A 113,853-nucleotide genomic window follows, 5' to 3' on the forward strand; every position below is an offset into this window, starting at 1 on the left:
CGGCGTCGAGGGCCGACTCGACCGCTTCGACCAGCGAGGTGTATTCGGCGTCCAGCACCGCCGAGCGCAGGTCGCGGTTGTCTGCCTTGGTCACCGATTCATTGAACACCCGTTCATGGTAGCTTGCAATGAACAGGTGTTCAGGAAGGCGGTAGTGACATGCTGCAGCTGATGACGGTGATCAGGAAGCGCCCGGAGATTTCCACGGAGGACTTCCGCCGTTTCATGGAACTGGAGTACGGGCCGACCTATGTGGCCCTTCCCCAGGTCAAGGAGTACGTGCAGTACTACCTGACAGACCTCGCGACGGACAGCGAGGAAGATCCGATCGACGCGATCGTGCAGATCGGCTTCGAGTCGGAGAAGGAGATGCGCGAGGCCCTCGCGACCGAGGAATACAAGGAAGCGCACGAACTGCGGACGGCGTACATGCGTGAGACGTCCGTCGGGATTCATTCGGCCGTCTTGGACCGCAGGGTGCAGTTGGTCTAGGGAGCGTGCGGCAGTGCCGGCCACAGCCACTCGTTGTTGGCCGCGACGACCACAGCGGCTTGGTGGTTCCCTTTAAGCCGGTCTTGTTGAACTTAGGTTGCCGACCGCCCTGAAGTCGACAGGGGCACGAAACCTCGATCCACCGTTCCACGGCGCCCTGTTGCGTGTACTGCGCCTCTCCGACCAACCCTGTTCCGCGACCGAACGGACACCCGGGCGTGAACCGCCATGGGCGCACACCTGGAGGGAGCGTTCGCGTCCCGGCCCCGCTCCGTGCCGCCGCGCCACCCCGGCCGCACCACCCCCGCGATCGGCGCGCGCACCCGCGAGATCCTGCACGAGATCGGGCTGGACGAAGCGTTCGTCCACTCACTCGCTTCCGGGTGACAGCGGCGGACGCCCCGCAGCCCGGACCGACAAGCCGCTACGAAGTCGGCGAGCCGTCCAGAGCCGAGGCGAGGGAGCCCAGCCCGCCGATCAACTGCTCCGCCGCGACCGGCGCCACCAGATGACGGCCGACCAGAAGCCCGGGCATGAGCGTCATCAGTACGGTCGCGATCTGCTCCGGGTCCGCCTGCGGCGGAGTGATTCCTTCGTCGTGCCAGCGACGGGCCAGTTCCGCGAGACTGCCGCGCATGGCCAGATAGAACGCCCGGGTGCGAACTTCGAGTTCGGGGCTGCGCAGTGCCTCGCCCCAAGCCTGGATGGCGATGCGGGTCAGGTCGTACGACTGCCCCTCGCCGCGATCGCGGGCCTCTGCCGTCATCGCCGTCAGCACCTCGGACGGTGAAGGGGTGGGACGGCGCTCCAGGAGCCGCTCGAACAGGTCCCGGACCAGGACGAGGGCCTCGTCCGCGGCGGCGTCGATGAGGTCGTCCTTGCTGCGGAAGTAGCGGTAGACGGCACTGGAGGACATGCCGGTCGCGGCGATGACGTCGTCCATCGACGTGGCGTGGAATCCGTTGCGGGAGAAGCAACTCCAGGCACTGATGAGGATGTGGCGGCGCCGTTCTTCCCGGCGCTCCTCGCTCAAGCGGGGCATGCCCCCACCCTAAACGCAAACGCTGGTTTCCGTTACTCGCAGACGGTGAAGGCCAGCCGGGCATCCAGCGGCGGTGCGACGCGGAGCAGTGCCAGGCGGTAGGCGTCCGCACTGCCGGGCTCGGCGGTCCCGGCGACCAGGCTCTGTCCCGGCGCGTCCCGCACTTCGAAGGTCTGACAGGTGAGGGTGATCCTGCCCTGACGCTCCCACAGCACGATGAACTCTCCGCCCTCGGCTCCGAGTTCATCGATCAATGCCGCGATCAGGGGGTCACGGCGCTCGTGACCGTAGGCGAGCCGCAACGCGTCGACGGTGTCGCGCGCCACGGTGTCCCAGTCGACGAACAGCGTGCGTGCGGCAGGGTCACGGAAGAGAAAGCGGACCATGTGGCGCGGGTCGGCCGCCGGCCGCGAGGGCGGCTTCGACTCGGGCAACGGCATCGTCGTGCGGAACAGTCAGATCAAGGTGAATCGTGTTGCGCTGCGTGCGCGGTTCGTCCATCTGCTGGAACCAGAGAGACGGACCGCCACAGGACGGGTCCACCAGGTCGGCGGGCGCGGTGACGTCGTCGTACCCGAGTACCGCCTTCCAGAACGGGCGCACTGCGGGGATGTCCATCGCGTCGATCGCGATGGCAAGCGACTGAACCGCATGATGAGCAGGGTGCGCGACCGTCCGGTAGCCGACCGCGCGAACTGCCTTCGTGATAGAGCGGGCCAGATCAACGTCCTGCGTAGTCACTCGAAATGTGCCACGTGTCTCCAGCGTGAGTTCCACTCGGTCGGCGGTCGCGCGCAGGCGCAGATGGCCGTTCGCGTGTGGGCCGGCGATGCCGACCGCAGCGCGGATGACTTCGCACGCCTCGACGAGAGAGTGGACCGTGACAGCGGTGGTGAGGCAGTCGAGGAGGTACCGCCAGCCGAGGTCTTCAACTGCCAGCGACGCTTCGCTTTCCGTCAGAATCCTGTCAGCCATATGGTCATGCTCTCCGATGTCGTCGTCAAACGTCGCCGACGCAACGGTAGCCAGGGCTCAATCGGAACTCCGACCCTACGGTTCATTTGCCCAATTGCGGGCCATCTCTGTCGCGCCGCCGTCACTCCGACTCCCCGTACGATCGCGGCCGACTGTCTCGATCGTCTCGCGCCGATGCGCAGTTCCTTTCTCAGCGTCTCGGCCGAGACGGGTCGTTGGTGCAGCTCCCGATGCCAGGCATCGACCAAGCGAGCCCGCGGCAGCAACGGATCGTCGTCCTCATACAGCCGCTTGCTCTTCGCGTGACCGGCTCCCTGTCCCGGTTGACCTGCCGTCACATCCAGTCGGCCAACCGGGTGATGCACCAGGTGTCCCACCGACAGCAGCAACGCGACGGGAGGCCATCTGGCGACAAAGACCGACTACCACTCCACAGCCGGGGCTGCCGCGACATTCGCAGCCAGGGAGACCGCGATACCCAGAAGGAACGCTGACCACACCGCGCCTCGGGCGCGGCGGGTGCGGCGGGTGCGGGCTCCGGAAGGCTTCGGCAAACCGATCGTGGCCAGGAGATATCGGCCGTCCACGGACAGAGGCCACAACGAGGCGCTGACCGTGTCCGCACCACCCTGCGACGCGAACTCCCGCTGGTGAACATATGAGGCGTAGGCGGCGACCCCGGCACCACGAGAGCACGCAGAGGTCACCGATGACGCCCAACTCCTGGGCGCGCAGGCGCTCGACGAGGTGGTTGTAGCGGGCGGTGGTTATCTCCGAGGAGCGTCCCGAGCGGGCCGCGGAGATCCACAGCAGCCGACCCCAGTCGTCGGTGAGCGCGAGGAAGAGCAGGCCGTGGGCCTTGTGTTTCCCGCTGTAGTGGCGGCGGTTGTCCTTCCCGGTGCGGCGCCGGGTGCGGATCAGGGTGCCGTTGATCAGGACGACGTGGCCACCCTTTCGGGCGACTTTCTGCAACGCGCGGTCCAGGCGCTCGGCCCGCGCGGCGAGCAGGCCGAGCGCCTCCATCACCCAACGCCGCACCGTCGTGGCGGAGAACGGCGAGGACGACCGTGGCGATCCGCCCGGCCGACAGCTTGCGCCACCTTGAGCGGATCTTCTTCAGGTGACCGCGCAGCAGGTCGCCGAGGAAGGTCAGGGTGGCCGTGGACAGGGTGAGGCTCGACTGGTGGACAACCGTCTCAGCACCCCTGGCGGAGCTGGTCTTGTTTCGCATACGACATCAACTGCCGCCGGGGGCACGGCCGTTACGGCCTCAGCCGCATGACGTTGCCGCCCCGGCGCGCTCACAGCGTGGTGGTGAACTTCCCGTCGGCCAGCTTGCGCAACCAGCCCCGTTCCGCGAGCCGGTTCAGCTTCGAACGCAGCGCCTCCGAACGGGCCGGCTCCAGAGAGACCCCCAGCTCACCGCAGACCTGCTTCACCATGACCGGCCCATCCGCCCGCCGCACCACGTCCATGATCCGCTGATAGTCCGCGGGCAGGACCGTCTCGTCCATGTCCCGCTCGCGCTGCGGCACCGCCGACACCGCACGGCCCGCGACGTGCCCGGCAGGCGATGTCACCGCCGACTCGGCTTCGGTACGCACCCGCTCGGCCAGCCGACGCGCGACCCGCTCTGCGACGGTGAGTTCCTCCAGCTCGTCGCGGACCTCCTGCAACTGCTGGCTCAACTTCTCGGCCTCAGCTCCAGTTCGGCCCGGCGGGCCATGAACAGCTCACGAAGATCCACTTCCGCATCTTGGGCCACCTTGATGCACCTCCTGCCCGGGTCGTAGGGACACCCGCCTCGCGCACGCCGGGGAAACCACAGATCCGTGATCGCAGGAACGGCAGACGATCTTGAACTACGACAAGCGCCCCCGGCCAGTACGAGTACACGAGCAACGACTCACACCAGCCTCGTGACCAGCGACTTCAAGATGGTGGATCTTCAATGGCTTGGCCCGCGCGGCTGAGGTAGGGGTTGTTGGACGGATCCGGCCGGAGTTCAACACTCACGTCTCCAATGGGCTGGAGGACCGCGCGGGCGTGGTCGCCGACGCGGGCGGCGGGCGGCGGGCGGGTCAGGGGAGCCGTGGGTGGGTGCAGAGCGGCTGGTAGGGCTCCTCGGGGAGGTAGGTCTGCCAGTCGGCCCGGGAGAGGCCGGCGTCATTGGTACGGCGGCAGACTGCTGCGACGAGTTGGCGTGGGGCGATCGAGTAGCTCTGTAGTGGCACGTGGGCGCTGGTGGCGAGCAGAGTGTCGTTGTCTGGGCTGAAGGCGATGGAGTTGATCGCCTCGCCGGGGGTCGGCAGGTCCTGGCCCACCTGCTCCAGGGCTGTGGTGTCCCACAGTTGCAGGGTGCCCGCCTGTCCGGCGGCGGCCAACAGGTGTCCGTCATGGGAGAAGGCCAGCGCCAGCACGGGCTCTGGTTCGCCGTGCTGGCTGCCGGTGAACGTGCCCGCATACGTTCCGAGCCGGTGCTGGGCCGCGCCGTTCCAGATGGTGATGCGTCCCTCCCTGTCCCCCACGGCCAGGTAGCGTCCGTCGCCGCTGAAGGCGAGCGCGGTGATGGCGCTGCCCTGGTTGAGGATCCGGGTGGTGACCGGCCCGGCGGGCACGGGGGCCAGCTGTTCGAAGGAGGTGGCGAGAAACCGTCCGTCGGGCCGGAGTGCCAACTCGATTCCGGAGATCCCGGAGAGGGTGCCGATGCGTACGCGTCGGCGGGTGTCCCACCGGTCCGTGGTCCACACCGCCGTCGGGTCACCGCCGTCGGGCATCCGACCGACGAGCAGGATGCTGCCGCCCGGGCCGAGCGCGATCCCGAGCGACGGCCGGCCGGGAAGGTCCAGTCGGGTGGCACGCCGAGCCGGCACGTCGTACACGACGTACGGCTGGGGCGCGGTGTGCAGGTCGCTGCCGATGCCGAAGGCGAAGGCGCCGCTGTCCGGGCTGAACGCCAGGTTCGGGCTGTGGTCGGATTCGTCCGCGTGACCTGATGTGGGCGGTGGCAACGGCAAGGTGGTGTCGTTGAGGACGCGTCCGTGGCGCAGGTCGGTGAGGACGAAACGGAACCCGTCGGCCTTGCGCTGGGCGGTGCCGAGCAGGGAGCCGTTCGGGCTGAGGAGGCTGGCGTCCAGGCCAGAGGTGTGCCAGTCGGCATCCACCGTCGCACCCACGTCCAGTGAGCGGACGGTCGCGCTGTCCAGGAAGCGCAGCAGGTGGGTGCTCGGATCCCACCTGAGCTGGTCGGCCATCTCGTTGGCCAGCGGGTAGCGGGCCACCGGGGCGAGCGGCTCGCTGAGCCGCCAGATCACGATCTGGTCGCCGGCCCCGGCGGCCATGAACCGTCCGTCCGGGCTGTAGGCGATCTCGTTGAGGCGGTCCTCCGACAGGGTCTGGAGCTCTGTCCGGTCGGCGATGGACCAGATCCGCACCCCGCTGCTGGAGGTGGCCGCCAGTTCGCGGCCGTCCGGGCTGAACGCGAGACTGCCGTCGGTGCAGTCGGCGTGCCCGCTGTCCCAGGGGCCGGTGAGCCGCTGCTGCCGCCTGACGTCCCACAGCTGGGGCGGCTGCCCTTCCGAGCAGACCGCCACCATGCGGTCGCCCGGGGAGGCGATGGCGACCGGGGCACCGGTTGTGGGTCGCTGGAGCAGCGTCCGCCCGCTGGCTGCGTCGCGCAGCTCGGCCGAGGAGCCCATCTGGTCCACGACGAGGGTCCGTCCGCTGGGTCCGAAGCTCTCGACCATGGCGTCCTTCCCCAGCGCGGCCCCGGTCGGCCGCCCGGTGGCCAGGTCCCACAGGCGGGTGCCCTGGTAGGTGCCGAGGGCGAGGGTCCGGGCGTCGGGGCTGAGGGTGGGAAGGGCCGTGGTGCCCGGAGAGGCACCCGGATAGCTGAACCGTGAGATTCGGTGCTGGGTGGCGACGTCCCAGCTCTGCACGGTGCCGCTGGTCACGCTGATCAGCGTGCGGCCGTCCGCACTGAGCAGTCGGCTGGTATCGGGATCGGTCCCGGGATCGGTGAAGGCTTCCTGCTCTCGTTGTGCCCAGGCGCCGAGCAGCGCGGAACGGGACTCGGCGATGTCGGCGGTCCGCCAGGCGGCGACGCCGAGCAGCATGGCCTGCTGGGGATTGGTGACGCGCTGGTTGGCCGCGGCCGAGGCAACCCGCCGGGCCAGCGTCGAAGTTCGCTCGCGCGTGGCGGTGTTGTTCTGCTGCCAGGCGACCAGGCCGGCGCCCGCTGCCAGGACCAGCAGTGCGGTGAGGGCCGCGCCGAGGATCCGCAGCCTCCTGGAGATGCGCGCCGACGTCTGTCTCTCCAGGTCGCGATGGGCCGTGCCGGCGGCCAGGAATGTGCGTTCCAGCGTGGTGAGTTCATCGCTGTGGACGTCGGCGCGGAAGATCTCCTCGGCGGTGGCCAGCCGCTCCCCCCGGTACAGGGCCCCGGGGTCCTTGCCAAGTTTCTCCCACTCCTGGGCGGCCTGGGTGAGCCGGCGGTGCCGTCGCAGGCGCTCGCGGTCCTCGTCGATCCAGGACCGCAGCCGCTGCCAGCCGTCGATCAGCGCCTCGTGGGCGAGTTCGACCGCCCCGTCGTCCAGGACGAGCAGCCGGGCCTGGGTCAGACGGTCGAGCACCAGGGCCGTGTCGGCGGCCCGGCCGGATTCCAGCTCCGCGGGCTCGATGCGGCGGCGCGTGTCCGGTGCCCCGTCGCCGGGGGCGATGAGCCGCAGCAGGATGTGGCGGGCGATCCGGGCCTGGCCGGGGGTGAACCGGGAGTAGACGTCCTCCGCGGTGGTGGCGATCGCTCCGTGCAGACCGCCGGACGCCTGGTAGGCGGCCAGGGTCAGCTTCTTGCCCTGCCGTCGGCGCCAGGTCTCCAGCATCGCCTGGGAGAGCATGGGCAGGCTGCCCGGCTGCTCGGCCACCTCGCTGACCAGCGCGGCGGTCAGCGACCGTTCCACAGTGAGCCCGGCTGCTGCCGCCGGCCCGGTGATCGCCTCCCGGACCTCCTGCGCGTTCATGGGCCCGACCAGGAGATGGGCCTCGCACAGCGCCGCGGCCAGTTGGCGGTGCTCGGCGCAGTGGCCGTAGAAGTCCGCACGGAGTGCGAGGACCACCCGCGTCCCGCTGTCCGGCTCGCGCGCGGCGAGCAGCAGCTCTATGAAGTCGGCCCGCTCGCCCCGGTCCGCGCAGAGGGTGAATGCCTCCTCGAACTGGTCGACGATCACCAGGGTGTCTGCGGCGCCGCCCGCCCGGTCCGGCTTCAGCAGACCGGCGTGGGTGCGCATGGGGTGCTCGCCGGGGGTGAGTACCCGGATCGCCGCCGGGCGGAGGCGCGGTGCCTGCGCCTCGCGCAGCGGTGGGATCAGCCCGGCGCGCAGCAGCGAGGACTTCCCGCTGCCTGAGGCGCCGAGCAGGGCGCTGAACCGCTTGCGTTCCACCAGGTCCAGCAGTTCGGCGACGAGCCGGTCCCGGCCGAAGAACCAGCCCCGGTCAGTCGTCTCGAACCGGAACAGGCCGCGGTAGGGCGGGTGGCTGCCCTCCTGGACGGCGATCTCCTCGGACGCCTGACGCCAGCGCTGCTCCCACTCGGCGGTATTCCCGCCGCACGCCTCGACGTATCCGAGGAGGGCCTGGAGGGTCGGCAGCTGGACGCCTGCGGCCGCGCGGGCGAGCGTTGCCACCGAATGGGGCACTTGGCCGGCCATCTCCCGGTAGGTAGGGCTACCGGCCTGCTTGCGCAGAGCACGCAGTTCGTGGGCAAATCGCGCGACCGGTCCGGCCTCGGGATCCACCGGATTTTCCTGGCGTCCCATCGGCCGCGCCTCTCCACGTGGTACTTCAGCGAAACTCGCTGCAGCAGGGGGACGGGAGGTGAACTACGCGTCGCAAAAGCAACACAATCACGGCCCGCAGGGGCCCTGACCACGAGAGAGGCGGTCATCGGTCGTTGCCGACCGATGACCGCCTCTCCCTGTGCATGCTGGGGGAACTGCTCCGTCAGCCCTTCCAGAACAGCAGCAGCGCGGCGATCGCGGCCACGTTCGACAGCGTCTGGATGTGCTGGTCGCCGATCCACCCGTACTCCGGAGTGGCCGAGCCGTGGGCCAGCCTGTTGCGGGTCCAGCTGGTCAGGGACGCCCAGTTCCTGACCATGTCCACGGAGTTGAGGTCGAACGTTGTGCCGGTGTTCCAGTTGGAGGCGATGCGGTTGGAGATGTAGCTGAAGCGGGCACCCTCCGAGATCGCCTCCACGAAGGAGAGCAGGGCACCGGCCCGCTCGAAGCCCCGGGAGTTCTGGGCCCTCAGGATGCCGGCGTTTCTGCTCATGTCAAAGGCCCGGAACCTGGGGGTGGTCATGGTCTGGTTGGCGTACCGCGTCATGCTCAGGTAGTCGCCGCTGAACGGCAGCTGCAGATTCGACGCGATGCTGGTCGGCAGGTAGCTCTTCGCGGTCGCGTCGCCGAAGTGGTAGTAGTAGCTGAGATCGGGGACGTAGACGCCCTGGATGTACAGGTTCTCGGCTCGCACGATGAGACGGACGGACGGGACGTTGCCGTCCAGCGACGACTCCCAGACGTTGACCGAGAAGTAGTCGTTGGCATCGCCCGTGGTCATGTCCATTTTGTCGTAGACCACCCGGCTCGCCGCCCGTGCGCGAACCTGGTTGATCATGTTGTTGTATCCGGCCGCGCCGTCGCGGATGTGCCAGTTGATGTCCCGGCCGTCGTCGATGGCGTGCGCGCTGGTGGCACCGAAGGGCTGGACCAGGCTGACCATCAGCACCAGCAACACGGTGACCGCCACGGAGAGCGTCAGCTTCTTCTGGGGGGTGTACGCGGTGCCCACTAGGGGATTCGCCATGATCGGTATCCGCCCTTCCGTCAGAAGCCGCAGTCGGCCTTGCTCGCCGGGTGGTCCAGGGCGATGGTCGTGCCGACCGGGCTGCCGTCCGGGTTGATGACGTTGGCCTTGGCGTCGTAGTAGGCCCCGTACGACTTGATGTCCTTGTACCCCCGGCCGCGCCAGGTGTTGGGGACCCACCACTTGCCGCTGTAGTCGCCGCCGATCTCCCACATGTAGTGGGTGACGTGGAAGATCGGGTTGGAGCGGACAGTACGCATCAGCGGTGCGAAGTTGAGCTGCGCCTTGGTCCGCGGCGGCACGCTCAGCGAGTCGCTCTGGGTCCAGGTGCTGGCCTTGCTCCAGGACCAGGTGTGCTCGTAGCTGGCGGTCGCCTGGACCGACAGCACGTCCTTGAGGATGTTCCACTCGACGCCGGCCGAGCCGCCGACGCTGTTGGTCGTGGTGCTGGTCTTGGTGATGCTCTTGGTGATCGACTCGGACTGGGTGACCCGGTAGCCGCAGTTCATCACCTGATTGCTGATCTGCGTCTGCGGGCCGGCCCAGGTCCAGGAGGACGACTGCGGGTAGCTGCAGTAGCCGGTGAACTGCTCCACGTACGCCGGGGTCTTCAGGCTTGCCTGGTCGGCGTCGATGTTGTTGCGGACGACTGACCCGTTGCGTGTGTCGATGAACCAGTTGTGCAGGCCGGTGTTGCCCGTGCACAGGGTCATCAGCAGCTTGTCGGTGTCCCACGACTCGGTCCCGCGGATGTTGGTCTCCGCGCTGGCGGGGGCGGCCAGTGCGACCGCCGAGGTCAGGCTGGCGGCCAGGCCGATGGCGACCATGGTTGCCTTCTTGAGTTTGCGCACGTCGGTAGTCCTTGCGTCCTGGAGGGGCGTCCCCGTACGGGTGACTGGTCCGAGCGTGGAGGCGCCGGGATTTGTCTCACAGCCCGCTCATGACGCGAAACAACCGGGGTGCCCGCCGGGCGGCTGAGGCTCCCCCGCCGGTCCCGACAGTGGCACCTGCGGTTCACCGCGGCTTTACCTGGACCTTCGGGGAGCCACCTTTGGGATTCGCCGCGATGCCAGCGACGTGCCGAAGCGGATGTCGATCAAGCCGGCAGGCCCAGTTCGGAGCGGATGGCGGCGCCGTGCTGACCGGCCGACCGTACGGTTCGGGCGCGGGCGGGGTGGCCGAGAAGCGCGGTGCCGCGGCCGGCTGTACGACGCCGTCGACCTCGATGTAGGTGTGGCGGGCCGTGAGGTGTTCGTCGCGGGCGGCCTCGGCGAGCGACCAGACCGGGGCGACACACGCGTCCGTCCCCCGGAATACGTCCCACCACTGGGCGCGGGTGCGTTCGGCGAACCGCTCGCGCAGCAGCGGCCACTGCGCCCTGTCGTGCCGGGCGGGCAGTTCCGGGTCGTCGGCGAGGTCGAGGCCTGTGAGGAGAGCCGCGTAGAACTGCTCCTCCACCCTGATGTGGCTCTTCCTCTACAGTCCGACGATCAGCCCGATCGTCGACGTGGCCGGCCGTGCGGGGGTGCATCTCTCGTTGTTCGGCGGCCTCAACACCTATCTGTCGCTGGGCAACCTGCTGACCTGGCAGGGCATCGGCTTCAACATGATCCTGATCTCCGCGTCGCTGCAGGCGCTGCCCCGCGAGCTGTACGAGGCGGCCCGGCTCGACGGGGCCCGCGAGTGGCGGATCGCCTGGTCCGTCAAAGTGCCCAACATCACCGGCATCCTGGTGCTGACCGGCATGTTCTCGCTGATCGGCCGACTGCAGTTGTTCGCCGAGCCACTGCTGCTGAGGTACGTGGCGCCCGAGTCCATCAGCACCGACTTCACGCCGATGATGGAGATCTTCGACAAGGCGTTCAAGACCGGCAACTACCAGTACGCGGCCGCCGAGTCGCTGGTCCTGGCCGTGGTCACCGGCATCCTCGCCCTCGTCTTCTACCGCGTCACGAACAGGAAGATGTCATGAGCAGCGCCACCCGGGCGGCCCGCCCGCACAGCGAGGAGTACTTGCGGCGACGCCCGCAGCCCGCGCTGACCGTGTGGACGTCCGAGGAAGCCGCGGCCTGGGAGCGCACCGCCCTGCACGTGTCGGGCTCCCGTGTGGATCACTGGGTCGGAACCGGCCACTATCTCCACGAGGAGCGGGCGGAGCGGACGATCCGGCTCCTCGGAGACTGGGCAGTTGAGCCCTTCGCGTCGGGCTGGTGAGGTGGAGCACGGACAGCGGGAGCCGTGGGCCCGTCCTTCTTGGTGGTCTTGCACAGGCCGTCGCCGGGTCCTCGGTGCCCGGCGACGGCCTGTTGAGGACAGTGGGGCGGTCAGCCGACGGTGAACTCGCTGAAGTCGGCCTCCCCCGCGACGCCGGAGGAATGGGTGGTGGTGAAGACGCCCGCGTCCTGGGTCGCGGCGGCGGAACTCACGGTGGCGGTGCCGACCTTGGTCCAGGTGGTGCCGCCGTCGGTGGAGTAGGAGCCGGTGTACGAGGTGCCGGTGCGGACGAGCTTGAGCCAGGTCGGGTAGGCCGTGGTGCCGTCCGTCTCGATGTTGCTGTCCACGCCGCCGTCGCCGTTGCTGTCCCACTGGAGGGCGACACCGTGGGCGGGGGTGACCGCGAGGATGAGATACCCGGCCGACGTGCCGGTGCCGGTGATGTCGTTGCGCACCATGATCCCGGACTTCGTCCAGCCGTTGGTGGCGTCCTGCGAGGTCACCGCGACGGTGACGGTCGAGCCGTCCGTGACCGCGCCGGGCTGGTAGATGGCGCTGTACTGGTCGGTGCTGCCCCAAATGTCCGCGCCGTCGCCGAGGATAGCGAGGTCGGTGCCCGACTGGCCGTAGAGCGCGGTGGTGGCGGTGGCCGAACTGAAGGTCCGGTAGGGGTCCTTGACCGGCTGGCCGAGGACGGTGGTCGCGCCCTGGGTGACGGTGATGTTGTCGAAGACGGTGCTGTCGAGGGCGAACGGACTGCGTGAGGTGACGGCGAGCCCGACGTAGTACGCGGCCTTGCCGAAGGAGGCGATCGTGTCCCGGCCGATGACCGACCAGGTGGTGCCGTCGGCGGAGGCCGAGGCGGTGAACTTGTTGCCGGCGCGCTCCAGCCGCAGCCAGGTGGGGGTCGCCACACTGCTGCCACTGCCGTTGGTCGTCGAGGTGCCTCCGGCCACCACCTGGCGCCGTACGAACTGCCGGACGCCGGAGTCGCCGCTGCCATTGCTGGTGAGGATGGCCCCGGCGAACTGGCCGAACGGCGACAGCGACTGGGTCATGAGCAGGCCCACCTGGTCCTGCTCGCCCGCGTTGGCGCGGCTCGCGACCCGGGCTGTGAAGGTGATGTCACCGGTGACCGGGACGTAGGCGTACTGAGCGGTCATGCCCTGGCCGTTGACGTTCAGGTCCGTCCCGGCGCCACGCACCGTGAAGCTCTTGCCCGTGGCGTCGTAACTGGTGATGCCGGGCGTGCGGACGGACACCACGCCGTAGATCCCCAACTGCCGTTCGTCCAGCACGTAGTCGCCGATGTCCTGGTACGACCAGGGCGCGGGCGGTGGTGTCCCGACAGTGAGCTCGACCGTCGCGCTGTCGGTGCCGGCCGCGTTGGTCGCCGAGATCCGGACGGTGAAGTCCCCCGTGCCCGCGGGGGTGCCGGAGATCAGGCCCGTCGTGGTGTCGACGCTCAGGCCGGCGGGCAATCCGGTGGCGGCGAAGGACGCGGGGTCGTTGGAGGCGCCGATCAGATACTCGAACGGGACACCCGTGTTGGCGTACGCGGCTGACGCGCTGTCCATTTTCGGCGGGGGCGGTGTCGGCATCGTCGCGTCGACCTCGGCCGAGAGGGGGCCCGTGCCGCCCGCATTGGTCTTGGCGATCGCGTAGTAGTAGGTCGTGCCGGGTGTCCCGGTGGGGTCGCGGTAGGCGGTGTGGACGCCGAAGCCCACCGGTCCCACGCCGGTGGCGATCGTCTGGTAGGGGCCGCCCAGTGAGGTGCCGCGCTTGACGGTGTAGCGGCCGGACAGGTCCGTGTCGCTCCAGGTCAGCTCGATCGCGCTGGAACCGGCGTTCGCTGCCAGTGTGTTGACCGTTCCCTTGGGTGCGGCGACCTGCCAGTGAGTGGAGGACTTGCGGACCACGGTGACGTTGTCGAAGGCGGCCGTCCCGGTTTCGGCGTACGACTGCGAGACGCCCAGGCACGAGCAGTTCACCAGGCCGACGTAGACCGTGGTGCCGAGGTCCAGTTCGGTGGAGCCGACCTCGGTCCAGTGCACGCCGTCCGGGGAGATCGAGCCGGTGAACTTGTCCTTGGTGCGGTCGAGGCGCACCCAGTACGGCATCCGCATCCGGTATCCGTCGCCTGCCGCCTCCACGTAGGGGGCTTGCAACGGAGTCGCCGAGTCCGGCAGGGACCCCAGATTCGAGATCGGGTACGAGGCGGCCGTCGAGATCGCCGTCTGCTGTGCGGGCGGGACCGGGGTGCTGCCCGTCGCCGAGGTCGTCGCCCCGGTGGTGGCGCGAGTGGTCCACACTCCGCTCCAGGCGGTGAGGGTGAGGCCCTGGAGCAGCATCGACGCGTGCGCCGAGCCCGCTGCCGTCGAACTGCGCATCATCACGCCGACCTTGGCGTACTGCGAGCTGAGCGGATACACCACCCGTGCGGTGATGGTGACGTTCCCGCTCAGCGACATCTGCGCGATCCGGAAGCTGTCGGCGGTGCCCGCGATGTCCGCGCCGCTCGCCTCCAGGGTGAACCGCTCGCCGTCGAAGGTCGTCAGCCCGGACGCCTGGACGCTACCCACGTTCCGCGACGACCAGTTGCTGGGCAGCCCGGCCGTCGCGCAGACCTCCAGGGAGGCGACGCTCGTGCCCACCGTGTTGGTGGCGGTGACCGTGTAGTAGTACGTCGTGCCGACGGTGACCTCGAGATCGGAGTACGTCGTGGACGTCAGCCCGGTGGCGACCGTCTTGTACGTCCCGCCGCTGGTCTTGGACCGCGCGACCGAGTACGTCGCCGCCGAGGTGGCGCTCGCCGGGTCCACCGACGTCACCCAGGCGAGGTCGACGGAGTCCGATCCGTTGCTCGCCGTCAGTCCGGCCGGAACACCCGGGGGCGCGACGGGAGTCGACGAGGCCGGTGCCTCCCGCGCGCAGGTCAGGGTGGACCAGGACGGGTGGTCCTGGTCGTAGCCCTCGATGAACCGGGCCCCGTCGGTGCCCCGGAAGACCGCCTGTTTCGTGTACGGCGCCGACAGGCCGAGGACGCTCACGTAGTGCGCGTAGGCCAGCTCGAAGATGGGGCGGGAGAGCCCGCGGACGAGCGTCGTGACCGCCGTCTTGATGTACTTGCCGGTCCGGTCGAGGTCCGCGGCGAAGGGCACGTCGTCGTTGCCGAGGTTGTACTTCGCGTCGTACTCGTACCCGGCGAGGATGCGGTTGGCGGCGAAGGCGAACAGGTCGACGCCCTGGTTCCAGGCCACTTGGGAGGCGCTGGCCAGCAGGCCGAGGGCCAGTTGTTCGTGGGTCTGGTCCCGGCCGCTCTCCTGGCCCTGTCCGGTGGCGTTGACGATCCGGTGTCTGATGCTGCCGTTCCCGGCCCCGGCGGCGGCGTAGCGCACCGCGTCCTCGAACATCACGCGGTCGTCGCAGAACACGGCGATGCCCAGCACGGTCTGGATGATCCCGGCGTCCCAGCCGCCGTTGGCGAACAGGGCGTAGCCGGACTGGGCCTTGTACCAGACGTCCTTGAGGGACTTCTCGCACCGCGCGATGTCCTCGGCCGCCCAGCCGTCGTAGCCGGTGTGGCGCAGGATCTCCGCCGCGTTGACGAACTTGAACCCCTGGAGGGACGCCCCGAGTTCGCCGTCCGCGCCGGTGATTCCCTCCAGGGTCCGCGACCAGATGTTGACGATGTCGCGAGCCTTGTCGGCGTACCGGACGTCCTGCGTGATGTACCACATCAGGGCGTTCTGGTAGGCCGCGGCGGCGTCGTTCGGCGCCTGGTCCTGGTAGTTGTAGGGGCCGCGTCCCCAGGTGGTGATCTGTCCGGTGTTCGCCGCCGTGTAGTCGTAGGAGGACCGGCCGTCCGCGGCCATGGCCTGGTACCCCGAGTAGACCGGGCCCTCCTTGGCGGCGACCGCGGTTCTCATACGGTCGAGATCCTCCTGGGTGTGCAGGATCCCCGGGTGGGCGAAGGTGAAGCCGACGGGCCCACCCCCGACGGGTACGTCGGCGTGCGCCGTGCCCGCCGCGAGGAGTGTGGTGGGAGCGGCCGCTGCGATCGCGGCGGCGGTCATGGTGCCGGTGCCGCCCAGGAACCACCGGCGGCTCATGCGTCTCGCCATGTCAGCCCACCACCAGGGTGAGGGTCTGCTTGCCGGTGCCGACGGCGTTGGTGGCGCTGAGCTCGACGGCCGAGGTACCGGTGACCGTGGGCTTGCCCGAGATGGCTCCGGTGGACTTGTTCAGGGTCAGGCCGTCCGGCAGGCCGGTGGCGGCGTAGGCGTACGGGTAGTTGGACGCCTCGATGGTGTAAGCGAAGTCGGAACCGGCGCTCCCGGTCGCGGAGTTGGCGCTGCTGATCGCGGGCAGCACGGCGGTGAGCGAGGCCCCGGAGTCGACGAACTTCAGGTTGGAGACATGCTCGTTGGTGTACATCGGGACGAAGTCCGAGGTCTTGTACCAGGAGGCGTGGCCGTCGGTGTCGGAGACGAGCGTGCCGTTGATGACGAGGTTCTCGAAGGTGATGTCCTTGATGGCGTGGTTCGCGTCGTAGCCCACCATGTGCGAGGTGGCGGCGTGGGTGCCGGTGTAGCTGAGGTTCTTGACGTAGACCATCTCGATGCCACGGCCGGCCGAGGTGTTGTACGACGTGTTGAACATGACGCGCATGTTGATGAGTTGGCCCCAGCGGAAGTCCTCCACCCGGACGTCCTCGATGCGGACGTTGCGGATCAGGTTGCTGTCCCCGGGGTTCAGGGCAATGCAGCCCTGATAGTCGAGTTGTGGTTCTCGGTGGTCGAGGATGTCGATGTTCGAGATGGTGAGGTTCTCGATCGTCTCGGGACTGTCTGTGTTGCCGTGGGTGCCGACGTTGATCGGGTGGGCCACGTCCGCCCACAGGGTGGAGTTCTTGAGGACGATGTCGGTGGAGTCCCCGACGAAGTCCCAGCGGTGGTTGTAGACGGCGATGCAGTCGTCGGAGTTGCGCATGAACACCCCGTCGATCACGACGTCCTTGCAGCAGAACAGGTCGATCCCGTCGCCCCAGGTCGTCGCGGAGATCGAGCGGAGGTTGCGGATGGTGAGGTTCTGCGTCTGTCCGGCGCTGATGGAGTGCCCCCAGGGGAGCAGCATCGTGACGCCGTCGATCTCGATGTTCTCGCAGTAATTGACGCCGCAGCCACCGCCGTTGGGCGCCTGGTAGACGATGCCCCGGCCGAGCAGCTTGGCGTTCTCGACGTGGTCGAAGACCACTCGGGACGTGAGTACCGCGCCGCCGGCCAGGTAGACCGTCTTGCCGCTGGGCACGGTGAGCAGGCCGTCGGGCGTGGAGTGCACGCCGGGGCCGAAGTAGATGACGTCCGGGTCGTCCGCGCTGGGCGGGTTGGTGTCGATCGCTCCCGCGAAGAGCTGGAGGTTGTCGAAGATGTCCTCGTTGAACTCGATGGAAAGGTTGCGCGGTTCGGTGAGGGTGAAGGTCAGGGTGGCGCTGCTCTTGTCCAGCTTGTGCGCGATGTCGTACGAAGTGGGGCGGATCCGGGCCTTCTTGACCGTGTCCGCGGTGTAGGTGACGGAGACCTGGACCTCCCCCGTGAAGTCGAAGTACGCCATGGAGGAGTTCTGGGTGGTGCCGCTGCCCGTTCTCGGATCGATGAGCATGGACTTCGCCTGGTAGATGGCGACCTTGTGCCACGAGCCTCCTGGGGTGCGTACCTTCACGGCGAAGCTGTCGTTCGTCGCTATCCCGTCGGGGATGGGGTAGGTAGCCACTTGGTTGGCCGAGGTCTCCTCCCCGGTGGCGGCTCGTGCCGGGGTCGCCAGGCTGGACAGGTATCCGGTGAGGGCGGTGGCGCCCGCGGCGTGCAGCAGGGTGCGGCGGGAGAAGCGCGATTCGGGGCGGTCCATCGGGGGTGTCCCTTCTGAGGGTGGCCGCCGCCCGCGGAGGAGCGCGGGCGGCGGCCGTTTACAGGGGTGGTCGTGTGTCGGTCAGGCCCAGGCGGTGACGGGGACGAAGGAGCTGTCGGCCGGGAAGGTCCCGGCGACGAGGTCGTACGTGTCCACCCACAGCTGGTAGTTCCGGTGCCGGACGCAGCGGCCCGGGTAGTTGTGGGACACCAGCCGCACCGACCCGCTCGTCGAGCCGGGCAGGGCGTAGAAGGTGGCGTCCGCGTTGAAGGCGTCCGTGCCGTCGCTGGTGTCCAGCTCGATCCGGAACGCGTAGTGCCGCAGGTAGCGGCCGTCGGAGGACCTGAAGGAGTAGCCCTTCGAGTCGGCGAGGCCCGCCACGATCGTGAAGCTGGCCTCCGTCTTGAGCGTGGCGGAGCTGGACGAGGTGACCTGGGTCAGCGCACCGAGGTTGTCGGAGCCGTAAGTGGCGTAGTACGTCGGGTAGTTGACCGACTGGAGGGAGCGGGTCACCCCGGTGGGCAGGGTGGTGCGGGTCTGTTCGGTGGAGGTCAGCTGGGTCAGGCCCAGGTGGTCGTAGCCGCCGCTCGTCGAGCCGTAGTCACCTCCCCCGCCCTCGGGTTCGACGATCTTGGCGAACGCGGCCGTGTTGGGCACGAACAGGCCCTTGCGCACCGCGTAGTGGTTGTGGATCTGCGCCCAGATGGGACGGAGCTGGCCCCTGCTGTCGGTGGCCGGCGCGGTGAAGGTCTGCCAGCCCTCCCAGACGCCGGGGGCGCCGTAGTGCCAGGTCCAGGAGGTGAAGGGGACGTCCTCGCCGAGGTTGTAGCGGGCTACGTACTCGCACGCCTTCAGGAAGCGGTTGTTGTCGTAGCCGTACAGGTCGTAGCCCTGGTGCCAGGCCATCTCGCAGATGGTGGCCATCAGGCCGATGCCCAGCATGGTGTGGCCCTGGTCGCGGCCGCTCTCCGCCCACTGGGCCAGGCCCTGGTCGTCGTACAGGTAGGGAATGGCGTTCTCGATGGAACCCATCCCCACACCGGTCTTGAAGTAGGTGATGGCCTGGTCGATCTTGGTCTGGTCGTCGCAGAGGATGCCGGTGGCCAGGACGCAGGCGATGTTGCACAGGTCCCAGCTCGCCCAGTAGTTGCTGTCGTAGGCGCCGTTGTGGTTGACCAGGAAGTCATTGCTGAGCGGGTAGAACACATTGCGCAGGAGGTTCTGGAACGCGGTGAGGTCGAAGCCGCTGTAGCCGCGCATGATCTCGCCCGCGTTGGCGATCTCGTAGCCGTAGATTCCCGAGGACAGGAACCGGTCGGCGGAGCCGTCGAGCAGCGTGAGCGTGGACGACCAGGCGTTGAGGATGTCGCGGGCCGCGTTGCCGTGTGCGCCGACGCCCTGGATCTTCCAGCGCAGGGCGTTCTGGTAGGCGGCGGCGATGTCGTTGTAGAGGATGCCGTAGTTCTCCGGGGTGCCGGAGCCCCGGTAGATCGTGGCCTGCGGGTTGGCCGTGTAGGTGGCCTGCGCATGGGAGTTGGCGATCAGCAGCTGCCAGTCGTCCTGCCAGGGCTGGGCGGCGGCGGCCACCTTGGCGGCCATGCGGGTGAAGTCGGCGGCGGTGTGCAGCATGCCGGGGTGGACGATCGTCGCGGCCGAGGCCGGGCTCGCACTGAGGAGCGGGCTCGCCACGGCGGCGGCGCCGACACCTGCGGCGGCTTTGAGTACGGTGCGGCGGGTGGTGCCTTTCGGTGGTGGTGCGGCTCTTTCTGTCACGTCGGGCTCCTTTGCCCTGTGAGTTGGTGCTGTGAGGGGGGTCCGTCAGGACGGCTGGTTGCCGCCCCGGAGAGCGGGCGTACGGTCCGCTCGCAGACGCAGGCCGAACGCGGCGTCGCGATCGCAGCGCAGTCGGCCTTCGTGCACCGCCAGCGGGGCGACCTGAACGCAGGAGCGCTGCCCGTCGGCGGAGTGGGTGAAGTAGAAGAGGTAGGCGTCGTCCTCGCCCTGGGAGAGCGCGAAGGCGTGGTGGCCGTCTCCGTCGTCACCGGGGCGCAGGCCCTTGCCCGCGAGGAGCGGCTCGTCCTGCCGCGTCCAGTGGGTCAGGTCGTCGGAGCGGTAGACCAGCAGGCCGGACCAGAAGTCGGTGACCATCCAGTAACTGCCCTGGTGGCGAAAGACGTTGGGGCCCTCCTGCGCCTGGTCGTCCAGTGCGCGGCCGATGGGCCGCCAGGTGAACAGGTCGGCCGAGTCCGCCGCGTGGATGCGGTTGCCGTCGGCCTCGTCCTTGTGCCACATGCGCCAACCGCCGTCGGGAAGCGGCCATACGCAGGCGTCGATGACCCGATCGCTGGACAGCTTCAGCACCGACTCGAACCGCCAGTTCACGAGGTCCCGGGAAGTGTGGTGCAGGATGCGCCGGTCGGCGTCCCAGTCGGTGGGCACTCCGGGGACGTAGGAGACGTACATGTGGTAACTGCCGTCGTGCCAGAGGATCTCCGGTGCCCAGTAGGTGTTGCGGCCCGGCTCGTGGGCGAGACCCTGGGCGATGCCGCGGTAGGTCCAGGTGCGGCCGTCGTCCGCGCTGGTGGCGATGCCGTTGTCGGTGCCGTGCACCCAGCCGACGCCCTCGGTGGCGAGGTTCGCCCGGCGAGCGGTGTAGAACATCCACCAGCCGCCGGTCTCCCGGTCGCGGATGAGTGTCGGGTCGGCGGCACCGTCATGGACCGGGTCCCGGAAGAGCGGGGCGGCGGGGGCGAGGGGCGGGGTCACTGCTGAAGGCTCCTTGTCGGTTTCTCGGTGCCGGGCGGGCGGAACGGGGGCGGCTGCGCGTGTCAGGCGTAGAAGTCGCGCTGCCAGCGGTGCTTGGCCAGGACCGCCAACTGCTCGGCGGTCAGCGGCGGTTGGTCTCCGACCGCGGCGTTCCGCTCGACGTTCCTGATGTCGCGCATGCCGACGATGACGCTGGAGACGGCCGTGCCGGCGAGGGCGAAGCGCAGCGCGGTTTCCGCGATCTCGTCCGGTGCGATGCCCAAGTCGTCGACGATCGCGCCGACATGGCGGGCGACCCGGGCGGGCCTGTCGTCGCGGAAGTACCAGTTGCGCCAGTCGTCCTCGGGGAAGGTGACGCCGGGCCTGATCCGTCCGGTCAGGCCGCCCTCGTCCAGGGCGACCCGGGCGATCACGCCGACGCCGTACTCCTGGCAGGCCGGCAACAGGGCGTCCGACGGGGCCTGTTCGAAGATGTTGTAGATGACCTGGACGGTGTCCAGGACTCCGGTGCGGACCAGGGCGAGCGCGTTGTCCGGCTGATGGTCGTTGACCGAGATGCCGAACAGGCCGATCTTTCCCTCGCGTTTGAGATCCTCGACGGTCTCCAGCCAGTCGCCGCGGCCGGTCCATTCGTCGTGCCAGACGTGGAGTTGGAGGAGGTCGACGCGCTCCAGGCCCAGCGCGGCGAGACTGGTCTCCACGCTCTCGCGCAGGTGCGAACCGGGGTAGGCGTCCGTAGGGTCGATGCCGCGCGAGTCGGGGCCCGCCGGGATCTTCGGTCCCGCCTTGGTCGCCACGAACACCCCGTCGCCGCCCGCCCGTTCGCGCAGGGCACGGCCGATGACGTGCTCGCTCCGCCCGTAGCCGCGTGCGGTGTCGATGAGGTTCACGCCGAGGTCGATCGCCCGGTGCAGGGCACGCACGGACTCGGCCTCCGTCGCGCCCTTCCAGGCGTTCTGCCCGATGCCCCAGGCGCCGTAGCCGATCTCCGAGACGGAGCTCCCGCTGCGGCCCAGCTGTCTGTAGCGCATCTCAGGCTCCCGTCACTTGGGTGGTGCCCTCCACACGGAGGACCGTGAAGGAGCGGGGTGGCACGGCGCAGTCGAAGGCGACCCCGGCCGCGATGTACGAGGTGTGAGGGGTGGTACGGCGGTCCGTGAACTCGCCGGTCAGGACGGTCCTCGTGGCGTGGGAGGGGGCGCGGTCCGTCCCGTCGAGGCGGATGTCGGCCGTGACTTCGTACGGGGTCAGGTTGGCGATCTTCACGAGCAGATCGCCGGAGGTCGTGTCCCGCACCGTGGAGACGGAGAAGGTCTCAGGATCGGTCCTGTCGTCCTCGGTCTCGTGGATCAGGACGCCGTCGAGGAGGCAGCGGAGGAGCGGTCCGGCGACCTCGATCCGGATGTCGTACCAGCGGCCCGTCTCGATCGGCCCCGGCACCCGGTCGACGTCTTCGGCGATGCCGTCGCACACGCGCTGGAGGGTCAGGCTCTGGTTGTGCCAGCCGCCCAGGCTCCAGATGTAGTGGTCGGGCGTGTCCACCGCGCCGAAGCCGACGACGAAGCCCTCCTCTCCCCCGGTCTTGCGCGCCTGGACCTCAAGGACGTAGTCCGATCCACCGCTGGTCACCTGAAGTCCCCGGTACTCGGCCCGGGTGTCGACGGTGCTGAGGCGCACGCCACCGCCGCGCAGCGGGTCCGGCGGGGGTGTGGTGGCCGGAGCGCCGGTCAAGGTGTGCGGCAGGTACTCGTCCCCGTGGTGGGTGGAGTGCATGCGCTGTACGTGGTAACTCGGGGTCAGCCGCACGTCGTTGTTGTCGAAGTGGACGAGGTCCACGGTCCACTGTGTGTGGCCCGACCTGGCGAGCAGGGGGGCGTACGAGGCCAGGGCCACGATGTCACCGTTGCGCTCCAGGGCGTTCATGTACGTCGCCTCGGCGAGCGCGTTGAGCAGGGTGTCCCCCTTGGACGCCCACTCGCCGAGGTACACCCTCGGTTCGCCCCGGTCGTAGGTGTCGTACCGGGTGGTGTTCTGGAGGAACCAGCGCGGGCTGAGGTAGGCGTGCTCGTCGACCACCGCGAGGTCGAGCTTGCGGGCGAACTCCCAGCCCTCCCGGAAGTCGGCACCGGCCGGGTCCGGCCCTGCCGTACCGATGATCGAGATGTCCGGATGCCGGTCCGCGAGTGCCGTGCGGATCATCTCGAACCGTTCCCGGAAGGCCGGGGTGATCTCGTCCTCGTTCCCCACGCCGAGGTACTCCAGGCCGAACGGCTCGGGGTGGCCGGCGGCGGATCGCTGGGCACCCCACGGGGAGTCGGCTGGCCCGTTGGCGTATTCGACGAGATCGAGGACGTCCTGGACGTACGCGGGCATCTCGTCCATCGGGACGCCCTGTTGGCCGCGCGGGGTGTTCTGGCAGCAGACGCCCGCGGCCACCACCGGCAGCGGCTTCGCGCCGATGTCCTCGCAGAACTGGAAGTACTCGAAGTAGCCGAGCCCCGCAGACTGGTGATAGCCCCACAGATTCGGCTGCTGGCGTCGCGATTCGAGCGGTCCGATGGTGTCCTTCCATCGGTACACGTTCCCGAGCCCGAGGCCGTGGGCGACACAACCACCGGGAAAGCGGAGGAACTTGGGCTCAAGGTCGGCGATCGTCTGTGCCAGGTCGGCGCGCAGACCGTTGCGTCTGCCTCGGAAGGTGTGCTGCGGAAAGAGGGAGATCAGGTCGAGATGAACGGTGCCGGGGGCGGTGGCGAGCACGAGCAGCCGGGCCTCGGGGTCGGTCGCGGTGGCGGTGGCGGTGAGTACCGCCTCGTGATGTGTCCAGGTGTCCTTCAGTCCGTCGAGCCGCACTTCGGCGTACGTGCCGCCGAAGCCGGCCAACCGGACGACCAGCGAGGTCGGTTCGCCCTCCGGCCGACGAGCGAAAAGACTCAGGTCGTACGACGCGCCCGCCTCGACCGGGACGCCGTCGAAGCCGCGGTTGAGCAGACCCACGCCCTCGCCCGGGTTGGTCACCTCCACCACCGCGTAGTGAGGGTTGGCCGGATGGAGCGGATCGGCCCTCTCCGTGCGCAACTCGCCGCGTCCGCCACCGAGTTCGACCGCGTCCCAGGCGGTCAGGGAGTGCCATCCGGGCGCGTCCTCGGCGGTGTACTCGAAGGAGCGGTTCTGGACGAGTTCGGCGTACAGCCCGCCGTCCGCCGCGTAGTTGATGTCCTCGAAGAAGGCGCCGAACAGATCCCGGCTGATGGGCCGTCCGGCGCCGGGGCGCGCGTCGACACGGATCCTCGTACGGGCAGGTGTACGGGCCGTCGTCCGCGTCGTCATCCGGCGCTCCCCGTGAACGCGGTCGCCACGGCGGCGCCTTCGCGGACGAAGACCGGGATGCGCTCCAGCGGCGCGGGCACCTCCAACGTCGTGCCGCCCTCGTGGAGTTCACCGTTGACCGTGTCGGTCCAGCGGGCGCCGGCCGGAAGGTAGACCGCGCGGACCCGGGCGCCCGCCTCGGTGACCGGGGCGACGAGGACGTCGGGGCCGAGCAGGAACTGGTCGTCGACACTCCAGGCGTGTTCGTCGTCCGGGAAGTCGAAGAACAGCGGGCGCATGACGGGGGCGCCGGTGCGGTGCGTGGCCTCGGAGAGTTCCAGCAGGTACGGGCGAAGGCGCTCACGGAGGTGCAGATGCGCGGACAGGATCGGATACGCCTCCCGTCCGTAGGACCAGACTTCGTTCGGCCCACCGGTCATGTCTGCTGAGAAAGTGGGCCAGTTGGGCTGTCGGTCGCCGTGCAGCCGCATGACCGGGCTGAAGGCGCCGTACTGGAACCAGCGGACCATGACCTCCTGGTACGCCGGGTCGGTGGGGTCGCCGCCGCCGAAGCCGCCGATGTCCGTGTTCCACCAGGGGATGCCGCTCATCGCGACGTTCAGCCCGGCCCGCACCTGCTGGGCGAGGGACTCGAAGGTGGGGCGGATGTCGCCGGACCACAAGGCGGCGCCGTAGCGCTGGCTGCCGGCCCAGGCGGAGCGGATCAGGCTGAACGGGCGGTCGTCGCCGTCCTGTTGAAGCCCTTCGGCCACGGCGCGTGCCTGCGCCAGCCCGTACAGGTTGCCGACCTGGATGCCGGGGCCCACCGCGTAGACCGCGCGGGCGGCCAGTTCCGGGGTCAGGTCGGGCTCGCATGCGTCCAGCCAGAACGCGGCGACGCCCAACTCGCGGTAGTGCTCGCGCAGTTGCTGCCAGAGGTAGCGGCGGGCACCGGGTTCCGTGGAGTCGAGATACGCCATCGGCTGGTGGTCCGCACCGTGGCCGCGGGACGGCCAGGGGAAGGTCAACAGGCCGCCGTGGCGGTCACCGACGAGAAGTCCCGCGTCGCGCAGAGCGGTGTAGTTGACGCTGCCGGGCTCCACCGTGGGCCAGACGGACACGGCGAGCTTGACGCCGAGTGTCTCCAACTCCTTGACCATGCCCTCGGGGTCGGGCCAGTCGGTCCGGTCGAAGTCCCAGTCGCCCATGTGGGTCCAGTGGAAGAAGTCGCAGATGATCGTGGCCAGCGGCAGTCCACGCTGCTTGTACTCCCGTGCCACGGCGAGGAGTTCGTCCTGGGTGCGGTAGCGCAGCTTCGACTGCCAGAAGCCCGTGGCCCATTCGGGCACCAGGGGTGGGTGGCCGGTGACGTCCGCGTAGGCCCGCATGATCTCGGCGGGGGTGTCGCCCGCGGTGATCCAGTAGTCGAGTTGGCGTGCTTCGTCCGCGACCCAGCGGGTCGTGTCGCCGCCCAACTCGACCCGGCCCATCGCGGGGTTGTTCCACAGCAGGCCGTAGCCGCGGGAGGAGTGCAGGAAGGGTATGGATACGAGGGTGTTGCCCTGCACCAGGTCGATCACCAGCCCCTTCTGGTCGAGGCGGCCGTGCAGATGCTGGCCGAGGCCATGGATGCGCTCACCGTCGTACGCCTCGAAGCTCTGCTCGATGCGATAGGCGCCGTCGCCGAGCGGCGCGAACGTGCGCGGCTCCGGGTACCAGGTGTACGGGCGCTTGTCGGCGAGGAGTTCGCGGCGGGTCGCGGTGTGCAGGAAGCGGAGCTTGCCGTCCTCGTCGGCCTCGACGGTGATACGACCGTTGACGAGCCGGGCGGTGCCGTCCGGGTGCGCGATCGCGGTGGCGGTGGAGTCGGGCGGAGGGATGTCGAGGGCGCCGGGCAGCGTCGCGTCGATTCCTTCTACGGCGCCGACCTCGTCGGCGTGGGTGACGCTGCTGCCGTCCAGGCTGCGGCCGGCGATCGTGTCGTCCGGGTTCCGGAGGGCTCGGGCACGGACCCGTACCGCGTGCGGGCCCCAGGGTTCGACGACGAGGATCTCGTGCGGGGCGCGCCGTTCCAGGGCGCCGTCCTGAGCGGTGAAGACAGTCATGGATCCGGGGTTTCCCTCTCAACTCTGGGCGGTGGCAGGCACGTTGGCGCTGTCGATGGCCAGGCGGACGACGTTCCAGGACAGCGGCGGCAGCGTGCAGGTCAGTACGTCACCGGTGACGGCACTGGCGTCGGCCGTGCGGGGAGTGACCCGTTCGGGGTCCGTCAGGGTGTTGCGGGCGTCGGGGTCGTCGCCGGTGAGCAGCAGATGCTCGACGACCCGGACGGCGCCGAGACCGCGGAGGTCCACTTCGAGCGGGAGTTCCCGGGTCAGGCTCCGGTTGACGGCGAAGACGGTGATCGTGCCGGCCTGCTCGTCGTGGACGGCCGTGGCGTGCAGCAGGTCGATCTCGCCGAAGCGCCCGGTGGTGTGGGTGGGACTGTCCACCTCGACGCGCAGCACCCGGCCCCGGCCGTACTTCGACGCCTGGGCGAAGGGGAAGAAGGTGGTCTGCCGCCAGGAGGGACCGCCCGGTTGGGTCATGATCGGGGCGATGACGTTGACCAGTTGGGCGAGGGAGGCGGAGGTGACCCGGTCGGCGTGCCGCAGCAGGGCGATCATCAGTGAGCCGACGAGTACGGCGTCGGTGAGCGTGTAGTTGTTCTCCAGGAGTCGTGGCGCCTGCGGCCAGTCGTCCTCGGGACCGGACGCGGGCGGCGGCTCGGGTTCGCTGTGCCAGACGTTCCACTCGTCGAAGGAGATCATCATCTTCTTCTGCGACTTGAGTGTGGCGCCCACGTGGTCGCAGGTGGCGACCGCGGCTTCGATGTACCGCTCCATCTCCACCGCCGAGGCGAGGAACGAGTCGCGGTCCGGGCGCTCGCCCTTCATCTCGTAGTAGGCGTGCAGGGAGACGTGGTCGACCTTGTCGTAGCACTCGGTCAGGACCGTCGACTCCCAGGTGCCGAAGGTCGGCATCGCGAAGCTGGAGGAGCCGGCGACGACCAGTTCGAGGCCGGGGTCGATCATCTTCATGAGGTTGGCGGTCTCGCGGGCGACCCGGCCGTACTCCTCCGCGCTCTTGTGTCCGATCTGCCAGGGGCCATCCACCTCGTTGCCGAGGCACCACATGCGGATGCCGAACGGTTCCTTGTTCCCGTGCGCGGCCCGGAGATCGGACAGCTCGGTGCCACCGGGGTGGTTCGCGTAGTCGAGGAGCCGGCCGGCGTCCTCCACGCCACGGGTGCCGAGATTGACGGCCATCATCGGCTCGATGTCCGCCTTGGCGCAGAAGCCCATGAACTCGGCGAGGCCGAACTCGTTGGTCTCGGTGGAGCGCCAGGCCGGCTCCAGGCGCCGGGGCCGACGCTCGACCGGGCCGACGCTGTCCTCCCAGCGGTAGCCCGAGACGAAGTTGCCGCCCGGGTAGCGGACCGTGGTGACGCCGAGTTCGCGGACGAGCGCGAGGACATCCTCCCGTAGGCCGGCCTCGTCGGCGTCGGGGTGTCCGGGCTCGTAGAGACCGCTGTACACGCAGCGGCCCAGGTGCTCGACGAAGGAGCCGTACAGCCGTGGATGGACGGTCCCGATACCGAAGGCGGGGTCGAGGGTGAAACGGGCAGCGGAGGGCGAAGACATGCTGCGTCCTTGGGGATCTAGGAGGGGGCCGTTGCCACACGTGTCGTTGCTTCACGTGCCGTTACGTCAAGTGCCCGTGCTTCAGGCGCCGTTACTTCAGTCCCGAGGTGGAGACACCGGTGACGAAGCCGCGTTGGAGGATGAAGAAGAGCAGGAGGACGGGGAGGATGTAGAGGACCGAGCCCGCCGCCATGAGGTTGTTGATGGGCGTCTGGTTGCTCTCGTTGACATACTGGGTGGCCACGGCCACGGCCAGCGTGGTGTGGTCCGTGCTCAGCAGCAGTGACGGGGCGATGTAGTCGCCCCAGACCCAGGTGAACGACAGCAGCATGCTGGTGGCGAGCACCGGCCAGGACTGCGGCAGGAAGATCCGCCAGAAGATCCGGCCGTAGCCGCATCCGTCGACGATCGCGGCCTCCTCCAGCTCCCGGGGCATGTTGGCGAAGAACTGCCGGAACAGGAAGATCAGGTAGGGCGCTCCGGCCAGTCCCCAGAGAACCCAGGGCCAGTAGGTGTCGATCATCCCGAGCTTGGCGAAGATGATGTAGGTGGGGATGAGGGTGATCATCGCCGGCATCATCATCGTGGACAGCAGGACGCCGAAGACCAGCCGCTTGCCCCGGGCTGCCAGCCGGGCGAATCCGAAGCCGGCCCAGGCCGAACTGAGGGTGATCAGTACCGAGTAGACACTTGCGATGATCAGTGAATTCCGGGCGTAGCCAAGGTAGTTGAAGAAGGTCAGGGCCCTGGAGAAGTTCCCGAACTGCCATTTCTCGGGCAGCCAGTGCACCGGATAGGCGGCCATCTCCGAGCTGTCCTTGAAGGCGGTGATGACCAGCCAGCCGAACGGGCTGACGAACAGCGCGACCAGTGCGACGAGAACGAGGTAGAGGCCGGTGCGACGAGCGAGGATCATTTCTTGGTCTCCGGCTCGAAGTTGTAGAACACCGCACCGGAACTCACTTTGAAGATCAGCGCGGTGACGACGAGGATCACGGCGAACAGCACCCACAGCAGCGCGGACGCGTAGCCGAAACGGCCGTTGGCGAGGTACTGCGCGAACACGTTGATCATGTACAGGTAGTTGCCCTGCGGCACCGACGTGACCGCCGCGGGGCTGGGGTTCGCGGCGAGCAGCATCGGCATGATGCTCTGCAGCGCGCCGATGACGCCGGTGATGACCTGGAAGAAGATCACGGGCGAAAGGAGCGGGAGGGTGATCCGCCGGAACGACTGCCAGGAGTTCGCACCGTCGATGCGGGCGGCCTCAAGCAGCTCCTTGGGCATGTCCTGCAGACCGGCCAAAGAGATGATCATGGCGTTGCCGCAGCCCCAGAGCGTCAGCATGAGCAGCACGTACCGGGCGTAGGGATCGGCCAGCCAGGTGACCGGGCCCCCGCCGAAGAAGCCGAGGATCCCGTTGGCCGCGCCGGTGTCACGGTCGAAGAGCATCTTGAAGGCCATCGCCGCGCCGACCGGGGGGAACACCGCGGGCAGGTAGAGCAGGGTGCGGTAGACGCCCCGTCCTCGTATCGGACGGTTGATCAGCACCGCGAGGGCGAGTCCGGCGATGATGCCGGTCGGTACGACGGCCGCCACGAAGATCCCCGTGCGGACCAGCGTGTCGCGGGTGACCGGGTCCGAGAGCAGTTCCCTGTAGTTGTCCAGGCCGATGAAGTGGGTGTTCGGCGAGATGCCGTCGGAGTCCGTCAGGCTCAGCCACAGCGCGTATCCCAGCGGATACAGGGTCAGGCCGAGGAAGCCGAGCAGCCATGGGGTGACGCTGAGCCAGAAGACACGTTCCTGCTGGCGAGCGCGGGCGCCGAGGCGGCCGCGCGGTCGGCCGGACGGCTCCCGCGAAGGCCGGGACGGCTTCGCGGGTGCCTCGACGAGCCGGCTTGTACGCACGTCATCAGCACTCGCTCGGTCAGCGCTCACGTGACCGGCACTCACTTGATCAGCTTCTTGCCGTTGGCGAGCTGCTTGTTGATCCCCTCGTTCAGCTGGTCCGCCAGCTTGCTCACGGGCACGCTGCCCTTGATCGCCGCGGGCATCACCTGGTTGATCACGGCGTCGACGGCGTCCTTGCGGACGTACGGGGTGAAGGGCAGGACCTCGAAGTACGACAGTTCCTTCTCCTGCACCGCGTATGCCTGCTTCTGGAAGCCCTCGCTCTTGGGCAGAAGGGAGCGCAGGGATTTCAGCGCGGGGAGGCCGGCACCGGACTCGGCGCGCTTCTTGGCGGGTGCGCCGCCCAGGAAGTACTCCATCGCCTCCCAGGCCGCGTCCTTGTTCTTGCCTGCCTTGGGCATCCACAGGCCGGTCCCGGTGTAGCCGGTGCTGATCCGCTTGCTGCCGAACTGCGGGGCGGGCGCCAGACGCGCGGTGGCGGCGATCTTCTTGTCGGTGACGACCATGCCGCCGAACCAGTAGCCCGAGGTGGAGATCGCCATGCGGCCGGCGTCGAAGGTGGGCCAGTCCCAGCCGTTGGGGTCCGGGTTGGCGATCGTGGGGGCGGCGCCGGACTTGGCGAGTTCGAGGTACCAGCTCAGCGCGGAGCGGGCCTCGGAGGTGGTGAAGTCGACGGCGGAGTAGTCCTCGTTGAAGAGTTGTCCGCCGGCCTCGGTGGTGAGAATCATGAAGGTCTCGAAGTTGCCGGCCATACCGAGGCCGTACACCTTGGACTTCTTGCCGCTCTGTGTGAGGCGCTTGCCCACGTCGAGCAGCTTGTCGTAGGTCAGCGGCTGGGTGTCACTGGGGTAGGGCTCGTCGGCCTTGTCGAACAGTGCGGTGTTGTACCAGAGCATGTAGCTCTGGGACCAGTCCTTCGCCATCCCGTAGCGCGGGCCGCTGCCCTGCTGCTTCCCGTCCCAGCGCCATATGTCGTTGACGGGATCCAGATCGCCGACCTTGAGGACCGTGCTCTTGGCGAAGCGGTCGTCCAGGTCCTGCGCGACGCTGTGCGAGGCGAGGTAGGGGGCGTCCGAGCCCTCGGCGCGCACGAGGTCGGGTGCGTTGCCGCTGGTGAGCATGGCCGTCAGGCGCGTGAGGTCGTACTTGACCATCTTGAGCTTCATGCCGAGCGCCTTCTCGGCCGCCTTGATCTCCGCGGGCGTGCCCAGCTCGGTACCGCTCGCCATGATGGTCAGGGTGGTCTTGCCACCGGAACCGCCCGAGGACACCGAGCCGGCACAGCCCGAGAGCAGACCGCCCGCGGTGGCCGCGGCGGCGATACCGGTGGAGGTGGTGAGGAACCGACGCCGTGACATCGGAGCTCCAGTTGTGGACCGCATGACTGCTTCCTGCCTTTCCGGCTTCTTCGCAGGGTTTCTGTTGACTTCGCAGGATTTCTGTTGACGGGGAGCCGGCACGACCTGGAGGGCGCGTGGGCTTCCCGCCCGACTGCGGTGGGGGATGGTGGAGTCACGGGCCGTCGAGATCGGCTCCGCCTCACTCGGTGAAGGAACAAAGCTCTGTCACAGCGCGGTTTTTGACCGGTCAAATGCCGTTGCGGAGTGACGTTAACTACGTGTATCGGGAGCGTCAAGAGGTCGCGCACAACCGGTTTCTGTTGCCATCGAAGGGCTCCGAAAGAGGCTACGGGGCACCTTGACCGGTCTCTGAGGTCGCTGTAAGAATCCGGAACACAGCTTGTTTTACCGGTCAAATGAGAGGTGGACCCACCCCGTGGTCACCATGGCCGACGTCGCGAAGCGCGCCGGCGTCACCAAGCAGACCGTCTCCAACGTGGTCCGGGGGCGCACGGTCGTCAGCCCCGAGACCAGGGCGAGAGTCGAGGCCGCCATCGCGGAACTGGGGTACACACCCAACCTGGTGGCCCGGAGCCTGTCCACGGGCACCACCATGACCATCGGCTTCATCGTGCCCACCATCGCCAACCCCTTCTACTCGGAGGTGGTGGAGGAGGTGGAGATGCTGCTGGAGGAACGCGGCTACCACCTGTTGATGGCCACGACCAGGGGCGACGGGGACCGCGCCCGGCGTCAACTGGCCACCCTCTCCAACCGGTCGGTGGACGCGCTCCTGGTGGCCGGTGACTTCGAGTTGGGCGAACAGCTGTCCCCGCAGAGCGAGTTGGAACTGCCGGTCGTGCTGTGCGCCTGGGAGATCGATCCTCCGGACAAGCTGCCCGTGGTCACCATCGACTACGAGAAGGCCGGGTATCTGGCCGGGCGGCACCTCCGGGAGCTCGGGCACCGGCGGGTGGCGGTGATCGCGGACCTCCCGGCGCACCGTGTCCGGGTGGCCGGTGTCCGGCGGGCCTTCGCCGAGGACGGGATCGTGGTTCCCGACGACTTGGTGTTCACGGCCCCGGGAGCGACACCCGAGTCCGGCTACGAGGCGGCCCTACGAGCTCTGCCCCACCTGCGTACGACAGACCCCGTGACAGCCGTGTTCACCTCCACCGACGCCATCGCCCTGGGAGTGATGGAAGTCTGCCGGCACCAGGGACTTCGGGTGCCGGAGGACATCTCGGTCGTCGGCATCGACGACATCCCCCAGGCGGCACACGCCCATCCGCCCCTGACCACGGTGGCCCTGCCCAAGCGGCAGATGGCCAGGGAGGCCACCGAGCTGCTGTGGCGAGGCATCGCCAACAGCAGGCCTGCGGCCCCGTCCCTGACTCTCCTGCGGCCCGAAGTCGTACCCCGCGCGAGTTCCGCACCGCCCGGCATCCACTGACGTCCGGTGCGGCGTCGAGAGTGCCGCGCGGCCCGGAAACCCCACGCGTCGATCCGTCCCCGCCCGGCGCGTTCGCCGCCATGCCCACGCACTCCCCCACTCCCCTGTTGCCCGGGAGCGCGCACCCTCCCCTGCCCGAAGGAAGGCCCCTGCTGTGATGAGTGAGCCCACCGCACACGACTACCTGGAGAGCTTCTCGCCGGGCCGCGGCCGCGAGCGGCCCCGTGCCGCCTTCACCTCCGACGCCCCCGAACTGGACCTGACCGGGACCTGGCGCTTCCATCTGGCCGCGGGGCTGCCGCAGGTCGTCGAGGGTTTCCAGGAAACCGGGTTCGACGACAGCGGCTGGGACACGATCCCGGTGCCGTCCTGCTGGCAGCTGGAGGGGCTGCCGGGCGAGCCGCGCTTCGGCCCGCCCGCGTACACCAACCAGGTCTATCCGTTCCCGGTGGATCCGCCGCACGTACCCGACGCCAACCCGACCGGCGAGTACCGCCGCGAGTTCCTCCTCCCCGGCAACTGGCCCGAGGGCCGCGCCCTGTTGCGCTTCGAGGGTGTCGACTCCTGCTTCGCCGCCTGGCTCAACGGCACGCTGCTCGGCGACGGCAAGGGCAGTCGCCTGCCCACCGAGTTCGACGTCACCGACGCCCTGCGGCCGGGGCGCAATGTCCTCGCGGTCCGGGTGCACCAGTGGTCGTCCGGCAGCTACCTGGAAGACCAGGACATGTGGTGGCTGTCGGGGATCTTCCGCCCCGTCACCCTGCTCTCCCGCCCGGCCGGCGCGCTGACCGACTTCTTCGTGCACGCCGACTACGACCACCTCACCGGCGACGGCACCCTGTCCGTGCGGGCCGACGGCCCGGCCCTGCTGACCGTCCCCGCCCTGGGCATTGTCGAAGCCGACCCGGCGGGCCCCCACCCCGCCCCCGACGTCATCCCCTGGTCCGCCGAGCAACCACACCTCTACGAGGGCGAGTTGGTGACCGACGGCGAGCGGGTCCCCCTGCGGATCGGCTTCCGCCGGATCGAGGTGGTGGACGGCGTCATCCTCGCCAACGGGCGGCCCCTGCTCTTCCGGGGCGTCAACCGCCACGAGTGGCACCCCGACACCGGGCGCACCCTCAGCCACGAGGACATGCTCACGGACATACTCCTGATGAAGCGTCACAACATCAACTCCGTACGTACGAGCCACTATCCGCCGGACTCCGCGTTCCTCGATCTGTGCGACACCTACGGCCTGTGGGTCGTCGACGAGTGCGACCTGGAGACGCACGGCTTCGGACTGGTCGGCTGGAAGGGCAACCCGAGCGACGACCCACGCTGGCGCGAGGCCTACTTGGACCGGATGCGCCGCATGGTAGAGCGCGACAAGAACCACCCCAGCGTGGTCATGTGGTCGCTCGGCAACGAGGCGGGCACCGGCTCCAACCTCGCGGCCATGGCCGCCTGGACGAAGGACCGCGACCCGGACCGGCTCATCCACTACGAGGGCGACTACGACTGCCCGTACACCGACGTCTTCAGCCTGATGTACGCCGATCACGGAGAGGTCGGTCTCCTGGGCCGAGGCCAGGAAGCGGTCGCCGAGGACCCGGCGCTGGACGCGCGACGCCGCCAACTGCCGGTCATCCTCTGCGAGTACGCGCACGCCATGGGCAACGGCCCGGGCGGTCTGAGCGAATACCAGGAACTCTTCGAGGCCCACCCCCGGCTGCACGGCGGCTTCGTCTGGGAGTGGATCGACCACGGCGTCCGACGCCGGACGCCGCAGGGATGCGAACACTTCGCGTACGGCGGCGACTTCGGCGAGCCGGTGCACGACGACAACTTCTGCTGCGACGGCTTGGTCTTCGCCGACCGCAGCCCCTCCCCCGGCCTCACGGAGTACAAGAAGGCCGTGGAGCCGGTACGGATCACCGTCGACACCACGTCGAGGACGATCCGCGTCCGGAATCTGCTGCACACGCTGGACACCGCCCATCTACGGTTCCGCTGGTCGGTCGAGGACAACGGACAGCCGCGCGGGGACGGGGAGTTGGCGCTACAGCCGGTGCCCGCGGGCGCCGACGGGGTACTGCTCTGGCCCGAGGCCCTCAACAAACTCTGCGACGCGCCCCTGGAGGACGGCGAGGAGCGATGGGTCACGGTCGTCGCGGAGCTCGCGGCAGACGAGTCATGGGCACCGAACGGTCACGAGATCGCCTGGGACCAGGCCGCTGTCGTGGGCCCCGCGCCGGAAGTGCCAGCAGTGGTCCGGCCGTTGGTCCCGGTCCTGGCCGAGGGCACGTACACCCTCGGCCCCGCGGTCTTCGACTCCGCGTCCGGAACGCTGACCGCACTGGGCGGCCTCCAAGTCGACGGCCCCCGCCTCGACTTGTGGCGTGCCCCCATCGACAACGACCTGCGCACCTGGAACGGTCCACTCGCCGAGGCATGGCGCAAGGCGGGCCTCGACCGCCTGGAACACCGGCTGGTCGGCCTCCGCCCGCACGACGGCGGCCTGGAGGTCATCACGCGCACCGCTCCCGCGGGCGCCGACTTCGCCATGCGTACGGTCTTCCACTGGTCCGCCGACGCCGAGGACCCCGGCCTGCTCCAACTCACCCTGACCACCGAGCCTTTGGGCACCTGGCCCTGCCCGCTCCCCCGCATCGGCATCCGCATGGCGCTCCCGGGGGACATCGAGACGGTCGACTGGTTCGGACTCGGCCCCGGTGAGGCGTACTCCGACACCACCGCCGCCGTCCGCGTCGGGCGCTTCGGCGCCGCCGTCGACGATCTCCAGACGCCGTACGTCCTGCCACAGGAGAACGGCAACCGGCGCCAGGTACGCCACGCCCACCTCACCGGCCCGGACGGCGGCGGGCTGACCGTCACCGGGTACCCGCACACCGATCTCACCGTGCGCCGCTGGACCAGCGAGGACCTCGACGCCGCACAGCACACCAGCGACCTGCGTCCCCGCGACCGCGTGTACGTCAACCTCGACGCCGCGCACCACGGCATCGGCAGCGGCGCTTGCGGTCCACGCACCCAGCCACAGTTCCAACTCGACGCCCGTCCAGTGACGTTGACGCTCGGCTTCCGCCCGTGCTGAGGCTCTGGTACCGGCAGCCGGCGGAGGACTTCCTCGCGGCGCTCCCGCTGGGCAACGGGTCCCTGGGCGCGATGGTGCACGGGCGTGTCGTACGGGAGCGGATCGACCTCAACGCCGACACCTTGTGGTCCGGCGGTCCCGGGGACCACAACGACGACGGGGCTGCCGCGCACCTCCCCGCCCTGCGCGAGGCGGTGCTCCGCGACGGCGACCATGTGCGTGCCGAGGAGCTGGCCACGCGGATGCAGGGGCCGTTCACGCAGGCGTACCAGCCGCTGGGTGCCCTGCTGTTCGACCTGGACCATGGTGATGAAGTCACCTCGTACCGGCGGGAGTTGGACCTGGCCGAGGGCGTCGCCACGGTCGCGTACACCGTCGACGGCGTACGCCACACCCGCGAGCTGTTCGTGTCGGCGGTCGCGGGCGTCCTCGCCGTCCGGCTGAGCTGTGACCGCCCGGCGGCGCTGTCCTTCACCGCCCGCCTGCACTCCGCGCACCCGGGATCGGCGCCGGGCGCGGTCATCACGGGCCGTGCCCCCGCGCACGTGCGGTTCGAGGCAACCGGCCCCGACGCCGTCACGTACGCGCCCGACGCGGGCACCGGATTCTCGGCGGGACTACACGTCCAGGCCGACCCGGAAGCCACCGTCGAGCGCACCCCGGACGGAGGCCTGCGCGTCACCGGAGCGACGACCGCCACCCTGCTCGTCGCCGTCACGACCGGCTACCAGGGCTGGAACCAGACCCCGCTCGGGCCGGAATCCGGCCTGGACACCGACGTCGTAGAGCAGTTGGAAACCGCCGCCGCCCTTCCCTACGAACGGCTGCGCGCCGAGCACACCGCCGACCACCGGGCCCTCCAGGAACGGACAGATCTACGCCTGGACCACGACCCGGCGCTCGACGACCTGCCGACCGACGAACGCCTCGGCGCTGTGCGGACGGGCGGCGACGATCCGGGCCTGGCCGCACTGCACTTCGCGTACGGCCGCTATCTGCTCATCGCCTCCTCCCGTCCCGGTTCCCAGCCTGCCAACCTCCAGGGCATCTGGAACACCGCGGTCCAGCCGCCCTGGCAGTCCAACTGGACCACCAACATCAACCTCCAGATGAACTACTGGCACGCCGAGGCCACCGGCCTGCCGGAATGCCACGAGCCGCTCTTCGACCTGATCGACGACCTCGTCGAGGCCGGCCGCCGCACCGCACACGCCTACTACCGCTGCCGGGGCTGGACCGCGCACCACAACGTCGACATCTGGCGCAGCACCAACCCGGTGCAGGGCAGCCCGAGTTGGGCCAACTGGCCGATGGGGGCGGCATGGCTGTGCGCCCATCTCTGGGAGCACTACCGCTTCAGCGCCGACCGCCGTTTCCTAGCCGCGCGCGCGTACCCGGCGATGCGGGAGGCCGCCGTCTTCCTTCTGGACTTCCTCGTCGAGGACACCGAGGGACGCCTCGTCACCTGCCCCTCCACCTCACCCGAGCACCGCTTCCGGGCACCAGACGGATCACTGGTCGCCACCGGCGCGGCGAGCACGATGGACCTCTGGCTCACCGGAGAACTCTTCGGCAACTGCCTCGCGGCGATCGGGGAGTTGGGCCTGCGCGACGAGATCGAGGACTCGCTGCGCACCGCCCGCGAACGGCTGCGCCCGGTGTCGTACGTGGCCGGGAAGCCACTTCCCGAGTGGTGGGAGGACGTCGAGCCGGAGGACCTCGGGCACCGCCATCTCTCCCACCTCTACGGCCTCTACCCCGGTTCACTGATCGACGCCGAGGAGACACCGGAGCTGTTCGCCGCCGCCCGCGCGGCCCTGGACCAGCGCCTCACGCACGGCGGTGGGGGCACCGGCTGGAGCCTTGCCTGGGTAGCCGCGCTAGCCGCCAGAATCGGCGAGGGAGACCTCGCCCAGCGCAGCCTCAACTCCCTTCTGGCGGGCTCCACTTCGGACAACCTCTTCGACCTGCACCCGCCGGAGCTGTTCCAGATCGACGGCAACTTCGGTGCCACGGCCGCCATGGCCGAACTGCTCCTCCAGAGCCACACCGACGAACTGCGGCTGCTGCCCGCACTCCCGTCCGCCTGGCCGGGCGGCAGCGTCCGGGGGCTGCGGGCCCGGGGCGGCGTCGGCGTGGACCTCGACTGGCAGCACGGCCTGCTCACCAGCGCCCGGCTGACCCTCACCAGCCCGGGCACTTACGTGTTGACCGCCCCCACCGGTGGGGGCCTCCTGCGAGTTTCGGACAGCGAGGGCCGTCCTGTCCCGGTGGACAGCACGCTCCTGCCGGGCGGGTTCGTACGCACGGCCTTCACTGCAGCCGGGACATCGGTCCACCACGTGCGCCCTCGCCTGCGATGGCAGGCGGCAGTCATCAGGTCCAGGGCGCGACCACGGTGAAGGAACGGCTCGCGCGGAACGCGTCGGTGTTCTGGGCGCGGTCGACCCAGAGTTCGAGGTTGTCGCGGTAACGGAGGTAGCGGCCGGGGTAGTTGTACGACTCCAGGGAGACCGACCCGTCGGTGGAACCGGGCCGGGCGCAGAAGGTGGCGTCCTTCTGGAAGACGGCCGATCCATCGTTGGCGTCCAGCCGGATACGGAAGGCGTAGTGGCGCAGGTATCTGCCCGAGGCGTCCTTGAGCGAGTAGCAGTGGGAATCGGCCAGCCCGGCGACGAATCGGAAGGTGGCCTCCTGCTTCGCGGACCCGGGGCTGGTCGCGGCAACGGGACTGAGGAATCCGAGGTTGCCGACTTCACGCACATAGCGGCCGGACTGCTCGGCCGATCGCAGGGCGTGGCGGCCCAGGAGCGTTGGGACGGCCGTCGGCGTCGGGCTCGGCGTGGCGGACGTCGTCGGGGTCGGCGGTGGCGATGAAGCGGTGGGCGATGCCGGGGCATGGGGCTGGGCCCTTGCCGCAGGTGGTTGTACAGGCGCGTCGGACCGCATGTACGCGTATACCGCGCCGCCACCCACCAGGGCCACCGCCCCGGCCGTCAAGGTCACCACCGGCTTGGCCGCCAACTTGCCCAGCAGGTGTCCTACCCGGCCCGCACCGCCGGGAGCGTGGGCAACCCCACCCGCCGCCGAGGCCGAGGGCATCGACTTGGCCAGCAGCAGGCCCGCCAGGCCGATCGGTACCGGCACCAGCGCGAAGTTGCCCAACAGCCCCTCCGTCGGCACCAGTTCGGAGGTGTTGAACAGGCACTGCGGGCACTCCCGGACATGACGCGCCAGCCGCTTGCGCCACCGTGCGTTCGGCCGGCCGTCCCAGGAGGTCAACTGCGCGTCCAGTTCCGCACAGCGCGGCGATGCGGCCAGCGCGCGCACCACGGCCCGCCCGGACTCCAGCCGCTCCTTGACCCGCTGCACCCGTACCGCGGCATGCTGCGGCGCGAGGTCGCAGGCCGCCGCGAGTTCGGCGCGGGTCAGCTCTCCGGCGGTTTCCAGCCACCACAGCGAGAGCACCTCGCGCTCCTCGTCCTCCAGCCAACGGGTCGCCTCCACCGCCTCGCGCCGCTGTCCCGAAAGAGCCAGCCGGAGAATGGCCAGATCGGCGAAGTCCGCCTCCGGGGCCACCTCCTGGACGGCCTCGTCCGGCAGATCCGACTGCGGCCGGGCCTGCCGACCGCGCCACCGGTCACGGACCTGTCGTACGGCGATGGCGACCAGCCAGGAACGGAACCGCTCCGGTTGCTCCAGGCCCGACAGTCCGTCCAGCGCCCGCAGCATCGTGTCCTGGACCACGTCGTCGACGTCGCTGTGCCCGTCGAGGGCCCGTCCGACGATGTTGTAGACCAACGGCAGACAGCCCCGCACGAGGTGCTCCAGCGCCTGCGGGTCACCGGCCCGCGCCGCCACGACCACCTCGACGTCCGGCCGTTCCCGTACGTCCTGCGAGCGAACCCGTCCCACCTTTTGCCGCCCCACCTCGTCGACGAACGTCTGATGCTGACGTTCCGAAGGATGGCAGTGTGCCAGAGGTGTTCGAAATTTCTTTCCGTGGTTTCTGTTATCCGCGATCCGCCCGTACGTCTCCTGCTGCGTACGGCCGAATCCGACAGGAGCCAATCAGTGTCAGTGAGCCACAACAACAGCAGTCCGATGATGAGCCGGCGCAGCGTGCTGCGGGTGGCGGGAGCAGCCGGAGCGGCGGGCATCGGGGCAGCAGCCATCGGTGCCGGAGCCACTCCCGCCGCGGCGAGCACCGCGTTCGTACATCCCGGACTGCTGCACACGCAGGCCGACTTCGACCGTATGGCCGCCAAGGTGAAGGCGGGCACCGGCCTGTGGAAGGCGGGCTACGCCAAGCTGGCGGGGAACCCACGCTCGGGGAGCACCTGGAAGGCGACCCCGCTCGCGACGGTGATACGCGGCGCCACCGGTGACAACGTCACCACGCTCGCCTTCGACATCGCCGCCGCCTACCAGAACGCGCTGCGCTGGAAGGTCACCGGCGACACGGCTCACGCGGACGCCGCCCGCGACATCCTCAACGCCTGGTCGGCCAAGCTCACCACACTCGACGGCAGCGCCGACCGGTTCATCGCGGCGGGCATCCACGGCTACCAGTTCGCGAACGCCGCCGAGATCATGCGCGGTTACGACGGCTTCGATCTGGCCCGGTTCAAGAAGATGATGCTGGCCGTCTTCTACCCGATGAGCAGCAGCTTCCTCGCCAAACACAATGGCGCCTACGACTCCAACTACTGGAGCAGCTGGGACCTGTTGAGCGTCGCGTGCGTGCTGTCCGTCGGCATCCTCTGCGACGACCGGGCCAAGGTCGACGAGGCCGTCACGTACTTCAAGTCCGGCAAGGGCATGGGATCCATCAAGAACGCCATCCCCTTCATCCACCCCGGGGGCCTCGGGCAGATGGTGGAGGTCGGACGCGACCAGGGACACGCCCTGCTGAGCGTGGGCCTGCTGGGCACCATCTGCGAGATGGCGTGGAACCAGGGCATCGATCTGTACGGCTACGACGACAGCCGCGTGCTCAAGGGCGTCGAGTACGCCGCCAAGTGGAACCTCGGCCACGACGTCCCCTTCACCTCCTGGACCTGGCACAAGGGCGCGCCCGGTGCGTGGGAGGGGTGGGAGACGTTCACGGAAGCGTCCACGTGGGCCCGCGGTGATGTGCGTCCGATCTGGGAGGGCCTCTACAACCACTATGTGAACCGCCGCGGCCTCGACGCGCCGTACGTGAGCGCCATGGCGGCGAAGGTCAGGCCCGAGGGCGGCGGCGGTGACTACGGAACCGGCGGCGGCCTCGACCACCTCGGCTTCGGCACCCTGACCTTCACCAGGGACAAGGCGATCGTCTCGGCCACCACACCGACGCCGTCCGCGAGTACGTCCGACACGGCGTCCTCTTCCGGCACCGGCGCCGCTGCCACCGCGACCCCTGCCGCCGACGCCGCCGGCGGGACCCAGCCGCAGGGCGGCCGGGGTGAGGATCTCGCCGCCACCGGCGCGGGCGGCATCGCCGCCGCAGCCGCGACCGGCGTCCTCGCCATCGCGGGCGGCTTCATCGCCCTGCGCCGCAGGGGCACCCGCGGCACCAGCTGAACGCCTCGGCACGGGTGACTGGCCGACCATTGGGGTGGACCCCCTACCCGATGGCGGCCTGTTCGCCGGTCGTGAGGTAGGCGATGACCATGTCGCCCAGCAGGGTCCGGTAGTGATCGCGGCGGTCCGGTGCGGTGAGGTCCCGCCCGAAGAGGGCACCGAAGGTGTGCCGGTTGGTGATCCGGAAGCAGCAGAACGCGCTGATCATCATGTGCAGATCGACGGCGTCCACCTCGGCGGTGAAGACGCCCTGTTCGCGGCCCGCACGGAGGATCCGGTCGATGATGGCGACCGCCGGGGCGTTGAGCGAACGCAGTTTGGGCGAGGCGGCGATGTGCTCGGCCTGGTGGATGTTCTCGATACTCACGAGACGCATGAAGTCCGGATGTGCCTCGTGGTGGTCGAAGGTGAGATCGGCCAGCCGACGGATCGCGGACTTCGGGTCGAGATGCTCGACGTCGAGTTCCTGTTCGCTGTGCCGGATGCCGGCGTACGCCTGCTCCAGCACAGCTGTGAACAGCTGCTCCTTGCTGCCGAAGTAGTAGTAGATCATGCGTTTGGTGGTCCGGGTGCGGTCGGCGATGTCGTCGATGCGGGCGCCTGAATAGCCGATGCGCGCGAACTCCTCCGTCGCGGCCTCGAGGATCTCGGCCTGGGTCCTGGCGGCGTCACGGGTACGTCTGGCAGCGGGTTGTCCCTCTGTCAGTGTCAGTGGCTGCGGGGGGACGGATGCTGGCATGAGGTTCCTCACCGGGTGGGACTGCCGACGAGGTCGGCGAGGTCTTCGAGCATACGATCGGTGTGCGGCTCGTAGCCGGTGAACAGCCGGAACGCGTCGGCGGCTTGGAAGACAGCCATGCCGCCGCCGTCGAGAGTACGGCAGCCGAGGGCGCTTGCCGTGCGCAGCAGCTCGGTCTCCAGCGGGCGGTACACGACCTCTGCCACCCACAGCCGTGGGTGCAGCAGCTCGGCGGGGAACGGCAGCCCGGGGTGGCCCGCCATACCGGTGGGGGTGGCGTGGACCAGGCCGTCGACGCGGGCCAGCTCGGCCGCCAGGTCCGGCAGCGGCGCGGTGCTCACCCTGCCGGGCCCGAAGATGTGGTGGAGAGTGGCGGCGAGGGCCGCCGCACGCGTCTGGTCGGCATCCACGAGGACGAGCCGGTCGACCCCGACGGTGAGCAACGCGTGGGCGACGGCGGCACCGGCCCCGCCCGCCCCGAGTTGCAGGACCGAACCGGTCGGTACGTCGGGCAGTCCGCGTGCGAAGGACTGGGCGAAGCCGGTGCCGTCGGTGTTGTGCCCGATGGTCCGCCCGTCCCGGAAGACGACGGTGTTGACGGCGCCGATCTCCGCCGCTTCCGGCGCGAGTTCGTCCAGGTGCCCGATCACGAGTTGTTTGCAGGGGTGGGTGATGTTGAGACCGTCGAACCCCAGGGTGCGGGCGGACCTCAGGAGTTCACCCACGGCCGTGGCCGGCAGCGCCAGTTCGTCGATGTCGATGATGCGGTAGAGCATGCGCAGACCGTGCCGGTCCGCTTCCCGTTCGTGCAGGGCGGGGCTGAGCGAGGGGCCGATACCGGCTCCGATCAGCCCGGTGAGAAAGGAGGAACTCACGGTGGAGGGGGTCACGGTGGGGGAGGTCACGGTGATCGCGGGGTTCCTTCCGGCAATCGGCGGTCGAGGCGCCTGCGGCCGTCCGTACGGGGGCGGACGGCCGCAGGCGCGGCGGGGACGGGGACAGGGTCAGGCTGCCGCCGCCTCGCGCTCGGCGGTCTGGGCCGGACGCGTGCCCGGCTTCATGCCGAGCTCGGCGGTGGGCACGTTGTAGGTCTCGCGGGCGGTGAGCACGGCGATCGAACTGACCACGCACATCGAGGCGGTGAGGATCCCGACGGCGACCCAGTTCTTGCCGTCGGAGCCGGAGAGCTGTGCCGCGTAGGTGACGGCGAAGCCGGTGATGGCGAAGCCGACCTGGGTGCTGATGGCCATGCCCGACAGGCGGACCCGGGTGCTGAACATCTCGGCGTAGAGCGCGGGCCAGATGCCGTTGGAGGCGCTGTACACCAGGCCCATGGTGGCGGCGCCGGCCAGGAAGATCAGCGGGTAGCTCTTCGAGGACACCGCCCCCAGGTAGACGAAGATCATGACGGCGCTGCCGATGGAGCCGATGAGGAAGACGGGCTTGCGGCCGATACGGTCGGAGAGTTTGGCCCACAGCGGGAGCGCGATCAGGGCCACCAGGTTGGCGAAGACGCTGACCCACAGCATGGTGGTGCGGTCGAGGCCGACGGCGCCGGTGGAGTAGGACAGCACCCAGACCCCGCCGATCGTGCTCACCGACGCGATGAGCGCCGCCGAAGCCACCCGCAGCATGTCGGCCCAGTGGTCCCGGAGGAGTTCGACCACCGGCAGTTTGTGCACCTCGGCGCGCTCCGAGATCTCCTCGAAGGCCGGTGCCTCCTGCAGGTTGCGCCGGATGAAGTACGCGGTCACGGTCACGAGCGCGCTCAGCAGGAACGGGATGCGCCAGCCCCAGGTGAGGAGTTGGTGCTCCGGGAGGGAGGCGATCGGGATGAAGACCAGGGTGGAGATGATCAGGCCGAACTGGGTCCCGTTGAGGGTGAAGCTGGTGAAGTAGCCGCGTTGGTTCTCCGGCGCGTGTTCCAGCGTCAGGGAACTGGCGCTGGACTGCTCACCCGCGGCGGACAGCCCCTGGAGGAAGCGCAGCACCACGAGCAGGACCGGGGCCAGCGTGCCGACCTGGGCGTAGGTGGGCAGGCAGCCGATCAGGAGGGTTGAGAGGCCCATCATGAAGAGCGTGAGGATCATGATCTTCTTGCGGCCGATCCGGTCCCCGAAGTGCCCGAGGAAGACGGCGCCGATGGGGCGGGCCGCGTAGGCCACACCGAAGGTCGCCATCGAGATCAGCGTCGCGGTGGCCGGGTCGTCCGGGTCGAAGAACACCCTGGGAAAGACCAGCGCGGCTGCGCTGCCGTAGATGAAGAAGTCGTAGTACTCCAGGGCGCTCCCGATCCAGGCGGCGAGAGCCGCCTTTCGGTGCCCACTGGGTGGAATCCTCGATTCCGAGGCGTCATCGAGCGAACGAGCGGTCACGTGTGCTCCTCATTGAGTACCGCGAGTGCTCCCGTTGCGGGAACGGCCGGGGTGAGCGGGGACAGAGGGGGGACGAGCGCGGCGTACGTCACGGCCACAACTCGCCTACGGGGATGCCGTGTCGAGCGGACTTGCCGGATGGCTGGTGGGGATGCCAGCCAATTAACGTACTGGGAAGTTAATAGGGGACTTTGAGGTCGCTCGTGGGCTCACGTCAAGACACCCGACCGAAATTTATTTGTCACGACCCACCTCTTGCGTCGGAGGCCTCTCGCCGCTAGATATAACGAACCAGTGAGTACATTGCTCGGCCGCGAAGAGGTGGGCGCTTATGCCGGGACTGCAGGTGGAGACCCTGACGGGGCCCGTCGAAGGCGCCGCGGAGGGCTGCCCGGTCCTCTCCTGGAAGGGCATCCCCTACGCCGCGCCGCCCACCGGAGAGCGGCGGTTCAGACCGCCCGCTCCTGTCAAGCCCTGGGCAGCGGTGCGGAACGCCACGCGCTACGGTCCGCAGGCGGTCCAGTTCACGTCGGCCACCTCCCAGGGCGTCGAGGGTGAGGAGGACTGCCTCACCCTCAATGTCTGGGCCCCGGCCGAACCGGCCGCGCCCCGGCCGGTGTTGTTCTGGATCCACGGCGGCGCGTTCCTGCACGGCAGCGGCGGTCTTTATGACGGCGCGTGGCTGGCCGAGGTGTGCGACGCGGTCGTGGTGACCGCCAACTACCGGCTCGGCCCGCTCGGTTTCCTGGACCTGGAACACGTCGGTATCGCCGACACCTCCAATCCCGCGCTGGGTGACCTGGTCGCGGGCCTGGAGTGGGTACGCGGGAACATCGCCTCGTTCGGCGGCGACCCCGGCCGGGTGACGCTCTCCGGTCAATCGGCCGGCGGCATGCTCACCAGCACCCTGTTGGCGGTCCCGGCCGCCCGTGGGCTGTTCCACCAGGCCCTGGTGCTCAGCGGCGCAGCCCGCAACGTCCACACCCCGGACCAGAACGCCGAGGTCGTCGACCGCCTGCTCACGACCCTGGACACGACCGCGGACCGGCTGACCGACGTGCCGGTCCGGGCTCTGCGGGACGCCGCGGCGCACGTCGTGACCGGCGCGGGCGACGAGGTGCTGCGCGGCGACGGCTTCTGCCCCGTGGTGGACGGCACCGTATTGCCCAGGGCGCCGCTGGCCGCGGTCGCGAGCGGTGAGGCCCGGCACCTCCCGGTCTGGGTCAGCCATGTCAGCCACGAGATGGACATCTTCCTCGGTCCCCCTGCCGCCCCGGTCCTGGCCGGCACGGACACGGCCGGTCGGGCGGCCCTCGGCGAGCAGCGCTGGGCCGAGCTCGGGAAGGCGTACGCGTCCCTCCCCGAGGCCGGCCGCGACCCGCACCTCGACCTGCTGGACGACACGATGTGGCTGATCCCCGCGATCCGACTGGCAGAGGCCCAGCAGGCCGCCGGCGGCCAGGTCTGGTTCAGCCGCTTCGACCACGTGCCCGGCATGCCCCCGTACGACCGCCTCGGTGCGACCCACGGTGCCGACAACCGCTGTCTCTGGGCCCACCCGCCCGCCTTCAACAACCTGGCCGGTCTGCCGCCCGCCCCACCCATGCGCCCGGCCGACCTCGCCGTCACGGCGACTCTGCACCGGGCCGTACGTGCCTTCCTGCACACCGGCGCCCCCGACTGGCCCCGCTACGAACCGCAGGACCGCGCCACGATGATCTTCGACGACCTTCCCCGGATCGCCCACGACCCCCGCCGCGAACGCCGTCTCCTGTGGGCCAACCTGCCGGAGGACGGCGCCCCCTGACGACGGGAGAGAGCGGCCCGGCCCCGAACCGGACGGGGCTTGACCGCGCGGGTGGCCGTGCCGGGTTCAGTGTGTGGGAAGAGCCTCCAGAGCTTTGGACGCCGCGGTGAAAGCCAGCCCCGCCATCTCGTCGACCGGGAGGTCCCGGTAGCCGGGGTAGTTGACCTCGATGCAGTACGGCCCACGAAAACCACGCTCGTGCAGGCCCAACAGCAGTCCCTGGACGTCCAGTTCACCGTCACCGGGCAGCAGACGCCCCTGACGTGCCTCGGTGAGGAAATCGCCGTCCACGACACGGCCGTCGTTGAGCTGGACGGCCACGATCCGGTCGGGCGGCAGGCCGTCGAGGTCGGCCAGGCTGGAGCGGGTGTTGTAGAAGTGCCAGACGTCGATCATCAGCCCGGCGTTGGGGGCACCGGAGGCCTCCACCACCGCGCGGGCGGTGGCCACGTCCTTCAGGCCGGACCAGGGGAAGGCCTCGACCGCGACGCGCAGCCCGTACGCGGCGACGTCGTCGCAGATCGTACGGAGCCGGGCGCCCGCGGCCTCGATGTCGAGTTCGTCCGCGCCGAACTCACCCGCCGTGACGTGATGCGGCCGGAAGGCATGACCGAGCACGGCAACGGCGTCATTCGCACCGTCGCCGGAGGCCGCGGCCCAGCCGCTCAGGAACTCGATCTCCCGCAGGGCGAGTCCGTGCGTGCCGAGCACCGCACGCAGGGACTCGTCGCTCGCCCCTGCGGCCAGCATCTGCCGGTGGTCGTCGGTGTGCAGGCCGATGCCGGTGAAGCCGGCGGCGGCAGCCGCGCGGCAGCGCTCCGCGAACGGCACTCGGGCGGGTTGCGCGAACCCCGCGCCGGACAGGGTCACGAAGCTCGCGGTCAGTTCCCGTGTCATGGCAGCACCGGGGTGGCGTGGGAGTGGAAACTCGCGGGCACATCCAGGCCCCAGGCGGTGGAGCGGCCCTGGCCCTCCGTGGTCCAGGTGACCGGCTCCCAGTCGGGGGCGAAGATGTGGAAGCCGCCGGAGAACACCTCGATGCGGTTGCCGCCCGGCTCCAGGACGTAGAGGAAGAAGCCCTGGGTGCGCGAGTGCTTCGCCGGGCCGAACTCGATCTCGACGCCCAGCTCGCAGAAGATGTCGGCGGCGCGGAGCACGTCCTCGCGGTTCTCGACGGCGTAGGCGAGGTGGTGCAGCCGCCCGGTGACGCCGGGGGCCGGTTCGCGGGTGATGGCGAGGTCGTGGGCCTTGTTCATCAGGCTGAGCCAGGCGCCGACCTCGGGCTGGCCGGGCGGGATGAGGTGTTCGCGGAGCTTGAAGCCCAGGGCGTCGCACATGAACGCGCGCGTACCCGGCACGTCGTCCGCGAGGACGTTGATGTGGTCGATGCGTGCCGCGCCGACGCCCCGGGTGACGGAGGACTGGGGTTGGTTGGGCAGGTACGAGGCCTTGCCCGCCGGTGCGCGGTACTTCTCGGTCTCGTAGTAGAGCTCCATGCGCTGGCCGCTCGGGGCGATGAAGGAGTACGCCTTGCCGTGCCCGAAGTCCCCGTCGATCCACTCACCGTCGGCGCCGCGCTCCTCCAGGGCGGCGACCCGGCGTTCCAGGGCCTGCGGACTCACCGCGCGCCAGGCGACATGGCCGAGCCCGGCCCGGTCGGCGGCGGTCAGCTTCAGGGTCGTCAGGTCGTGGTCGCCCCAGGCGCGCAGATAGGCGCTGCCACCGGACTCGTGCACCAGGTCGAGGCCGTAGACCTCGGTGAAGAAGGCCAGGCTCTCGTCGTACACGGGGGTCAGCAGCTCGGCATGGCCGAGATGGGCGAGTTCGTACAGCGGCTCAGTCACGCTCGTTCTCCTTCGCCTTCATCTCCAGCTCCGCGATGTCGGCCAGCACCTGGGGGCCGCGGTTGATCGCGGAGAATCCGGTGAACAGGAACGCCAGGTCGATCACAGCGCGCAGTTCGTCCCAACTGGCGCCGGCCCGTAGCGCGGCGAGGCCGTGCAGCTTGGCGGCGTCGCTGAGCTTGGCGTGCAGGATGCCGAACAGCACCAGCTGGACGGTCTTCTGGTCCAGCGTCTCCGGATACATGACCATGTTGCGCAGTCGCTCCTGCGCCAGCAGCAGTTCCGGGTTGTCCTTCTCGGACGCCTCGAAACGGGAGGCCACGCGCGGCGGTACGAAGCCCAGCATCCGTTCGTACGTCGCCCGGAAGTCGTCGATGCTCTCGGGGCGCTCATCGCTCATAGGATGCCTCCTGTTCGGCCTGTTCGGCCTTGGTGATGTCGCCCGCCGCCCAGTGCTCCGGCGGGATCTCGCGCACGAGGACCCGGATGGCCGCGTCGGGCGCGTCCAGGGAGTCCCGTACGGCGGCGTGCACCTGGTGGATGAGGTCGCGGATCTTCTCCGGGGGGCGCCCCGCGACGACGCTGATCTCTACGAGTGGCATGTCAGGCCCCGACCACCCGCAGCGTTCCGAGGTGGGTGAACTCGGCACTGATCTCCCGTCCGGGCTCGACGAAGACGGCGTCGGTGAGGCCGCCGGTGAGCACGATCCAGCCGGGCTCGATGGCGATGCCGCGCGCGCCGAGGGAGTTGGCCGCCAGCGCGAGCGCTTCGGCGGGGTGGCCCTGTACGGCGGCGCCGGTCGCGGAGTCGGTGATCTCACCGTCGATGCCGAGCAGGCAGGCCTCCAGCGCGAGGTCGAGACCCTCGGGCGGCAGGCCGGTGCCGCTGACGACAAAGCGGGAGGACGAGGCATTGTCGGCGACCACGTCGGGGAGGGTGAACTTGAAGTCGGTGAAGCGGCTGTCGATGACCTCGAAGCCCGCGTGCACACTGCGGACTGCGGCGAGCGCGGTCGCGGCGGTAACTCCGGGGCCCTCCAACCGCTCCCCCATGATGAAGACGATCTCCGGCTCGATGCGCGGGTGGATGAGTTCACCCATCGGGACCGGGACGCCTTCCGGGAGCACCATCGCGTCGGTGAGCCAGGCGGTGAGCGGGGAGTCGATGCCCATCCGCTGTTGCTTGGCGCGCGAGGTGAGCCCGAGCTTGACGCCGACGAGCTTCTCGCCGTCGGCGACCTTGCGTTGCAGCAGCGCGTCCTGCACTTCGTACGCCGTCGGCAGGTCGAGGCCGGGCCATTCGTCGGTGATCCGGCCGCCGTCCCTGCGGTCGGTCTCGCGGTCGAGCAGCTCCGTGACGGCGCGGTCGATGGTCCAGTCGCTCATGCGGGTACGCCTTCCAAGGTCGTGGCGCGGGTGGAGAGGTGGATCGCCACGTCGATGATCATGTCTTTCCGGCCGCCGCCGATGGCGGCGGTGGCGGTCATGTGTCCTCCCCCTGTCCTTGTACGTGGGCGAATCGTGCGGTGACGGTGCCCAACCCACCGAAGGTCGCGGTGACCGAATCTCCACCGGCGACGGGTACAGCGGCACAGACCGAGCCGGGCAGGATGACATGCCCCGGCTCCAGGGTGACGCCGAGCCGGCCCACCGTGTTGGCCAGCCACACCAGGGCGTTGAGGGGCGAACCGAGCACGGCGCCGCCCGCTCCGGTGCCGACGATCTCGCCGCGTCGGGTCAGTACGCAGCCGGACAGCCGCAGGTCGACCGCGTCCACCGGGACAGGGCGGCTGCCGAGGACCACGCCGCCCGCCGACGCGTTGTCCGCGACCGTGTCGATCAGGCCGATCCTCCAGTCCCGGATGCGGGAGTCGATGATCTCCAGGGCCGGCAGGACGTAGTCGACCGCCGACAGCGCCTGCGCGGTGTTCACCCCCGGGCCGGTCAGCGGCCGCTTGAGCACGAAGGCGATCTCCGGTTCGATCTTGGGGCTGATGAACTCGTCCAGTCCGATCGGCAGGCCCTCCAGATGGAACATGGACTCCATCAGATGCCCGTAGTCGGGCTGGTCGACGCCGAGTTGGCGTTGCATGGCCGCCGAGGTGAGCCCGACCTTGTGGCCCTGGACCCGCTGCCCGTCCTCGGTCCAGGTGCGGACCTGCTCGAGCTGGATCGCGTAGGCGTCATCGACCGTCAGCCCGGAATGGGACCGGCCGACCGGGTCGATCGGCTCTCGGGTGTGCCGCGCGGCGAGCAGTTCCTTCGCGACCACGACGTGCGTCGCTTTGTCCATCTGCGGCTCTTTCCTCAGGTGATGGTCGATCTCCTCGCAGCATGTTGCGCCAGGTCCCACCCGGCAACCCACTGATCCGCTGAGCGGAACAAGATCGACCGACTTCGCCTGCACATGTTCCGCTCAGCGGATCACCGGGCTTGCCCACCCCTGGTCAGGGGAGGACAGTCCTCCCGTGACATGGCATCCCACGGACCGGACGCTACGAAGGGAATGTCATCCCCCGACATCCCATAGGAGCCTGCTCAGCTGTCCCCCATGGAGGGGCTCGGGCCCCGCAGCTCACGGCTCACGGCCAGCCCCGCCGTGCGCACGGCGGGGCCCACCCGGCGCAGGTTCAGCCTCCCGCTCCAGCCCGAGATGGACATCGCCGCGACGGCCCGGCCGTCGGCCCCGAGGATCACGGTCGCGACACACCCCACCCCGGGGCCGGTCTCCTCGTTCTCGTACGCGACTCCCGCGCCCCGGATCCGTTCCAGCTCGCGCCGGAACAGACCGGGGGCGGTGATGGTGCGCGGGCCCACCGGTGCGAGCCCATGAGCACAGACCGCTTCGACGGCATCCGCGTCGCCGAAGGCGAGCAGTACCTTTCCCACGGCCGCGGCGTGCGCGGGCAGTCGGCCGCCCACCCTCGACCCCATCCGCGGCGCGTCCTTGCTCCGCAGGATCTCGACGTAGACGACCTCGGTGCCGTCCAGCACGGCAAGGTGCACCGTCTGCCGGGTCGCCTCGCGCAGATCGGCCATGTACGGCAGGGCGATCGCGCGCAGATTGCGATGCCGGGAGGCCAGTTCTCCGTACTCGAAGAGGCGCGTTCCCATATGCAGGAGCGCGCTGTCGTTCTCGTCGCGCTCCAGGAACCCGTAGCCGACGAGGTCGCGCACCAGGCGGGAGGTCGTGGACTTCGGCAGCCCGGCCCGGCGGGCGATCTCCGACACCCGAAGCACGGCATGCAGCGCGTCGAAGGCCCCGAGCACGGCGGCGACCCGCGCGACACCGGAGTCAGGGATGTTCCGTTCAGCGGGACACATCGGTGAAGCATGACCGGCGGACGGGACGGCGTGCAAGCGCCGGCCCAGTCGGCGCGGGTGCGCGAACGCCCCTGCCCACCCGGCCCACACACCCGTACCGATGAAGGAGCCGCACATGCCCGACGCCATCACCGAGAACGACCCCGGACGGACCGTCCTGTTCCTCAACGGCCCCAACCTCAATCTGCTCGGCGTGCGGGAGCCCGACAAGTACGGTTCCACGACGCTGCGCGAGGTCGAGGAGACCGTGGCCAAGACCTTGTCCGCCCACGGTCTGGCCGCGCGCTTCGTACAGAGCAACCACGAAGGCGTGCTGGTGGACGCGATTCATGCCGCGCGCACCGAATGCGGCGCGATCGTCATCAACCCCGCCGCGTTCACGCACACCTCGGTCGCACTCCGGGACGCGATCGCCGCCGTCGCTCTGCCGACCGTCGAGCTCCACATCACCAACGTGCACAGGCGCGAGGAATTCCGGCACCACTCCTACATCTCGGCTGTTGCCGACGCCGTGATCGTCGGCGCGGGAACACACGGCTATGTCCTGGCCGCGCTGCACGTCGCGCATCTTCTCCTCGGCTGACTCACGCCTCGGGCGAGACTGCGCTCAGGATTCGCTCGTCCAGCCGTCCGCTCCTTGCAACTGTGCGTACATCTGGGTGAGTTGCACGTCCAGGACAGTGCAGAGACGGCTGAAGGTCCAGTAGTAGCCGCAGAGATGAAGTAGCTCGACGAGTTCGCGGGCGGAGAGGAACTCGCCTGCCGCGGCGAACACTTCATCGGACACCCGGGGTCCCGCGACGACCTCGGCAGCGAACCGGATCACCGCACGGTCATGCTTCGACAGTGCCGGGTTCGTATGGTCCCGGTTCTTGATCAGTTCGCGGGTCGCGTCGTCCACGCCGGCTGGACGAACGCGACCATCTCTTCCGGCTGGGCGGCTACGACACTCCCAAGCGCGTCTCACGCACCGACCACATCAACCCCGGGATGCAGCGCATCTTCCAACGCATGGACGACAGTCCGGCCCAGATCATCAACCATCTGGGCGAGACACTCGCGCAGAACCGCCTCTCCACACTCCTCGTCGGCGACCAGACCCTGCACACCGGCATGGCCCGCTCCCTGGCCTACCGCTGGTTCACCGACCCCGCCGAACGGCAGCGCTTCCCGGCCGACGATCATGCCCAGCACGGCCGTACCGTCACCGCCCAGCTCCTCGCGACCCACACCCGCAATCCCGACGACCCCCGCGTCACCGGCCTCGTGGAGACCTTGCTCAAAAAGAGCGAGGAGTTCGCCGACATGCGGCGCCGGCACCCCGTCCTGGGCCCGTACTGCGCCCCCAAGCTGATAGAGCATCCCCGAGTCGGTCTCATGGAGCTGCACGGACAGAGCCTGATAGATCCCGACCAGTCGCAGATCCTGACTGTCCTCACCGCCACCCCGGGCAGCGAGAGCTACGAGAGACTCCAATTCCCCTCCGTTCTGGGCGACCGACTCCTTTGACGTGCGTCACCACGACACACCCCGGTGTCTCCGGCACGTAAGCCGTTCGAGGGTCCGCTTGCCCCGACACACACGAAAGGCTTGCGATCATGCGACGGTACGTTCTGACCGGCACCCCGGGTGCCGGCAAGACATCGATCCTGCGGGGTCTGGGCGATCTCGGCTACGGGGTCGTCGAGGAGGCGGCGACAGCGGTGATCGCGCAAGCGCAGGCCCGGGGCGAGGACGAGCCATGGACACGGGCGTCATTTCTCGACGAGATCGTCGTTCTGCAGCACCGGCGACAGTTGGCGGCCCTCGCCGCAGGCCCTGTCCAAGTGTTCGACCGGTCGCCGATCTGCACCCACGCGCTCGCAACCTACCTCGGGTGGCCAGTGCCCCGGTCACTGACTGCGGAGCTCGAACGGATCGCCTCCGAGGGAATCTACGAGCGCCAGGTGCTCTTCGTCCGCAATCTGGGGTTCTGCGAGCCCACCGCGGCGCGACGGATCGGCTTCCAGGAGTCGCTGGTGTTCGAGAAGATCCATGAACAGAGCTACCGTTCGTTCGGCTACGACCTCATCGACATCCCGGCCGGCGACCTGGCCCACCGTGTTGCCGCGGTCAGCTCAGTGATCTCACGCCCTGCCTCGTGAGAAACGCCCGTCATGCTCGATCCGCGCGGGGAACACGACTGCCCCATGCGCGACGTCCCGGGCGCGCTTGTCGCGTGCCCGGGACGTTCCGCCGCGATGGCCGCTTTCTTACACCGCGGCGATGCCCTCCATGCCGGAGGCGGCGAAGGCGGGCAGTCCTGTGATCGTCGTGATCTTGGTGAGGGCGCCGGTGCGCCCGACCCGGAAGCCGTCGACGGTGCCGGAGGTCGCGTTCTGGACGTAGACGAACTTGTCGGCGGCGACGGCGAGGTCGATGACGCCCTGCGACATTCCGGACGGCGCGGCGGCGATGCCCGCCTCGTTGGTCAGGGCGAGTCGGCCGTGTGCGTCCTGGCGGTAGCCGCTGACGGTGGAGTTGCCCGTGTTGCCGCCGTAGAAGAAGTCACCGGCCCGCTCCAGCCAGCACAGGACCATCTGCCCGTTCGGCAAGGACGCCTGTACGGTCTTCAACTCGCCGTCGTGGCGCACCTTGTAGGTGCTGACGGTGGAATTGGCGGCCTCGGCGACCAGCATGCGCCCGGACTTGTCGAAGGCGATGGCGAACGGCACCATGCCCACCGACTTGTTCACGACCGGCTTGTCCACCGGGCGGCCGTCCTTCCCCACGGGGAAGACCTCGATGGTGTTCGCCGACTTGGTGGTGACGACCAGGTCGCGGCCGTCCGGTGTGAACGCGACCTGCCCCGGCGAACTGCTGAACAGCGGCACCTTCTCGTTCTTCAGCGCCAGACTTCGGTTCGAACCGCTCAGCGGTTTCAGCCCCTTGGAGGTGATCCGGAAGCCTTGGACGCTTCCCGCGCCGCCCGCGTTCATGACGTAGGCGAGATCCCCCGAGACCGTGACGGCGGACGGGAAGTCGCCTCCCGTGGAGACTGTTTGACGATCCGTCAGTTTCTGGCCGTGTACGGCGAAGGACGTCAGGGTGCCGCTGCCCGCGTTGACCGCCAGGAGCCGGCCGGAACGGTGGTCGTAGACGAGCGACCCCTGCGAGGCGAGCGAGTCGGTGGGCGCGTCGGTCTGGTCGCCGCCCTTGCCGCCGGTCGCGTACTTCCCCGCGGCGGTCAACTTCCCGTCGTCGCCCCGGCGGAAGACGCGGATGGTGTTCCCGGCCAGTTCGTTGCCCTGGACGAAGACGGCGTGATCGGCCTTCGAGGCGGAGTGCTGGGTGGGTGGAACCTGCGCCGCGGAGGCACCGTTGACCATGACCGCGGCCGCCGCGACGGCCACCGCCCCTCCCCCTAAGACGGTCAGCCTCTTCTGCAGCTTCGACCTGCGTTTGTTGTGCCTGCTCATGTGCGGCTCCTCTGGCCCGGGGTGTGTGGGACCAGAGTTGCCACTGTGCAGCGATGTATGAAGGCGTTCGGACGCTGCGTCAGAGTCTCGTAAGGTCCTTCCGCAGCTCTCCTCCCTGGGCGACCAGTACGACGTTCTCCGGCCGGCCGAGGCTGCCGATGTCACGCAGAGGGTCTTGGTCGACCGCCACGAAGTCCGCGGTCTTGCCCGCCTCCAGGGAGCCCAGTCGGTCGTCGACGCCGAGGAGTCGGGCCGCGGTGAGCGTGCCTGCGGTGATCGCGGCAAGTGGGTCCATGCCGAGTTCCACCAGGTGCGACAACTCGCAAAGGTTTCGGCCGTGTTCGACGACACCGGCGTCCGTGCCGAGCGCGATCGGGACGCCACGGGCGATGGCGTGCGCGATGTTCTCCTTGGTGATGCCGGCCCAGCGGCTCTTCTTGCGGAAGTGGTAGTCGGCCATGACCGCCTGGTCGAGCGGGGCGAAGACCGTGGCGAGGGTGGGGACGAGGACAGCTCCCAACTCCAGGGCCAGATCGCACAGTTCGTCGGTCATCCCGTATCCGTGCTCGATGCTGGTGACACCGGCCCGGAGGGCGTTGCGGATGCCCGCCGTGCCCTGGGCGTGCGCTGCGACCGTCTTACCGCGATGCCGTCGGGCCTCGTCGACAACTGCTTTCAACTCGCCGAGAGTCAGCCCCTCGTCGTCGGGGTCGTCGTGCGGGCTGCCCATGCCGCCGGTGGCGCAGACCTTGATGAGGTCCGCGCCGTCGCGCAGCATGCGCCGGGCCGCGAGCCGTACCTCGTCGGGGGTGTCGGCCATCTCGGTCAGATGCGGGGCGGCGTTCACCCCACTGGGCAGCGAGCAGTCGGCGTGGCCACCGGTGTGGCCGATGACCTTGACGGCGGTCTGGAGCCGGGGGCCTTCGACGAGACCCCGTTCGACGGCGGTGCGATAGCCCGCGGGCAGGCCGCCAAGGTCGCGCAGGGTCGTGACACCCGCGTCGAGGGTGGTGCGAAGTCGCCGCGCGATCGCGAAGGTCTCCACGGTCGGGTCGACGGTCAGGCCTGCGGTGAGCCCTCGCCCCGGGGTCATGCACAGGTGCGTATGACAGTCGAAGAAGCCGGGGAGCAGGGTGCGTCCGCGCAGGTCCACTGTTACCGCCGTCGGTGTCGGGGGCGCGGTGGCCGCCGGTCCCGCATAGGCGATGAGACCGGTGTCGTCCACGACGAGGACCGCGTCCGCAATGGGTGCGGCTCCGGTGCCGTCGATCAAAGTCGCGTGCTGGTAACGGGTGTTCATGGCATCTCCGTGAGGAAGCGGTGTTCGCCGGAGCCAACCTCGGGGCGCTCCGTCATGCCCGGCAGGTCGATCAGCGCGGTGGTGCCGGGCGGGACCGTGACCGTCACGCGCAGCACTCCGTCGGTGCGGGTCCAGGACACGGCGGCGCGGCCGTACGGCGTTTCGTGTGTGGCGGAGGCGTGGGTGAGTCCGCCACCGGGGCGGGGTCGGATCAGCAGGTGGCGGTAGCCGGGGGCGGCGGGGGCCAGCCCGGCGACGGTGCGGTGCAGCCAGTCGGCGACCGCGCCGAGGGCGTAGTGGTTGAAGGAGGTCATCTCGCCGGGGTTGACCGTGCCGTCCGGCAGCATGCTGTCCCAGCGTTCCCAGACGGTGGTCGCGCCCATCGTGACCGGGTAGAGCCACGACGGGCACGTCTTCGTCAGCAGCAGCCGGTACGCCGTGTCGTACTCCCCCGCGTCACACAGCGCGTCGCAGATCAACGGCGTACCGACGAAGCCGGTACCGATGTGGAAGTCGCCCTCGCGGACGAGTTCGGCGAGCCGGCGTCCCGCCTGGGCCCGATGCTCATCGGCGAGCAGGCCGAAGCGCAGGGCGAGGGCGTACGCGGTCTGGGCGTCGTTCGTCAGAAGGCCGTCCGGGGTGACGTACTCGTCACGGAAGGCGGCCCGCACCGTCTCGGCCAGCTTCGTGTAGTGCGCGAAGTCGTCCTCCCTTCCCAGGAGTTGGGCGGTGCGGCCGAGCAGGGAGGCCGAGTGGGCGTAGTAGGCGGTGGCGACCAACTGTTTGTCGGTGCGGGCGTCGCCGGGGCGGTCCGGCGGGGCGGTGGGGTCGAGCCAGTCGCCGAGTTGGCGGTCGGTGTTCCACAGGTGCCGGTCATCGGTCACGGCGGTGATGCCGTCGACCCAGGCCTTCATGCTGTCGTACTGGTCGGCGAGGATGCCGAGGTCGCCGTAGCGCTCATGCATCACCCAGGGCACGATGACCGCCGCGTCGCCCCAGGCGGCGGCGCGCAGTTCGGGGAAGCGGTCGGGGAAGAAGGGCACGTACATCGGGACCCGGCCGTCCGGGTACTGCTGGGCGGCGAGGTCGGTCAGCCAGGAGCGCAGGAGGCCGGAGCAGTCGTAGAGGAAGGTCGCGGTGGGGGCGAAGATCTGTACGTCGCCTGTCCAGCCGAGGCGTTCGTCGCGCTGCGGGCAGTCGGTGGGGATGTCGACGAAGTTGCCTCGCATGCCCCACACCACGTTCTCGTGCAGGCGGTTGAGCAGGGGGTCGGAGCAGGTGAACCAGCCGGTGCGGCGCATGTCGGTGTGCAGGACGACGGCCTGGACGTCGCCGTCGCCGATGTCTCCCGGCCAGCCGGTGACTTCGGCGTAGCGGAAGCCGTGGAAGGTGAAGCGCGGCTCCCACTCCTCGCCGCCCGCATCGCCCCGCAGGGTGTACGTGTCCATGGCACGGGCCTCGCGCAGCGGGCGCACGGCGAGTTCGCCGTCCTCCAGCACTTCGGCGTGGCGCAGGGTGACGGTCCGTCCGGCCTCGCCGGTGACCCGGATACGGAGGCGGCCGACGAGGTTCTGGCCGAAGTCGAGGATCGTACGGCCGGACGGTGAGGTGAGGACGGTGACGGGAGCCACCGTTTCGATACGGCGTACGGGCGGACCGTTCGGGGCGACCAGCGGTGCCAAGTCGTACGGCAGGACCTCGACCGGACTCCACTCGGCCGGTGCGCGGCGCGCGTCGTACTCCTCGCCCTCGTAGATCCCGGAGCTGAGGATCGGGCCGTGCGCGGCCTGCCATTCCGAGTCGCTGCCGAAGGTTTCGGTGGTGCCGTCGGTGTAGCGGACCTCGATCTGGAAGAGGGCGGCCAGCCGGTCTCCGTAGATGTTGCGGCGTCCGCCGCCGAAGCCGATCCGGCCGCGGAACCAGCCGTCGGCCAGCAGCGCGCCGACCGTGTTGGTCCCTGTCTCCAGTACTTGGGTGATGTCGTACGTCTGGTGGCGCAGCCGCTCGGTGTAGTGGGTCCAGCCGGGGGCCAGCACGTGGTCGCCGACACGTACGCCGTTGATCTCGGCCTCGTACAGGCCGTGGCTGGTGGCGTAGAGGCGGGCGGACACAACGGGCGCGCGCAGTTGGAAGATGCCGCGCAGGACGGGGGGCGGGGCCTGTCCGTCGGTGGCTTCGGGCCAGGCCGGGGACACGAAGTGGGCCTGCCAGTCGGCCGGTTCGAGCAGGCCGGCCTCGACGGTCAGCGGCGCGGACCACGGGCTCGGGCCCCCGCCTCTCGGCCCCCATACCCGTACGGACACGTCGGCTTGCTGCCGCGAGCGCAGGGCGTCGCCGGGCCAGGGCACCAGGACGGAGTCCGCGGACAGGCGGCGGGCCGTGTACAACTCCCGCTCACCGTCGGTGAGTCGGATCTCGTACGCCGACTGGGTCCAGCCCGTACGGGTGGTGACGGTCTGCCAGGTCAGCCGGGGGCGGGGCTCTCCGATTCCGAGCGGTTCCGTGTGGTGCTCGGCCCGTAGTCCCGTCACGTGGATGTCCTGGTCAGGCATGATCCTCCTCCGGGATGAGAGGGAGGGTGAAGCGGAAGACCGCTCCCTGTGGCTGGTTCCCGGCCGCGTGGATATGGCCGCCGTGACGGGTGATGATGCGGTGGCTCAGGGCCAGGCCGATGCCGCTGCCGTTCTCCTTCGCGGTGAAGACGCCGTCGAAGATCCGGTCGCCGGGAAGGTCGGCGGGCAGGCCCCGGCCGTGGTCGCGGACGGCGAGTTCGGCGTTTCCGTCCGCTGTCCGTCGCGTGGTGAGTTCGACCTTGCGCTCCCCCGGCGGCCAACTGGCCATCTCCTCAAGGGCGTTGAAGGCGAGGTTCATGACGACCTGCCCGATGAGGACGTTCTCGCAGCGCACCGGGAGGGGCGCGTCGGTGAGGTCGAACTCGACGTCCACGGCGTGCTGTTGAGCCCTGACGTCGATGAAGTAGGCGCAGTCCTCGACGATCGAGTTGAGGTCGGTCAGCTGCTCGGACTGTTCCAGGCGGCCCACGTACTGCCGCAGACTGCCCAGGATCCGCCGGGCCCGCTCGATCTGCCGTACGGCGTTGTCCAGCCCCCAGGCGACGGACTCGTCGCCGGCGGCGAGCCGGCCGCGGGCTCCCTCGACGAAGTTGTAGGCGGCGGCGAGCGGCTGGCTCACCTCGTGCGCGATCGCCATCGCCATGTCGCCCATGGCGTTGTAGCGGGCGAGATGGTTCAAGTGCTGGGTGTCCCGGCGGTGTTCCTCCTCCGCGCGCACCCGGTCGGTGATGTCGTAGAAGAGGACGAGCCGGCCGCGCAGATCGCTCTCGATGTCGATGTGCTGGCAGGTGGCCGCGTACCAGCGGGCTTCGCCGCCGGGAGCGCCGAGGCGGTAACGGCCCTCGCGCTCGGGGACGGCGCCGTCGCGGCAGTAGTCCGCGAAGTCGGCGCCGTGCAGGGCCGGTTGGTCGACGCCGAGCAGCTTGGCGGCGGACTCGCTCGCGAAGACCACAGCGCCGTCGTCGTCGAGGACGACGATGCCTTCGGCCAGGTTGCCGAGGAAGGTGCGCAGTCGGCCCTCGGTGCGGAACAGATCGCGGCGGACGGCCTTCTCCTCGGCGATGTCGCGGAACTGGACCATCACGACGGGGCGGGAGGGCAGGTCCACGCGGATCGCGATGGCCTCGGTCAGGAACTCTTCGCCGCTCTTGGAGCGGTAGCACCACTCGGTGGCGCTGACCCCGTCCGCGACCGCCTGCCCGAGCCAGCGGTGCCCCAACTCCCGGCTGTACTGACGGGCGTTCTTGCTCATGTCGGGGGCCTTGAGCGGCTTCAGTTCGTCGACGGTCCACTCCAGCAGGTCGCAGGCCGCCTGGTTCGCCCAGAGGATGTCGTACGTCCTCGCGTCGTGGAGCAGCACGCAGTACTTCAACGCCTGTGCCAGGGACCGGAAGTCCGCCGGTGCGAGATCATTCATGCGGCCTTGCCCTCGCTCTCATCGGGCGGCCGGGAGCCGCAGTCCCAGCCGGAGTACGTCACGGACCAGCGTCGCGATGCTCTCCGCGCCGGTCTTCTCCCGGATACGGGTGCGGTGTACGTCGACGGTCTTCGTGCTGATGCCGAGCCGCCCGGCGATCTGTTTGCTGGGCACGCTGTCCACCACCAGATGCAGCACCTCGCGTTCACGGGGCGTCAGGCTCTCCAACTGCCGTAGCAGATCGCGCCGTTGGGCCAGTTCGTCGAAGCGTTCCCGCGCCGTCCGCTGGGCCGCCTGCACGACGTCGAGCATGTGCTGCGGGTCGTACGGCTTCTCCAGGAAGTCGACGGCCCCGTTCTGGAGGGCCCGTACCGACATCCGGATGTCGCCGTGCGCCGAGACGAAGACGACGGGCAGCGCCGCCCCCGCCTCGTTCAGCATCTCCTGGACGCCGAATCCACTGATCTCCGGCATCCGCACGTCGAGGACCAGGCAGGCGGGGCGGTCCCGGTCGTAGGAGCGCAGGAAGTCCCGGGCGTCGGAGAAGCACTGCGAGCGGATGCCCACCGACTCCAGGAGCCAGGCCAGCGAGGTGCACAACTCCTCGTCGTCGTCCAGGATGTAGACGAGGCACATCTCAATCGCCCCAGGCGGCCTGGGCGATCCAGTACTCGCTGCCGTCGGCACTGACGCCGCGCTTCCACTCGCTGGTGCGGCGCAGGGCGGGTTCGACCCGCGCGGTCGCCGCGTCGGCGCCGTCGGGACCGTCCTGATCGACCTGCCAGTGGACCCAGTTGACCTCCTGGCCGGCGCTGTCGTGCACGAACAGGTCGACGTGGTGCCAGCCGTAGTGGTGGGTGTCCGCGTAGCAGGTCAGGAACATGGTCCGGTCTTCGGTGTCCGCGCTCATCGCTCTCCCGTCAACGGTGCACTGAACAGGCGTTCCGTGCGGAAGGCCGAGATGCGGGGGTGATCCGGGCCGATCCGGAAGGTCACGTCGAGCTTCGCGACCATGATCTCGGAGAAGCCCGACTCGTAGTACGAGAGCTGCTGCATCGGCCAACTCCCCTTGGCGGTAACGCCCTTGACGTCGACCGTGCCGGGGAGGAGCAGGTGCACGTTCGTACGGAAGTGAGGGGTGGGCGGCAGGTAGGCCGACAGCATCTCGACGATCGCCTCGCGGCCCTCGGTGCGGCCGAACTTCTCGGCGTACTCGCTGCCGCCGCCCTCCCAGACCGCGTCCTCGGTGAAAAGGTCCCCCAACTCGCCTTCCGTACGCACCGGAACGTCGCACAGGGCGAGGTAGCGGGTCAGGGTGTCCACGACCAGCCTCTCGCTCGACCCCTCGCTCATGACGCGTCCCGTTCCCGCGCCAACCGCAGCCGCTCCGCGCGGCGTTGGGCCTGCCGCTGGGGATCGGGCACGGGCGCGGCGAGCAACAGCCGTTTCGTGTAGGCGTGTTCGGGGTGCTCGGTGACCTGGGCGGCGTGGCCCGTCTCCACGATGTCACCGCGGTAGAGCACGGCCACCCGGTGGCTGATGTGCCGTACGACGGAGAGGTCGTGCGTGACGAACAGATACGCCACCCCTGTGGCCTCCTGGATCTCGATGAACAGGTCGAGCACCCGTGCCTGCGTGGACAGGTCCAGGGCGCTGACCGGCTCGTCGCACACGATCAGCTTGGGGTCCCGGCACAGGGCGCGTGCGATGGCGATGCGTTGCCGCTGGCCACCGGAGAACTCGCGCGGCAGGCGCTGCGCCGCGTCGTGCGGGAGGTACACCTGGTCGAGCAGGGTCTGGACGCGGCGTTCCGCGTCGGTGCGCGAGACACCGGTCACGAGCATCGGTTCGGTGAGGATGTCCATGACGGTCATGGCCGGGTTCAGCGAGGTGAACGGGTCCTGGAAGACGACCTGGACGTCCTTGCTCAGCGCCCGCCGCTCCCGTTTGCCGAGCCCCGAGACCGGCTTTCCGGCGTAGCGGATCGAGCCGCCGGTGACGGGGGCGAGGCCGAGGACCGCCCGGCCCAGGGTCGTCTTGCCGGAGCCGGACTCGCCGACCAGGCCGAGTGTCTCGCCGGGTGCGATCGACAGGGACACTCCGTGCAGGACACGGAAGGGCTTCGCGCGGCGGCCCTTGCCGGGGTACTCCACGACGACGTCTTCGAGTTCGAGCAGCGGGGTCGGGGCCGCGGGGCCGGCGGTCATGACGTCACCTCCTTCAAGGGGGCGCCCAGGGCGGCACGCGCCGGGCCGCCTTCGAGCGTGGAATCGAGGAGCATCCGCGTGTACGCGTGCTCGGGTGACGCGAAGATCTTCTCGACGGGTGCCGTCTCGACGATGCGTCCGGTCTGCATGACGGCGACCCGGTCGCAGATGTCGGCAACGACGCCGAAGTCGTGGGTCACGAGGATCATGCCCATCTCGCGTTCCTGTTGGAGGGAGCGCATGAGGTCGAGCACCTCGGCCTGGACGGTGACGTCGAGTGCGGTGGTCGGCTCGTCGGCGATGAGCAGGTGCGGATCGCACGACACTGCGCCCGCGATCAGTACGCGCTGGGCCATGCCGCCCGAGACCTGGTGCGGGTACGACTTGAACACCCGCTCCGGGTCCGGGATGCCGACGCGCGCCAGGAGCTCCAGCGCCTTGGTGCGGGCTTCGCTCCTGGAGATCCCCAGGTGCTTGCGCATGGGTTCGACGAGCTGGGAGCCGATACGGAAGCAGGGGTCGAGGTTGGACATGGGCTCCTGCGGTACGTATCCGATCCCGCGGCCGCGCAGGGCGTTGAGCGCGGCCTGGCTCACACCGAGCAACTCCTTGCCGGTGAAGGACATCTGATCCGCCGTCACCTCGGCCTCGTTCGGCAGCAGTCCGAGCACGGCGAACGCCGTCTGGCTCTTGCCGGAGCCGGACTCCCCCACCAGGCCCAGTACTTCACCGCGCTCCACGGTCAGGCTGACTCCGTCGACGACGATCTTGTCGCCGTCGGAGCCGTCGGAGCCACCGGAACGGCCGGGTTTCGGGTAGCTGATGCGGAGGCCCTCCACGGTGAGCAGGCGATCGGACGGCGACGGCCCCCCGGCAGCGGTCTTCCTGGGTCCCGGCCGCCGACGGCGGACCACCCGGGTCTCGGTGGTCCCCAGCGCGTCGCGCACCGCGTTGCCGAGCAGGCTGGCCGCCAGGATGGTCACGGCCATCGCGAGGCCCGGCCACACCAGCAGCGTCGGTTCGGTGTAGACGTTGGTGAAGCCGTCGTTGAGCATCGCGCCCCAGCTGGCCTGGGACGCCTTTCCCAGACCGAGGAAGGACAGCCCGGCCTGGATGCCGATCGCCACCGCGAACAGCTGCGTCGCCTGGATGACCGAGGGCGCGACGACCACCGGCAGGATGTGCCGCCGCATGATGCGGGGGTCGCCGAGGCCGGAAACCCGCGCGGCGTCGACGTACAGCTCCTCGCGGACCGAGACCACCGAGGCGCGGATCAGGCGGAAGACCATCGGCGCCATGATGACGCCCAGGACGATCATCGCGACGTTGAGGTCCTGGGAGAGGGCCGCCATCACCACCAGCATCACGATGATGGCGGGCACGGCCATGATCACGTTGATGATCCAGCCGGCGGCCGCGTCGAACCAGCCCCGGTAGAAGCCGCTGACCAGGCCGAGCGGCCCGCCGACCAGGAAGGCGACCAGGGCCGCGAGCGTGCCGCCGAGCAGGCTGGTCCGGCCGCCGTAGAGGAGCCGTGACAGCACGTCCCGGCCGACGCCGTCGCCGCCGAGCGGGTGGGCGCCCGACACAGGTGCGAGGGTGTCCGAGAGGACGCTGTGGTCCGGTGCGTAGTCGGTGAGCAGCGGCGCGGCCAGGCTCGCGAGGATCACCAGGGCCAGGATCACGAGGCAGGCGACGGCCACCGGGTCGCGCAGGGTCCGGCGCAGGAGGCGGTCCCGTTTGGGGATCGCGGCGGTCTCCGGGACGGTCATGAGACACGCACCTTCGGGTTGAGCCAGCCGTACGCGATGTCCAGCAGCAGGTTGACGGCGACGACGACGGTGACGGTCACCACGACCGTGCCGAGCAGGACGGGCGAGTCTCCGCGGACGGCCGCCGAGTTGGCGAGGGTGCCGATGCCCGGCAGTCCGAACACCTTCTCCACGACGACCGCGCCGCCGATCAGGCCGATGAACTGGAGGGCGAGCACGGTCAGGGCGGGTGGGGCGGCGTTCCGCAGGGCGTGCCGGTACACGACGCTGCGTGTGTTGAGTCCGCGGCTGCGCAGGGTGCGGACGAAGTCGGCCCGCAGGACGTCGATCAGTGCTCCCCGCACCTGCATCGCCGTGGCCGCCGTGGCCGCGACCGCCAGGGCCACGGCGGGCAGGATGACCGATTGGAGCCATCCCGAGGGGGACGTGCCGAGGGCGACATACCCCGTGGCCGGCAGCAGTCCGAGCTGGACCGCCATGACGACCGCGAGGACCAGGGCGATCAGGAAACTGGGGATCGCGGTGCCGAGTACCGCGGCGAACTGGACGACGCGGTCCACCCAGCCGCCGCGCAGCGCTGCCACGGTCCCCAGGACGATGCTGAGGACCAGGGCGATCAGCATGCCGACGAGGACGATGGAGAGCGTGATCGGAAGGGTGTTCGCCAGGGACTGGTTCACCGAGTCGCCGGTGAACCAGGACTGGCCCAGATCGCCGTGCACGGCCCGGTCGATCCAGTGCCCGTACCTGACCACCAGGGGTTGGTCGAGGCCGAGTTCATGGGCCTTGGCGGACACCTGGGCCGGCGAGGCGGACTCGCCGAGGATGTTGCGGGCCACATCGGTGCCGGTCAGGCTGAGCAGCAGGAACGTCGCGGTGGCCACGACGACCACCAGGACGACACCGGCGGCGATGCGCCGGAGCAAGAAGACAAGCACGGTCAGTTCCTCCTTCCGCGGGGTCGCAGCGGCCTTGCCGCTAGCTCTTGGCGGGCGCGAAGTTGTAGATCGGCGGGAAGTTGATGCCGGGCTGCGGTGTCACCTTCACGTCCTTGGCGGTCCCGTAGGCGTTCACCGTCGGGGTCCACGGAGCGTCCCACGCCTGGTCCACGACGTAGGTGTTGAGCTTCTTGAGCAGTGCGGTGCGCTCGGTCCCGGATGCCTTCGAGATCTGGGTGATCAGGGCGTCGGCCTTGGGGTCGTCGTACTTGAGCGGGTTCCAGGTCGCGTTCTTGGTCAGCTCCAGCTGGACCTTGTCCCACGACGTCGGGGCGCCCAGTTTGAAGTAGGACAGGGCGTACTTGCCGGAGAGCATGCCGCTGAAGATCTGGTCGCTCGGCAGGTTGTCCAGCTTCACCTTGATCCCGATGTTCTTGAGGGACTGGGTGAGGGCCTCCTGCTCCTGCGGGAAGAGAGCGGACAGGTCCGGCATGGTGACCGAGAAACCGTTCGGGTAGCCGGCCTCGGCGAGGAGCTTCTTGGCCTTCGCCGGGTCGTAGGAGTACGTCGAGTTCAGCGAGGCGTCGTAGCCCTCCTCCCACGGGGCGAACAGCTGCGTGGTGGGCTCACCGAGTCCGGTCTTAGCGGTCTTGATGATGGCTTGCTTGTCGAAGGCGTAGTTGAGCGCCTGCCGGACCTTCAGCTTGCCGAGCGCGGGGACGATCTTGCCGGCCCGGTCCCAGATGAACAGGCCCTCGATGTCGCCGGGTTGGTAAGTGATGACGTTCAGACCGCGGCCCTTGACGGTCTTGACCTTGCTGAGGCTGAGCGAGGCACCGTCGAGCTGGCCCGTGAGCAGGGCGTTGGTACGTGCCGTCGGGTCGGCCAGATACTTGATGACGATCTTGTCGTACGGGAAGGCCTTGGCGTTCCAGTAGCCCGAGGTGCGTGTGTAGGTGTACGTCTGCCCGGCCGTGGTCGCCGAGGCGTCCAGCCGGTACGGGCCGGAGCCGACGGGAGCCTTCGGGTTGGTGAGCGACTTGGGGCTGGCGATCATGCCGGAGACCTGGCCCAGGGCGGGGAGCAGGGCGGCGGTGGGGTGGCTCAGCTTGATGACGACGGTCTGGGCGTCCGTGGCGTCCACGCTCGCGATGTCCTGGATCTCGCCGGCTGCCGTGCCCGTGCCGCTCTTGGTGTGCAGGAGGTTCTGTTTGACGGCCTGTGCGTCGAGCGCCGTGCCGTCGGTGAACTTCACACCGCTGCGCAGCTTCAGCGTCAGGGTGGTCTCGGCCTTGTCGTACGTCCACGAAGTGGCCAGGTTCGGGGTGGGCTCGTTCTTCGTGTTCAGCCGGATCAGCGTGTCGTAGACCGGCTGATAGTACTGGGCCTCGGGGCCCATGCTGGCCTTCGCGAGGTCCCACGGCGTGGCCGTGACCGACTCGGAGATGGTCAGCGTCTTGTCGGCGGCACCGGTCGAGGCGCCGCCGCCACAGGCCGCGGTCGTGATGGTCAGGAATCCGGCGCCGATGAACGCCGCTGTCTTGCGCATGATCTCTCCATCTGTTCCATTACCACTGTCTCCTCGGCTCCCCGTGGTCGTCCCGCTCCCCGGGTGTGAACAACCAGTCATTCGACGTTCCGAGCCGGTGGATCACTGCACGTATTTGGCGGCCCACTCCCCGCACTTGCGGACGCTCTCCTCCGGCGTCGGCTGGGCCCCACGGTCCACCTCGATGATCAGCCAGCCGTCGAAGCCGTCCGGGAGCGCGTCGACGAAGCCTTCGATGTCGGCGTTCCCGTGGCCGGGTTCCGACCACAGGCCCGCCTTCACCGTCCTGCGGTAGTCCCATCCCGCCTCCCTCGCCTGTGCGGCAAGGTTGAGGTCCAGGTCCTTGATGTGGACGCTCGCCACGCGGTCGGCGTAGTCGCGGACAAGTTGCGCGGCGTCGGCGCCCGCCCAGGCCAGGTGGCCCATGTCGGGACCGAACCCGAGGATCGAGGCGTCGACGGTGTCGAGGACGAAGCGGGTCTCCTCCTCGGTCTCGGCCCAGGTGCCCACGTGCGGATGGAAGGCGGGGGTGATGCCCTCGGCGCGGATGATCGCGGCCGTCTCCGCCAGCAGGTCCCGTACACGTTCCAGCCGATCCTGGTCGGCGTCCTGGCCGACCGCCGGGCGGGCCACGCGCACCGCGTCCTTGGCCATCCCCATGGCGAGGAACATCGTGGGCACGCCGAGCTCCGCGTGCTGTGCGGCGATCCGCGCGGCGTTGTCCCGGTACTGCTGCCGCTCGGCCTCCTCCTCGGTGAGCCGTACGGGAACGTATCCGGGCGCGGCGCTCAGTCCGTACTCGGCCAGCAGCGCGGCGTACGCCGAGGCCGTCATGTCGCCGGGGACATCGCTGTGCACGGCGGTGATGCCGGCGTCGCGGATGACCTCCAGCCGCTTCTCCAGCAACGGCGCGAGGGAGGGGTCGATCCAGCCCTCGGCGCTCGCGACCCACTGCAGGGGGTTAATAGCGAGACGGTCCTGCCTGATCTTCATGTTCTCGGGTCCTTTCAGCGTGCGGTGCGTGGCTCGGGATCAGTGGGCGTAGCGGGGCGCGGGGCGGTCACAGCTGCTCTCCAGCGCGACGACCCGGTTCTCCTGCTGCGCGATCTCGAAGCTCGCGAGGACTTCCAGGGTGTGGAAGGCGAACTGTGCGTTCGCGCGGTGCGGTTCGCCGGCGAGCGCGCCGACGAGATCCCGTACGCCCAGGCCTCGGCGGTGCTGCTCGGGTGTGCCCACGGCTCCGAACAGCTCGGTCACCGGGGTGAGTACCTCCCAGTCGGTGTCCTGGTGGCGCTTGAGCCGTACGTCGCCGTCGAAGAAGTTGGGGTTCGGCAGGGCGAGGGTGCCCTCGGTGCCGTAGATCTCGATCCGGGGCAGTTCGGTGTCCCAGACGTCGAAGCTCATCAGGACGGTGCCGATGGCTCCGGAGGTGAAGGTGAGCACGGCGGACGCGTGGGTGGGTACCTCGACGGTGATCTCGTCGACCACGCGGTCGGGGCTGGTGACCTTGCGGGTCTTGGCGCCGATGCGGGTGGCCGCGGAGAGCGAGTTCACCGGGCCGAGGCAGTTGATCAGGGCCGCCAGGTAGTAGGGGCCCATGTCGAACACGGGTCCGGCGCCCGGCTGGAAGAAGGAACGGGGGTCGGGGTGCCAGGTCTCGGCGCGGCTGGAGCGTACGAAGGCGGTGGTGCCGACGACCTCGCCGATCAGTCCGGCGTCGATCGCGTGCCGTGCGGTCTGTACGGCGCTGCCCAGGAAGGTGTCGGGCGCCGATCCCAGCAGGCGTCCGGTGCGCGCCGCGGCTTCGAGGATGCTCCGGCCCTCCTCGACGGTGACGGCGAGGGGCTTCTCCGCGTAGACGTGCTTTCCGGCTTCCAGCGCGGCGATGGTGGTCTTTGCGTGGAACTGCGGGGGCGTGATGTTGATGATGATCTCGACGCTGTCGTCGGCGAGGAGTGCGGTGTCGTCCCCCCATTCCGGGATGCCGAATTCGGTGGCGGCCTGCTTGGCGCGGGCCGGGTCGATGTCGGCGACGCGGACCACTTCCAGCTCCGGGAAATTACGCAGGCCTTCGACGTAACGGCCGAATATGTTGCCCGCGCCCAGAATCCCGATGCGGTGCCGCGTGTTCTCCTGAGCCATGAATCTCCTGCGCTTTCTTGTCAGTTGGGGGGCGTGTCGGTCGGGTGGGGCGCACGGCGCGCGTCAGGCCACGATCAGTGGCCGCAGGGTGCGGTGGGCGATCTCAAGGCCCGTCTTGACCTTCTCCTCGGTGCCGCTCCACACCGGGTCCTCGTGCTCGACCGAGAGCGTCCCGGTGAAGCCGTTCTCGTACAGGGCGTCCACGACGGCGTTCCAGTCGACCTGGCCGCGGCCCGGGACGCGGTAGCGCCACCAGCCGTTGTCCCAGGGGTCGTCGCGCCCGACCGCCTTGCCGAAGACGCCGTAGCGGTCGATCGCGCCGGGCAGGATCTCGGCGTCCTTGGCCTGGGCGTGGACGATCCGGTCGGCGTACGGCGCGATGGTCTTCACCGGGTCGACGCCGATCCAAGTCAGGTGCGAGGGATCCCAGTTGAGGTAGAGCCCGAGGGAGAACATCCACTCCCACAGTTCGGGCGAGTAGGCGAGGTTGCCCGGGTAGCCGTCCGGGTGCCAGCCCTCCATCACACAGTTCTCGATGATGAGGCGTACGTCGCGTTCGCCCGCGTACTCGACGAGTTCGGGGAAGATCTTCTCGGCCTCGCGGAGGCTGTGCGCCACCGGCTGGGTCCAGTCGCGGCCGACGAAGGTGCCGACGTACGGAACGTCGAGGAGGGCCGCGGTGTCGATGACCTTCTTGAGGTGGGTGTGGATCTCTTCCCGGCGCCCGGCGTCGGGGTGGAGGTTGTTCTCGTAGTACGCGAGCGCCGAGAGCTGGAGGCGGTGACGCTCGAACAACTCCCTTGTCTCGTCGGCCTGTTGGCTACCGAAGTCGGCCACCGGCAGGTGTGCGGCTTCGAAGTCACGGCCGCCGGTGGCGGGCCAGGCGGCGACCTCCAGGGCCTCGTAACCAGCCTCGCTCGCCCAGGCGGCGATCTGCGTCAGGGAGAGGTTCGGGAGACAGGCTGTGAGCATGCCGAGTTTCATATGAGGGTCTCCTGGTCGTGCGGGTGTGACACGTCGGTCCAGGCGAGAGACCCGGCCGACCTCATGACGGCCTCCACGAGCCGCGCCGAGCGCAGCCCGTCCGCGCCGGTGGGCAGGCCTTCGGGCGTGCCGCCCTCGATGGCCGCATAGGCGTCGGTGACAAAGGAGTTGAAGCAGTCGGCGTAACCCTGGGCATGTCCGGCGGGCAGGCGGGACAGGCGCCGCTGCTCGGCGGAGCCGTGCTGTGGATCGCGGACGAGAATCCGTGCGCCGTCCTGGGCGCCCAGCCACGCGGTCTCGGGGTTCTCCTGGTCGAAGACCGCGCTGCCGTCGGCGCCGTCGAGCTCGAACCAGAGCCGGTTCTTGCGGCCCGCCGAGACCTGGGAGACCGTCAGCGTGCCGAGGATACCGTCTTCGGTGCGCAGCAGTACGGCGGCCACGTCCTCGGTGGGCCGGTTCGCGAACGTGGTGCCGATGCGGGCCGTCAGTTCGGTGAAGCGGACTCCGGCCACCCACTCCACCAGGTCGCACCAGTGGGAGCCGATGTCGGCGAAAGCCCGCGAGGGCCCGCCCTCGGCCGGGTCCACCCGCCAGGACGTCGCGTCCTCGGCCAGCAGCCAGTCCTGGAGGTAGCTGCCGTGGAGGAGCTGCCACGCCCCGAACTCACCGCGCAGGCGGCGGTCGCGGATCTCCCGGACGAGCGGGTGATAGCGGTAGACGAAGGGAACCGCGAGCAACAGCCCGGCGCGCTCGGCCAGTTGGGTGAGCCGCTCGGCGTCGGCGGCGGACGTGGCCAGCGGCTTCTCGCAGATCACATGCTTGCCGGCGCGCAAGGCCGCCTCGGCTTGCGAGACGTGCAGGGCGTTGGGCGTGCAGAGGTGCACCACCGTGACGCTCTCGTCGGCGAGTACCGCGTCGAAGTCCGGATACCGGGCGGGTACGTCCCACTCCTTGGCGACCTGTGCGCTGCGCCCGGGGGTTGATGCCACCACTCCGGCGAGGATTCCGCCGGCCGAGCGGATCGCCGCGGCGTGTACCGCGCCGATCATTCCGGTCCCGATCACGACCGCTCGCAGGGAACCACTCACCGGTGCACCTCCGCCGTCTTCCGACCGACCGCGGCCTGAACGCCGCGTTGCGCATCACCATCGTTTAGTTCGACGGAAAAGCACAAGAGGCCCTATTTAATTTTTTTCAAGGCCTAAAATCGGTCAAATCTCGAGTACACATAGAAACGATCTCGTCATGATCCAGACATCCATGGCCTGAAGACCCTGTTGACGGGCGGAAGGTGACCTAATTAAGGTCACTGGAATGCATAAAGGCGACGGATACAGCGAGGGACACACCGCAGGGACGGCACCGTCCTCCCCGGTGCCGCTCGCGCTGCGCAGGGTGCTGGATCTCGTGGTCTCCGGTGAGGCGACCAGCCGCGCGGAGATCTCCCGGCGCAGTGGCCTCGCCCGCTCGACCGTGGGCCAGCAGGTCGACCACCTCGTGGCGCGCGGCATACTCCAGGAGCTCGAGAGCAGGGAGTCGGTCCGGGGTCGCCCGCCGCGGGTCCTGACGATCAGCCCGCAGGCCGGGACCATCGCCGTCGCGGACATCGACACCCTGTCGAGCCAGGTCGCCATCGCCGACCTCACCCAGCGGGTGATCGCGCACGAGACCGTGGACATCCGGATCGACGACGGCCCCAAGGCGGTGCTGGACGCGGTGACGGAGCGGTTGTCAAGTCTGCTGGCGAAGCACGGCCGTGACCCGGGCCGGGTACGCGAGACGGTGGTCGGACTGCCCGGTCCCGTCGACTTCCAGCACGGCTGCGCGGTACGTCCGACCGGCATGCCCGGATGGGACGGCTACCCCGTCGCCGAGCATCTGCGCACCGCCTTCGGCTGCCCGGTCGTGGTGGACAACGACGTCAACCTCATGGCGCTCGGCGAGGCCGGCCAGGCCGAGGCGGACACTCCGCTGCTGTGCATCAAGATCGCCAGTGGTATCGGTGCCGGGATCGTCACCGCGAACGGTGACGTGTACCGCGGAGCGGACGGGGCGGCCGGCGACATCGGTCACATCCGGGCGGTCGGCGGCGGCGATGTGCTGTGCGCCTGCGGCAACATCGGCTGCGTGGGAGCGCTCGCCTCCCACCGGGCGATCCTGCGCAGCCTCGGCATTCCCGAGTCGACGGGCGAGGACCCGCTGCACGGCGCCCACGAGTTGGCGCTACGGGTGGCCAACAGTGATCCGCCCGCCCTGCACGCGCTGCGCCAGGCCGCCACCGAGATCGGCGAGGTGGTGGCGATGCTGGTGCACATGTTCAACCCCCGCACCCTGGTGCTCGGCGGCCCTCTGAGCGAACTCCGCGACGATCTGCTCTCCGGCGTCCGCGCGGTGGTCTACCAGCGCGCCCTGCCCCTGGCCACCCGCAAACTCACCATCACCACCACCCAGCTCGGCGCCGCGGCCGGGATCCACGGCGGGATCGCGCTCGCCACCCGGGACATCTTCAGTCCGCCGGGCATCGCGCGACTCCTGGCGAGCGAACCCGCGTAAGGGCTCCTGACGCACCGGACCACGTAAAGGAATCCCCTACACACTCCAGCCAACTCCCAATTGTCGGGCCGTTCCCGCCGCGCCTAGCGTGAAGGCACGGCGGGAACGAGGACCGCCCGGCAAACGCGAGGAGTTCGTCCCATGACGCAGTCGCTGGAATCCCCGGCACCGGTCGATTCCGACGCCCGAGCGGCCGCCTTCGACCGCGTGCTGTCCCAAGTGGCCGAGCGTCGCACGGAGTTCGAGGAGAAGCGCCACGTTCCGCGGGACATGGTCGCCGAGTTCAAGCGAGCCGGTCTCTACCGGGCGGGTGCCCCCAAGCGCTTCGGCGGCGACGCACTGCCGCCGGCCGAGTTCCTGCGGCTCATCGAACGGATATCGGAGGTCGACGGATCTGCGGGCTGGGTGGCCAGCTTCGGCTCGGCCCTCGTCTATCTGGCCGCGCTACCCCTGGAGACCCAGGCCGAGTTGTACGCCGACGGGCCCGATGTGGCCTTCGCCGGGGGCCTGTTCCCCGTCCAGCCGGCCGAACTCGTCGACGGCACGTACCGGGTCTCGGGCCGGTGGAAGTTCGCCAGCGGCTGCAAGGGCGCGGACGTCCTCGGTGTCGGCATCAAGGCGAGCGGGGACCACGCCGGTCAGCCGAACGCCGGTCGTCCACTGACCGCCGTGATGCGCCCCGAGCAGCTGGAGATCGTCGAGAACTGGGACGTCATCGGCATGCGCGGCACCGGAAGCCACGACCTGGTGGCCGACGGAGCGCTCGTCCCCGAGGAGTGGACGTTCGTACGCGGCGGCGAACCCACCGTCGACGAACCGCTGTACCGCTACCCGACCGTCCCGTACGCCGCCCAGGTCCTTGCCGTGGTCGGTCTCGGAGTCGCCCGCGCCGCACTCGACCAGGCGATCGCCAGCGGCGGCCGCGCCGGATTCACCGGCGCCCCCAAGCCCGCCGAACGCGCCACCTACCGCATCGCGGTGGGCCAGGCGGAAGCCCAACTCCGGTCCGCCCGCGCCTTCTTCTACGAGACCACCGGCGAGGTGTGGGCGACGGTGGAGGCGGGAGATCCCGCGACCCCCGAGCAGGCGAGTCTGCTGCGGCTCGCCTCCGCCCATCTCGCGAAGAACTCGTTCGAGGTCGTCCGCGCCGCCTACCAGCTCAGCGGCATCCCGGCCATCACCGACGGCCACCCGATGCAGCGCTACCTGCGCGACGCGTCCGTCGTCCCGCAGCACGCCTTCCTCCAGGAGGGCATGTACGACGGCGCCGGCGCGGTCCTCATGGGCGTCGAGCCCTTCCCCGGCTACCTCTAGTCCTTCCCGGCCCCCTCCGAGCAGCCCTTGTCCGGCCCACCCCTGAAAGGCGGGAACTCCCCCATGCCCAATTCCGGCGACAAACCCCTGCGCGTGCTCTTCTGTATCGGCGTCAACCAGAACTTCTTCGATCTGCCCACCGGTCAGGGCAAGGCGGTCTGGGACGGCTTCACGACCATGCTCTCCCAGCTCTGGGAGCTGCCCGGCGTGAGCGTGCTGGGCACCATGGACGACGACCAGCACATGGTCGGCCCCTCGGGATCCTGGCCCTGGACGTCGTACGTCCTCGCCGACGTGGTCGACCAGCCGACGGTGGCCGCGGCCTGCAACCTCTTCCGTACCGTCCAGGTCGGCGAGCACGGGCTGTGGCGCTACATGAAGATCGAGGCGCGCGTCGGCCGTCCGCTGCCCGAGCCGGAGGCCACCCGATGACCGTGTCCCCGGAGACTCCCGACCTCGCCGCGCTCGTCAAGGACGACCGCGTCGCCGGCACCCTCTACACCGGCCCGGAGCTGTTCGAGCTGGAGATGGACCGGATCTTCCACCGCACCTGGGTGTGGGTGGCCCACGAGAGCGAGATCGCCAAGGCGGGCGACTTCAAGACCGCCTGGATCGGCCGCCGTCCCGTCATCGTCAGCCGCGACCGCCGCGGCGGCATCAACGTGCTCCTCAACCGCTGCCGCCATCGCGGCGCCAGCGTCTGCGACGTCCCCAAGGGCAACGGCAACGGCTTCACCTGCCCCTACCACGCGTGGTCGTACGCCCTGGACGGCACGCTGCGGGGCATCCCCTATCCCGAGGGCTACGAGAACGTCACGGAGAAGAAGGACCTGCCGCTGCAACGCCTCAAGGTGGGGACGTACGCGGGCATGATCTTCGCGAGCTTCAACGACGAGATCGAACCGCTGGAGGACTTCCTCGGCGGGGCGCGGCTGTGGATCGACCGCTTCATGAAGCAGGGCGCCGGCTTCCCGATCAAGGTGCAGGGCGAGCACAAGTTCCGTTTCCAGGGCAACTGGAAGATCCAGCTGGAGAACACGACCGACTGGTACCACTTCCCGATCGTGCACCGCTCCTGGATGTCGTCCGTGGACGCCGAGACCGCGAGCATGCTGTCGATCATGACCGACGAGAGTGCGGTCACCCACGCCCTCGGCAACGGCCACAGCGTGTCCGTCTCCGTCGCCGAGCACGTCGACCTCGACGTCGACGACGGCACCGAGAAGCTCCAGGACCGCTTCGGTCACGTCATCGAGGAGCTGTCGAAGGACCTGCCGCCGGAGCGCGTGCGGCGGATCGTGCGCTCGCTGCACGGCGCGGGCTTCAACCTCAACCTGTTCCCGAACGTGGCCATGTCGATGTCCTTCTTCCGGGTCCTGCGGCCGATCTCGGTCGCGGAGACGGAGATCCGGCATGTGGCCCTCGGCCTCGACGGCGGCCCCGAGATAGTCAACCGCGAACGGCTGCGCATCCACGAGCACTTCCAGGGCCCGTTCGGCTTCGGCAGCCCCGACGACGCCGAGGCCTGGAACCGCGTCCAGCGCGGCGTGACCGGCGGCGTCGACATGCCGATCCTCGTCAACCGGGGCCTCGGCCGGGAGAAGCCCAACGACCTGGGCCAGCCCACCTCCCACGCGACCGACGAGACCGGCATGCGAGAGGCCTACGCGATGTGGAAGAGGATGATGACCGATGTCAAGTGACGTTCTCAGTACGGCAGTTGTGGATGCCGAGTTGCCGCTCGACGATCCGCGTGCCCTCGCCGCACTGTCCCTGATCTGGCGCGAGGCCCGCCTCCTGGACGCCAAGCGGTACGAGGAGTGGGACACGCTGTGGGCCGAGGGCGGCGAGTACGTCATCCCGATCGACCCGGAGACGACGGACTTCGCCGGCTCGCTGAACCTGGTGTACGACGACGACCGGATGCGCCGGATGCGCATCGAGCGGCTGACCGGGGGCTTCTCCATCTCGGCGACGGCCGCGGCCCGTACGGTCCGTACCGTCTCCCGCTTCACGGTCGCCGCCCGTGACGAGTCCGAGGACTCCATCGAGATCGCCTCGGCACAGATCGTCGTGGGCTACAAGCGCGGCGAGACCTTCGTCCTGGCGGCCGATCTCACGCACCGCGTCACGTTCACCGCCGACGGTCCCCGGATCGTGCGCAAGGTCGTCCGTCTGATCAACTCCGAGGACGCCGTGACGGCGTCGGGGTTCCTCCTGTGAGCCCGGCAGGGTGGGAGGACGACCAGCCACTCGTCGTGCTGGTCACCGGAGCGGCCCGCGGCCTGGGCGCCTGTATCGCCTCCCGGTTCTACGACCGGGGCTACCGCGTCGCCGTCACCGACCTGGACGAGGAGGCCGCGGTCAAGACCGCCGCCGCCCTGGACCCGACCGGGAGTTCCGCGGTCGGGCTCGGCCTGGACGCCCGCGACAAGACCGCGTTCGTACGGGTACTGGACGACCTGGTCGCACGCTGGGGCGCCGTCCACGTCCTGGTCAACAACGCGGGCCTCTCCAAGGTCGAGGCGCTGATGGACATCACCCCCGACAGCTTCGGCGCGGTCGTGTCGGCCAACCTCGACGGCACGTTCCTCGGCTGCCAAGTGCTCGGCGCGTACTTCGCCGACCGCGGTTACGGACGCATCGTCAACATCGCCTCGCTCGCCGGGCAGAACGGCGGCACGGCGACCGGCGCGCACTATGCCTCGGCCAAGGGCGGCGTCATCACGCTCACCAAGGTGTTCGCCCGCGAACTCGGGCCGCAGGGCGTGACGGTCAACGCCATATCCCCCGGCCCGCAGGAACTGCCCTCCGTCCGAGACAGCGTCGACCCGGACAAGCTCGCGCAGATCGAGGCCTCGATTCCCGTACGGCGCCTCGGGCGCCCCGAGTTCATCGCCGACATGGCCGTGCTGCTGGCGGCGGACACCGCGGACACGGTGACCGGGGCGTGCTGGGACGCCAACGGCGGCCTCTACCTGCGCTGAACCCCTGCATGCGCCGAAGCCCCCTTGCCCCTTTGATTCCGCCCCGAATGTGAAGGCAGACGGATGTTCACTGTCACCGTCACCGAGGCCGTCGACGTCACCGACGCGGTCAAGGTGCTCCGGCTGGCCCGCTCCGACGGCGGCCCGCTCCCCGGCTACCCGGCCGGTGCTCACATCGACGTGACCGGACCGACCGGGATCACCCGCCCCTACTCACTGTGCGGGCCTCCGCACGACGCCGGCGCCTACACCATCGCGGTCAAACGCGAGGAGACGTCCCGCGGCGGCTCCCACGCCCTGCACGACAAGGCGGAACCAGGCACGGAGCTGCGCATCGGCGCACCTCGGCAGCTCTTCGGCCTCGACCCCGACGCAGGCGAGCACCACCTGGTCGCGGGCGGCATCGGTATCACGCCGCTGCTGGCAATGGCGTACGAACTCCTCGACACCGGTGCGGACTTCAGGCTGCACTACGTGGCGCGGAGCCGGGCCGAGGCGGCCTTCGCGGACCGGCTGGAGGAGTCCGCTTTCGCCGACCGGGTCGTCCGGCACTTCGGGCACGGGCGAGAGACCACGATCCAGGCACTCTCGGAGGCGCTCACCGATCTCCCGGCGAGCGCACACGTCTACACCTGCGGACCCCAGGGGTTCATGGAACAGGTCTCCGCGCTCGCGGCCCGAAGCGTGCCGGAGGACCAGATCCACTCCGAGCTGTTCCAGGCGACGGACCAGCCGGACGCCGCACCCGGCGAGAGCTTCCAGGTCGAGCTCGACACCGGCGAGGTCTACACCGTGCCCGCCGACAAGAGCATCGCCGAAGTACTGGAGGACAACGGAGTCCCGCTCGACACCTCCTGCCGCGAGGGTATTTGCGGCACCTGCGTCCTACGGGTCCTCGACGGCGAGCCCGACCACCGCGACCACTGCCTGACCGCCAAGGAAAAGGCGGCGGGCGACCAGATCGCCGCGTGTGTCTCCCGCTCCAGGTCACCCCGGTTGGTGGTCGAGCTGTGGTGAGCGGGCACGCCGAGCGATGCGCCGCGCCGGAGACCGGCGCAGAGAGGAACAGACGACCATGAACGCGTACGACACCCAACGCGCCCCGATTCAGGCGGACTTCCGGGAGGCGATGGCGCACCTTCCCGCGGCCGTCAACATCCTGACGACGGACGGACCGAACGGCCGGTGCGGCATCACCGTCAGCGCGGTCTGCTCGGTGACCGACGACCCGCCGACCGTCCTGGTCTGCGTCAACCGCAAGAGCGCCATGCACGACGTGTTCAACGCCAACGGCCGAGTGTGCGTCAACGTACTCGGCGGGGACCAGCAGGAGTTGGCGATGCACTTCGCCGGCGCGACCGAGGCGTCCATGGCCGAGCGCTTCACCTGGGACGTCTGGGACCGGACGCATGACGTGCCGGTGCTCAAGGACGCGGTGGTGACCGTGGTCGGCACCATCAAGGACTCCAAGCCCATGGGCACCCACAGCGTGCTGTTCGTCGAGATCGAGCAGATCCGCACCCGGCCGGGCGGCGACAGCCTCGTCTACTTCAACCGCAGCTTCCACCGGCTGGACTCGGCGCCGCCGGTGGCCTGTTGAGTAACAGCCCGTCGAAATCCGCCCATTGAGCAACAGCCCATTGAAATGCGCCTGTTGAGGAACACCCCTACTTCGAAAGCAGGTTGACGTGCCCTCACTGACATCCGCCGCGCACGATCCGCGCGAAACGGTCGACGGCGCACTGCGACGCCTGGCCGAGACCGAGCCGGACATCCGTGCCTGGGCTCTCGTCGACGCGAAGGGTGCGCGCAGGAGGGCCGAGGGTGTCACGGACGGGCCGCTGCGGGGTGTACCGGTCGGCGTCAAGGACATCATCGACGTCGCCGGGCTGCCCACCGAGTGCGGCTCCCCGCTCCGGCGAGGGCGAATCGCCACGTCCGACGCCTGGCTGGTGGACCGGCTGCGCCGGGCGGGCGCCGTACCGCTGGGCAAGACGGTCACCACCGAGTTCGCGTACTTCCAACCGGGCCCGACCCGTAATCCGCACAACCTCGCCCACACTCCGGGCGGTTCCTCCAGTGGGTCCGCGGCAGCGGTCGCTGCGGGTGTGGTGCCGTTGGCGCTGGGCTCGCAGACGGCGGGTTCGCTGACCCGGCCGGCATCCTTCTGCGGTGTCGCCGGGTACGTCGCCCCGGTCGGCGCCTGGTCGACGCGGGGGATCACGGGGCTCAGCCCGAGCCTGGACGCGCCGGGTCTGATCACAGCCAAGGTCACCGAACTGGCCGCCGTGGTCGAGGCCGTCGACGGCACCAGGGCCGACATCCCGGACTGTACCGGGGTGTTGGTCTGGCGCGGCACCGAACTGGCCGACATCGACCCGGCGATGCTCGACGCGCTTGACCGCACCGCCAGGGCGCTGACTGCGGCCGGTGCCAAGGCGAACGACCTGGGCGGCCAGGTCCGGACACCCGAACTCGCCGAAGCCCACGCCACCGTCATGGCGTACGAGGCCGCACGTTCCCTGGCCGCCGAGGCGGAGCACCCGGAGTCGCTGAGCACTCCCCTGCGCGAACTGCTGGAGCGTGGCCGCCGGACCCCCGAGAGCGAGTACCACGCGGCACAGGACACCGCGCGCACCGCCCGTGCCCACATCCTCGACCTGCTCACCCGGGGCGACGTGATCCTCGCTCCCGCCGCCCCGGGCCCCGCCCCGTACGGCCTGGACGCCACCGGCACCCCCGTGCTCAGCCGCCCTTGGCAACTGCTCGGCCTGCCCGTCGTCACCGTCCCCGGCCACCGCGACCCGCACGGCATGCCGCTCGGCCTCCAACTCATCGGCCACCCCGACCGCGTGGCCCGCCTGCTCGGCATCGCCCGGCACACGGAGACGGTCATCCAGGAGATCGCCGACGGCACCCGATGAAGATCACCGCGATCGAGACGATCCCGTACTCGATCCCGTACCTGAAGCCCCTTCGCTTCGCGAGCGGTGAGGTGCACAGCGCCGAGCACGTACTCGTCCAAGTCCACACCGACGAAGGGCTGGTGGGAGTCGCCGACGCGCCACCCCGCCCCTTCACCTACGGCGAGACACAGCAGTCCGTGATCGGCGTCATCGAGAAGATCTTCGAACCGCAGCTCACCGGCATGGACGTGTTCGCCCGCGAACAGGTGCACGCCCGGCTGCACCGCACCGTAGGCAATCCCGCCGCCAAGTCAGCCGTGGACATGGCTCTTTGGGACATAACCGGACAGGCTCTGGGCCAACCCGTCACCCGACTCCTCGGCGGCTACACCGACCGCATGCGCGTCTCGCACATGCTCGGCTTCGAGGCCCCGGCGCGGATGGCGGCCGAAGCCGAGCGGATCCGCGACACGTACGGCATCACCACCTTCAAGGTGAAGGTCGGGCGGCGGCCCGTCACGCTCGACGTCGATGTGTGCCGGGCTCTGCGCGAAACCCTGGGCGCCGAGGCCGAGTTGTACGTCGACGGCAACCGCGGCTGGACCGCCTCGGAGTCCGCCGCCGCCCTGCGCGCGCTCGAACCCGTCGGCATCACCCTCGCCGAGGAACTGTGCCCCGCCGACGACGTGTTGGGACGTCGCTGGCTCGTACGGCAGAGTCCCGTGCCGTTCGTCGCGGACGAGTCCGCCACCACGCCGGCTGAGGTGACCCGCTCCCTGCTGGACGGCGCGGCCACCGCGATCAGCGTCAAGACCGCCCGCACCGGCTTCACCCAGTCCCAGCGCGTGCTGTTCCAGTGCGAGGGGATGGGCGCCGAAGTGGTGATGGGCAATCAGATCGACGGCCAGTTGGGCACGGTGTGCACGGTCGCCTTCGGCGCCGCGTACGCCGCCGCCTCCCGCCGCGCCGGCGAACTCTCCAACTTCCTGGACATGAGCGACGACCTGCTCACCGAACCGGTCACGATCACCGACGGCACGCTCGCCGTACGGAATCTGCCCGGTCTGGGCGTCGCGATCGACCCGGACAAGCTCACCCGCTACCGCCAGGACCGCTGAACCGCATTTCCCGATCGGCAAAGGAGCCGCACATCATGTCCGACACCACTCTGAAAGCCACGGCCGCCGCATCCGGTGCTTCGGCCACCGACCGCTTCCGCACCGACAAGACCGTCGCGTCCGGCCAGGCCGTCGCCGACACCGAGCGCGTCAACACCCTTGCCACCGAGCTGATCTCCGCCGTGCACGACGTCATCCGCCGGAACCAGGTGACGTACGAGGAGTACAACGCTCTCAAGGCGTGGCTGATCTCTGTCGGAGAGGACGGCGAGTGGCCGCTCTTCCTGGACGTGTGGATCGAGCACGTCGTCGAGGAGGTCGCGGGCGCCGAGCGCAAGGGGAGCAAGGGAACCATCGAAGGGCCGTACTACGTGCCGGGCGCTCCCGCCCTCCCCAGTGTCAGCACCCTGCCGATGCGCGACGACGAATCCGGCACCCCGCTCCTCTTCCAGGGCCAGGTCACGGGGGTCTCGGGCGAGCCCCTGTCCGGCGCGCTGCTGGAGATGTGGCAGGCCGACGACGACGGCCTGTACGCGCAGTTCGCACCCGGCATCCCCGAGTGGAACCTGCGCGGTGCCGTCGAGACCGACGACGAGGGGCGCTTCGCGGTGCTCACCGTCCAGCCCGCCCCCTACCAGATCCCCACCGACGGATCCTGCGGCGCGCTCATCTCCGCCGCCGGGTGGCACCCCTGGCGCCCGGCCCATCTGCACCTGAAGGTCTCCGCGCCCGGCCACGAGACGCTCACCGCCCAGCTGTACTTCCGCGGCGGCGAACACGTCGAGGACGACGTGGCCTCCGCCGTCAAGCCGGAACTCGTCATCGACCCGCGGCCGGTGGGCGACGGTGGCAACCAGGTCACCTACGACCTCGTCCTCGATCCCGCTTCCTGACCGGAGACCGTCATGCTCTTCGCCGTCCACATGACCGTGAACCTGCCGCCCGATCTCGACCCGGCACTCCGGGCGTCGACCGTCGCCGCCGAGAAGGAGTACGCCCAGAAGCTCCAACACTCCGGCGAATGGCTGCACTTGTGGCGCTGCGCCGGTCAGTACTCCAACCTCAGCGTCTTCGACGTCACCGACAACGACCGGCTCAACGAACTCCTGTGGGGCCTCCCCCTCTTCCCGTACATGGACGTCACCGTGACCCCGCTGGCCCGGCACCCGTCCGCCATCCGCTGACCAGCGGCACGGGCAGTCGCCGGGCTTTGTCATCACCGTCCGCTCCCGGGGGCGGACGGTGCGCCGATGCCCTTGAAGACGGTGTCGAGGAGGCCGTTGATGAACTCGTCGGTCCAGGCCTGCCGCACGAGCAACCGGTGGAGCATCGCCCCGATGAGCGCTTCGGCCACGGCCGCGGTCGACGTGTCTGCCCGCGACTGCCCCAGGCGCAGCCGCGCAGTTCGTCGGCGTCGGCGTCCCCTCGCGGGAACGGCGCAGGCAGGTCGAGGCCGACCGTTCGCGGGTCAGGGCGTCCAGCGCGGCGAGGGGCGCGTCCAGGAAACAGAGTGGGTTCTCGGCGGTCAGGGCGCGGGCTATGGCGAGGCGTTTGCTGCCGACCCCCGGAGATCTCCCGGACCCGTCGCCTGTCGGTGCCTTCCGACCCGACGCGCTCCGACAGCTCGCCACGGCGTGGCCCTCGCCGCTCCCTGGCGACTCCCGCGTGCCGCAGCGCCGGGTCGACGTTGTCGCCGACGGTGCACCATCAGCCGCAGCAACGTGCTCTTCCCGCAGCCGGACGCGCCGACGAGCACGAGGAACTCCCCCGGCGGTACGTCCAGTTCGACCGGGCCCACCGTTGTGACGGCCTTGGCGCTCCGCTCCCTCTGGCGGACTTCGCTTGACGCCGTCGAGCAGCCTCCTGAGGTACAGCGCCCTGCGCCACGTCCCGCTCGCCTGAGTGGATCTGCAGGGTCACGGCTGAACGTTCGCGGTACCGTCCGGTGCCGTCGTGGACGGCGACGTCCGGTCCACGCGTACGCGTTGCCGTATGCGTCGGTCCCGGTCGTGGCCGTGGTGGGCGAGCATGGCGATGCGGGCCGCCTCGGTGTCCTGGGTACGGATGGCCTCGGTGATGGCGCGGTGTTCGGTAAAGGCGGCGGTGAAGGTGTCGGCGACTTCGGGAGTGCGCCAGGGCGCGCTTGTCTTCACCTGTGCGTCGAGGGTCCGCAGGAAGGCGACGACGGTTCCGTTGTGGGCGGCTTGGCGCACCGCGTCGTGCCAGTCGTTCAGGCTCCGCCGGATCTGCGCGGGCTCGTCCAGGGACTGGGCATGGTCGAGGTGGGCGTCGAGGCGGACCATGTCGACCGGGCTGCGGCGCAGCGCCGCCGACTCGGCGGCCGTGGCGTCCAACACCGCCTGGATCTCGAAGAGTTCGAGCATCTCCTCGTCCGAGCGCAGGCGCAGTGCGAACCCGCGCCTGGTAGGCACCAGCAGCCCGTCCCGCTCCAGCAGCGCCAGTGCCTCGCGCACCGGGGTGCGGGAGACCGCGAACTCCTCGCTCAGGGCGAGCGGTACGAGGGAGGCGTCCGCCGGGTAGTACCCGGAGGTCAGCCGCTGCCTGAGGGTGTCGTAGATCGTGTCCCGTGTGCTCTTCATCCGCTTCCTCGTCGTCGGCCCGCGGGCCGGGACCGATCATGCCCGATACGGGGGCGGCCCGTCACGGCCGACCGTCTTCCTCGGGCCCGACCGCCAGCGGCAGTTCGGGGTGGGCCCGCCACTCGCCGAGCGAACCGTCGTAGAGGACGACGTCGTCGATGCCGATCTCGCGGAGGGCGAGTGCCAGCCCGGCGGCGTTGATCGCTCCGCCGCAGTACAGGACCGTACCGGCTCCCTCGCGCAGTCCGTGCAACTGGGCCAGGTGGGCGGTGCGTTCGAGGTCGAGCGTGTGGTCCGGGGCGAGCAGGTCGGCGTAGGGCAGGTTCGTGGTGCGGGGGATGTGTCCGGAGCGGGGCCGGGCAGGGTCGCCCAGGTACTCGGTGTGGCGTAGGGCGCAGACGGCCGGGGTGGGGTCGTCGCCGTCGGCGATCAGGCGCATCCGGGCCAGGTCGGTGAAGTGCTCGCGGGCCGGGGCCGCGACGAGGTCACCCGGCGGCGGAGGCGCCTCGCGCCCCTCGGTGACCGGGAGTCCGGCCGCCTCCCACGCGGTGAGCCCGCCGTCGAGGACCCGCACACCCGTGATGCCCGCAGACCGCAGCACCCACCACACCCGGGCGGCCCACGCTCCCGAGAGGCGGTCGTAGACGACGACCTCGGTGTCCTGGCGGATGCCCAACTCGCGCGCGTACGCGGCGATGCGGTCGCTGGAGGGACGGGTGAAGGGGAAGGGGGCGAGGGGATCGGAGAAGCCCGCGACGAGGTCGGCGAAGTGGGCGCCGGGGATGCGGCGTTCGGTGTGCAGGGCGAGGCCGTCGACGAAGACGGTGGTGCCGTCGGGTTCGGTCCGGCGGTCCACGGTGGCGTCGAGGAGGACGATGTCGTCCAGGTGCCGGTGCAGCCAGGCCGCGTCGACGAATGCGGAAGCGGTCACGGACGGCCTCCCTCGACCGAGCGGGCGCGGTGTCGCCATTCACCCTGTTCGGGGCGGGCGAGGCCGAGGTTGTCGCGCAGGGTGCCGCCCGTGTAGGCGGTGCGCACCAGGCCGCGGCGGCGCAGTTCGGGTACGACGTGGTCGGCGAACTCCTCGAAGGCGGCGGGCACATGGGTGGCCTGGATCATGAAACCGTCGGCCGCGCCGGCGTCGAGCCACTGTTCCATGATGTCGGCGATGTCCACGGGCGAGCCGATCATGTCGCCCTCGGTGCGGGCGCCGTACCAGCGGCCGATCTCGCGCACGCTGAGCTTCTCGCGCTCGGCGAACTCGACCACCTCGCGATAGTGACCCTCGACTCCCACCTCCTCCAGGGAGGGCAGCGGGCCGTCGAGGTCGTAGCGGGTGAGGTCCACGTTGACGTGGTAGGCCAGCCGCGACAACCCGGCCTCCGGATGGACGAGTTGGGTGAACGACTCGTGCTTGGCGAGCGCGTCCTTCAGGTCGGTGCCTACGACCGTCGTCGCGGCCGGAAGCACCTTGAGCTGCTCGGGGTCCCGACCGTGCGCGGCGGCACGGGACTTGACGTCGGCGTAGAAGGCGACGGCCGACTCCAGCGACTCGTGGCTGCAGAAGATGACGTCCGCCCAGCGGGCCGCGAAGTCCCGGCCGGCCGGGGAGGCGCCTGCCTGGATGATCACCGGGTAGCCCTGGGGCGGTCGGGGAACGCTCAACGGGCCGCGTACGCCAAAGCGTTCACCCCGGTGGTCCACGGCACGCACCCGGTCGGGCCGGCCGTAGATCCCGCTCCCCTTGTCGGCGACGATCGCGTCGTCGGCCCAGCTGTCCCAGAGTTGGGCGGTGACCTCGAGGAACTCCTCCGCCCGGTCGTAACGGGCCTGGCGGTCGGGGAGTTTGTCCTGACCGAAATTCTGAGCCTCGGCGTCCTGGAAGCTGGTGACCACGTTCCAGCCGGCCCGGCCACCGACGAGATGGTCCAGGGTGGCCATGCCGCGGGCGACGTGGAACGGCTCCTGGTAGCCGGTGGACACGGTGGCGGCGACGCCGAGGTGCTCGGTCGCCGCGGCCATCAGCGTGATGACCGGGATCGGGTCCAGCCGCGGTGTGCCGGTGCCCCAGGTGACGGCGGGGTCGAAGGAGTCCCCGAGGCTGCGCGGCACGGCCAGCGAGTCGGGGACGAACGCCATGTCGAAGCCGGCGCCCTCCAGGACGCGGGCGATACGGGTGTAGTGGGCGGCCGTGAGGAAGCCGTCGCCGGCGTCGGGGTGCCGCCAGCCGACGGTTCCCTGGGGACCCGCGTTGAGGAAGGCGGCGAGGTGCAGGCGGGGGGCGGTGTGCGGGTCGTCGGTGGTCAAGTGGTGCTCCTGGAGGGGTGGTTCGGTTCTGCGGGCCGGCTCAGACGGCGAGCAGGGACAGCTCGTCGAGCAGGGCCACGGCGAAGGAACCGGTACCGGTGGTCCGGGCGCCGGCGCGTTCGGCGGCGACGGCGTAGGCCGCGTGCGCGACGACAGCGGCGGTCAGCGCGTCGGGGACGACGGCGAGCGCGCCGGCGATCAGCGCCCCGAGGCTGCATCCGGCGCCGGTCACCTGCGTCAGCCGGACATCGCCGCCGGGCACGGCCACCGTGCGGGTGCCGTCCGTGAGGTAGTCGGTGGGACCGCTGACGGCGACGACCGCGCCCGTGCGTCGCGCGAGATCCTCCACGACACCGATGGCGTCCTCGGAGGAGAGAGTGGTCTCCACGCCCTTGCCGGTGCTGTCGCCGCCCGCGAGGGCGGTCAGTTCGCTGGCGTTGCCGCGGATGACGGTGGGCCGGTACTCCAGGAGCGAGGCGACGAACGCGTCGTACTCGACTGCTCCCGCGCCGACCGCGACCGGGTCGAGCACCCAGCGGGTGCCTGCCGCGTGGGCCGTGCGGGCCGCGGCGGTGACGGGTTCGGCGGGGTTGCTGATCAGAGCGGCCGTGTTGATCCAGACGCCGCCCGCGCCGGCCGGGAAGACGGTGGGGAAGTCGGCGGCGGCACCGATGGCGGGGCCCGCGCCGACGGCCAGCAGGACGTTCGCGCTGAGGTTGGCCGCGACGTAGTTGGTGAGGCCGTAGACGAACGGGGAGCCGGTGCGGATGGCCGCGATGCCTTCGGCGACCGCGGGGTCTTCGTAGGTGATCTCTTCCATGGTGGTGCGTCTCCGAAGGAGTAGGGGGAGGTCGGGGCCGATGCCGTGGCACGAGGTGTATGCAACTGTATGCAGCAGTGTCGGCGCCCCTCCAAGGGCTGCCGGACTCATTTCACGAAGACGCAACAACCGGCGGCGGCCGATCGATCTCCGCACGCGCTTCGTGCACACGGCCTGCATCCGGAATCACCCGTCGGGCGACTGGGGTTGGGGCACTGCCATGTCAGCTGACAACCCGGCGGTCCTTCACACACACCTGGAAGGAAGCTGTCACACGAGGTCCGGAATGCCTCGTCGCGCGACCAGGGCTGCATGGGCATGACCGTGGCAGTCGCGCTCGACACATTCGGCGCGGGCTCACCACAGCTCGCGACGATCGTGGGGCGCGAAGTCCCCGGTCTGCCCAGGCCGCCACGCACGGCCGCTACCACCGCGGCCGGAAGGACTTCCTGTGCCGCCTCACGGACGGCTCCTGGTGAAGTGGATTCCGCGGAACACTCCCGCAGGACGTCGAGCAACTCACCACGTCCGGACAGGTCTTCGCCATCAGCGGGATGGGGCTGTCCCTCCGAGCGACACCGTGTCCTGGCGGAGTGCGCACAGAAGCTCCAACGCTCCGGCGAACGGCTGCACTCGTGGCGCTGCGCCGGTCAGTCCTTGACAGCACCGGTGGCCAGCCCGCCCTGCCAGTAGCGCTGCAGAAGGAGGAATGCCGCGACGAGGGGAAGAACCGAGACGAGGGATCCGGTGATGACGATCGAGAAGAGGGCGTGGGCGCCGCCCAACCCGCCTGCCTGGGACTGCCATTGGGCGAGTCCGATGGTCACCGGGTACAGCTTCGGGTTGTTGAGCATGATCAGCGGCAGGAAGTAGTTGTTCCAGCTGGCCACGAGTTGGAAGAGCAGGACCGTGACGAAGCCCGGCAGCATCAGCCGGAACCCCACCTGCCAGAAGGTACGCAGCGCGCCGGCGCCGTCCACCCGTGCGGCGTCGAGAAGGCTGTCGGGCACCGCCCCGTCCGCGTACACCCGCATCAGGTAGATACCGAAGGGGCTCAGCAGCATCGGGATGATCACCGCGAGCGGGGTGTTGACCAGGCCGATCTTGCTGAACAGCAGATACGTCGGGATGGTCAGCACCGTGCTGGGCACCATGATCGAGCCCAGCACGATGGAGAAAAGCAGATTGCGGCCCGGGAAGCGGAACTTGGCGAAGGCATAGCCGCCCAGCGCCGCCAGGAAGGCCGAGCCGACGGAGCTGATCCCGGCGTAGAGCGCGGTGTTGAGGAGCCATCGGCCGTAGATGCCGTCGTTGTAGGTGAAGACGTCGCGGAGGTTGCCGAAGAGGTGGAAGCCGCCGCCGAACCACAGCCCGAACGTGGAGAAGAGGGATCCGTTGTCCTTGGTGGCGGAGACCACGAGCCAGAACAGCGGCAGCAGGAAGTACACCAGACAGGCCAGCATCATCAGGGTGAGGATGTTGCTGCGGCGGGGCGTCGAGGAGGATGCCGACGCGGGAGTGGTTTTGCTGGTCATGACCGGCGGGCCTTCCGTTGGGACGCGAGCTGCACCGCGTAGGAGACGACCACGATCACCGCGCCGAGCAGGAAGGAGACGGCCGAGGAGTAGTTCACTTCCTGGTTGGTGAACACCAGCGTGTACGCGTACATGTTCGGGGTGTACGAGGTGTTGATGGCCTGCGGCGCGAGCGCGGACAGCAGCTTGGGCTCGTTGAAGAGCTGGAAGGTGCCGATCACCGAGAAGATCACGCTGAGCAGCAGCGCCGGCCGGATCGCGGGGATCTTGATGTGCCAGGCGACGCGGAACGCGCCGGCGCCGTCCACGGCCGCCGCCTCGTACAGCGTGGGCGACACCGACTGCAGGGCGGCGAACATAATGATCATGTTGTAGCCGACGAACTCCCAGGTCACGATGTTTGCGAGGGAGGCGAGAATCCAGTGCGGGCTGAGGAATCCGGGGGTGCCCAGACCGACGTCCCGGGCCAGTTGGGCGAACGGACCGAAGTCCGGGCCGTACAGATAACCCCACATGAGCGCGGCGATCACGCTCGGGATCGCGTACGGCACGAAGATGCCCAGCCGGATGAGGCGCGGGAAGCGCAGCCGGCCGCTGTCCAGCGCGAGGGCGAAGAGCAGCGAGGCGGCCAGCATGACCGGTACCTGGACGACCAGGAACCGCGCCATCCGCAGCACGCCCTCCCGGAACAGCGGATCGTCCAGCGCCCGCCGGTAGTTGTCCAGCCCGGCGAAGACGTCGCCGCCGACCAGCTGCGACCTGAACAGGCTGAGATACCCCGCGTAGCAGAGGGGGACCACGAGCAGCGCGGCGAACAGGACCATGAAAGGGGCGACGAACCCGTACGCGGTCAGTGCCTCGCGGGTGGAACTCCGCCACGGGCGGCGGGACTTGGGGACGACCGGCGGCGGGACGCGGCGCGCGGCGGCCGGTGGGACGGTCTGGCTCATGTCGTACCTTCCCCCGGCCCCCGCGCACACCGGTGATGGCGTCCACGGGGGCTCGGTGTGCTCCGGTCAGCTGCCACCGACGGTGAAGCCCTGTTGCTTGGCGTATGTGGTGACCGATTTCTGCCATTGGGTGAGCGCGGCGGTGAGGTCCTGCTTGTTCGTCATCGCCTTGCCGACGGTGTCGTTGAAATCGCTGAACACGTAGTCCTGGACGGGGCTCCAGGTGAAGTCCGTGCTGACCGTCTTGGAGATGTCCGAGAAGACCTGGTTCACCTTCTGCCCTCCGAAGAACGGCAGCGAAGTACTCAGGAAGCTCTGGTCGTTGAGCAGCGCCGTCGTGGCGGGGAAGAGCGACTGCTTGGAGGCCAGCATCTTCGTCGACGCGGGGTCGCTGTTGAGGAACTCCGCGAACGCCGCAGCCGCGGCGGGGTACTTGGTGCTCTTGACGACCGCGCTGGTGGAGCCGCCGGTGTTGCCCGAGGCGGACTCCCCCGCGCTCCACTGGGGCAGCGGGGCGACGCGCCACTTGCCTGATGTTCCCTTCGCGGTGCCCTGCAGGAACAGCGGACCCCAGGCGGCGGTGAGCCAGGTGGCGTACTTGCCGCTGGCCAGGCCGCGGTACCACTGGTCGGTGAAGTCGGCGTCGGTGGAGACCGCGCCCGACTTGACCAGGCCGCTCCAGTAGTCGGACACCTTCTTGGCGGGCGCGTCGGCGATGTTCACGTCGAAGCTCGTCGCCGAGTTGCTCTTGAACGGGCGCGATCCCGCCTGCCAGAGCAGACCGGTGTAGGACGCGCCGTTGCTCGGGGACATGTTGGTCAGATACGCCTTCGGGTCGGCCTTGTGGAGCTTCTCGGCCGCCGTCGCGAACTCCGCCCAGGTCGTGGGGACTTGGATGTGGTACTTGTCGAAGATGTCCTTGCGGTACAGCATGCCCATCGGACCGGTGTCCTGCGGGATGGCGTAGACCGAGGAGCCCTGCGAGACCTGGCTCCAGGCCCAGGGCAGGAACTTGCTCTTGACGCTGTTCGCGCCGTACGGGGCCAGGTCGAGCAGGCTCTTGGTGATGGTGAAGGAGGAGACTTCGTGGGCCTCCAGCTGTACGACGTCGGGGGCTCCGCTACCGGCCTTCAGCGCGGTACGCAGCTTGGGGTACTCGGCGGCGGGCTGGCCGGCGTTGACCACCTTGACCTTGATGTTGGGGTACTTCTTCTCGAAGAGATTGACCTCGGACTGGATGCCGTCCACCCAGCTCCAGAACTCGATCGTGGCCGGCTTCTTCAACTCGGCTGCCATGTCGACGGACTTGGTGCCGTTGCCGGACCCGGCCGTCGAGCCGCCCGAGCAGGCGGCCAGCACGAGCAGGGCGAGCCCGCCCGCTGCGGTGGCGAGCAGGCGCGAACGCCTGCCCCTTGTCGGAGACCTCATCGTCTCTCCTCCTGTCTGTTCCCGGTGATCCCGGTGTCCCGCTCGACGAGCACCCGGACATCCCAAGCTCCGAGTGAAAACTCCGATCCGGCTTCGAGCGCTTCGCCGGAAAGCAGATCCATGGCGGGTACGGGCAGCCGCACGGGCGCCGTCTCCCACGACCAGTTGCTGACGAACCGCAGCCGTCGTCCGTCGGCCGCGCGGGCCCCGGTCACGGTCACCGATGCGGGCCGGGCCCGCCACGGGTCCTCGGGCAGGGTCGTCTTCGCGACCCAGCGGGCCAGTTGGCGCGCCAGGGCGGCATCGGGCAGGGTGCCGAGATAGGTGACCCGGCCGGTCCCGTGCTCGTTCGTGACGGCGGCGGGCCAGCGGCCCAGGTGCGGATGGTCGTACGTGGCCAGCGGCTTCGCGCTGTCCGGTACGAGGGCGTCCGCCCAGGCCAGCGCGCGGCCGTCGAACCCTCCGTCCGGTCCCGCCACCCGCACCGGCTCGGCCAGGTTGGTGTACTCCAGGTAGTGCGCCCCGACGGCCTCCCGCAGCACGCCGGGCATGACCCGGGGGCGCGGCCTGGCGTCCTCGTCGGCGTATCCGGAGCGGAACGTGAGGAGCAGGTGGCCGCCGTGGTGCGCGTACTGCTCCAGCAGTTCCAGGAGTTCGTCGCTCGCCACGTACAGGGCGGGCACCACCAGCACCGGCCAGCGGGCGGCGAGCGCGGCGGCGTCCGTCCCGAGCTGCCGCGGACTCAGTACGGCGGTCTGGAGCCCGGCGTCGAACAGGCCCTGGTAGAGGGTCGCGACGACGCGGTCGTACGCCAGCCGGTCCGGGTCACCACTGGTTCCGGCGGCGATGGGCGGCTGGAACTCCAGCGCCCACTTGCTCTCCAGCGAGTACAGGATCGCGACCTCGGCCTCCGGTTCGAGCCCGGCCAACACGTCCCCGGCCTGCTGGAGTTCGGCACCGACACGGCTCAACTCCTCGTAGCAGCGCCCGGGTTGGAGGCTGTGCCCGAGGACTCCGCCCCAGTGCGTCTCCAGGCCGAAGTGCAGGGTGTGCCAGTGCCAGTACTCGACCGCCGAGGCGCCGCGGGCCACCATCGCCCACACCGCCTGGCGCCACTGGCCGTCGTACGCCGGGTAGTTGACGTGCGACTCGCCGATCGACTGGGCGTGTGTCTCGGTGACGAGGAAGGGTTCGCGGCGTATCCCGTACGACAGGTCGGACTTGAGGTACAGCGCCCAGGCACCGGACCAGGGCAGCCACCACGGGCGGCCGGCCGACGGCGGGTCGGCGGGGGCCGGGTGCCGCAGCCCGTCCTGCATCGGGAAGTAGATGTTGGTGGCGGCCACGTCCAACTCCCGTCCGAGCGCCACCTCGTCCAGGGCTTTGCGACCCAGATCGATGCAGGTCGTGACGAACTGTCCGGGCGCCGCGAGTTCCCGCACGATCCCGGCCTGCCAGCCGATGAAGTCGGTGGTCAGGTCCGCCTGGTAACGGCGCCAGGCCAGGTCGTACGACGGGGTGGTGTTGCCGTCGGGCGTCCACAGCTGCGACCACTCGCCGATGCGGTGCGACCAATAGGTCAGCCCCCAGCGGTCGTTAAGGGTCGCCACGTCGCCGTAGGTGGTCCGGAGGTGGTCGACGAAGCCCTGGAACACGGCGGGGTTGTGGAGGATCTCTATCCCGGGCTCGTTGTCCACCTGCCAGCCGATGACCGCCGGATGGTCGGCGTAGCGCGGGACAATCTTCCTGATGACGCGTTCGGCGAGATACCGGAAGGCCGGGTGACTGAAGTCCGCGTCCTGCCTGCCGCCGTACGCGGCCGGTCGGCCGGTGGCTCGATGTGCCGCGGTCTCCGGGTACTTGCGGCGCAGCCACGGCGGGACGGCGTAGGTGGGCGTCCCGATGATGACCGAGATGTCCCGGGCGTGGGCCTCGTCCAACACCGGCTGCAGCCAGTCGAGTTCGAAGCGGCCGTCCTCGGGCTCCCAGGTGGACCAGACGGATTCGCCGACGCGGATGACCGAGAATCCGGCCTCGGCCATGAGGTCCAGATCGGTGGTCAGCCGTTCGTAAGGCTGGTATTCGGCATAGTAGGCGGCGCCGAAGAGGATGCGTCGAGGAAGATCGTTAACGTTAACATTCTTGGGTGCACGTGAGTTCATGAGTGTCGGTTCCCCCGCGTCAGTTCCGGGCCGCCGGGCCGGTGCTGGCACGTACGACGAGTTCGGGCTCGACCACCGTCAGGCCGTCCCGCACCCCGGCGCCCTCGATCTGGTCCACGAGCAGGTCGAGGGCGAGCCGACCCGCCTCGTCGAAGTCCTGCCGCACCGTGGTCAGCGGCGGCCAGAAGTACGCGGCCTCCGGGATGTCGTCGAAGCCGACCAGGCTCACGTCGCCGGGCACGTCGAGACCGGCCTCACGCAGCGCGAGGAGGACCCCGAGGGCCATCTGGTCGTTGGCGGCGAAGACCGCGGTGACGTCCTTGCGGCGCACCAGGCGCCGGCCCTGCTCGTAGCCCGACCGCGCGGTCCAGTCCCCGCGCAGCGGCGCCGGCGCCTTGCGCCCGGCCTCGGTCAGGGTGGTGCGCCAGGCGGTCTCGCGGGCCTGCGCCGACGGCCAGTCCACGGGGCCCGCGACGTGCCACACGGTCCGGTGACCCAGCGACAGCAGGTGCTCGGTGGCCTGGCGGGCGCCCGCGTGCTGGGCGATGCCGACCACCGGGGCGGACTCCTGCTCGATGTCGACGTCCACCACGACCACCGGTGTCCCCTTGGTCAGGTGCGGCAGCGCCCCTGCCGCCCAGTCGTGCGGGGCGGCCAGGATGACCCCGGCGAGCGACTCCGACATCAGGTCGCGCATCACCTCCTCGCCCGAGTTCTGGCCGGTGGACTCCAGCGTGGTGACCCGCACGGTGTAACCCGCGTCGCGGGCCGCCTGCTCGATGCCGAACAGCGTGGTCGCGGGGCCGTACAGCCTGGTGTCGAAGCCGACCACACCCAGCACCCGTGACCTGCCGGTCACCAGCGCCCGCGCCATGCTGTTGGGCCGGTAGCCCAGCTCCGCCACGGCCGCCAGAACCCGAGCCCGGGTACTGGCCTTGACCCCGGCGTGCTCGTTGAGCACCCGCGACACGGTCATCGCCGACACCTCCGCCAGCCTGGCCACGTCGCCGAGGACCGCGGGGCGTCCGCCCCGGTCAGTTGACGACGTCATAGGGCATCACTTGGAGATCGCTCCCTTTGTTTCTGTGGTGTTGCGCTGGACGTTAACGTTAACAAGAGCTCCGATTCAAGCCCCTTGCGGCGGAAAATTGCCTGGCGCACCACCTGAGCCGTTTCAGTCCCACCGTGACGCCACCAACCGGACCCCGCGTTTCGGCTGGTTGGGGTGGAGCCGGAAGGAAGGGCGAGTCATGGGGACAGCGTCGACGGGCACCGGGGCGGGGAACGGGCGGGCGCGCAGTCGGCGCGGCCAGGGAGCGCAGCCGCGCCGGGAGATCGTGGCCGGGGTCCAGCACCTGCTCGCGGAGTGGGCAGTGCTGACAAGCTCACCATGCGCGCGGTCGCCACGGAGGTGGGGATCTCCGCTCCGAGCATCTACCTGCACTTCGCCGACAAGACGGAACTGGTGTGGGCGGCTCTGGCCGACAGGTACGACGAGCTCGTCGCGCAGATGACCGCTGCCGGGGCCGATGCCGGCGGTGACCCCCGGGAGCGGCTGCGGGCGCAGGCGCACGCCTACTGCCTGTTCGCGATGAGCAACCCGGGCCACTACCGGCCGATGTTCGAAGTGCGCCAACCCACCGTGGATCCTGCCCTTCGACTTCGTCCAGGCCATGGCGCTGCCCATCCCCTGCCTGGTGATCTGCGAACTGCTCGGTGTGCCCTACGCGGACCGGGACGGTTTCCACGAAGCCACCGTGGATCTGATGGACATGGGCAAGAGCCGCGAGGTGCGCGACAAGGGCGCCCACTGGCTGATCGACTACATCACCGGGCTGGTCGCGGACAAGCGCCGCACGGGCGCCACCGACGGCATCCTCGCCGAACTCATCAACAGGGCCGACGGTGATGACGTCGTGCTGACGGGGCGTCAACTCATCGGTCTCGGCGTGCTGTTGCTGTTCGCCGGCCACGACACCACGGCCGCCATGATGAGGTTGTCCACCCTCACCCTGCTCACGCACGACGAGCAGCGCAGGGAGCTGATGGAGCACCCCGGGAAGATCGGCACCGCGATCGAGGAGCTGATGCGCTACCTCACCATCGTCCAGTTCGGCCTGGGCCGGGTGGCCAAGGAAGACCTGGAAATCGGCTGAGCCCACATCAAGCAGGGCGAGCTGGTCGTGGTCGCGATGAACGCCGCCAACCGTGACCCCCGCGCCTTCCAGGACCCCGACGCCCTGGACATCGACCGCAGGATGATCCGCCACATCGGCTTCGGTTACGGCGTCCATGCCTGTCTCGGTCAGAACGTCGCCCGCGCCGAGCTGAGGACCGTCCTGCCCAAGCTCTTCCAGCGCTTTCCGAATCTGCGGCTCGCCACGCCCCTGGAAGAGATCCCCATGGACTTCACCGGCACCAACTACGGCGTCCGCAAGCTCATGGTCACTCGTTGACACGCCGCTGACCTGCCGGGCCGGACCGATCCCCTGCCGGGCCCCTCGGCCTCGGTTCCGGCAGCCCGCGAGTCGGTCCAGCGAACGGCGACGGGGTTGGTGGCGCTGGAGGTGACGCCGACGAAGTGCCAGAGGAGCATCGTGAACAGGAACTCCCAGCGCTGCTCGTCGGCGCACACCTCGGCGAGTTCGGTGAGCTGCATGTTGTCGATCAGCCAGAGCCCCAGGGCCACGAGCGAGACGACGTGGATCGGCCGGATGAGGTCGAGTGTGTCGAAGCCGGACGGCCGGACGTCCTGAATGGAGTCGCTGCCGAGGGTCGCGATGTCCCGCTCGCACAGATAGGGCAGATTAGGCAGATACGCGGCGTGCAGGCCGGCTTGTGGGCTGCCCTGCTTGCGGTCCTGGTCCTGGAGGGCGTGGGCGACGTTTCCGGCGTGGACGATCAGCGCGTCGCCGGCCCGTACCGTCACGTTCTGGCGTTCCTCGGCGGCGACCAGCTCGTTCGGCATGATCGCGGAGCCGGGTTCGAGCCACGGCACGCCGTACAGCGCGGCGATGTCGAGGAGTGCGCCGCGGGTGATGATCCCCTCGCCGACGTGGTGGATCGAGAGCTTCTTGGTGCCGCCGATCGAGGTGATCTCCGAAGCCGACACCGTCCTGGCCGCGCTGTTCGGCGCCGAGACCGCCATCAGCATGATCACCGGTTACGCCGACGCCCGCCCCGGCATCGCGGCCGACCCGCACCACGTACGCCTGGAGATCTTCTCCGACGAGCGCTATGCCATCGCCTCGACCCGGCCAGCCGGCCAGCCGACGCACAGAGCCACCACGCGCCCGTCTGGCGCTCGCGTTACGACGGGCCGCTGCCCGGAGTACCCCAAGACCCTCTGCCGGCCGCCCACAGCACCGACCTGACGGGGGCCTGGTTCGGCCTGGGCCCCGGCGGCAGCGACCTGTTCGCCGCCGTCGGCGCCTTGGTCACCACCGGCGGCCCCGCAACGGAGCACTGCCGACCTGGGACGACTACAACGACAAGCAACGCGCCACCATGATCATCAACGCGCACGGCAGCCATCTCGAAGCCGACCCCTTCGGCGTCCAACGCGAACTGCGGGACGGCCGCACCTGCCCTCGGGCACCTGGTGGTCCTTCGAGGGACTCTGAGCGCGTGGTCCCCGACCCGGGGACCACGCACCGCCCGACGGCGGCATGGGCGGCCCGGCCTGCTACCTCGTCACCGCCCGCTCCCGGGGGCGGACGACACGTCGATGCCGTTGAAGACGGTGCCGAGGAGGCCGTTGATGAACTCGTCGGTCCAAGCCTGCCGCACGAGCAACCGGTAGAGCATCGCCCCGATGAGCGCTTCGGCCACGGCCGCGGTCGACGTGTCGGCCCGCAACTGCCCCAGGCGTACCGCGCCGTCCAGGCGAGCGGTGAGAGCGGCTTCGTTTGCCGCGGTGACGCGCTCATAGAACTTCGCCGCCACCTCGTCGCTCTCGGCCGCCGCGGCGGTGCACGCACGGATCAGGGAGGCATTCTCGGTCCGGGCGAGGAAATCGGCGAAGCCTCGCAACCAGGCGCGCAGGTCGCCGCGCACCTCGCCGCTGTCCGCGACCACGGCGGTCCTGGCAGGGACGTACCCCTCCAGGATGCACTCGGCGACCAGCTCGTTCTTGGAGCGGTACCAGCGGTAGACGGTCTGCTTACCGGCACCGGCGGCCGTCGCGATGCGGTCGATCGACAACTTGTCGTACCCGCTCGCCGCCAGCTCGTCGCGGGTCGCCTCCAAGATGGCCTGCCGCGTGCTCTCGCTTCGAGTGCGCCCCCGCTGTGAGTCAGACATGTTGACGAGATTAGCCGGAGAGGTAGGGTGAAAAAAGAAAGCAAGACACTTTGTCTCGCAAATAGGTCGGAGGCAGGACGTGAGCGCAAAGGTGCTGGTCATCATCGGAGCCGGCGGCATGGGCCTGGCGGTGGCGCGCCGACTGGGCGCGGGCCGCACGGTCCTGCTGGCCGACATCGGCGAGGACGTCCTCAAGGCCGCCGAGCAGACGCTGAGGGACGAGGGCCTCACCGTGGCCACGCAGGTGGTCGACGTGACCTCGGCCGCCTCCGTCCAGCACCTGGCGCAGACCGGACGGGCGGCCGGCGAGGTCGACCAGGTCGTGCACACCGCCGGACTGTCCCCCGTCCAGGCACTCGCGCAGGCGATCCTCAAGGTGGACCTGCTCGGTGTGGCGCTCGTGCTGGACGCGTTCGCCCCCGTGATCGCCTCCGAAGGTGCCGGCGTGGTGATCGCCAGCATGGCCGGACACATCGGCGCCGCGCTCACCCCCGAGCAGGAGCACGCCCTCGCCAGCACCCCCGCCGACCAGCTCCTCCAGCTGCCGTTCCTCAGCCCGGACAACGTCACCGACCCCGCGGCCGCCTACGGGATCGCCAAGCGCGCCAACCACGTGCGCGTCGCGGCCGCCAGTACCGCCTGGGGCGAGCGCGGCGCCCGGCTCAACAGCATCAGCCCCGGCGTGATCTCCACTCCCATGGGACAACAGGAACTCGCCGGCCAGGCCGGTCAACTCATACGCGCCCTGGTCGACGCCTCCGGAACCGGCCGCCTCGGCACGCCGAGCGACATAGCCGCCGCAGCCGCGTTCCTGCTCGGCCCGGACGCCTCGTTCATCACCGGCACCGACCTCCTGGTCGACGGCGGCGTCGTCGCCGCCGTGAAGTCCGGCCACCTCGGCGCCCTGACCGCACCGGCCGAATAGCCGCGCCTGCCGCAGCGGACGAGCCGGCACGACGCCGCCTCGCGTACGGGGGCGGGCGGTGGCCGCCGGGGAACTTCGGTGACCGGCGGGAATGACGCGGCCTGCCCGTACGTCGCCTGCAACCCGGAACCCCTGCCGCGACAACCGCGCAGGGCATCACAACCGGAGTCGACACCGGTCATCCGACAGCCGGGCTCCTACCGGATGCGACGATGTCACGAAGGTCGCCGTCAAGCACTTCGGCATCAACTGGCCGGCCACCGTGCCCTCTCAGAGGCGGTCCCGCTTGAGCCCCGCGGGGGTGTTGCGTGCGCCGGCGGCCACGCCCTGGGGAGAGACTGCGTCGATCGCGGCGGTCTCCTCCGCGGTCAGTTCGATCGCTGTCGCTGCCGCGTTCTGCTCCAGATAGTGGCGCTTCTTGGTGCCGGGGATCGGCACCGTGTCCTGGTTGATCACCCATGCCAGTGCCAGCTGGGCGACGTCGATGTTCCGCTGTTCGGCCAACTCGCGAAGCCTGTCGACGATCTTCAGGTTGGCGTCGATGTTCTCCTGGCTGAACCGGGGCAGGTTGCGGCGGGCGTCGGTGGCCTCGAGGTCGTCGACGGTACGGATGCTGCCGGACAGGAACCCGCGCCCCAGGGGTGAGAACGGTACGAAGCCGATGCCCAGCTCACGCAGCGTGTCCAGCACTCCGTTGTGCTCGGCGTCGCGTTCGAACAGCGAGTACTCCGACTGGACCGCGCTCAGCGGGAAGGTGGCGTGCGCGCGCCGGATCGTCTCGGGCGAGGGCTCCGAGATCCCCACGTAGCGCACCTTGCCCTCGGCCACGAACTCCCCCAGGGCACCGACCGTCTCCTCGATCGGCACCTGCGGGTCGGTGCGGTGCAGGTAGTACAGGTCGATGTAGTCGGTTTCCAGGTGCCGCAGGGAACGCTCCAGCGCCTTGCGCGCATACGCCGGGCTGCCGTTGAGGGCACCCGTGGCCACGCCGTCGTCGCCGATCTCCGTGGCGAACTTCGTCGCGATCGTCACCTCGTTCCGACGGCCCTTCAACGCCCTGGCCAGCAACTGCTCGTTCAGGAAAGGACCGTAGACCTCGGCGGTGTCCAGGAACGTCACCCCGAGTTCGAGGGCCCGGTGGATCGTGGCGACCGACTCCGCGTCGTCGCGACCTCCGTAGAAGGCGCTCATCCCCATGCAGCCCAGGCCCTGCGCGCTCACGACCAGCCCCTGTGAACCGAGCTCGCTCGTCTTCATGACTTCCTCAGCATTCCCGGCAGCAGGCCGCTGCCCGTAGAGATTGGTCTTTCTGTCCGCCGCCGCGCAGCCGCGAACGCCCGTCGTCCGCACCGTGCCGTCCTCGGTGCCCGAGCTACGTCAGCCTTTACGCTGCGTGCGCGGTTGGCGCGAAGATGCGGGCGGCAGTTCGGGAAGCTCCGAGGATCGGCCCGTTTCACTGACGAAGCGCGCCAGGAGTCGTCCGAACACGGCCACATCCTCTTCGGGCCACTCACCGAACAGTTTCCTGAGCCCTTCCTGCTGCCGTGCCCGGGTCACCGCGAGACGTCGACGTCCCTTCGGGGTGAGCTTGAGCAGTTGCGCCCTGGGGAGGTGCGGGGCGGGCACCCTCAGCAGCAGCCCCTGCGCCTCCAGCTCGGCCAACTGGCGGCTGACGGTGGACTTGTCCAGGCCGTAGACATCCGCCAGGTCCTTCGCGTGTGGGCTCGCAGCGGAGTCGACGTAGCTCAGCACGCCGAACGCGACGAACGACAATCCCTGGTACATGTCGTTGGACTGGGTCCTCGTGCTGCGCGTGAACTGGACGATCGCCTGATGGATCTCCTCGATCGGGTCCCGTTCCGCCTCCATGCGGACATCATGCGAGTTGCATCACGCAACTGTCAAGGTTGTCCCGCGCAACTCTGGCGACCTCGGTCAAGCAGGGCGGGAGTGCGGGAAGCAGTCCTGGGCGCGTCGGGCGACCAGGTTCGAGAAGTCGACGACGACGGGGCTGAGGGTGCGGGCTGTGGCATGGATGAGGCCAATGGTGCGGAAGGCGTCGGGATCCTCCAGCGGCAGCTCGGTGATGCCGGGGGTCTCCTCGCGCGAGGGCGGCAGGACAGCCACGCCGAGCCCGGCCGCGACGAAGCCGCGGATGGTGGCGATCTCGGAGCCGTGGAAGGCTGCGTGCGGAGTGAAACCGGCCGACTCGCACAGGGCCGTCACCAGGTGGTGCAGACCGTAGCCGGGACTTGCCATCACGAAGTGCTCCGACGCCGCTTCGGCCAGTCGCACCGAGCCGCGCCCGGCCAGACGGTGCCCGGCGGGGACGGCCAGACGCAGGGGCTCGCGGACGAGGGGCCGGGCGGTGATGCCGGGTTCGTCGGGCAGCGGGGAGGTCAGGCACAGGTCCACCTCCGCGTTGCGCAGGTGTTCCAGCAGGTTCGAGGCGCTGTCCTGGACGAAGTCGAACCGGACGCCGGGGTGTTCCTCGCGGAACCATCTCACCAGCAGCGGTACCGGAGCACTGCCCAGGGCGGGAAGGAAGCCGAAGGAGATCGCGCCGGGCGAGTCGGTGATCCGGCGTAGTTCCTCGTAACCCGCGGCGAACTCCCCCAGTCCCCGCTGGACACGAGCGAGGAAGGCGCGGCCAGGCCGGTTCAGCCGTAGGCCGCGCCGCTCGCGGTCGAACAGGGGTGTGCCGACCGCGGCCTCCACCCGGGCGATGCTGCGGCTGACCGTCGACTGCGGCATGCCCAACTCGTCGGCGGCGCCGGTCAGGTGCTCCAGTCGGGCCACGGCCTCGAAGCGGACCAGGTCCGAACACAGCCCCGCCGGCGGAGCCAGCCGGTTGGAGTGGACCGGTGGAGCACCACCGAATGACTGTTCCATATATGGAATGGTAGGTGCAGTTCCATGCATTGGACGCATGCGTGAGGACGTCCTAGCGTCGTTCGGGTGATTGACAGCAACGCTCTCCCGACCGCTCACGCGCGAGGTGATTCGGGGTTCCGCAGGGCCACCCTGGCACTGCTGGCCGCTGGGATCACGACCTTCATGACGCTGTACTGCGTCCAGGCACTCCTGCCGGCCCTCTCCACCGACCTGCATCTGTCGCCCGCCGCGGCCTCGCTGACCATCTCGGTGTCCACGGCCGCCATGGCCGTGGCCGTCGTACCGCTGACCGTCCTGTCCGACGCGTGGAGCCGCACCGGGATGATGACCCTGTCGCTGTCGTCGGCCGCAGTCCTGGGCATCGCCTCGGCCTTCGCGCCGAACTTCACGACCCTGCTGGTCGTCCGCGCACTGGAGGGCCTGGCCCTGGCCGGCCTCCAGGCGACCGCCATGTCCTACCTGTCCGAGGAGGTGCACCCGGGGTCGCTCGGGCACGCGATGGGTCTGTACGTCGCCGGCAACGGCATCGGCGGAATGGCAGGCCGGCTGATCGCCGACGGCATCCTGGAGGTCACCGGAAGCTGGCGCTGGGCACTGGGCGGGGTCGGCCTGGTGGCCGCCGCCGCAGCCGTCTTCTTCCGCCTGTCGGTCCCGCCCTCCGTTCGCTTCATACGCCGCGAACCGCAGGCCCGCGCACTGGCGGCGGGCATCACCAAGGCCCTGCCCGACAGCGGTCTGCTGCGTCTGTACGTCATCGGCTTCATGGCCATGGCCGCTTTCGTCACCGTGTACAACTACCTCGGATTCCGGCTGATCGCCGCGCCCTTCCACCTCTCCCAGACGGTGGCGGGGCTGCTGTTCGTCGCCTACATCGCCGGTTCCTTCTCCTCCACCACGGCAGGGCGGCTCGTCGACCGACACGGCCGCGGCCGCGTCCTGTGGCCCGCGCTCGTCATAGCCCTGGTCGGCCTCGCCACCATGTTGGTCCCCAACCTGGTCACGGTCATCGTCGGGCTGGTCGTCTTCACCATCGGCTTCTTCGCGGCCCACGCGGTCGCCAGCGGCTGGGTCGCCGCCCGCTCCGCCGCGATGGGCGCCCAGGGCTCGGCGGTCTACCTCTTCCTCTACTACCTCGGCAGCGCCATCGGCGGCTCCCTGGGCGGACTGGCCTACTCCGCGACCGCGTGGCACGGCATCACCCTGTACTGCGGCGCTCTCCTGGCCACCGCACTCATCAGCGCCGTGACCCTGCGCCGCCTGCGCGCACCGGAGCCGGGACGCCCGGCTGTCGGCACCGCGGTCGACACCTCCACCGACAAGTCGCCCACTCCCAACTGAGAAGTCGGCGACGAAGCCTCCCCGGCGCGCACCCGCCTCACCTAGTGTCGCCAGTAAGCCGCCAATTCTCATGCACCACCCCCTTGTGGCCTCCAAGTGTCGACAGTACTGTCCCAACCGACCGTCCGACCCCGTGCGGACGGTCCTGTCGCAGAACACTGGAGACAAGGGAGTTCACAGTGGCACGCAGAACGAGTGAAGGCTCCAACCACCCGAAGGGGACTGCCCTGTTGGACCGGGAGGTGGCCTACCGCGCCCGTCCCCGCGCGCTTCTCCTGGCGGTCGCCGGTCTCGCCGCGGCACCGACACTCGTCGCCCCGGCCGTGGCCCAGGCGTCGACAGGCGGCAAGACCATCCGGGTCGGGTCCGGCGAGACCCTCGAGCTGACCCGGACGACCCGGGCGAGCAGTCTCACCATCGCGGCCGGCGGCATCATCGCCGCCCCGGCGGGACACAGCCTCACCCTGACGGTCAACGGTGTGGAGACCGGCGGCAAGCTGAGCGAACTCACCGACGGCCAGGGCGGAGCGGCCACGGTCATCGCCCCCGGCACCTATCGCGGTGCCGTGGTCCTGACGGTCGCCGAGGAGACCGACGTCGCCTTCAGCGACCTCGTCTTCCCCTTCCGCCAGGCCGTCTTCGTGGACGCGGAGGGCGTGAACGAGGACAAGTCCGTACCCTCCGACGTCCGCGGCGGCAAGGTCACCCACACGCACGCCGACGACATCACCCTCCTCTCCCGGGGCGAGGCCTTCAACGGCGTCTACGTGTCGGGAGGCGCCGACTACACCGTGCGCGGACCGAAGATCGGGTTCGTGGGCAACGGCCGCTGCGACTTCATCGGCTACGGCGCGGCCGTGGTGGGCACGGGCAAGGGCACCACGCTCGTCGTCGACGGCGCGACCATCAGAAACGAGGGAGTGGTCCGTACGGCCGTCATCGCCGACGCCACCGCCAACGTCGTCGTCAAGAACTCCACCATCCACTGCGCCGACGGCGACAGCGTGCCCGCCGAGTACCCGGAGACCGGCACCGGCGACACCCGGTACATGATCACCGTGCCCTGGATGCTGGGCATCTCCGGGAACGTCCGCGCGACCAATCTGCTCGGCGCGAGCACCAGGGCCTCGTACATCAACTCGTCGATCTCCTCGGAGAAGTGGGGCGCCCTGTCGGTCGACGGCGGCAGTGGCTGCACGCTGACCGCCATCAACAGCCGGATCGCCAACACCGGTGGCGAGGGCTACGGTTCGTACGCCATCGGCAATGTCACCGAGCACTTCCTGGGGTGCACCTTCGATGTGGGCGACTACGCCCTCATCCACTGGGGTTCCTCCGCCCACTACGGGGACAGCACCCGCGCCGCGGTGTCCGCGCTCAACGACTCCCTCGAACTCGGTCTCACCCAGGCCGAGTTGCGGAGCCTGCCGGTGCGCCCGACCGTCATCGACGCCGGTCGGTTCATGGTCATGTGGTACGCCGCCGGGGCGGTCGGTATCGACGGCGGCACCCAAGTCCGCACGGGCAAGACCGCGTTCGTCTCCAAGGCGGTCGCCGGGTCCGTCACGGTCGACGGCTCCCGGGGCGCCTCCATCAAGCCGGGCAACGGGATCATCTACCAGTTGATGGACACCGACCGGCCCAGCAGCGTCTCCGTCACCGGCAAGCCGTGGAAGACCGAGATGATCGGCACCTACACCGAGCCGACCGGAGCCGCGACGAAGTCGTCGACCTGGGACACCACGAGCGGGCAGAGCACCGACGCCACGGCGTCCTTCACCGACATCGACCTGAAGGGCGACTTCTACAACTCCGTGCGGGGCGGCGGCAACGCGGGACTCCAGGGGCAGAACCTCAACCTCACCTTCACCCGCTCCTCCGTGCGGGGCGTCATCTCCGCGACGGCCACCAAGCACCGGGTCTCCACCATCACCATGGCCGAGTACCGGGAGATCAGCGAGGTCACCAACACCCCGGCGCCCGTCGTCAACAACGGTGTCATCGTCACGCTCGGCAGCCGGTCCACCTGGACCGTCACCGGCACCTCCCACCTGAGCGCGCTGACCCTGGCGTCCGACGCCTCGGTCCGGGCCCCGTCGGGCAGCACCGTGAAGCTCACGGTCGACGGGACGCCCACCGCCATCAAGGCGGGCACCTCCTACGCGGGAGCGCTGACGCTGACCGTGGCGTGACCGGCACATGAGACGCCCCCGGTCGCGTGCGGTACGCGGCCGGGGGCGTCGTACGACCGGGTGACTATCGCTCCATCACCGGCTTGTCGCCGACGTAGGCGTCCATGCCGACGAAGAAGGCGCAGAACCGCCAGCAGCCGTCCGGCTCACGGCGCAGCCGTGCGTGGTAGATGACGCTGGCTCCCCAGCGAACGGTGTCGGCGGCCACGGACACCAGACCGAAGGCGATCGCGGTGGCCGCTCCCGCCGTCAGATCGAGTTCCTCGACGAGGACGTTGCCCATCAAGTGCCGCCGCTGATCGCCCTGTTCGGCGACGACCTCGGACAGCCGCTCCTGTATCCGGGTACGGCCGTCGAAGCGCTCGAACGCCTCGGCGGAACCCTCGGCCACCTCGAACACCGCGTCCTCGGTGAAGCAACTGGCCAGTTGGGCGAACTGGGCCTCATCGTGAGCGACGGCGAACCGGTGGAAGGCGTCGGCGATCCGAGCCCGGGCGGACAGCGCCTCGGGACCGAAGTCGGCGGCTTCCAACGGCCGCATCGCGACGCGGCCCTGACGGTGGGCCCAGGCCTGGAGTGGTGATGACGGCACGGCGTACCTCCTGTGAACGAAGTGAGCAAAGCGGACGAGGTGGTGACGCGCACGGGGATGTGGTAATCACTGACGGTGACCTGTGCGCGCGGTCGTGGCGGTAGCGGCTCCCTCGCCCCATCGCGCCGCCGCCTGTCGACAGATCGCACGTGATTGGTATGCAACCGCTCTCATGCGTACGCTAGTGTCGACACTGTCAAGACGAGTGTGAAGCTGGACCAGTCAGGGAGACCCCCTCATGCCCCATCAGGACACCCCTCTCGTGTTGGAGCGCCTGTTGCGCCTGCGGGACCGGCGTGAACCGCTGGTCGCGCAGATCGCCGAGTGGGTCGGTTCGGGCATCATCGAGGGCAGACTTCAGCCCGGGCAGGACCTCAACAGCGTCGAGCTGTCCAACCGCTTCGAGACCAGCCGTACGCCGGTCCGCGAGGCACTGATGCTCCTCGAACAGGAGGGGCTGGTGGAGATGAAGGCCCGCCGCCGGCCGCGCGTCGCCTCGCCGTCCCTCCAGGACATCCGGGACATCTACCAGGTCAGGCGGCAGCTCCTGGCCATGCTGGCCGGGCTGCTGGTCGAGCGTGCCACCGAGGACGAACTCACCGAGCTGCGCGGCCGGGTCGAGTCGATGCGCGACCTCGCCGACAAGGAGGACGTGGACGCGTACTTCTGGAGCCATGTGCAGCTCCAGGAACGGATGACCGAGATCGTCGGCAACACCACGCTGAAGCAGATCCTCGACTCGCTCGCGCTGCGCACGCTCATGCTCCGCCACCTGAGCCTGACGCGTACGGGCCGGCTCGCCTACAGCGTCGATGACCAGGAGCGCCTGATCCAGGCCTACGAGGAACGGGACGGCGAGCTGGCCTCCGCGCTGATCGCCGGAGCCACCGTACGAGCGCTGCGCGCGGTGGAGGAACAACTGGAGCAGGACACCGCGCGCACCCGCCCGCCCGGCCGCGCCAAACGCGGCCGTACCTCCTGAGGACGGCGGGCGGCGCCTACTTGGCGAGAACACCACCGTCGACCGGAAAGTTGCCGCCGGTCACCCAGGCCGACTCGTCGGACACCAGGTAGACGGCGCACCAGGCGATGTCCTCGGGCGTGCCGACCCGCCCCAGGGGGATCCGGTCGAGGAGCGCCTTACGGGCCGCGCCCTCATGCGCGCCCGCCGACTCGGTGGCCGGGGTACGCACCATGCCGGGCGAGATGGTGTTGGCCCGGATCCCCAACGGACCTCCTTCTACGGCGAGTTGACGGGTCAGTCCGAGGACGGCCGACTTGCCCGCGCAGTGCGCGACCATCCCGAAGGTCCCGCTGCCCCGGAAGGCGTTGACCGAAGCGAAGTTGACGATCGAGCCACCCCCGGACACCTCCATGTGCCGCCACACCGCCTGCACGGGCAGGAAGACGACATCGACCTCGCCCCGCAGCGTGGGGGTCCACTCCTCGAAGAAGTCCATGTCGGCGGCGGTCGCCATGTGCGGGGCGATGGCACCGGCGGTGACCAGGGCGTCGATCCGCCCGTGCCGTGTGTGCGCCTCGTCGGCGAACCGCCGGGTGTCGGCGGGGTCCGTCATGTCGAGCGGTCCGAGCACGTCGATGGTCAGGCCGCGGTCGGCGGCGAGTTCGCGGGTGCGCTCGGCTGCGGCGGTGTCGATATCGCAGCCGACGACGGTGGCGCCCTGTTCGGCGCAGAGCAGGGCACAGCCCTGACCGATGCCGGCGCCCGCGCCGGTGACGAGGACGACCTTGCCGGCGAGTCTGCCGGGACCGGTGGGGGCAGGAATCGGGCGGGAGTGGGTCATGGTCCCTCCTGGGAACGGTGGTGGAGGTCGGTGCCGTCGACACGGTGGGTCCGGGCGGAGGGCGGATCACCAGCCCGGTGGCGCGGGAAGCTCCACGTCCAGGGCGACGAGGAAGCGAGACACCATGCCGTACGCGGCGACGGTCGCGGTCAGTTCGACGAGTTCGGCGTCGGTGAAGTCGCCGCGCAGCGCGTCGAAGACCTCGTCGGGCACCTGTACGTGCCGAGTCATGGCGTCGGTGTACGCGAGTACCCTGCGCTGTCGCGCGTCCAGGGCCGGGTGTTCGGCCGCGTCGTCGTGCCGGAGGGCGGCGAGCTGGTGGCCGTCCAGTCCGGCGGCGCGGGCCTCCGGTTCATGGGCGGTCCATTCGTAGGAGGCCCGGTTGAGCACGGCGATCCGCAGGATCACCAACTCCCGGATGTCCGCGGGCAGGTCCATGCGGAGCCGGATCGCTCCCAGCAGGCTGTTCCAGCCGTCGGCGACGCTCGGGCTGTACAGAAGCATCCGGTCCAGGAGGCGCAGGGTGCCGCCCCGTCGTGCACGGATGCGGTCCGCGACGGGTCCGGTTCCGTCGATGCCCGGAAGTCGTGCCACGGTCGTCCTTTCTCGGCATGTCGCGCGGGCCGCCGTTCGGGCGGCCTCAGTTGTTCGGGGCGGCCGGGCTACTCGGGCGCCGTCGGCCGGTGCAGGACTCCCGGGCCGACGGTGTCGCCGAAGATCATGGCGGGGGTGTCGTCGGGCCCGGTGAACTGCGGCCACTGCTCCGGCCCGGCCCCGTTCGGGTCGGCCGACTCCACGAAACGCGCCCAGGCGTCGGCCATCGCCTTCGCCAGCACGCGGTCGGTGGGCTGCCAGGGCCAGTCGGGTCGGCGGTCCAAGTTGTCGAGGACGTACGGGAGTTCGGCGGTGTGGTAGACCCCGGAGTCCGGCAGGCCTGATGGCAGCGCGGGCTTGCGGGTGAACCGGTACATCCAGGTCGGGGCGCCGGTCGTGGCGCGGTGAGTGTGCGCCCAGTGCCACACGGGGCGGACGAATCGGGTGTCGCCCACGGTCTTCGGTTCCTGGCCGTCCTTCGCATAGACCGTGCCCTCGTCGAGGTTGGTGCCCACCAGCAGCGGTACGGAGTGCTGCCGGCCGGCGGCGAACACGTCGTCGGTGGGTTCGGTCAGGACGCGGCCGTCGACGACGGGTCCGAAGTGTCCACGGACGATGAGTTCGACGCCCGAGATCCCCCGGAGCGTCTCGATGTCGTGGGTGGCGAATCCGTCGGCGTATGACAGTCCCTGCTTCTGGGCGTCCTCCTGATCCGGCAGCGGCCCCTCGGCCCGGCCCACGCCCGAGGCGCTCTGGCCGAGTGCCGCGCGGAAGAGCGGCCGGGCGGCACTCGCGGTCATCAGATGACAGATGTGGGCCGCTCCGGCGGAGTTGCCGGCCAGGGTGACCCGGTCGGGGTCGCCGCCGAAGGCCCCGATGTTCTCGCGCACCCAGGTCAGGGCGGCGCAGAGGTCCAGCAGGCCGTAGTTGCCGGAGGCGCCGAGGTCGTCCTCGGCGGCCAGGGCGGGATGGGCGAGGAAACCGAGGGCACCGAGGCGGTGGTTGAGGGTGACGACGACCAGGCCACGGGCGGCCAGGGACGCACCGTCGTGGATGTCCTGCGAGCCGTGACCGTACCGGTTGCCGCCGCCGTGGATCCACACCATGACCGGCAGCCCGCCGGCTGGGGAGGGCTCGGGGGTCCACACATTGAGGTAGAGGCAGTCCTCGCTCATCACCAGGGGGCGGCGGTCGTCGAAGTTGGTGCGGTACATCAACGAGCCCCGGGGCGGCTGGGGTTGCAGCGGCGCGGGCCCGAACGCGACCGCGTGCCGTTCGCCGTCCCAGCCCTCGGCGGCCCGTGGCGGCCGCCACCGCAGAGCCCCGACCGGCGGCGCGGCGAAGGGGATGCCGCGGAACACGGCGACGGAGCGGTCCCACTCCCCCAGCAGCCGGCCGCCGGTCGTGCGCGAGCGCGGGGCGTTCACGCCGGAGCCTTGTGCAGTACGCCGTCCTTCATGATCGCGGTGAGGCGGTCGCGGTCCTGGAGGACCCGGATGTCGTCGAGGGGGTCGCCGTCGACGAGGACGAGGTCGGCGAGGAACCCCTCCCGGATCAGGCCGAGTTCGCCGTCCATGCCCATGACCCAGCCGCCGTCCCGGGTGGCGGCGCTGAGCGCCTGGGCCGGGGTGAAGCCGAACCAGTCGACGAACAGCTCCAGGTCGCGGGCGTTGCGGCCGACCGGGTTCCACGGGAAGCCGTAGTCGCCGCCCGGTACGACCCGGATGCCTCGGCGGACGAGCTCCGGTACAACCTGCCGGACCGCCTTCTCGGTTGCCTCGACCTCCATGCCGGGCTCGGGCTCGCTGCCGGCCTCGTGCAGGTTGGCGTAGATGATGCCCGGGGTGGGCGCGACGAACAGCCGGTCCCGGGCGGCCTCCAGGAGGTCGAGGGTCTCCTCGTCGGCGAAGGTGCAGTGGTAGACGGCGCGGATGCCGTGCCGGACGGCCATCTTGATCGCCTCGGCCGCGTGGGCGTGGGCGGTGAGCGCGACTCCTCGGGCGCGGGCCGTCGCCGAGGCGGCGGCGACCTCGTCGTCGGTGAACTGCACGATCCGCGAGGTTCCCTGCACCACCGCGCTCTCCCCGGACAGCGACAGCTTGACGATGTCGACGTCGAGGTCCGCCATCTCGCCGACGAACCGGCTCACCGACTCGGGATCGGAGGCCCTGCCGTCGATTCCCGGGAAGTCGTAGACACCCGGTTCGACCATGCCGGCGCTGCCCTCCCAGGAGGCGGCTTTGAGGCGTGGTCCCGGCATCCAGCCCTCCGCGAACGCCTTGCGGGCCGCGGTCTCGGTGCGGGGCAGGCGGTTGCCACCGGAGTAGGCGCTGGTGATGCCGTGGTCCAGCAGCACCCGCCCGGCGTGCGCGACCAGCAGTGCCTTCTCCTCGTCGGGTTCGTCCCGGCGCGACGAGCCGTGTTCGACGGTGGAGCCGAAACCGAGGTGGGTGTGGGAGTCGACCAGGCCGGGGATCAGCGTGCCGCCGCCCCCGTCGACGATGCGGGCGGCGGCCAGCTTGTCGGCGGGGATCCTGCGGTTGACGGAGGTGATGCGGTTGCCCTCGACAAGGACCTCACCGGCGACGGGATCACGTCCGGTGCCGTCGAAGACCTGGACGTCGGTGAAGAGGATCGTCTCGCTCATGGTGCGCTCCTGAAGGTGTGCCGCATCTCGCCCAGTCCCCCGATCCTGCTCACGAGGGTGTCATCCGGACCCAGGAATCGCGGTGGGGTACGGCGGTTTCCCACGCCCGCCGGGGTTCCGGTGAAGATCAGGTCGCCGGGGCGCAGCGGACAGATCGCGCTGAGGTAGGAGACCAGCGTGGGCACGGGGAAGATCATGTTCGAGGTGCGGTCGTGCTGCACGGTCTCGCCGTTCAGCTCGCAGGTCAGCTCCAGGTCGTCGGGGTCCGGCAGTTCGTCGAGGCTGACGAGGGCAGGGCCGACCGGGCCGAAGCCGGGGAAGGACTTGCCCAGGGAGAACTGGGCGGGGCGGCCCGCGAGTTGGACGATCCGCTCGGAGAGGTCCTGGCCGACGGTGAGCGCGACGACCGGGTCCCAGCCCTTCTCGCGCGGCACGCGATGGGCGTGACGGCCGATGACCGCGACGGCCTCCAGCTCCCAGTCGACGTGCCCGGGCGGCAGATCGATGGTGGCGTGGGGCCCGGTGATGCAGCTGGGGAACTTGGTGAACACCAGGGGCTCGGCCGGTTCCTGGTAGCCCGCCTCCGCCGTGTGGGGGCGGTAGTTGAGCGCGACGGCGAAGACCTGGCGCGGCTCGGGCAGGGGCGCGAGCAGGTCGGACTCCTTGTACGGCCCGGCAAGCGCCGGGTCGATGTCCGACGACCAGTCGAGCAGGTCGTCCCACTGGCCGAAGAGGTCGGCCGGGTCGGCGGAGAAGCGGTCCGCCGAGGCGGTGGCCACGTCCACGGCGCCGTCGAGAGTCAACAGGACGGTGCGGCCCGCGAGTTGAGCGATACGCATCGGGTCACACCCACTGCTCGGCGGGCGGCTCGGGGGTGCCGTAGGCGTCCTGCCAGGACACCACCCGGTTGCGCAGGATGCCCAGGCCCTCGATCTCGGCCTCGACGACGTCACCGGGGTTGAGGTAGTTGGCGAAGGGATCCTCAGTGCTCGCCGCCACGCCCGCGATGGTCCCGGTGGTGAGGATGTCGCCCGCGCTGTAGGTCTGCGGCGAGTGGTACGCGACGAGTTGGGGGATCGACACCGACATGCGGGAGGTGTTCGACTTCTGCCGTACGTCGCCGTTGACCCGCAGTTCCATGTCCAGGTCGTGCGGGTCGCCGATCTCGTCGGCGGTGACGATGTACGGGCCGATCGGGCAGAACGTGTCGATGGCCTTGGAGAAGGAGAAGACCCCCGACTCCATCTCGCGGCGCTGGATGTCGCGTGCGGTGATGTCGTTGAAGACGAGGTAGCCCGCGATGTGCTCGGCGGCCTGGTCGGCCGAGAAGAACTTGCCCGGCCTGCCGATGATCACGGCGAGTTCGAGTTCGTAGTCCAGTTCCCTGGTCAGGTTGGCGGGGTACACGATCGGGTCGTCGGGCCCGATGATCGCGTCGGTGTTCTGGAAGAAGACGATGCCCTTGTTGACGGGGTGGGACCAGTCCACCCGGGCCAGGTCCTCGTGGTGCTCACGGAAGTTGCCCGCCGTGTGGAAGAACTTCTTCGGCACGATCGGCGCCCGCAGCCGGACGTCGGCGCGTGCGAACGTCCGCCCCGTCTCGTCCACTCGGCCCTCGCGTTCGAAGAACTCACGGGTGGTCGGAACGTCGAATTCCACCACCGTGTCCCCGTCCAGGCGCCCCACGAGCCCCTCGTCGAACGTCACCAGCTTCATCAGACCTCCCAAGAACTGTCGACACTCACCCTGCATCGAGCAGGCTTTTACGTCAATACCCGCGCCAAGTGTGGACACCATGACGTTGAGTGGCTTACGGTCCCCGGCATGAAGACGACGTGGGACCACTCCGGAACGCGCGCGATCGTCGCGGGGGCGGGAGGCATCGGAGCAGCCGTCGCGGAGGCCCTGGCGGACGCCGGCGCCGAGGTGGCCGTCCTCGACATCGATGCCGACGCCCTCGCCGAACTCTCCCGCGCCCCTACGGCCGAGGGACTCGGCGGTGTCTTCGGCGTACCGGCCGACCTCACCTCCGCCGACGCCTGCCGCGACGCCGTCGACCGGGCCGCCGAACGCCTCGGCGGACTCGACGTCTTCGTGCACGCCGTCGGCGCCAACGACCGCAGACCCGTGCTGGAGACACCCGACGAGGTGTGGGACCGGATCGTGGCCGTCAACCTCACCAGCGCCTTCCGGCTCGGGCGGGCGATCGGCGCCCGCATGGTCGCCACCGGCTACGGCCGCATCGTCTACCTCTCCTCCGTGTCGGGCCTGCTCGCGCACAAGGACCACGCGCCCTACGCGGCCACCAAGGGCGGCGTCAACCAGCTGATGCGGGTGATGGCCCGGGAGTGGGCGCCGCACGGCGTCACCGTCAACGCGGTCGCCCCCGGCTACACCGAGACCGACCTCACCCGCGCCTATCTCGCCAGGCCCGGCATACGCGCGTCCATGGAGGCGCTCGTCCCCGCCGGACGTCTCGGCCGACCTGACGACCTGGTCGGCCCGGCCCTCTTCCTCACCTCGGCCGAGGCCGGCTTCGTCACCGGACAGGTGCTGTACGCAGACGGCGGCCGGACCCTCGTATGACCCCTCCTCGCGCCTCCCCCTCCCCACCCCTCCTTCACGATCGGAGCCCACATGACCATCCCCCAGCGCTTCACCGGCAGCACCGTCCTCGTGACCGGGGCCGGGACCGGATTCGGCGCCGAGATCGCCGTGCGCGCGGCCCAGGAGGGGGCCGACGTCGCGATCCACTACCGCAGTTCGCGTGCGGGCGCCGAGGCCACCGCGGAGCGGGTCACGGCGCTCGGCCGCAAGGCCTTCGTCGTGCGGGCCGACATCTCCGAGCACGACCAGATCAAGCGGCTGGCGGACGAGGTCTGGGGCCACTTCGGCCGCCTCGACGTCGCCGTCAACAACGTCGGCGACGTGGCCCGCGAGCAGATGTCCTGGCGCGACATCACCGAAGAGTCCATCGACCACGTCCTCGCCGTCGACATCAAGGGCACCCTGCTGTGCACGCACGAGTTCGGCGCCCGGATGCTGGAGCAGGAGGGCGGCGGCGCCATCGTCAACATCGGCTCCACCGTCGTGGCCCGCGGCAGCGCCCGGGCGCCCCAGTACGCGGCGGCCAAGTACGGCATCATCGGCCTCACCAAGTCCTACGCCCACGCGTTCGCGCCGGCCGTGCGGGTCAACGTCTTCGCCCCCGGCTTCATCGAGACCGAGGCGACGCTCGGCCGTACCGACTGGAAGAACGGGCGCGGCGACACACTGCGCGAACTGACGCCCATGGGCCGTATCCCCGGCCCCGCCGAACTCGCGGGCGCCGCCCTGTTCCTGGCCACCGAGGACGCCCACCACATCACCGGCGGCTTCCTCGTCGCGGACGGCGGCTACAACATGATCGGCGCCTGACGGACACACCCCATGCGGAGGCCCCGGGAATGCGTTCCCGGGGCCTCCGCATGGGGTGTTCGGCCGGATCAGTCGCGGTTCAGCAGTTCGATCAGGTTGCCGTACGGATCGGACACGAAGGCCATGCGCGCGCCCGCCCGGGGCGCTGCCTGCGGGGGCATGCTGCTGCCCGCGCCGGCCTCGACCAGCCGGGCGTACGCGCCGTCCACGTCCTCGACGCACAGGCACAGGTGACCTAGGCCCAGGGTGCCCGCCGCCTCCAGCGCGGTCGCCGCCCGCAGACCCGGCCGCGCCCCCGGGCGGTGCAGCAACTCGATGCGGAAACCGCTGTCGTGCAGGAGCATCACCCCGCGCAGGTCCGTGCCGGGGATCGAGAACACCGGGGCGGCGGTGAGGTCGAGGGCCGCGCAGTACCAGGCGGTTGCGGCCTCCAGATCCGGTACCGAGATCCCGACGTGGTCGAACCGGGTCATCGTCGTACCGCGCTCTCGGTCACCGCGGCGGCCTGGCCGGGAGTGTCCTCGTCGCGTGCCGGTGTGTCGGCGCTCCCGGCGGCCGACCGGTCGCCGCGGATCAGGGTCAGCACGTGGGTACGCAGGTCCGCGAAGCGGGCGTGGGCCCGGGTGCGGAGCTGGTCGCGGTCGTCGCCCAGATCGATCGTGAGGTTGTCGACGACCGTCGTCGGGCTGCCGCCGAGGACGATCACCCGGTCGCCGAGGTAGACCGCCTCGTCGATGTCGTGGGTGACCACGACGACGGTGATGCCGAGCCGCTCGCGCAGCGACAGCGTCAGGTCCTCCAGGTCGAAGCGCGACTGGGCGTCCACCGAACCGAAGGGCTCGTCCATCAGCAGGACGGGTGCCTCGTAGGCGAGTCCGCGCGCGATGGCGACCCGCTGCTGCATGCCGCCGGAGAGCTGCCACGGGTACTTGTCCCCGACGCCCGGGAGGCCTACGGCGGCCAGGCACTCGTCGGCGCGCTCGCGGCGGGCGGCCCGCTTGACGCCCATGCCCTCCAGCGGGAAGGCGACGTTGTCGCGGACCTTCATCCATGGCAGCAGCGAGCCCCGGTAGTCCTGGAAGACCACGGCGATGTCGGCGTGGGGCTTGGTGAGTTCCTGCTCGCCGTAGCTGATCGTGCCGGACGTCGGACGAGCGAGGCCCGACAGGCAGCGCAGGAGGGTGGTCTTGCCCGCCCCGGACGGGCCGACGACGCACACCAGCTCCCCTGGGTCGACCCGCAGCGACAGGTCCTCGATCACCCGGTGCTCGTCCGCGCCGTGGCCGAACGTCTTGCCGACGCCGTCCACGACCAGGCTGGATCCGCGCGCTTTCAGATGCCGCTGCATGATGGCGTGACCTCGTTCCGGGGCTTGGTCCGCCGGGTGCGGGGCGGACGCTGGTGGTACCAGCCCAG

General features: G+C 69.6%; 105 protein-coding genes and 2 pseudogenes (1 of these 107 only partly in view). 33 read left to right on the top strand and 74 right to left on the bottom strand.

Translation table 11 applies throughout. The annotated features are described in order from the left end of the window. Positions 1–159 precede the first annotated feature (159 nt). Positions 160–492, top strand: coding sequence for an EthD domain-containing protein (locus SPR02S_RS43745; RefSeq protein WP_019063378.1), 333 nt, complete (start codon positions 160–162; stop codon positions 490–492). 228 nt (positions 493–720) lie between these two features. Next, a complete protein-coding gene (locus SPR02S_RS63610) occupies positions 721–879 on the top strand; it encodes a hypothetical protein (RefSeq protein ID WP_019063379.1) in 159 nt (52 codons plus the stop codon). Between the two features lie 37 nt (positions 880–916). Here SPR02S_RS63610 and SPR02S_RS43755 read toward each other — a convergent pair whose 3' ends face one another. The 10 genes and pseudogenes from SPR02S_RS43755 to SPR02S_RS43790 all read right to left on the bottom strand — a co-directional run bounded on the left by SPR02S_RS43755 (position 917) and on the right by SPR02S_RS43790 (position 10,828). After that, the gene (locus SPR02S_RS43755) at positions 917–1,534 is read right to left on the bottom strand and encodes a TetR/AcrR family transcriptional regulator (protein WP_019063380.1); all 618 of its coding nucleotides are present in this window, start codon (positions 1,532–1,534) and stop codon (positions 917–919) included. Between the two features lie 32 nt (positions 1,535–1,566). Further along, complete coding sequence (locus SPR02S_RS57620) at positions 1,567–1,920, bottom strand: MmyB family transcriptional regulator (protein WP_019063381.1); 354 nt, start codon at positions 1,918–1,920, stop codon at positions 1,567–1,569. After that, a complete protein-coding gene (locus SPR02S_RS57625; protein WP_019063382.1) occupies positions 1,898–2,509 on the bottom strand; it encodes a 4a-hydroxytetrahydrobiopterin dehydratase family protein in 612 nt (203 codons plus the stop codon). Before SPR02S_RS57625 ends, SPR02S_RS57620 begins: the two co-directional genes overlap by 23 nt. A gap of 422 nt (positions 2,510–2,931) precedes the next feature. Then, positions 2,932–3,216 (bottom strand): DUF2637 domain-containing protein, encoded by a 285-nt coding sequence (locus tag SPR02S_RS65300; RefSeq protein WP_245607722.1) that lies wholly within the window; start codon positions 3,214–3,216, stop codon positions 2,932–2,934. A 73-nt stretch (positions 3,217–3,289) separates the two neighbouring features. Continuing rightward, positions 3,290–3,532 (bottom strand): annotated as a pseudogene (locus SPR02S_RS66320) (IS5/IS1182 family transposase); the annotation flags it as partial. Positions 3,533–3,810: 278 nt separating this feature from the next. Next, positions 3,811–4,197, bottom strand: coding sequence for a hypothetical protein (locus SPR02S_RS61065; RefSeq protein WP_019063383.1), 387 nt, complete (start codon positions 4,195–4,197; stop codon positions 3,811–3,813). A gap of 393 nt (positions 4,198–4,590) precedes the next feature. Then, the gene (locus SPR02S_RS43775; RefSeq protein ID WP_026151419.1) at positions 4,591–8,322 is read right to left on the bottom strand and encodes a WD40 repeat domain-containing protein; all 3,732 of its coding nucleotides are present in this window, start codon (positions 8,320–8,322) and stop codon (positions 4,591–4,593) included. A gap of 184 nt (positions 8,323–8,506) precedes the next feature. Then, the gene (locus SPR02S_RS43780; protein ID WP_078623171.1) at positions 8,507–9,370 is read right to left on the bottom strand and encodes a ribosome-inactivating family protein; all 864 of its coding nucleotides are present in this window, start codon (positions 9,368–9,370) and stop codon (positions 8,507–8,509) included. A gap of 20 nt (positions 9,371–9,390) precedes the next feature. Beyond that, positions 9,391–10,221 (bottom strand): hypothetical protein, encoded by an 831-nt coding sequence (locus tag SPR02S_RS43785; RefSeq protein ID WP_019063386.1) that lies wholly within the window; start codon positions 10,219–10,221, stop codon positions 9,391–9,393. Between the two features lie 163 nt (positions 10,222–10,384). Beyond that, positions 10,385–10,828 carry a CoA transferase gene (locus tag SPR02S_RS43790; RefSeq protein WP_019063387.1) on the bottom strand — a complete coding sequence of 148 codons (444 nt, stop codon included), beginning with the start codon at positions 10,826–10,828 and terminating at the stop codon, positions 10,385–10,387. 4 nt (positions 10,829–10,832) lie between these two features. Here SPR02S_RS43790 and SPR02S_RS57635 point away from each other — a divergent pair, with 4 nt between their 5' ends. Both SPR02S_RS57635 and SPR02S_RS43800 read left to right on the top strand, forming a co-directional pair. Continuing rightward, positions 10,833–11,342: a carbohydrate ABC transporter permease gene (locus tag SPR02S_RS57635; protein ID WP_019063388.1), complete on the top strand. Its 510-nt coding sequence runs from the start codon at positions 10,833–10,835 to the stop codon at positions 11,340–11,342. After that, the gene (locus SPR02S_RS43800; RefSeq protein ID WP_019063389.1) at positions 11,339–11,584 is read left to right on the top strand and encodes a hypothetical protein; all 246 of its coding nucleotides are present in this window, start codon (positions 11,339–11,341) and stop codon (positions 11,582–11,584) included. The genes SPR02S_RS57635 and SPR02S_RS43800 overlap by 4 nt, the downstream gene beginning before the upstream one ends. Positions 11,585–11,694: 110 nt before the next feature. On the opposite strand, the gene SPR02S_RS43805 is transcribed toward SPR02S_RS43800, so the two are convergent. From SPR02S_RS43805 to SPR02S_RS43855, 11 genes are all read right to left on the bottom strand, one after another. Next, a complete protein-coding gene (locus tag SPR02S_RS43805) occupies positions 11,695–15,708 on the bottom strand; it encodes a putative Ig domain-containing protein (RefSeq protein WP_306305761.1) in 4,014 nt (1,337 codons plus the stop codon). Between the two features lies 1 nt (position 15,709). Beyond that, positions 15,710–17,491 carry a putative Ig domain-containing protein gene (locus SPR02S_RS43810; protein WP_019063391.1) on the bottom strand — a complete coding sequence of 594 codons (1,782 nt, stop codon included), beginning with the start codon at positions 17,489–17,491 and terminating at the stop codon, positions 15,710–15,712. Positions 17,492–17,572: 81 nt separating this feature from the next. Beyond that, positions 17,573–19,264: an AbfB domain-containing protein gene (locus SPR02S_RS57640; protein WP_019063392.1), complete on the bottom strand. Its 1,692-nt coding sequence runs from the start codon at positions 19,262–19,264 to the stop codon at positions 17,573–17,575. 45 nt (positions 19,265–19,309) lie between these two features. Further along, positions 19,310–20,257 carry a glycoside hydrolase family protein gene (locus tag SPR02S_RS43820; RefSeq protein ID WP_019063393.1) on the bottom strand — a complete coding sequence of 316 codons (948 nt, stop codon included), beginning with the start codon at positions 20,255–20,257 and terminating at the stop codon, positions 19,310–19,312. A 62-nt stretch (positions 20,258–20,319) separates the two neighbouring features. Further along, the gene (locus SPR02S_RS43825; RefSeq protein ID WP_019063394.1) at positions 20,320–21,288 is read right to left on the bottom strand and encodes an aldo/keto reductase; all 969 of its coding nucleotides are present in this window, start codon (positions 21,286–21,288) and stop codon (positions 20,320–20,322) included. 1 nt (position 21,289) lies between these two features. Continuing rightward, entirely contained in the window at positions 21,290–23,587 is a 2,298-nt protein-coding gene (locus SPR02S_RS57645; RefSeq protein WP_019063395.1) for an alpha-L-arabinofuranosidase family protein, read from the bottom strand. Continuing rightward, positions 23,584–25,671: a glycoside hydrolase family 31 protein gene (locus SPR02S_RS43835; RefSeq protein WP_019063396.1), complete on the bottom strand. Its 2,088-nt coding sequence runs from the start codon at positions 25,669–25,671 to the stop codon at positions 23,584–23,586. The genes SPR02S_RS57645 and SPR02S_RS43835 overlap by 4 nt, the downstream gene beginning before the upstream one ends. Before the next feature lie 18 nt (positions 25,672–25,689). Beyond that, positions 25,690–27,249: an arabinosylfuranosidase ArfA gene (arfA, locus tag SPR02S_RS43840; protein ID WP_019063397.1), complete on the bottom strand. Its 1,560-nt coding sequence runs from the start codon at positions 27,247–27,249 to the stop codon at positions 25,690–25,692. Between the two features lie 91 nt (positions 27,250–27,340). Continuing rightward, positions 27,341–28,165, bottom strand: coding sequence for a carbohydrate ABC transporter permease (locus tag SPR02S_RS43845; RefSeq protein ID WP_019063398.1), 825 nt, complete (start codon positions 28,163–28,165; stop codon positions 27,341–27,343). Further along, the gene (locus tag SPR02S_RS43850) at positions 28,162–29,157 is read right to left on the bottom strand and encodes a carbohydrate ABC transporter permease (RefSeq protein WP_019063399.1); all 996 of its coding nucleotides are present in this window, start codon (positions 29,155–29,157) and stop codon (positions 28,162–28,164) included. Before SPR02S_RS43850 ends, SPR02S_RS43845 begins: the two co-directional genes overlap by 4 nt. Positions 29,158–29,198: 41 nt before the next feature. Beyond that, positions 29,199–30,518, bottom strand: coding sequence for an extracellular solute-binding protein (locus SPR02S_RS43855; protein ID WP_019063400.1), 1,320 nt, complete (start codon positions 30,516–30,518; stop codon positions 29,199–29,201). Between the two features lie 427 nt (positions 30,519–30,945). Between SPR02S_RS43855 and SPR02S_RS43860 the strand changes: the two genes are divergently transcribed. The 3 genes from SPR02S_RS43860 (at position 30,946) to SPR02S_RS57650 (ending at position 37,455) form a co-directional block, all read left to right on the top strand. Further along, positions 30,946–31,953: a LacI family DNA-binding transcriptional regulator gene (locus SPR02S_RS43860; RefSeq protein WP_245607723.1), complete on the top strand. Its 1,008-nt coding sequence runs from the start codon at positions 30,946–30,948 to the stop codon at positions 31,951–31,953. Between the two features lie 157 nt (positions 31,954–32,110). Beyond that, positions 32,111–35,053: a glycoside hydrolase family 2 TIM barrel-domain containing protein gene (locus SPR02S_RS43865; RefSeq protein ID WP_019063402.1), complete on the top strand. Its 2,943-nt coding sequence runs from the start codon at positions 32,111–32,113 to the stop codon at positions 35,051–35,053. Then, a complete protein-coding gene (locus SPR02S_RS57650) occupies positions 35,047–37,455 on the top strand; it encodes a glycosyl hydrolase family 95 catalytic domain-containing protein (RefSeq protein WP_019063403.1) in 2,409 nt (802 codons plus the stop codon). The genes SPR02S_RS43865 and SPR02S_RS57650 overlap by 7 nt, the downstream gene beginning before the upstream one ends. On the opposite strand, the gene SPR02S_RS43875 is transcribed toward SPR02S_RS57650, so the two are convergent. Next, entirely contained in the window at positions 37,430–38,968 is a 1,539-nt protein-coding gene (locus SPR02S_RS43875) for a sigma-70 family RNA polymerase sigma factor (protein WP_026151421.1), read from the bottom strand. The genes SPR02S_RS57650 and SPR02S_RS43875 overlap by 26 nt on opposite strands. 189 nt (positions 38,969–39,157) lie before the next feature. On the opposite strand from SPR02S_RS43875, the gene SPR02S_RS43880 reads away from it, so the two are divergent. Next, positions 39,158–40,621: an alginate lyase family protein gene (locus tag SPR02S_RS43880; RefSeq protein WP_174447599.1), complete on the top strand. Its 1,464-nt coding sequence runs from the start codon at positions 39,158–39,160 to the stop codon at positions 40,619–40,621. A gap of 43 nt (positions 40,622–40,664) precedes the next feature. Here SPR02S_RS43880 and SPR02S_RS43885 read toward each other — a convergent pair whose 3' ends face one another. From SPR02S_RS43885 to SPR02S_RS43895, 3 genes are all read right to left on the bottom strand, one after another. Beyond that, positions 40,665–41,360 (bottom strand): TetR/AcrR family transcriptional regulator, encoded by a 696-nt coding sequence (locus SPR02S_RS43885; RefSeq protein ID WP_019063405.1) that lies wholly within the window; start codon positions 41,358–41,360, stop codon positions 40,665–40,667. 8 nt (positions 41,361–41,368) lie between these two features. Beyond that, the gene (locus SPR02S_RS43890; protein ID WP_019063406.1) at positions 41,369–42,265 is read right to left on the bottom strand and encodes a shikimate dehydrogenase; all 897 of its coding nucleotides are present in this window, start codon (positions 42,263–42,265) and stop codon (positions 41,369–41,371) included. A 99-nt stretch (positions 42,266–42,364) separates the two neighbouring features. After that, on the bottom strand, positions 42,365–43,735 hold the full coding sequence (locus SPR02S_RS43895; RefSeq protein ID WP_019063407.1) for an MFS transporter: 1,371 nt from the start codon (positions 43,733–43,735) through the stop codon (positions 42,365–42,367). Between the two features lie 331 nt (positions 43,736–44,066). Between SPR02S_RS43895 and SPR02S_RS57655 the strand changes: the two genes are divergently transcribed. Further along, positions 44,067–45,542 carry a carboxylesterase/lipase family protein gene (locus SPR02S_RS57655; RefSeq protein ID WP_019063408.1) on the top strand — a complete coding sequence of 492 codons (1,476 nt, stop codon included), beginning with the start codon at positions 44,067–44,069 and terminating at the stop codon, positions 45,540–45,542. A 66-nt stretch (positions 45,543–45,608) separates the two neighbouring features. Here SPR02S_RS57655 and SPR02S_RS57660 read toward each other — a convergent pair whose 3' ends face one another. The 7 genes from SPR02S_RS57660 to SPR02S_RS43940 all read right to left on the bottom strand — a co-directional run bounded on the left by SPR02S_RS57660 (position 45,609) and on the right by SPR02S_RS43940 (position 50,710). After that, entirely contained in the window at positions 45,609–46,439 is an 831-nt protein-coding gene (locus SPR02S_RS57660; protein ID WP_019063409.1) for a sugar phosphate isomerase/epimerase family protein, read from the bottom strand. Then, entirely contained in the window at positions 46,436–47,386 is a 951-nt protein-coding gene (locus SPR02S_RS43910; protein WP_019063410.1) for a VOC family protein, read from the bottom strand. Before SPR02S_RS43910 ends, SPR02S_RS57660 begins: the two co-directional genes overlap by 4 nt. After that, complete coding sequence (locus tag SPR02S_RS43915) at positions 47,379–47,786, bottom strand: carboxymuconolactone decarboxylase family protein (protein ID WP_019063411.1); 408 nt, start codon at positions 47,784–47,786, stop codon at positions 47,379–47,381. Before SPR02S_RS43915 ends, SPR02S_RS43910 begins: the two co-directional genes overlap by 8 nt. Next, positions 47,776–47,988, bottom strand: coding sequence for a tautomerase family protein (locus SPR02S_RS43920; protein ID WP_019063412.1), 213 nt, complete (start codon positions 47,986–47,988; stop codon positions 47,776–47,778). Before SPR02S_RS43920 ends, SPR02S_RS43915 begins: the two co-directional genes overlap by 11 nt. 1 nt (position 47,989) lies before the next feature. Next, positions 47,990–48,772: a 2-keto-4-pentenoate hydratase gene (locus SPR02S_RS43925; protein ID WP_019063413.1), complete on the bottom strand. Its 783-nt coding sequence runs from the start codon at positions 48,770–48,772 to the stop codon at positions 47,990–47,992. A gap of 97 nt (positions 48,773–48,869) precedes the next feature. Beyond that, the gene (locus SPR02S_RS43935) at positions 48,870–49,679 is read right to left on the bottom strand and encodes a 2-keto-4-pentenoate hydratase (RefSeq protein WP_019063415.1); all 810 of its coding nucleotides are present in this window, start codon (positions 49,677–49,679) and stop codon (positions 48,870–48,872) included. A gap of 245 nt (positions 49,680–49,924) precedes the next feature. Then, on the bottom strand, positions 49,925–50,710 hold the full coding sequence (locus SPR02S_RS43940) for an IclR family transcriptional regulator (protein ID WP_052347146.1): 786 nt from the start codon (positions 50,708–50,710) through the stop codon (positions 49,925–49,927). Positions 50,711–50,825: 115 nt separating this feature from the next. On the opposite strand from SPR02S_RS43940, the gene aroQ reads away from it, so the two are divergent. Beyond that, positions 50,826–51,293: a type II 3-dehydroquinate dehydratase gene (gene aroQ, locus SPR02S_RS43945; RefSeq protein ID WP_019063417.1), complete on the top strand. Its 468-nt coding sequence runs from the start codon at positions 50,826–50,828 to the stop codon at positions 51,291–51,293. Between the two features lie 24 nt (positions 51,294–51,317). Here the strand turns inward: aroQ and SPR02S_RS43950 are convergent, their stop codons facing one another. Beyond that, entirely contained in the window at positions 51,318–51,611 is a 294-nt protein-coding gene (locus SPR02S_RS43950) for a carboxymuconolactone decarboxylase family protein (RefSeq protein ID WP_019063418.1), read from the bottom strand. Positions 51,612–51,700: 89 nt separating this feature from the next. On the opposite strand from SPR02S_RS43950, the gene SPR02S_RS57665 reads away from it, so the two are divergent. Both SPR02S_RS57665 and SPR02S_RS43960 read left to right on the top strand, forming a co-directional pair. Beyond that, positions 51,701–52,219 (top strand): MmyB family transcriptional regulator, encoded by a 519-nt coding sequence (locus tag SPR02S_RS57665; protein WP_019063419.1) that lies wholly within the window; start codon positions 51,701–51,703, stop codon positions 52,217–52,219. Positions 52,220–52,308: 89 nt separating this feature from the next. Further along, positions 52,309–52,854, top strand: coding sequence for an ATP/GTP-binding protein (locus SPR02S_RS43960; protein WP_019063420.1), 546 nt, complete (start codon positions 52,309–52,311; stop codon positions 52,852–52,854). 108 nt (positions 52,855–52,962) lie between these two features. Here SPR02S_RS43960 and SPR02S_RS43965 read toward each other — a convergent pair whose 3' ends face one another. From SPR02S_RS43965 to SPR02S_RS44035, 15 genes are all read right to left on the bottom strand, one after another. Continuing rightward, the gene (locus SPR02S_RS43965) at positions 52,963–54,168 is read right to left on the bottom strand and encodes a lactonase family protein (protein WP_078623173.1); all 1,206 of its coding nucleotides are present in this window, start codon (positions 54,166–54,168) and stop codon (positions 52,963–52,965) included. Between the two features lie 79 nt (positions 54,169–54,247). Next, positions 54,248–55,468 carry a metal-dependent hydrolase family protein gene (locus tag SPR02S_RS43970; protein WP_019063422.1) on the bottom strand — a complete coding sequence of 407 codons (1,221 nt, stop codon included), beginning with the start codon at positions 55,466–55,468 and terminating at the stop codon, positions 54,248–54,250. Further along, entirely contained in the window at positions 55,465–58,020 is a 2,556-nt protein-coding gene (locus SPR02S_RS43975) for a glycoside hydrolase family 78 protein (RefSeq protein ID WP_019063423.1), read from the bottom strand. Before SPR02S_RS43975 ends, SPR02S_RS43970 begins: the two co-directional genes overlap by 4 nt. Next, positions 58,013–59,458: an ATP-binding protein gene (locus tag SPR02S_RS43980; protein WP_019063424.1), complete on the bottom strand. Its 1,446-nt coding sequence runs from the start codon at positions 59,456–59,458 to the stop codon at positions 58,013–58,015. Before SPR02S_RS43980 ends, SPR02S_RS43975 begins: the two co-directional genes overlap by 8 nt. An 18-nt stretch (positions 59,459–59,476) precedes the next feature. Then, a complete protein-coding gene (locus SPR02S_RS43985) occupies positions 59,477–60,094 on the bottom strand; it encodes a response regulator transcription factor (RefSeq protein WP_019063425.1) in 618 nt (205 codons plus the stop codon). 1 nt (position 60,095) lies between these two features. Continuing rightward, positions 60,096–60,368, bottom strand: a complete 273-nt coding sequence (locus SPR02S_RS43990; RefSeq protein ID WP_019063426.1) for a hypothetical protein — start codon at positions 60,366–60,368, stop codon at positions 60,096–60,098. Continuing rightward, on the bottom strand, positions 60,365–60,811 hold the full coding sequence (locus tag SPR02S_RS43995; RefSeq protein WP_019063427.1) for a nuclear transport factor 2 family protein: 447 nt from the start codon (positions 60,809–60,811) through the stop codon (positions 60,365–60,367). The genes SPR02S_RS43990 and SPR02S_RS43995 overlap by 4 nt, the downstream gene beginning before the upstream one ends. Then, positions 60,808–61,665 carry an ATP-binding cassette domain-containing protein gene (locus SPR02S_RS44000; RefSeq protein ID WP_019063428.1) on the bottom strand — a complete coding sequence of 286 codons (858 nt, stop codon included), beginning with the start codon at positions 61,663–61,665 and terminating at the stop codon, positions 60,808–60,810. The genes SPR02S_RS43995 and SPR02S_RS44000 overlap by 4 nt, the downstream gene beginning before the upstream one ends. Further along, entirely contained in the window at positions 61,662–63,437 is a 1,776-nt protein-coding gene (locus SPR02S_RS44005) for a dipeptide/oligopeptide/nickel ABC transporter permease/ATP-binding protein (RefSeq protein ID WP_019063429.1), read from the bottom strand. Before SPR02S_RS44005 ends, SPR02S_RS44000 begins: the two co-directional genes overlap by 4 nt. Beyond that, positions 63,434–64,375: an ABC transporter permease gene (locus tag SPR02S_RS44010; RefSeq protein WP_019063430.1), complete on the bottom strand. Its 942-nt coding sequence runs from the start codon at positions 64,373–64,375 to the stop codon at positions 63,434–63,436. Before SPR02S_RS44010 ends, SPR02S_RS44005 begins: the two co-directional genes overlap by 4 nt. A 40-nt stretch (positions 64,376–64,415) precedes the next feature. After that, complete coding sequence (locus SPR02S_RS44015; RefSeq protein ID WP_019063431.1) at positions 64,416–65,924, bottom strand: ABC transporter substrate-binding protein; 1,509 nt, start codon at positions 65,922–65,924, stop codon at positions 64,416–64,418. A 102-nt stretch (positions 65,925–66,026) separates the two neighbouring features. Then, positions 66,027–66,917, bottom strand: a complete 891-nt coding sequence (locus SPR02S_RS44020) for a sugar phosphate isomerase/epimerase family protein (protein WP_019063432.1) — start codon at positions 66,915–66,917, stop codon at positions 66,027–66,029. Between the two features lie 39 nt (positions 66,918–66,956). Then, entirely contained in the window at positions 66,957–68,066 is a 1,110-nt protein-coding gene (locus SPR02S_RS44025; RefSeq protein ID WP_019063433.1) for a Gfo/Idh/MocA family protein, read from the bottom strand. Between the two features lie 63 nt (positions 68,067–68,129). Then, positions 68,130–69,038, bottom strand: a complete 909-nt coding sequence (locus SPR02S_RS44030) for a sugar phosphate isomerase/epimerase family protein (RefSeq protein WP_245607724.1) — start codon at positions 69,036–69,038, stop codon at positions 68,130–68,132. A gap of 8 nt (positions 69,039–69,046) precedes the next feature. Beyond that, on the bottom strand, positions 69,047–70,138 hold the full coding sequence (locus tag SPR02S_RS44035; RefSeq protein WP_019063435.1) for a Gfo/Idh/MocA family protein: 1,092 nt from the start codon (positions 70,136–70,138) through the stop codon (positions 69,047–69,049). Positions 70,139–70,364: 226 nt separating this feature from the next. Between SPR02S_RS44035 and SPR02S_RS44040 the strand changes: the two genes are divergently transcribed. From SPR02S_RS44040 to catC, 12 genes are all read left to right on the top strand, one after another. Next, a complete protein-coding gene (locus tag SPR02S_RS44040; RefSeq protein WP_026151428.1) occupies positions 70,365–71,603 on the top strand; it encodes an ROK family transcriptional regulator in 1,239 nt (412 codons plus the stop codon). A gap of 141 nt (positions 71,604–71,744) precedes the next feature. After that, the gene (locus tag SPR02S_RS44045; RefSeq protein WP_019063437.1) at positions 71,745–72,917 is read left to right on the top strand and encodes an acyl-CoA dehydrogenase family protein; all 1,173 of its coding nucleotides are present in this window, start codon (positions 71,745–71,747) and stop codon (positions 72,915–72,917) included. 63 nt (positions 72,918–72,980) lie between these two features. Next, positions 72,981–73,349: a hypothetical protein gene (locus SPR02S_RS44050; RefSeq protein ID WP_019063438.1), complete on the top strand. Its 369-nt coding sequence runs from the start codon at positions 72,981–72,983 to the stop codon at positions 73,347–73,349. Next, the gene (locus tag SPR02S_RS44055; protein ID WP_019063439.1) at positions 73,346–74,620 is read left to right on the top strand and encodes an aromatic ring-hydroxylating oxygenase subunit alpha; all 1,275 of its coding nucleotides are present in this window, start codon (positions 73,346–73,348) and stop codon (positions 74,618–74,620) included. Before SPR02S_RS44050 ends, SPR02S_RS44055 begins: the two co-directional genes overlap by 4 nt. Next, a complete protein-coding gene (locus SPR02S_RS44060) occupies positions 74,610–75,140 on the top strand; it encodes an aromatic-ring-hydroxylating dioxygenase subunit beta (protein WP_052347145.1) in 531 nt (176 codons plus the stop codon). Before SPR02S_RS44055 ends, SPR02S_RS44060 begins: the two co-directional genes overlap by 11 nt. Then, positions 75,137–75,904, top strand: coding sequence for an SDR family NAD(P)-dependent oxidoreductase (locus tag SPR02S_RS44065; RefSeq protein WP_019063441.1), 768 nt, complete (start codon positions 75,137–75,139; stop codon positions 75,902–75,904). Before SPR02S_RS44060 ends, SPR02S_RS44065 begins: the two co-directional genes overlap by 4 nt. A gap of 63 nt (positions 75,905–75,967) precedes the next feature. Beyond that, complete coding sequence (locus SPR02S_RS44070) at positions 75,968–76,921, top strand: PDR/VanB family oxidoreductase (protein ID WP_019063442.1); 954 nt, start codon at positions 75,968–75,970, stop codon at positions 76,919–76,921. Positions 76,922–76,979: 58 nt separating this feature from the next. After that, positions 76,980–77,504 (top strand): 4-hydroxyphenylacetate 3-monooxygenase, reductase component, encoded by a 525-nt coding sequence (gene hpaC / locus SPR02S_RS44075; RefSeq protein ID WP_019063443.1) that lies wholly within the window; start codon positions 76,980–76,982, stop codon positions 77,502–77,504. An 88-nt stretch (positions 77,505–77,592) separates the two neighbouring features. Beyond that, complete coding sequence (locus SPR02S_RS44080; RefSeq protein WP_019063444.1) at positions 77,593–78,828, top strand: amidase; 1,236 nt, start codon at positions 77,593–77,595, stop codon at positions 78,826–78,828. Next, on the top strand, positions 78,825–79,928 hold the full coding sequence (locus SPR02S_RS44085; RefSeq protein ID WP_019063445.1) for a mandelate racemase/muconate lactonizing enzyme family protein: 1,104 nt from the start codon (positions 78,825–78,827) through the stop codon (positions 79,926–79,928). The genes SPR02S_RS44080 and SPR02S_RS44085 overlap by 4 nt, the downstream gene beginning before the upstream one ends. A 35-nt stretch (positions 79,929–79,963) precedes the next feature. Continuing rightward, on the top strand, positions 79,964–80,821 hold the full coding sequence (catA, locus tag SPR02S_RS44090; RefSeq protein WP_019063446.1) for a catechol 1,2-dioxygenase: 858 nt from the start codon (positions 79,964–79,966) through the stop codon (positions 80,819–80,821). Between the two features lie 12 nt (positions 80,822–80,833). Beyond that, entirely contained in the window at positions 80,834–81,112 is a 279-nt protein-coding gene (gene catC, locus SPR02S_RS44095; protein ID WP_019063447.1) for a muconolactone Delta-isomerase, read from the top strand. Positions 81,113–81,144: 32 nt separating this feature from the next. Here the strand turns inward: catC and SPR02S_RS65305 are convergent, their stop codons facing one another. The 11 genes and pseudogenes from SPR02S_RS65305 to SPR02S_RS44145 all read right to left on the bottom strand — a co-directional run bounded on the left by SPR02S_RS65305 (position 81,145) and on the right by SPR02S_RS44145 (position 92,781). Beyond that, positions 81,145–81,282, bottom strand: coding sequence for a hypothetical protein (locus SPR02S_RS65305; RefSeq protein WP_019063448.1), 138 nt, complete (start codon positions 81,280–81,282; stop codon positions 81,145–81,147). Positions 81,283–81,388: 106 nt separating this feature from the next. Then, a pseudogene (locus SPR02S_RS65885) lies at positions 81,389–81,726 on the bottom strand (ATP-binding cassette domain-containing protein); the annotation flags it as partial. Positions 81,727–81,844: 118 nt separating this feature from the next. Continuing rightward, on the bottom strand, positions 81,845–82,528 hold the full coding sequence (locus tag SPR02S_RS44105; RefSeq protein ID WP_019063449.1) for a GntR family transcriptional regulator: 684 nt from the start codon (positions 82,526–82,528) through the stop codon (positions 81,845–81,847). 61 nt (positions 82,529–82,589) lie between these two features. Further along, on the bottom strand, positions 82,590–83,459 hold the full coding sequence (locus tag SPR02S_RS44110; RefSeq protein ID WP_019063450.1) for a sulfurtransferase: 870 nt from the start codon (positions 83,457–83,459) through the stop codon (positions 82,590–82,592). Beyond that, entirely contained in the window at positions 83,456–84,835 is a 1,380-nt protein-coding gene (locus SPR02S_RS44115; protein WP_019063451.1) for an LLM class flavin-dependent oxidoreductase, read from the bottom strand. Before SPR02S_RS44115 ends, SPR02S_RS44110 begins: the two co-directional genes overlap by 4 nt. Positions 84,836–84,875: 40 nt before the next feature. Next, positions 84,876–85,655 (bottom strand): hydroxyethylthiazole kinase, encoded by a 780-nt coding sequence (gene thiM, locus SPR02S_RS44120; RefSeq protein ID WP_019063452.1) that lies wholly within the window; start codon positions 85,653–85,655, stop codon positions 84,876–84,878. A 650-nt stretch (positions 85,656–86,305) separates the two neighbouring features. Further along, entirely contained in the window at positions 86,306–87,190 is an 885-nt protein-coding gene (locus tag SPR02S_RS44125) for a carbohydrate ABC transporter permease (protein WP_019063453.1), read from the bottom strand. Continuing rightward, positions 87,187–88,140: a carbohydrate ABC transporter permease gene (locus SPR02S_RS44130; protein WP_019063454.1), complete on the bottom strand. Its 954-nt coding sequence runs from the start codon at positions 88,138–88,140 to the stop codon at positions 87,187–87,189. Before SPR02S_RS44130 ends, SPR02S_RS44125 begins: the two co-directional genes overlap by 4 nt. A gap of 66 nt (positions 88,141–88,206) precedes the next feature. Beyond that, positions 88,207–89,568, bottom strand: coding sequence for an ABC transporter substrate-binding protein (locus SPR02S_RS44135; protein WP_019063455.1), 1,362 nt, complete (start codon positions 89,566–89,568; stop codon positions 88,207–88,209). Continuing rightward, entirely contained in the window at positions 89,565–91,730 is a 2,166-nt protein-coding gene (locus SPR02S_RS44140) for a beta-galactosidase (RefSeq protein ID WP_019063456.1), read from the bottom strand. The genes SPR02S_RS44135 and SPR02S_RS44140 overlap by 4 nt, the downstream gene beginning before the upstream one ends. A gap of 19 nt (positions 91,731–91,749) precedes the next feature. Continuing rightward, entirely contained in the window at positions 91,750–92,781 is a 1,032-nt protein-coding gene (locus SPR02S_RS44145; RefSeq protein ID WP_019063457.1) for a LacI family DNA-binding transcriptional regulator, read from the bottom strand. 622 nt (positions 92,782–93,403) lie between these two features. Here SPR02S_RS44145 and SPR02S_RS65315 point away from each other — a divergent pair. After that, positions 93,404–93,886, top strand: a complete 483-nt coding sequence (locus SPR02S_RS65315; RefSeq protein WP_019063458.1) for a cytochrome P450 family protein — start codon at positions 93,404–93,406, stop codon at positions 93,884–93,886. Positions 93,887–93,892: 6 nt separating this feature from the next. Next, a complete protein-coding gene (locus SPR02S_RS65320; protein WP_281169937.1) occupies positions 93,893–94,186 on the top strand; it encodes a cytochrome P450 in 294 nt (97 codons plus the stop codon). Here SPR02S_RS65320 and SPR02S_RS57680 read toward each other — a convergent pair. After that, the gene (locus SPR02S_RS57680; protein ID WP_019063460.1) at positions 94,153–94,842 is read right to left on the bottom strand and encodes a cyclase family protein; all 690 of its coding nucleotides are present in this window, start codon (positions 94,840–94,842) and stop codon (positions 94,153–94,155) included. The two genes, SPR02S_RS65320 and SPR02S_RS57680, sit on opposite strands and share 34 nt — an antisense overlap. Between SPR02S_RS57680 and SPR02S_RS44160 the strand changes: the two genes are divergently transcribed. Then, positions 94,823–95,104, top strand: a complete 282-nt coding sequence (locus SPR02S_RS44160) for a hypothetical protein (RefSeq protein WP_158697975.1) — start codon at positions 94,823–94,825, stop codon at positions 95,102–95,104. The genes SPR02S_RS57680 and SPR02S_RS44160 overlap by 20 nt on opposite strands. A 319-nt stretch (positions 95,105–95,423) precedes the next feature. Here SPR02S_RS44160 and SPR02S_RS44165 read toward each other — a convergent pair whose 3' ends face one another. Further along, complete coding sequence (locus tag SPR02S_RS44165) at positions 95,424–96,032, bottom strand: TetR/AcrR family transcriptional regulator (protein WP_026151433.1); 609 nt, start codon at positions 96,030–96,032, stop codon at positions 95,424–95,426. Positions 96,033–96,111: 79 nt separating this feature from the next. On the opposite strand from SPR02S_RS44165, the gene SPR02S_RS44170 reads away from it, so the two are divergent. Beyond that, positions 96,112–96,957, top strand: a complete 846-nt coding sequence (locus SPR02S_RS44170; protein ID WP_019063463.1) for an SDR family oxidoreductase — start codon at positions 96,112–96,114, stop codon at positions 96,955–96,957. A 270-nt stretch (positions 96,958–97,227) separates the two neighbouring features. On the opposite strand, the gene SPR02S_RS44175 is transcribed toward SPR02S_RS44170, so the two are convergent. The 3 genes from SPR02S_RS44175 to SPR02S_RS63615 form a co-directional block, all read right to left on the bottom strand. Then, on the bottom strand, positions 97,228–98,214 hold the full coding sequence (locus SPR02S_RS44175) for an aldo/keto reductase (RefSeq protein ID WP_019063464.1): 987 nt from the start codon (positions 98,212–98,214) through the stop codon (positions 97,228–97,230). Between the two features lie 120 nt (positions 98,215–98,334). Further along, positions 98,335–98,826: a MarR family winged helix-turn-helix transcriptional regulator gene (locus tag SPR02S_RS44180; RefSeq protein WP_019063465.1), complete on the bottom strand. Its 492-nt coding sequence runs from the start codon at positions 98,824–98,826 to the stop codon at positions 98,335–98,337. A gap of 66 nt (positions 98,827–98,892) precedes the next feature. After that, on the bottom strand, positions 98,893–99,849 hold the full coding sequence (locus SPR02S_RS63615) for a LysR family transcriptional regulator (RefSeq protein ID WP_019063466.1): 957 nt from the start codon (positions 99,847–99,849) through the stop codon (positions 98,893–98,895). 66 nt (positions 99,850–99,915) lie between these two features. Between SPR02S_RS63615 and SPR02S_RS44190 the strand changes: the two genes are divergently transcribed. Continuing rightward, on the top strand, positions 99,916–101,190 hold the full coding sequence (locus tag SPR02S_RS44190; protein WP_019063467.1) for an MFS transporter: 1,275 nt from the start codon (positions 99,916–99,918) through the stop codon (positions 101,188–101,190). Between the two features lie 179 nt (positions 101,191–101,369). After that, positions 101,370–103,382 carry a hypothetical protein gene (locus SPR02S_RS44195; RefSeq protein ID WP_218006601.1) on the top strand — a complete coding sequence of 671 codons (2,013 nt, stop codon included), beginning with the start codon at positions 101,370–101,372 and terminating at the stop codon, positions 103,380–103,382. Positions 103,383–103,446: 64 nt separating this feature from the next. Here the strand turns inward: SPR02S_RS44195 and SPR02S_RS44200 are convergent, their stop codons facing one another. Then, positions 103,447–103,974, bottom strand: a complete 528-nt coding sequence (locus tag SPR02S_RS44200) for a nuclear transport factor 2 family protein (RefSeq protein ID WP_019063469.1) — start codon at positions 103,972–103,974, stop codon at positions 103,447–103,449. Between the two features lie 238 nt (positions 103,975–104,212). Between SPR02S_RS44200 and SPR02S_RS44205 the strand changes: the two genes are divergently transcribed. Then, positions 104,213–104,956 carry a GntR family transcriptional regulator gene (locus tag SPR02S_RS44205; RefSeq protein WP_019063470.1) on the top strand — a complete coding sequence of 248 codons (744 nt, stop codon included), beginning with the start codon at positions 104,213–104,215 and terminating at the stop codon, positions 104,954–104,956. Between the two features lie 16 nt (positions 104,957–104,972). On the opposite strand, the gene SPR02S_RS44210 is transcribed toward SPR02S_RS44205, so the two are convergent. From SPR02S_RS44210 to SPR02S_RS44235, 6 genes are all read right to left on the bottom strand, one after another. Continuing rightward, positions 104,973–105,779 carry an SDR family NAD(P)-dependent oxidoreductase gene (locus SPR02S_RS44210; RefSeq protein ID WP_019063471.1) on the bottom strand — a complete coding sequence of 269 codons (807 nt, stop codon included), beginning with the start codon at positions 105,777–105,779 and terminating at the stop codon, positions 104,973–104,975. Between the two features lie 66 nt (positions 105,780–105,845). Then, complete coding sequence (locus SPR02S_RS44215; RefSeq protein WP_019063472.1) at positions 105,846–106,373, bottom strand: carboxymuconolactone decarboxylase family protein; 528 nt, start codon at positions 106,371–106,373, stop codon at positions 105,846–105,848. Between the two features lie 68 nt (positions 106,374–106,441). Then, positions 106,442–107,800, bottom strand: coding sequence for a carboxylesterase/lipase family protein (locus SPR02S_RS57690; RefSeq protein ID WP_019063473.1), 1,359 nt, complete (start codon positions 107,798–107,800; stop codon positions 106,442–106,444). Continuing rightward, the gene (locus SPR02S_RS44225) at positions 107,797–109,020 is read right to left on the bottom strand and encodes an amidohydrolase family protein (RefSeq protein WP_019063474.1); all 1,224 of its coding nucleotides are present in this window, start codon (positions 109,018–109,020) and stop codon (positions 107,797–107,799) included. Before SPR02S_RS44225 ends, SPR02S_RS57690 begins: the two co-directional genes overlap by 4 nt. Continuing rightward, positions 109,017–109,859, bottom strand: a complete 843-nt coding sequence (locus SPR02S_RS44230) for a fumarylacetoacetate hydrolase family protein (protein WP_019063475.1) — start codon at positions 109,857–109,859, stop codon at positions 109,017–109,019. The genes SPR02S_RS44225 and SPR02S_RS44230 overlap by 4 nt, the downstream gene beginning before the upstream one ends. 4 nt (positions 109,860–109,863) lie before the next feature. Next, complete coding sequence (locus tag SPR02S_RS44235; protein ID WP_019063476.1) at positions 109,864–110,736, bottom strand: fumarylacetoacetate hydrolase family protein; 873 nt, start codon at positions 110,734–110,736, stop codon at positions 109,864–109,866. A 108-nt stretch (positions 110,737–110,844) separates the two neighbouring features. On the opposite strand from SPR02S_RS44235, the gene SPR02S_RS44240 reads away from it, so the two are divergent. Both SPR02S_RS44240 and SPR02S_RS44245 read left to right on the top strand, forming a co-directional pair. Further along, positions 110,845–111,606 carry an SDR family NAD(P)-dependent oxidoreductase gene (locus SPR02S_RS44240; RefSeq protein WP_019063477.1) on the top strand — a complete coding sequence of 254 codons (762 nt, stop codon included), beginning with the start codon at positions 110,845–110,847 and terminating at the stop codon, positions 111,604–111,606. A gap of 51 nt (positions 111,607–111,657) precedes the next feature. Continuing rightward, entirely contained in the window at positions 111,658–112,437 is a 780-nt protein-coding gene (locus SPR02S_RS44245) for an SDR family NAD(P)-dependent oxidoreductase (RefSeq protein WP_019063478.1), read from the top strand. Positions 112,438–112,505: 68 nt separating this feature from the next. Here the strand turns inward: SPR02S_RS44245 and SPR02S_RS44250 are convergent, their stop codons facing one another. The 3 genes in view from SPR02S_RS44250 to SPR02S_RS44260 are tightly spaced (each overlapping or abutting the next) and all read right to left on the bottom strand, a layout consistent with a single transcriptional unit that may run on beyond the window. Then, entirely contained in the window at positions 112,506–112,910 is a 405-nt protein-coding gene (locus tag SPR02S_RS44250; protein WP_019063479.1) for a VOC family protein, read from the bottom strand. Further along, positions 112,907–113,785, bottom strand: a complete 879-nt coding sequence (locus SPR02S_RS44255) for an ABC transporter ATP-binding protein (RefSeq protein ID WP_019063480.1) — start codon at positions 113,783–113,785, stop codon at positions 112,907–112,909. The genes SPR02S_RS44250 and SPR02S_RS44255 overlap by 4 nt, the downstream gene beginning before the upstream one ends. Next, positions 113,770–113,853 carry the 3' end of an ABC transporter permease gene (locus SPR02S_RS44260; protein ID WP_019063481.1) on the bottom strand. Its footprint extends 747 nt past the window's final position, so 84 of the gene's 831 nt are visible here — the last part of the coding sequence; its start codon lies beyond the right edge, outside the window; it ends in the stop codon at positions 113,770–113,772. The genes SPR02S_RS44255 and SPR02S_RS44260 overlap by 16 nt, the downstream gene beginning before the upstream one ends.

The organism is Streptomyces prunicolor NBRC 13075, assembly GCF_000367365.1.
Classification (GTDB): Bacteria; Actinomycetota; Actinomycetes; order Streptomycetales; family Streptomycetaceae; genus Streptomyces; species Streptomyces prunicolor.

Bases quoted from the DNA above. Each gene is read 5' to 3' on its own strand.
- SPR02S_RS43745 (WP_019063378.1), top strand. From the start codon at position 160: ATGCTGCAGCTGATGACGGTGATCAGGAAGCGCCCGGAGATTTCCACG.
- SPR02S_RS63610 (WP_019063379.1), top strand. From the start codon at position 721: ATGGGCGCACACCTGGAGGGAGCGTTCGCGTCCCGGCCCCGCTCCGTG.
- SPR02S_RS43755 (WP_019063380.1), bottom strand. From the start codon at position 1,534: ATGCCCCGCTTGAGCGAGGAGCGCCGGGAAGAACGGCGCCGCCACATC.
- SPR02S_RS57620 (WP_019063381.1), bottom strand. From the start codon at position 1,920: ATGGTCCGCTTTCTCTTCCGTGACCCTGCCGCACGCACGCTGTTCGTC.
- SPR02S_RS57625 (WP_019063382.1), bottom strand. From the start codon at position 2,509: ATGGCTGACAGGATTCTGACGGAAAGCGAAGCGTCGCTGGCAGTTGAA.
- SPR02S_RS43775 (WP_026151419.1), bottom strand. From the start codon at position 8,322: ATGGGACGCCAGGAAAATCCGGTGGATCCCGAGGCCGGACCGGTCGCG.
- SPR02S_RS43780 (WP_078623171.1), bottom strand. From the start codon at position 9,370: ATGGCGAATCCCCTAGTGGGCACCGCGTACACCCCCCAGAAGAAGCTG.
- SPR02S_RS57635 (WP_019063388.1), top strand. From the start codon at position 10,833: ATGTGGCTCTTCCTCTACAGTCCGACGATCAGCCCGATCGTCGACGTG.
- SPR02S_RS43800 (WP_019063389.1), top strand. From the start codon at position 11,339: ATGAGCAGCGCCACCCGGGCGGCCCGCCCGCACAGCGAGGAGTACTTG.
- SPR02S_RS43805 (WP_306305761.1), bottom strand. From the start codon at position 15,708: ATGGCGAGACGCATGAGCCGCCGGTGGTTCCTGGGCGGCACCGGCACC.
- SPR02S_RS43810 (WP_019063391.1), bottom strand. From the start codon at position 17,491: ATGGACCGCCCCGAATCGCGCTTCTCCCGCCGCACCCTGCTGCACGCC.
- SPR02S_RS43825 (WP_019063394.1), bottom strand. From the start codon at position 21,288: ATGCGCTACAGACAGCTGGGCCGCAGCGGGAGCTCCGTCTCGGAGATC.
- SPR02S_RS57645 (WP_019063395.1), bottom strand. From the start codon at position 23,587: ATGACGACGCGGACGACGGCCCGTACACCTGCCCGTACGAGGATCCGT.
- SPR02S_RS43835 (WP_019063396.1), bottom strand. From the start codon at position 25,671: ATGACTGTCTTCACCGCTCAGGACGGCGCCCTGGAACGGCGCGCCCCG.
- arfA (WP_019063397.1), bottom strand. From the start codon at position 27,249: ATGTCTTCGCCCTCCGCTGCCCGTTTCACCCTCGACCCCGCCTTCGGT.
- SPR02S_RS43845 (WP_019063398.1), bottom strand. From the start codon at position 28,165: ATGATCCTCGCTCGTCGCACCGGCCTCTACCTCGTTCTCGTCGCACTG.
- SPR02S_RS43855 (WP_019063400.1), bottom strand. From the start codon at position 30,518: ATGTCACGGCGTCGGTTCCTCACCACCTCCACCGGTATCGCCGCCGCG.
- SPR02S_RS43860 (WP_245607723.1), top strand. From the start codon at position 30,946: ATGGCCGACGTCGCGAAGCGCGCCGGCGTCACCAAGCAGACCGTCTCC.
- SPR02S_RS43865 (WP_019063402.1), top strand. From the start codon at position 32,111: ATGAGTGAGCCCACCGCACACGACTACCTGGAGAGCTTCTCGCCGGGC.
- SPR02S_RS43880 (WP_174447599.1), top strand. From the start codon at position 39,158: ATGATGAGCCGGCGCAGCGTGCTGCGGGTGGCGGGAGCAGCCGGAGCG.
- SPR02S_RS43885 (WP_019063405.1), bottom strand. From the start codon at position 41,360: ATGCCAGCATCCGTCCCCCCGCAGCCACTGACACTGACAGAGGGACAA.
- SPR02S_RS57655 (WP_019063408.1), top strand. From the start codon at position 44,067: ATGCCGGGACTGCAGGTGGAGACCCTGACGGGGCCCGTCGAAGGCGCC.
- SPR02S_RS57660 (WP_019063409.1), bottom strand. From the start codon at position 46,439: ATGACACGGGAACTGACCGCGAGCTTCGTGACCCTGTCCGGCGCGGGG.
- SPR02S_RS43915 (WP_019063411.1), bottom strand. From the start codon at position 47,786: ATGAGCGATGAGCGCCCCGAGAGCATCGACGACTTCCGGGCGACGTAC.
- SPR02S_RS43920 (WP_019063412.1), bottom strand. From the start codon at position 47,988: ATGCCACTCGTAGAGATCAGCGTCGTCGCGGGGCGCCCCCCGGAGAAG.
- SPR02S_RS43925 (WP_019063413.1), bottom strand. From the start codon at position 48,772: ATGAGCGACTGGACCATCGACCGCGCCGTCACGGAGCTGCTCGACCGC.
- SPR02S_RS43935 (WP_019063415.1), bottom strand. From the start codon at position 49,679: ATGGACAAAGCGACGCACGTCGTGGTCGCGAAGGAACTGCTCGCCGCG.
- SPR02S_RS43940 (WP_052347146.1), bottom strand. From the start codon at position 50,710: ATGTGTCCCGCTGAACGGAACATCCCTGACTCCGGTGTCGCGCGGGTC.
- aroQ (WP_019063417.1), top strand. From the start codon at position 50,826: ATGCCCGACGCCATCACCGAGAACGACCCCGGACGGACCGTCCTGTTC.
- SPR02S_RS57665 (WP_019063419.1), top strand. From the start codon at position 51,701: ATGCAGCGCATCTTCCAACGCATGGACGACAGTCCGGCCCAGATCATC.
- SPR02S_RS43960 (WP_019063420.1), top strand. From the start codon at position 52,309: ATGCGACGGTACGTTCTGACCGGCACCCCGGGTGCCGGCAAGACATCG.
- SPR02S_RS43965 (WP_078623173.1), bottom strand. From the start codon at position 54,168: ATGAGCAGGCACAACAAACGCAGGTCGAAGCTGCAGAAGAGGCTGACC.
- SPR02S_RS43970 (WP_019063422.1), bottom strand. From the start codon at position 55,468: ATGAACACCCGTTACCAGCACGCGACTTTGATCGACGGCACCGGAGCC.
- SPR02S_RS43975 (WP_019063423.1), bottom strand. From the start codon at position 58,020: ATGCCTGACCAGGACATCCACGTGACGGGACTACGGGCCGAGCACCAC.
- SPR02S_RS43980 (WP_019063424.1), bottom strand. From the start codon at position 59,458: ATGAATGATCTCGCACCGGCGGACTTCCGGTCCCTGGCACAGGCGTTG.
- SPR02S_RS43985 (WP_019063425.1), bottom strand. From the start codon at position 60,094: ATGTGCCTCGTCTACATCCTGGACGACGACGAGGAGTTGTGCACCTCG.
- SPR02S_RS43990 (WP_019063426.1), bottom strand. From the start codon at position 60,368: ATGAGCGCGGACACCGAAGACCGGACCATGTTCCTGACCTGCTACGCG.
- SPR02S_RS43995 (WP_019063427.1), bottom strand. From the start codon at position 60,811: ATGAGCGAGGGGTCGAGCGAGAGGCTGGTCGTGGACACCCTGACCCGC.
- SPR02S_RS44000 (WP_019063428.1), bottom strand. From the start codon at position 61,665: ATGACCGCCGGCCCCGCGGCCCCGACCCCGCTGCTCGAACTCGAAGAC.
- SPR02S_RS44005 (WP_019063429.1), bottom strand. From the start codon at position 63,437: ATGACCGTCCCGGAGACCGCCGCGATCCCCAAACGGGACCGCCTCCTG.
- SPR02S_RS44015 (WP_019063431.1), bottom strand. From the start codon at position 65,924: ATGCGCAAGACAGCGGCGTTCATCGGCGCCGGATTCCTGACCATCACG.
- SPR02S_RS44020 (WP_019063432.1), bottom strand. From the start codon at position 66,917: ATGAAGATCAGGCAGGACCGTCTCGCTATTAACCCCCTGCAGTGGGTC.
- SPR02S_RS44025 (WP_019063433.1), bottom strand. From the start codon at position 68,066: ATGGCTCAGGAGAACACGCGGCACCGCATCGGGATTCTGGGCGCGGGC.
- SPR02S_RS44030 (WP_245607724.1), bottom strand. From the start codon at position 69,038: ATGCTCACAGCCTGTCTCCCGAACCTCTCCCTGACGCAGATCGCCGCC.
- SPR02S_RS44040 (WP_026151428.1), top strand. From the start codon at position 70,365: ATGCATAAAGGCGACGGATACAGCGAGGGACACACCGCAGGGACGGCA.
- SPR02S_RS44045 (WP_019063437.1), top strand. From the start codon at position 71,745: ATGACGCAGTCGCTGGAATCCCCGGCACCGGTCGATTCCGACGCCCGA.
- SPR02S_RS44050 (WP_019063438.1), top strand. From the start codon at position 72,981: ATGCCCAATTCCGGCGACAAACCCCTGCGCGTGCTCTTCTGTATCGGC.
- SPR02S_RS44055 (WP_019063439.1), top strand. From the start codon at position 73,346: ATGACCGTGTCCCCGGAGACTCCCGACCTCGCCGCGCTCGTCAAGGAC.
- SPR02S_RS44060 (WP_052347145.1), top strand. From the start codon at position 74,610: ATGTCAAGTGACGTTCTCAGTACGGCAGTTGTGGATGCCGAGTTGCCG.
- SPR02S_RS44070 (WP_019063442.1), top strand. From the start codon at position 75,968: ATGTTCACTGTCACCGTCACCGAGGCCGTCGACGTCACCGACGCGGTC.
- hpaC (WP_019063443.1), top strand. From the start codon at position 76,980: ATGAACGCGTACGACACCCAACGCGCCCCGATTCAGGCGGACTTCCGG.
- SPR02S_RS44085 (WP_019063445.1), top strand. From the start codon at position 78,825: ATGAAGATCACCGCGATCGAGACGATCCCGTACTCGATCCCGTACCTG.
- catA (WP_019063446.1), top strand. From the start codon at position 79,964: ATGTCCGACACCACTCTGAAAGCCACGGCCGCCGCATCCGGTGCTTCG.
- catC (WP_019063447.1), top strand. From the start codon at position 80,834: ATGCTCTTCGCCGTCCACATGACCGTGAACCTGCCGCCCGATCTCGAC.
- SPR02S_RS44105 (WP_019063449.1), bottom strand. From the start codon at position 82,528: ATGAAGAGCACACGGGACACGATCTACGACACCCTCAGGCAGCGGCTG.
- thiM (WP_019063452.1), bottom strand. From the start codon at position 85,655: ATGGAAGAGATCACCTACGAAGACCCCGCGGTCGCCGAAGGCATCGCG.
- SPR02S_RS44125 (WP_019063453.1), bottom strand. From the start codon at position 87,190: ATGACCAGCAAAACCACTCCCGCGTCGGCATCCTCCTCGACGCCCCGC.
- SPR02S_RS44130 (WP_019063454.1), bottom strand. From the start codon at position 88,140: ATGAGCCAGACCGTCCCACCGGCCGCCGCGCGCCGCGTCCCGCCGCCG.
- SPR02S_RS44135 (WP_019063455.1), bottom strand. From the start codon at position 89,568: ATGAGGTCTCCGACAAGGGGCAGGCGTTCGCGCCTGCTCGCCACCGCA.
- SPR02S_RS44140 (WP_019063456.1), bottom strand. From the start codon at position 91,730: ATGAACTCACGTGCACCCAAGAATGTTAACGTTAACGATCTTCCTCGA.
- SPR02S_RS44145 (WP_019063457.1), bottom strand. From the start codon at position 92,781: ATGACGTCGTCAACTGACCGGGGCGGACGCCCCGCGGTCCTCGGCGAC.
- SPR02S_RS65315 (WP_019063458.1), top strand. From the start codon at position 93,404: ATGGCGCTGCCCATCCCCTGCCTGGTGATCTGCGAACTGCTCGGTGTG.
- SPR02S_RS44165 (WP_026151433.1), bottom strand. From the start codon at position 96,032: ATGTCTGACTCACAGCGGGGGCGCACTCGAAGCGAGAGCACGCGGCAG.
- SPR02S_RS44175 (WP_019063464.1), bottom strand. From the start codon at position 98,214: ATGAAGACGAGCGAGCTCGGTTCACAGGGGCTGGTCGTGAGCGCGCAG.
- SPR02S_RS44180 (WP_019063465.1), bottom strand. From the start codon at position 98,826: ATGGAGGCGGAACGGGACCCGATCGAGGAGATCCATCAGGCGATCGTC.
- SPR02S_RS63615 (WP_019063466.1), bottom strand. From the start codon at position 99,849: ATGGAACAGTCATTCGGTGGTGCTCCACCGGTCCACTCCAACCGGCTG.
- SPR02S_RS44205 (WP_019063470.1), top strand. From the start codon at position 104,213: ATGCCCCATCAGGACACCCCTCTCGTGTTGGAGCGCCTGTTGCGCCTG.
- SPR02S_RS44210 (WP_019063471.1), bottom strand. From the start codon at position 105,779: ATGACCCACTCCCGCCCGATTCCTGCCCCCACCGGTCCCGGCAGACTC.
- SPR02S_RS44225 (WP_019063474.1), bottom strand. From the start codon at position 109,020: ATGAGCGAGACGATCCTCTTCACCGACGTCCAGGTCTTCGACGGCACC.
- SPR02S_RS44230 (WP_019063475.1), bottom strand. From the start codon at position 109,859: ATGCGTATCGCTCAACTCGCGGGCCGCACCGTCCTGTTGACTCTCGAC.
- SPR02S_RS44235 (WP_019063476.1), bottom strand. From the start codon at position 110,736: ATGAAGCTGGTGACGTTCGACGAGGGGCTCGTGGGGCGCCTGGACGGG.
- SPR02S_RS44240 (WP_019063477.1), top strand. From the start codon at position 110,845: ATGAAGACGACGTGGGACCACTCCGGAACGCGCGCGATCGTCGCGGGG.
- SPR02S_RS44245 (WP_019063478.1), top strand. From the start codon at position 111,658: ATGACCATCCCCCAGCGCTTCACCGGCAGCACCGTCCTCGTGACCGGG.
- SPR02S_RS44250 (WP_019063479.1), bottom strand. From the start codon at position 112,910: ATGACCCGGTTCGACCACGTCGGGATCTCGGTACCGGATCTGGAGGCC.
- SPR02S_RS44255 (WP_019063480.1), bottom strand. From the start codon at position 113,785: ATGCAGCGGCATCTGAAAGCGCGCGGATCCAGCCTGGTCGTGGACGGC.